This window comes from Rhizobium sp. AC44/96, assembly GCF_001692185.1.
Classification (GTDB): Bacteria; Pseudomonadota; Alphaproteobacteria; order Rhizobiales; family Rhizobiaceae; genus Rhizobium.
This window is the reverse complement of the sequence record NZ_LXKO01000005.1, coordinates 57,672-168,395: the sequence shown is the minus strand read 5'-3', so window position 1 is coordinate 168,395 and position 110,724 is coordinate 57,672. Positions and strand designations below refer to the sequence as shown.

Genomic DNA, 110,724 nt, shown 5'->3' with positions numbered 1-110,724 from the left:
TACAGGACACCGACCGAAGTGTTCATGGCGCATTTGCAAGAGGGAGGCTGATCCCCTACCCTTGAAGACGGGCATGACGCACTTGGGTTAGCTTCTCCACCGCAAAGTTAGAATGTCCTGATCCTGCAAAGTTAAAATGTCACTCTCCCCGCGTTTGATGACGTGGGAGATTGCGGATGGGATTGATTACGATGAGCGAGCGCGATCTGCAGCGGATCGAGATTTTGTCGAAAGTGATCGCCGGCCGTATGACGCTGGTGTCGGCGGCACATGTGCTTGAGCTGAGCGAGCGTCAGGTGCGTCGGCTGCTGGATCGGATCAGCGCTGGCGGTGCGGCGTCGATCCGGCACAAGGCGATCGGCCAGCCATCGAACAATCGGATCAGCGACGGGGTTCGAGATTATGCGGTGACGCTTGTTCGGGAACGCTATGTGGACTTCGGGCCGACCTTGGCGGCCGAGAAGCTTGCCGAGCGTGATGGGTTGCGTGTGTCGCGCGAGACGTTGCGCCAATGGATGTCGGAGGCCGGCGTGTGGCTGTCGCGCAAGCAGCGACGGACGTTTCATCAGCCACGATTGCGACGCGAGGCCTATGGCGAGCTGGTGCAGATCGACGGCTCGGAGCATCGATGGTTTGAGGATCGCGGGCCGCCGTGCTCGCTTTTGGTTTTCGTCGATGATGCGACGGGCAAGTTGATGCAGTTGCGGTTTGTGCGCTCGGAAAGCGCCTTCAGCTATTTTGAAGCGCTGGCGCTGTACCTCAGGCATCACGGGGCACCGGTCGCCTTTTACTCCGACAAGCATTCGGTGTTCCGGGTGGCGAAGAAGGATGCCAAGGCTGGCCAGGGCATAACCCAGTTCGGGCGTGCACTTTGCGAGCTAAACATCGAGATTCTCTGCGCAAATTCGAGTCAGGCCAAAGGCCGGGTCGAGCGGATGAACCGGACATTGCAGGATCGGCTGGTCAAGGAGCTGCGGCTGGCCGGTATCGGCGATATGGAGGCGGGCAACGATTTCTTGCAAACGTTCGTGGAGCATTACAATGCGCGGTTTGCGATTGCCCCTGCCCGGCCCGAAGACCTGCACCGGCCGATGAATCTGGCGCCGGGTCGATTGCAGGAGATCCTGTGCAAGCGTGAGCAGCGCTATGTTGGCGCACAGCTTACCCTGTCGTTCGACCGTAAGCGGATCATGCTGGAAGAGAACGATGTGACGCGTGGATTGGTCGGCCGCCATGTCGAGACTTATGCCTATGCAGATGGCCGGTTTGACGTACGCTGGAAGGGACACTCACTGCCGTATCGGGTGTTCGACAAAGACCAGCGGGTGACGTATGCGGCGATCACCGAGAACAAGCGGCTTTCTGATGTGCTGAGCTACATCAAGGAACGGCAGGACCAGATGCCTGTGCCAAAGGTCAAGACCAACAGCGAGAAGCGGGGTTACACGCCCCGCGGCCGTAAGCCGGGGCGAGGTCAGGATTTCATGAACGATCCGGCTGTGATCGAACGCCGCAAGGCTGCCCTGGCCAGGCTCGATGCCACGGAGTAACCCGTCGTCGCATAGTCTCAGAGCTAAAGCCGAAGGGGTGTTCCTCACCCGCCCGATCTGATCTTGCAACCGGATCAGCCGGTCAGATCGGGGCTGGTCGTGGTGCCGAGCGGCAGACCAAAGTGACATTTTAACTTTGCAAACCGGCGGACATTTCAACCTTGCCGCCACATATCTTTGGGGCTCCTCCACGAGCGCAGCAGTCAGATCTGCCGTTTTGCACCCCCCACTTTGACAAGCATCAAAGACAGTCGGCAAGAACGGCCTAGGCTCTCTCTGACCAAACAAGGAGAGCAATGCCATGAGCATCAAGACCGTGATGTGTGTTTTCAGCGTCGAGCGTTGGGATCAGGACATCAAGCAGGCGATCGAGTTCTGCGGAGCACAACGCGCGCACATGACCGCACTGGTAGTCTGCTTGGGCGGCGTGCCGGCGATCGCAACCTACGAAGCCATCTCGACCGTATGGCTGGACGAGCAGCGCAAGGAGATCGAGCGCCTCACCGAAGAGACGAAGGCGGTTCAGAAATTACTGGAGAGCTCCGGCCTCTCCTTCGATGTGCAGGAGATCTATACCGAGTTCGCCTGGGCAGATGAGGATATCGCCCAGCACGCACTTTATGCCGACCTCGTGCTGGTCGGCGCGCAAGCCGCCGGCGACGAGCCGCTTCAGCGCCGCATCGTCGATGGCGCCTTGTTCCAATCTCCGACACCGATCCTGATCAATCCGCGCATGCAAACGGTCTCGTCCTCTCCCAAGTCGATATTGCTCGCCTGGGATTCCAGTGACGAGGCGGCGCGCGCCACGCGCCAGTCGATGGAATTCCTGAAGGGCTGCGATGCCGTGCATGTGACGCTCGTGGACCCCGTTGCGAGGAGTTGGGAAAATGGCGAGGAGCCGGGAGCCGACATCGCGATGTTTCTGACCCGCCATGGCGTCAAGGTCGAAGTCGAGCGGGTTGCAAGCGGCGGCCGCCGGATCGACGAAACCTTGCGCCAGCATGCCGTTGACGTCGCCGCCGATATGGTGGTCATGGGAGCCTACAATCATCCGCGGATACAGCAGCGCCTGTTTGGTGGTGTCACTCGCTCGATGTTGAAGGATAGCCGGGTTCCACTGTTTCTGTCGCGGTAACGCCACCCCGCAGCCCGGGCGCCTGCCGGGGCTGCGGGATTTCGAATGTCCCAGTCTCTGTCGCGGGAGAACGCAATGAGGCCGCAGTTCCATCTGCCACTGACGACGCATCCGGAAGCGAGTTCATTCGCGATCATCGAGAACGCGATCCAGTTTGCCTTGCATCAAGGCGCTGATCTCGTTGCGAGTCTTGCGGCAGCGCGGCGTCACGGCCATGAAGCGGCGGCGACCTACTCCGACGACGACGAGTTTCAGGCGGACCGGTTCGATCGTGAGGTTGCCGCCCAGCTTGTCAGGCACTTGAAGGAACGCGCTGCCCGCGTTGCACTCGATGTCAGACTTATCCCGATTGAGGTGGAGGCGATGTCCGCAACGCTGCGGCTGGCAGAATTTGCGCGAGCCTACGACGTCACGATCCTGGAAAATAGCGAACTGGCACGACCGGTTATCGAGGGGCTCTTCTTTGATAGCGGCCGGCCGCTCCTCCTGCTGCCATCAGGCGAATACTACGGCCGCATCGACAATATCGCCATCGCATGGGACGGGAGCGCGACGGCGGCGCGCGCCCTCTCCAACGCCTATCCGATGATGCAGACAGCCACGCGCGCGACGGTCATTCGTGTCCGCGACGCAGCACTGTGGAGCGACGAGATCCTTGATCGGTATCTCGAAGCACTGGGACATTCCGGTCTCCAAGTCGAATTGGCCGCCCTGCACGGCAACGGAGAAGACATCCCAACCGCCATCCAGGATGCCGCGCTTGAAGGCCACGCCGACCTTCTTGTCGCCGGCGCCTACGGGCACTCGAAGCTTCGCGAAGCCATTGTGGGCGGGGTTACACGAGGGCTGCTCGACAACCTGAGGATCCCGACGCTCCTGTCACACTAGCTGAGCGCTCTCAACGCGTTCAGGACCACGGCCACATCGATCGCCTCCTGGATCAGCGCGCCCTGCACCGGCGGCAAGAACCCGGCACCGGCGACGATCATCGCGATGCTCGACAGCCCGATACCGACGCCCACGCTTTGAAGCGCAATGGATTTGGCGCGGCGGGCTATTCTCAGCCCCTCGACCACGCCGCCGACGTCGTTTTGGAGAAGGACCACGTCAGCGGCTTCCGCTGCCGCCGCAAGATTACCGCGCGCCACAGCCAAGCCAACACTGGCTGCTGCCAGCGCCGGCGCGTCATTGACACCGTCGCCCACCATCATCACATGGCCGCGCTCGCTCTCCCTGCGAACGATGCCGACCTTGTCGGCCGCACTGAGATCCGCCTCGACGGCATCAAATCGAAGATAGTCACCGATCGCCTTGGCGACCTCGAGCCGATCGCCGCTCGCCAGGACGGTCCGCCTTACCCCCAACGCGCGCAGACGTTCGACAGTATGGGCGGCCTCCGGCCTCAGACGATCCTCGAAGCGGATCGCACCAACAAGGCGCCCGTCGGCGCACACGAAGGCACTCGCCGACACGCCCGTTGCAGAAAGATCCGGCTCTACGCCCCGCGACCTCACGAATGCAGGGCCGCCGACGAGGACCTTCCTGCCGTCGACCAACGCTTCGACACCCTCCCCCGGGACTTCGGCGGCCTGCTCTGGTTTGCTCAGCGCGAGGCCCCGCCGTTGCGCTTCCGATACGATCGCCCGGCCAAGGCTGTGAGCCGATGCCAGTTCCGCCGATCCGGCCAGACGCAGCAGTTCATCCGGATGCTGCGTCCCAAGCACCTCCGCAACCTCGGGCGCTCCGACCGTCAGGGTTCCCGTCTTGTCGAATACCACGACATCCACCTTTGACAGCGCCTCGAGCACACCGGCACCTTTGACCAGGATCCCTCGACGCGCCGCCTTCGAGATGCCGGCGACCAGCGCAACGGGCACTGCAAGGATCAGCGGACAGGGCGTCGCGACAACAAGAACGGCAAGGAGCCTCGCACTGTCTCCCGAGGCGGCGACGGCGACGGCCGCCACCACCAGTGTGAGCCCTAGGAACCACAGCCCCATCCGGTCAGCCACCCTGTAGATAGGTGCCTTGGATGCCTTGGCTTTCTCAACCAGACGCAGGATATGCGCATAGGTGCTATCCTTGGCGGCCCTCGATGCCACCATGTCGAACGCTTCACCCGCGTTCGTGGCACCGCTTGCGACCGCCTCCCCCTGCATGATGCGCACGGGCAGTGGCTCGCCGGTCAGGGCAGACTGGTCGACGAGCGCAGTGGCGCTCTCCACCTGCCCGTCAACGGGCACCACGTCGCCCCGTCGAATGAGAAGACGATCTCCCGAGACGATCGCATCGATCGGCACTTCCGCGAATTCCTCGCCAGTGATCCGCAACGCGCTTCGCGGGACCCGCGAGAGCAGATCCGTCATGCCGCTTTCGGCGCGACGATGAGCGTAAAACTCGAGAAAATGACCACCGGCGTACATCACGGAGACGATCGCTCCGGCCAGATACTGGCCGAACCACAGGGCCGCCGCCATGGCCAGGGCCGCGATCAGATCGAGCCCGAATTCTCCCTGACGAAGCTTGCCCACGATTTCGATGACTAAGCACGACAGCACCAGGATGTTACTGAAGACCAGGAAAGCGTTGGCGATCGGGATTACACCAAGCAACTCCAGAGCGACACCGACCAAAACACAGGCCGCCGAGACAGCAAACAGGACAAGCGGCCAATAGCGCCTGGCGAAATCCATCATGCGAACTCCGACAAGAGCACTGCCGCCCAAAGCGATGTCAGGTGCGTCCACGCCGTCCCTCCCCTTGCAGATCCAGGCCGACAGAGCGTGACAGGAAGCCCCGGCCGTTCATTGATCTAGGACAATGTTCGCGGATGCGGGCTGCGCGACAACTAAAGCTCACAAAGCAGGGGAGGACGCGATGCTGGAGAACTATGTCATCTGCGAACTGCAACCGGACAATGCGCTTTCGGCGTTTGCGCTGGTCTGCAGCGTGGCGCCAACCTTCGAGGAAAAGGATTGGCATGGCCTCTTCGACGGCAGCCGACGATGGCGGTGTATCGGAGCAAGCGATCTGGCGGGGAGAGTGAGAGGGCTGGCGGTGTTCCGGTTCCTCATGCATCCGGAAGTCGGCTGGCTCATGGATGTGCCGATCTTCATCGCGCTTAGCGCGGCCGACCACAACCATCTTGCCGAGAGCCTGTTTGCGAGCCTGGAGGTCCAGGCGTCCGCTTGCCAGTTCATACGCGTTTGGAACAAGCTGCCGGAAAGCCTTGAAGAGTTGGAAGGCCCCGAGCTGTTTCGGCGCTGGAATCATGGCCTCATCTATCGCGTTCGACCGCAGGAACGCGGCCCGGCTTCGCTGTGAACACATAGCCGACCGATCGAACGGATTTTATGAGTTCGGGTCGAGCCGGATCGATCTCGATCTTTCGCCTTAGCCGCGAGATTTGCGTGTCGATCGACCGGTCGAAGGCGTCTCGCTCACGGTGTCTCGTCAGGTCCATCAGCATGTCGCGGCTGAGGACCCGGCCTGCGTTGCGCACAAATGCGTCCAGCATCTCGAACTCGCCGGTGGAAAGCTCGATCTCGATACTCTCGGGGTTGAGAAGCTTGCGCTTATCCCTGTCGAGCTGCCAGCCCTCGAAAACAAGTACGTCGTCCCCATTCGAAATCGGGTTGGGAGACGCCTTGTAGCGGCGCAAGATCGACTTCAGCCTCGCGTGAACCTCACGCAGGTGAAACGGCTTGACCACGTAGTCGTCCGCGCCCACCTCCAGGCCGACGACGCAATCGACGACGTCCTCGCGACCGGTGAGTATCATGATCGGCACATTTGAGCCGCTTCGTATTTCACGAGCGAGGTCTATCCCGTCCTGATCCGGAAGCACGAGATCGAGGAGCACGATATCGAAGTTCGCCGCGCCGAGGGCAGATCTCATTTCCTTGCCGTTCGCGGCACAGGTGACCTTATAGCCCTCCTGTTCGAAGTACCGCTGAAGCATCTGCCGGATGCGCGGATCGTCGTCGACAACAAGAATTTGCGTTTTGGCTTGAGACCCCACCGTCATCATCAGGACCGTCCCTGGATCATTACTGTCTAACGAACCCGAAATGCTGGATCGGGCGAGAATACGTCAGGATTCGCCTGCGTCAATCAGGCTTTCGGTCGCTCCTGGGGGACCGGTTCGCCACGATATCAGCTGCTGTTCATTTCCCTTCACCTTCTAGCCAGTGGGCACATCAAGCCGCGCCCAATGCGCCATCTCCTCCAGCGAGGAGGTACCGCCGCCACCTGAGGCGTGGCGAGTGGCGGCAGGAACAGCGGCCGATTGCTGCTCTACAGCCGCGGGCGTCTCGCAGAACATTTGCACGAGCATGTTCATCACGATCGCGACGCGCCCATCGGCGATCGAGTAATAGATCTGGCGCGATTGCCGGCGGGTCTCGACGAGGCCCGCTTGGCGCAGGTCCGCGAGTTGCTGTGACAGCGCGGGCTGCTTGAAGTGCAGATCCTCCTGGATTTCGCTGACGGAGCGTTCGCGTTGCGCAATGTAGCAGAGCAGCATCAGCCGGCTCGGCGTGCTGAAAACACGCATGAACTCCGCAGCCTCCGCGGCCTTGTCCTGCATCTCTTCGAGGGAAGGAACCATGCCGGTCATGCGCGTCGCTTTCGATAGTACCAGCTTTCGCCTTCGGGCATCTCGTCGATTTCCTCCATGGAAGCCATAGCAGGCTCGAATAGAGCGTCTCCGCGCTGCCATCCTTCAGGCGTCACCGCCCCTTCCCTTTCCGAAGTCTGCAACGCCTCGACAAGGCGAAGAAGTTCTCCAACCGATCGGCCGACATTCATCGGATACCAAACAATCGCGCGGATGACGCCCTTGGGATCGATCACATAGGTTGCCCGGACGGTTCCGCTGTTCGCCGACGCGCTGTCCAGCATCCCGTAAGCTCTCGCAATCACCATCGCCGAGTCCTCGATTACCGGGAACGGTATTTTGACCCCAAAGCTGCGCTCGATATCCCGCAACCAGGCGACATGAGAGTAAAGGCTGTCGACCGACAACCCGAGGAGATCGCAGCCAAGCCCAGCAAAGCTCTGGTGAGCGCGTGCGAAAGCGATGAACTCGCTGGTGCATACCGAGGTGAAGTCCGCGGGATGGGAAAAAAACAGCAGCCAACGCCCCCGATATTGTGAAAGCGATACCTCGCCAGCGGTGGAGCGGGCCGAGAACCCGGGCGCGACGTCATTGATCCGCAATGCCGCCGGCACGATCCCCGCCCTATCGCTCGATCCGTCCATTTCTCTCTCCGCTTGCTCAACGCATCATTATGGTGACAACGAAAATATACACTTGCACATTTAATGTAAATATATATTTTAGAATCATCAAATGGAAAGTACCATGCCAACTCCCGCTACCGATCCAAACCTCACCCACGCGCTCGAGATCGTCCGCCAAGGATTGCCGGATCACTCCAAGCGCCCCATCGTCCGCTCATTCTTCGATCCGGCGACCTACACCGTTAGTCACGTCGTTCGCGATCCGAACTCGAAGGCCTGCGCTATCATCGACAGTGTGCTCGACTACGATCCGGCATCCGGTCGAACGACGAATGCTTCCGCGAGGGCTCTCATCGACTACGTGCGGTCCGAGGGACTAGAAGTGCACTGGCTGCTGGAGACGCATGCCCACGCGGATCACCTCTCCGCCGCACCGCTTCTCCAGGCGGAGCTCGGTGGCCAGCTCGCCATCGGTCGCGAAATCGTTCGCGTTCAGGAGGTCTTCGGCAAGATCTTCAACGCCGGGACAGAATTCCAGCGAGACGGAAGCCAATTCGACCAGCTCTTCCAGGATGGCGATCGCTTCAAGATCGGCGATCTGGAGGCCACAGTCCTTCATGTGCCCGGCCACACCCCGGCCTGTCTAGCCTATGTCGTCGGCGATGCCGTTTTCCCGGGTGACACACTCTTTATGCCTGACTATGGCACCGCGCGCTGCGATTTCCCGGGTGGTGACGCCCGGACGCTCTACCGTTCCATCAAGCGTTTGACCCAGCTTCCGGCGGAGGCACGCATGTTCATGTGCCATGACTACAAGGCGCATGGCCGCGATCACTACGCCTGGGAAACGACCGTGGGCGCCGAGCGCGATGGCAATGTCCACGTCCACGAGGGCGTGACCGAAGACGAATTTGTCACGATGCGCAATGCGCGTGACGCCACGCTGGCGATGCCGAAGCTGATCCTGCCGTCCGTGCAGGTCAACATGCGCGGGGGCAAGCTGCCTCCGGCGGAAGACAACGGTGTCCAATACCTGAAGATCCCGATCAACGCGCTGTAGGCACACATGTCCCAACTCAGTTACATATGGCCGCTCTCCGGCGGATTGCTCATAGGCCTCTCGGCGGCGCTTTATCTGCTGCTGGATGGCCGCATCGCCGGCATATCCGGCCTGGTCGCCTCAGCCTTCGGGTGGACGGGAGCGGGCGTCAGCCCGCTCGGCATCGGCTTCATGGGAGGAATTATTGGCGGCGCCGGGGTGGCATTTGCTTACATCAGGCACGCCGAACTCACGATATCCTCGTCGCCGCTGCTGCTGATCGCCGGCGGTTTGCTTGTGGGCTTCGGCACACGGCTCGGCTCGGGCTGCACCAGCGGTCACGGCGTCTGCGGCCTCGCAAGGTTGTCGCCGCGTTCGATTGTGGCAACTGGCACCTTCATGGCCGTCGCGGCACTGACGGTTTTCGTGACGCGTCATCTGATCGGAGGCGTGGCATGAGCAACCGAATTCTCGCCTCGATCCTCTGCGGCATCCTTTTCGGCATCGGCCTCGTCGTTTCGGACATGGTCAACCCGGCCCGCGTCCTCGCCTTCCTCGATGTTGGCGGGAACTGGGATCCCTCGCTTGCCTTTGTGATGGGCGGTGCACTGATCCCGTCATCCATCGCCTATGCGATCAAGAGGTCTCGATCCCGCCCCGCGCTCGATACCCAATTCCATGTGCCGACCAGCCGCTCCATCGACACCAGGCTCGTCCTCGGCGCGGCTCTCTTCGGCCTTGGCTGGGGTCTCGTGGGCCTTTGCCCCGGGCCGGCCATCGCATCGCTCGTTACCGGCCGTTGGGAGACCGCCCTGTTCGCCGTCGCCATGCTGGCCGGCATGTTCGCCTATCGCATCGTCCAATCCGGGCAAAGCACGCAGCTTCAGCTGCGTTGAGTATCAGGAGAGGCCGTCCGACGGCCCAAGATCATCGCCATGTACCTCGATCCAATGCAATATAATCTCGGGGCCGTTTCCGGCGCAGTTGTCGGATTCACACTCGGAATGTTCGGCGGTGGTGGGTCAATCCTTGCTGTTCCCCTGATGGTCTACCTCGTCGGGGTTCCGAGCGCTCACCTGGCGATTGGAACGAGTGCCTTCGCGGTCGCCGCCAACGCATTCGCCAACCTTCTCGGGCATGCGAGGCTTGGCAACGTCAAATGGCGCTGCGCGGGCATCTACAGTGTAGCAGGCATCATCGGTGCGTTCATTGGCTCGAGTATTGGGAAGATGATCGATGGACAGAAGCTGCTCTTCCTCTTCGCTCTTCTCATGCTCGTCATCGGCATTCTGATGCTCCGCAAGCGGGGCGCAGACGGCGACCCGGGGGCGCAATGCTCACGAGAAAACGTGCACAAAGTCGCCGGCTTTGGCGGACTGACTGGCATCTTCTCCGGTTTCTTCGGCATCGGCGGGGGCTTTCTGATCGTTCCCGGCCTGATTGCGTCGACGGGAATGCCCATCATCTTCGCGATCGGTTCGTCGCTTGTCGCGGTTACCGCGTTCGGGCTGACGACAGCGCTGAACTATGCCCTGTCCGGATATGTGGACTGGCTGCTTGCGGCGGTTTTCATAGCTGGCGGCGTAGTCGGAGGCTTGGTCGGCGCCAATCTCGCCAGGCATCTTTCGGCGCGCAAGGGCGTTCTGAACAGCCTGTTCGCAGCACTCATCTTCGCGGTCGCCGCCTACATGATCTATCGGAGCGTCGGACAGCCCTCTGTTGCCTGATATCGGCAAAACGACACGCCGACAGGAAACCGACAGCTTGGCAGCCGTATCGATGTCCCCGTCGCCCGCAACGGGCACCAACAGAGGACATTTTTCATGACGCTGAAGCTTATCGCCGCTATCGCCATCGTATCCGCAACACCCGCGTTGGCGCTCGCCAGCCCGAGCTGCACCGCCGAGCCGAAGTCCAAGTGGATGTCGGAAGACGCCATGAAGGCGAAGATCGACGCCATGGGCTACAAGGTGAAGACCTTCGAGATCACGGGCAATTGCTACGAGATCTACGGCAAGGACAAGAGCGGCAATCGGGCAGAGGTCTATTTCAATCCGGTGTCCGGCGCCATTGCCCAGAAGGGCGACTGATATGACATCCGTCTCTAAGAAGAAGGAGGGCTCAGTGCCCTCCACCTCCGCCCAGCGCACGGTGAAGGTCTGGGATCCCATTGTCCGGGCGTTTCATTGGACCGTGGTCGCCGCATGTGTGCTCAACCTCTTCATCCTTGAGGAGGGCAAATACTGGCATCGCGTCACCGGTTATGTCGTGGCCGCCGCTATCATCATCCGTGTTGTTTGGGGCTTCGTCGGCACGAAACATTCCCGCTTCAGTGATTTCCTGCCCACCCCTTCGAAAGTGGTTGGTCAGATCCTCGATATCGTCGACAGGAACGAGAAGCGATATGTCGGCCATAACCCGCTTGCCTCGGTGATGATGCTTTGCCTGATGGCCTTGCTGGCAGCAACCGCCCTGACCGGCTGGATGACGACGCTCGACGCCTTCTGGGGAGAAAAGTGGCTGAAGGAATTGCATGGTACGATCGCCAACAGCATCATGGTGCTCGCCTTCATCCATGCCGGCGCCGCCGTCGTCGAAAGCTGGAGGCACAGGGAAAATCTGGTCTGGTCGATGGTTACTGGTCGAAAGAGAGCATGAGAATTCTGCTGATCGAGGACAGCTTGCGGCTTCGCGAACTGCTTTGCGAAGCCATCAGAAGCGTGGGTTGGAAGATCGACGCTTTCGAGACAGCACAGGAGGGCCGTCTTGCGCTTGACGGTGCCGACTACGATCTGCTGCTTCTTGATCTGGGGTTGCCCGATGAAGACGGAATAGACGTATTGAAATCACTGCGAGCAGCAAGAGTTCAGACGCCCGTCCTCGTACTGACGGCGCGCGGAGCGATCGACGAGCGTATCGCTGGCCTGGACGCAGGCGCCGACGACTACCTCGCGAAGCCTTTCCACAACGGAGAACTCATCGCGCGCATTCGTGCATTGATACGCCGTGCCCCGCACACGACCATGCCGACATTGGAATTCGCCAACCTCACATTCGAGGTCGCCTCGCAACGGGTAGCCTGTGCAGGCGTCGACATCGCGCTCGCCCCTTCAGAGAAGGATCTGCTTGAACTCCTGATGCGCAATGGCGGCAGGGTTGTCTCCAAGGCCAAGATAGAGCACGCATTTTCGGAATACGGCGACGAGAGAAGCACCAATGCCGTCGAACTGGCGGTATCCAGGCTGCGCAAGAAGCTTGAAGGCCATCCAACCGGCTCGTCGATCGAAACGGTCCGGGGCGTCGGATACATGATGCGCGAGGAACGCGCGTGAGCCGCGCTCACCCTACCCTCGGCGCGATCCTGACAAAACGGATCGCATTCTTCGCCGTGCTGGCCATGGTCCTGCAGCTTGCCGTGATTTTCTCGGACTACTACTGGAATGTCGGCGAGCTGTCGCGTCTGTTCGTCGAACAGGAGACCGAGCGGCTGGCCGCAGGCATCACCATCGATGGCCAAAGCGTGCAATATCGGCTCCCCGATAATGTCAGGCAGCGTTACCACGAGCGATCGACCGGCTACGTCGCTCGAATTCGCGACGCCAGCGGCGCGCTGGTATTCGAGTCTTGCGACGAAGCCTGCGAAAACCGCTTCCTTCCAGCCGACGTCAACCCGCCGGATTTCTGGCTCCGATCTCTGCGACCCGGCAAGCCACTGGCCTTGGTCGGCGGCCGCGCGTTCCTGATCGGAAATCAACGGTTCGTCGTTGATGTCGCAACGATCGATGATCCGCAGAATGTGGTCTCCTCCGTATTCTGGAACGAAGTCATCGAACATATGCTGGTGCCAATGAGCATTCTGCTCGTCCTGGTACTCGGGGCTACCCTGTTGTCCGTCCGTCAGGCGCTGAAGCCTGTCCGCGCCGCTGCGGACGCTGCCGACAGCATTGATCCGATGGATGCTCGCTCGCACCTGAATTTCGATGGAATGCCACGGGAGGTCGCCCACCTCGCGATCGCCGTGAATCGCGCGTTTGAGCGCGTCGGCGAACTGATGGCTTCGCAGAAGCTATTCACATCGGGCATCGCGCACGAGATCCGCACGCCTCTCGCTGCCATGAAGCTTGAGCTCGGCAACATCGATCATCCTCGCGCCCGCAGGGCAGAAGCCGATCTGGACGACCTCGTGTGCTTTGTCGCGGAGCTGACCACCCTCGCCCGTCTCGATAGCTTTGACCACGGTATCTTCGAAGCCATTGATCTAGTTGGACTGTCGTCCTCCGTCGTCGAGCAGCTCGCCCCCTGGGTCTACGAGCACAATCATTCGCTCGAGTTCAGTCCCGAGGTGCCGACTGCATCTATCCGGGGCGCACCCGCTCTCTTGAAGGATGCCTTGCGCAACCTCGTCGAAAACGCTGTACGCCATACACCCAAGGGGACGGCCATCGTTGTGCACGTGGGCAGCAACAAGATCCGCGTCGAGGATCGGCATGCGGGCGAAATCCGAGCCGAAGCAAAGACAACCGATCACGCCGACAGCTTGGGCATCGGCTTGAAAATCGTCGCGCGGATCGCCGAATTGCACGGAGGCGCCCTTCGGCAGTCGACGACCAGGTCGGGGCACGTCTTCGAGATCACTCTCGCCGATCAGCCCAAACACGTCCCATTCCGCCACGAATAGGGGACGGCGCCGATCGATCGGCAAGCGACTTTTACCGCTCGTCGACAGACTGCCACATGCCAGTTTGCGCTTGATCAATGCGCCTGCCACGCTTTGTCCTAAGCCTGTTCCTGCACTCTTTCGAGACAGGAGATGAGCCATGGCCGGCGATTGCGTCCCCTACCGTTTGCGCAGCGTGGCAATGGCCGTCGGTGCACTGCTCTTCATCCTCGGCTCGTTTGATATTGCCGATGCGAGACAACCGCTCTCTGCATCTCTTGCGCCGATGTCTCTTGCACCGATGCTCAGCCGTGTCATTCCGACGATCGTGAGCATATCGGTGCGCGGAAAATCGGCAGACCAACAGGATGATACGCTATACCTGACACCAGGAGCACAGAGCCGACCGTCGTCGAGTGGCACCGCCGTGGGCCAGACCTCCGAGACCACGGGAGCCGGGATTATAACGGATGCGCAGCACGGCTACATCCTGACGAACAACCACGTCATTGAAGGCGCCACCTCCATCAAGGTGACGATCGCCAGTGGCGAAACCTACGACGCGGCGACCGTTGGAACCGACGGGCAAACCGACCTGGCCGTTATCAAGATCAAGGCGGTTGGTTTGGCGCAGGCCGTGCTGGGGGATTCCAGTTCTCTGAAGGTTGGCGATTACGTTGTCGCAATCGGCACCCCTTATGGCTTGGGCAAGTCCGCGACCTTCGGCATTGTCAGCGCGCTGGATCGATCCGGGCTGGGGTTGAGTTCACAGGAGGGCTTCATCCAGACCGACGCATCCTTGAACCCCGGCAACTCCGGAGGTGCACTCGTGGATCTGGAGGGCAAGGTCGTCGGCATCAACACGGCAATCCTCGGACCGTCCGGAGCAAACATAGGCATTGGATTCGCGGTGCCGATCAACACCGCGAGTGTGATCATGCGCGAACTCGTTGCTCATGGAGAAATTCGCCGTGGCCAGCTTGGCGTGCAGGTTCAAGATAGCAGCGCGGATTTCGCAAAGGCCCTTGGCGTCGATGCCACCACCGGAGCCCTGATAAATGAGGTCCTCCCTCAATCTCCGGGCGAAAAGGCCGGTCTCATCGCAGGTGACATTGTCGCTGCCGTCGACGACGTGTCGATCTCCGGCGCGGCGCAACTCAGCGCACGGATATCGGCCCTTCCACCGGAAACCGTCGTGAAGCTGACTGTCCTACGACGCAGCGGCAAAGCCGAGATCACGGCAAGACTAGGAACCGCCTCCGCGGCGGACGCGACGAGTGGATCTGTCGACTATGTGGATGGCGCGGGATTGCTCGACCAGACCACGCTGCAGACCCTCGATAGCGCATCCGACGCATTCGGAAAGGTGCAGGGTGCCGTGATTTCCTCTATTTCAGACAGCAGCCCCGCCGCAGCCGCCGGCCTGCAGCCAGGCGACGTCATCATCAGCGTTAACCAGACCAACGCGACGACGCCGCAGATGGTGGTCGACCTGTCAGAGGCCGCGACGGACGTCCTGCTCCTCGGAGTTTTTCGGGACGATCACAAGACCTTTTTCGTGTTGAAGCGGTAGACCGCATCGCCGATAAAACTTGCCGCCCTCGCCCATGGGCGCTTGGTGACGCAAGTTTGATCCAGTGCAATGCAGCGCCGCTGCTCGATCGGTAGATTGGATCTACGAAGTCAAAACTGGCCCTGCGAAGGAGGACGAGGAGATGAGTAGGGAACGAATTCGCGCGCAGGATTGGATTCTCGTGTGTGACGGATCGAAGGCACTGCTCTTGCGCAACGACGGGGATGCGCAAGACTTCAACCTTGTCGAAGTTCGAACGACAATCAACGAAGGCGCGGCAACACACGATCTGGGGGACGATCGACCGGGGCGGGTCTACGGCTCCGTCAGCGGCATCAGGAGCGCCGTCGAGGCTCCTGATCTGCACGACCGCGCGGAACAGGCTTTCCTCGCCGGCGTGGCCGCGGAGATGGATAGCGACATTGCCAGCGGCGCGGTCAAGCGGCTTCTCCTGATCGCTCCACCACGCGCGATGGGGTTTCTGAGATCACATCTCAAGCCTGCGTCGACGAGCGCGATCGTTGCGGAGATCGCGAAAGACTTCACGAAGATGCGGGTCTCCGAGATCGAGTCCCGATTGCGGGCCTTCAACCAATAAAGATCTCCGCCATCGGCCGCGCTGCCAACAGGAGGTGCCACCATGTTTGCGAGGGACATCATGACCAGTCCGGTCGAAACGATCGGAGAAGATCAGAACGTCCGGCGTGCGATCGACATCGTCAACGCAAGTAGGATCGGGGCAGTCCCGGTCGTCGATGACAAGGGACAACTCGTTGGGATCGTGACGGAGGGCGACCTCCTGCGCCGCATCTCCTCCGCGGGCGGCAGACGTCCGGTTCCGAACACGCGGGATCGCAATGATGCGCTGGCGGATTACATCAAGGCACGGAGCTGGCGCATCAAGGACGTCATGACAACGCCGGTCATCAGCGCGCTACCGACTGCAACGATCACGCAAATTGCCGATCTGCTTCTTGCGCATGTCATCAAGCACGTCCCGGTCGTGGACGCAGGCCGTCTGGTCGGCATGGTTAGCCGCAGTGACCTCATGCACGCAATAATGAACGAGCCTTCGAGCCTAGTTGCTCTCGGCGACGATGCGATCCGGACGGCCGTGAAGGCCAGGCTGGAAACCGAATTGGCAATTGGACCCGCGAACGTGCAGGTCTCGGTGCAGGACGGACTGGCAAGCCTTCACGGCGACGTTGAAACGCCGATGGAGCGCGAGGCAGCAAGAGTCGCGGCAGAAAGCGTGCCCGGTGTGAGAGGTGTGCATAGCGATATCCAGATCGCTCGTCATATGGTGAGCCGCATGAAGCCGCCGGCCTGATGGCGGCGATCAGTCGAGGAGCTGCCGGAGGCGGATCGCAAGATCCTGCGCGGTATAGGGCTTCTTCAACCAGCTCGCCTTCGGTATCGGGCGACGGGCTATGCTCGGCTCGGCATAGCCCGACGTAAACAGCACCTTCAGATCGGGTCGGAGCAACACGGCCCTGCGCGCAAGTTCGTCCCCCGTCATCCCCCCCGGCATCACGATATCCGTGAACAGCAAATCTATCGGCTCGTCCTTCGACAGAAATTCAAGCGCATGTGCGCCGGTCGACGCTTCGATAACGGAGTAGCCGGCCTTGGTAAGCCTCGCAACAACAATCCGCCGCACGCGCTCGTCGTCTTCCACGACCAGGATTTTCTCGCGTCCGCCGAGCTGCGCATCCGGCCTTGCCGCATCCCGGGGATCGCGCATCGGCGCAGCGCCGACTGCGGGCAGATAGATGCGGATCGTCGTTCCCTTGTCGATCTCGCTGTAGAGCTGGATGTGTCCGCCCAGCTGCTTGACGAAACCATAGACCATGCTGAGACCAAGGCCGGTGCCTGACCCCACTCCCTTGGTCGTGAAGAACGGTTCGAAGGCCCGTGCCTTCACCTCCTCGGACATCCCGGTTCCCGTATCCGTCACGGCCACCAGGACATAATCGCCCGGCCTCACCTGGGGGTACATGTTCGCATAGTCCCGATCCAGTTGAGCCCGCGAGATCTCCAGCGTCAGGCTTCCGCCGGTCGGCATCGCGTCCCGGGCGTTGAGCGCCAGGTTGAGCAAGGCGTTTTGAAGCTGCGAGCTGTCCACCAATGCCGTATGACCACTCCCCCGAATGCGGGTTCGAAGCTCGATGGCTTCACCCAACGTCCGCCGTAGAAGTTCGGAGAAGCTGGACAAGAGAGACCCGACATCGACGCTTTTCGGATCGAGGGGCTGACGCCGACCGAAGGAAAGAAGCTGGCTGGTAAGCTTGGCGCCGTCGTCCGCCGCATCCTGCGCCTCTCGCAGCAGTTCCTTCTGTGCTTCATCGTGCAGGCTGCTTTCGAGCATCTCGAGATTGCCGCTGATCACGGTCAGAAGGTTGTTGAAGTCATGGGCGATCCCACCGGTGAGCTGTCCGACGGCTTCCATCTTCTGTGATTGCCGAAGCTCCTCCTCGATACGCTGGCGGCTTGTCAGATCGCGAATGAATCCGGTGAATATCCGTGTGTCGTTGGTCACCGTTTCGCCGACCGACAGTTCCATCGGAAAGATGGATCCGTCCTTCTTGCGTCCCTTGACCACACGCCCGAGCCCTATAATCCTGGCCTTTCCGGTGCGCAGGTAGTCGGCAATGTATCTGTCGTGCTCCTCGCGGTAGGGGGACGGCATCAGCATGCGCACGTTTCGGCCGATCACCTCGCGGGAGGAGTAGCCGAACAGCTGTTCGGCGGCGCTGCTGAAGGAGGCAATCGATCCTGTTTCATCGATGACGACCATCGAATCCGGCACGGTTGCGAGGATGGATCTCAGGTGCGCCTCGCGCCCGGCAAGGTCCTCCTGGACCTTGCGCGTTTCCGAAACATCCGTATTCGTCTGGATGACGACGGGCGCAGGCGAATTCGCGTCGAAGACCACCCAGCGCGTGGCAATCGTCATGGGATGTCCGTCTTTGTGATGGTGAACGACGTCGCCTTCCCAGGTCAGGCCGGCGTAGACATCCCTGCGGATATCCTCGATCGAGCGCGGCAGCTTCGTGCGGAGCAGCCTGTGGACCACCTGCCCCACGGCCTCCATCCGCTTCCAGCCATAAAGACGTTCGCAGCCGGAGGTCCAGTGACTGATGACGCCATCCACGCCGTGAATGATGACGCTGATATCGTCGAAGACGCGCGCGATTACATCGAGATCCTGTGCCGGTGCAAACGGAGCTGTGACATCAGCTGGCATTGAAGCCTACTTTCTAGTGATGATAGTGCCTTGGCGCATCGTCAACGGTGTCATCGCCGTCAGCTTCGTCTTCTCCGGCCCGTTGCACAAGCGCCGACTTTTTCAGCACGAGTATTTCATGCCTGCGTCCAGCCGACAGGATGCCCTGCCCGGCCAACTTCGTAATCGTGCGAGAGACTGTCTCGATCGTCAGTCCGAGATAGTCCGCAATGTCCAGCCGCGTCATGGGAAGGTTGATCACGTTCGGCTCGTAGCTCTGCGCCATGCTCTTCTGCAGGCGGGCGAGGAGAAAGCTGCACAGGCGCTCTTCCGCGCTGCGGCACGACAAGAGCACCATCTGGTCCTGAGCTGCTGCAACCTCGTCGCAAAGTTGGGTCAGAAGCATGGGGCGCAAGTCGGGCCTCGCGAGCAGCTGCTTTTCGAATTCCACTTTTGTCTGCCGCTGGAACGAGACGTTGTCCAAGGCCTCGGCGCTATACAGGTAGCGGTTCTTGAATGAGACACCGACGACATCGCCCTTCGCGAGAAATCCCGTGATAACCCGGCGCCCGTCGTGAAGCTGGCGGCAGATGCGCAAGTTGCCCTCGCGGATCACGAAAAGGTGGAGCGCGCGATCGCCTTCGAAAAAGACGATCTGTCCTGGCGCCACACGCTCGATAGGGTTGCGTACGAAAAGCATCGCGAGCCCGCAGGGTTCGTCCACCGTTGCTGCTTCTTCAAAGAGGGGGCGGATATTGAGATTGCTCGCCAGCATGATGTTGCTTCCTCCAATCATGATGACTGCAGTAGATGGCCGCAACGTCACATCGTGATGCCGCTTCTGTGTCTCTTGGTGCAAATGTGTGACGTTGTGTGACAAGGCTGCCCCGCCCTGCGACGAACAAATCTTCTCAACTCAGGAGAACCCAACGCGCCACGTTTTGACATGGGTCAAGGCCATCGAGGCCGGATGAGAAAACAATGAGGAGAACGTAAGCGGAGAACGACCGATGAACCATCCCGCGCTGACATCAACCGACCTCAAGAAACTGTCTGTCGCGGTACAGAACTGGTACAGGCATTATCATCTGCCACTGGACGAGACGATTTCGTCCCACGTCTGCGCGGCAGCGATCGCAATCTACCAGGATGGTGCAATCAGCATCGATGACATCTCGCGATTGCTTATCGCCCGAGTTCCGCCCGGGCAGGTATCCGCAAAGATGCCCCAAACCCTCCAGTAGTCTGGCGCTTCGGCATGCCGAGCGGCGTCCGACAGTGGCGCGCTGGCGATGTGGCGCTCCACGACAACGAACCGGAAAACCCTAGTCGGTCTGGATCGCAACGCGGCCGGAGATATCGTTCATATAGATGCCGTAAAAGAGATGCGGTGATGCGTGCGCCGGCGCGACCTCGTCCGGCTTCATCGACCCGATCTCCCACCAGTTCATGTGTTTCTGGAGTAACGTCCACGCGTGAAGCCGTTCCTCGTGCCAGGCATCGTTATCCGGGAACTCCTGAAAAGTGCCGTCCAGCACCACGCTTTGCCAGCCTCCCTTGGTCTTCCATTCTTCTACCTGGAGGCACACCTTCGGGTTCTGCCGCATCCAATCCACCTTATGCCCCGGCATCGAGAAACTGTACGCCACTCTCGACTGGAACGCGAAGTAGATGGGCACGATGTAAGGCTGCCCGTCGTTGCTACAGCCCAAATGGCCGAAATGAGCGGCTGTCAGCATTTGAAGGCATTCCGCATGCGTCATGTTTTTGAGGGCCATCGACATTTCAATCGCTCCGTTCAATCAAAGACGATCGTCGACCGATCTTTGGAGATGAGAATCTGATCGGGTGAAATCGCCATCCGCGCGGTAGAAGAGAACGCTCAATATCGTCGCGATCATCAGGATGAGGACAAAAAGCAACGCGTGATCGAGCAAGAACCATCGCAGCCATCTATAGCCATCTTGGGCGTGCATGTTGGCGACTCCGCGCGTTCAGCAGGGCTGGATCCAGCCCCACCAATGTTGGGTACGAATGGGCTCAGCCGGTGACGGCGAGGTTGTTGGTGACGCTGATAACGCCGGGCGTCGACCAGGCCGCCCGCTCCGCGGCGGTGCGCTCACGCCAGCCGGCAACGCCGCCTTTCAGCGTAACATTACCGCCGGCAACAGCGACCTCTATATGGTCTGCCTCCACCTCCGCGTTGCGCTTCAACGCACCCACGATGCGGCTTTTCACGTCGGGGATCGACGCCGCGGGCTTGATCGACAGGACATTCGTCACGCCGATGACACCGCCGAGCTTCATCACTGCCTTTTCCGCCGCAATTCGCTGGAAGTGCCACGGAACCTCGCCCGATAACGTCACCCAGCCCTTCTGAACTCTGACGTCAATCGCACCGTTTGGTAAAAGCGCATCCCATTCAATGATATCGAGAGCGCGGGCGGCGATCTCGTCGTCGGCATGCTGCTTGCGCCCCGCGTACCGCACCTCAAGTGTCTCGGCGAGCGCGCGTACGCCCTTGACCCGCTTAACGGCCATCTCGGCGGCAATCTTCTCCGCATAGCTGCCGACATGGCCTGAAAGAGTGACAACGCCCTCCTCCACAGCGACGCCGATATTGGCTGCATCGACGCTCGGCTCAAAGCCAAGTTCGTCGATGATGTCCTGCCGTATTGCGAGATCGTTCATGACACTTCTCCGTTGAACAGCTTCCACGAGATTTCCGCTGAGAATCCTCCCGTTTTGCCGAGGTCACATTGCGTTTGATCAAACCAGACGAAATTGTCCGCCGAGGTTCCGGCAATAGCTCCAGCGCGAATTTCATGCGGCTTGCCAATCGAGAGCGAGGCCATTGCTCCGCCGCTACAATCACAGCATCTCGACCCTATGGGGACCGCAATACCGAGTGCGAAGACCGTTCCTGCGCACCCGGCGAAGAAAATCGTTCACCTCGGACAATGACATCGAGCATAGCCGACCGCTTTCGTCGGCAACACGGCCGGAATAGTTGGCTGAAATCCAATGAAGCCCGCGTTGAGTGCTGACCGACACCTCCCAATGTTTCTCGCTGCTCTTTTCAACAATGAAGTCGGGGAGCGAACTGTGCTGTTCGAGAGTCTGTGGCGGCTCAAGCTGCATTTGATGGCGTTGGGGGTGTCGGACAAACATCACTATGCTCCTCGGTCGTTGAGACCGCGGGAGTATGGCGAACCGACTGACCTTCTTCTTTGACCGGGATCAAGGTTCCGAATTATCGGACATGCTTTGATCATTGGGCTCGGTTTCGAGCGCAACTGTAGTGGGATTCGGCTTCCGGATCTCCCGGTACACAGGAGACGATCATGCCAGATACATTCCCTGTCAAAACAGAACCCAAACCGCCAGCCCCGGCTCAAGGCGGTTTCTGGTCGCCCTTTGAATCACTGCGGACGGAGATCGACCGCCTGTTCGACGACTTCGGTCCGTCTTCATGGCGCCCGCTGACCCGCTCATTCTCAGGGCGGGCTGCAAACGAATGGGTCGTGTCGCCGGCTGTCGATGTGGTCGAGAAGGACGATGCCTTCGAAATCACCGCGGAGGTCCCAGGACTTGACGAGAAGAACATCGAAGTCAAGCTGGCCAACGGCGTCCTGACGATCCGCGGAGAAAAGTCCGAAGAGAAGGAAGAAAAGGACAAGTCCTATCATGTTTCGGAGCGGCACTACGGCTCATTCCAGCGGTCCTTCCAGCTTCCGGAATATGTTGACGCCGACAAGGTGAAAGCAGCCTTCGCCAAGGGCGTTCTCAAGGTCACGCTTCCGAAAACCCCAAATGCAAAGCGCAATGATCGGAAGATCGAGATCACAGCCAGCTGAGGCCGCATAAGGGTGGCGCGCATCCGTGGCACCACCCTGCGCTACCTGCCTTTGGACGCGCTGTGCCTTCCCGCGCTGGCGGAGGTCACAGGAATGGATCAGGCCAATGATCAACGAGACATCACGCACGACAGATGCACTGCTTTCAGCTGCCGGATACTGCGCTGAGGAGCGATCAGGAGGAGACGAGACGATGGGCGTCACTGTGCTTTCGAAGGCCGATTGGCCGGCATACTTCTCGCGGCTTGGAAAGGCCGTCGAGGGAAGAACAATCAAGATCGAGGTCCTCGGAGAAGCGCTCGGCGACCAAGTTCTGGTGCGCTCGGCTTCACTAATCGGTGCGACATACGAACCGAAAGAGGATGCCCTCGAAATCTCCGTCAAGGGAATGACCCACGTTGTTGATCGGCCGCAAAAGGTCTCGGTGCAGGACGATAACGGCAAGATCCTCGCCATCGAGGTGGTCGACGTTGGAGACCGGCATCAACTCATGACATTCGCCTAGTCGATGCCGTATCTAATCGGCGCCCGATGCGCGGATGAACTGGAGGCTCGCGATCGATGAACGTGAGGGCGGGGACAGTGAACTTCGAGGCGAGTACCGCTGCCACGCGTGATCTGGAAGACCTCGCGACCATAAGCGGGAGCTCGCAGGACAAGGCTTGCGAGCTGCTTCGTTCAAGCCAAGTAGGCATATCATCGTCCGAGGCTCAGCTCCGGCGCGATCAATACGGGCCGAATATTGTCAGCCGGGAGCAGCGTATGCCGCTGCTTGCCGAGATCTGGTCTCGCGCCAAGAGCCCTCTGAATGCGCTGCTGTTGGTTCTCGCATTCGTGTCCTATACGCTCGGAGACGTCAGAGCCTCGATCGTCATATTCGCAATCGTGGTCCTTTCTGTCGGCATGGCCTTCATCCAGGAGCATCGTTCCAGTCAGGCGGCGGCGCAGTTGCGCGCGATGGTGAAGACCACTGCGACCGTGCATCGACCCCGGGATGTGCATTCCACGTTAGAAGAAATTGCTGTCGAAGACCTCGTGCCTGGAGATGTGGTGCAGCTTTCGGCGGGTGATCTCATGCCGGCCGATGTCCGCCTGCTCGAGGCCACGGATCTCTACGTCAACCAGTCCGCGCTGACCGGCGAGGCAATGCCGGTCGAAAAGCAGGCGGCTCCTTGTCATGACAATATCGAGGGGGCTCTGGACCGGAGCAATCTCTGTTTTATGGGGTCGAACGTTGTAAGCGGCTTCGCCCGGGCCCTGGTGATCCGGACAGGAGCCAACACCTTCTTTGGCGCACTGGCCGAAAAGGTCGCGGCGCAGCAGGAGGAGACGGCATTCGATTGCGGCATCCGGCGGTTCACCTGGCTGATGATCGGCGTGACCGTTGTCCTCGGCCCCCTCGTCTTTGTCATCAACGGCATCACCAAAGGAAATTGGCTGGAGGCCTTGCTTTTTGCGGTGGCGGTCGCTGTCGGATTGACGCCTGAAATGCTGCCGATGGCGGTGACGGTTAACCTCGCCAAAGGCGCCCTGGCGATGGCGAAGTCCAAGGTGATCGTAAAGCGGTTGAACGCAATCCAGAACCTCGGCGCAATGGATGTTCTGTGTACCGACAAGACCGGCACGCTGACGCAGGACAAGATCATCCTCAAGCAGCATGTCGACATTCATGGCGAGGACTCGCCGCGTGTGCTGCACTACGCATACCTCAACAGCTATTTCCAATCCGGACTGAAGAATCTTCTGGATGTCGCCGTCCTGGAGCATGGCGACGTCCATGAAGCGCTCCGCGTTGACGAACATTTCAAGAAGGTGGGAGAGATCCCGTTCGACTTCTCGCGCCGCCGGTTGTCCGTGATTGTCTCCGATGAACAAGACAAGCATGTCCTCATCTGCAAGGGGGCAGTTGAGGAGATATTCGACGTCTCTACACGATACGAGGACGCAGGCGTCATCGGCACCCTCGATTCCGGGCACCTGGAGACGGCAAAGCAAGAGACCGTATTACTGAACAAGAGCGGGTTTCGGGTGGTCGCGGTAGCATACAGGGAGATGAATGAAACGAGGCCGAGCTACGGCGTCGAAGACGAAAGAGACCTTGTTCTTCTCGGCTACATCTCCTTCCTCGACCCGCCAAAAGAGAGCGCATCGAAGGCGATCGCCGCGCTCGAAGCCAGTGGCGTACGCGTAAAGATCCTGACGGGCGATAACGAGGTCATCACCCGCAAGATCTGCGGTGACGTCGGCATCGATGCACAGGATATTGTTCTCGGCCCGCTGCTCAGCAAGATGACGGACGGCGAAGTCGCGGCCGCGACGGCAAGGGCAACCGTGTTTGCCAAACTCACGCCCGACCAGAAGGAGCGTATCGTTCAGCTCCTGCGGGCAAGCGGACACGTCGTCGGGTTTCTGGGCGACGGCATCAATGACGGCCCCGCGCTGAAGAGCGCCGACGTTGGCATATCGGTCGATAGTGCCGTCGACATTGCCCGGGAGTCGGCCGACATCATCCTCCTGGAAAAAAACCTGCTCGTGCTTCGCGATGGCGTGATCGAGGGCCGCAAGGTATTCGCCAACATCACCAAGTACATCAGGATGGGCGCAAGCTCGAATTTCGGAAACATGTTCAGCGTCGTGGGCGCGAGCATTTTTCTTCCATTCCTGCCTATGACCGCAATCCAGGTGCTCGCCAACAATCTGCTCTACGACCTCTCGCAGACAGCCATTCCGACAGACACGGTCGACGATGAATTTGTCGCTTCGCCAAGGCGGTGGGATATAGCCGGCGTCTTCAGGTTCATGGTGCTGCTCGGCCCCGTAAGCTCGATCTTCGACTACGTCACGTTCGCCATGATGCTGTTCGTCTTCAATGCCTGGGCAAGCCCGGCGTTATTCCAGACAGGATGGTTTGTGGAGTCGCTGCTGACGCAGACGCTGATCATCCACGTCATCAGGACGTCGCGCATACCCTTCATCGAGAGCTCCGCCAGCACGGCATTGATGACCGCCAGTCTCCTTGTTGCGGCCGTGGGTGTCATCCTGCCCACGACTGGCCTCGGCGCAGCGCTTGGGTTCGTTCCGCTGCCACTTCCGTATTGGCCACTGCTCGTGGTCATCCTGCTTCTCTACGCAGTATTCGCGCATCTTGCGAAACTTTGGTTTGTCCGGAGATGGGGCTTGTAGGCGCGGCGCGGCCTGCGGGTGCCCAATTGCGATGTATCAATGAAGAGAATGCTGCGATCTGGCTGAATGTGCTAGCAAAAGGATACTGTGATGGGGGCAGAGAGCAGCCAACGCGAGGCGCTGATGCAGCAGGAGACGGAGGCCGACGTGCGATCCGACAAGGCAGATGCGACGATGCCGCGAAAGCTCTCCGGCTTCATTTCAAGGATGGGGCGGGGTCACCAGGCGCTGCTGGTATTGCTGTCAGTTCTCCTGTTTGCCGTGGGCATCCTTCCGCTCGAGGTCCAGCGGCGGATCGTGAATGACGCGACGCAGGGAGCCAGCCTAAACGCAATCCTCGTTCTCGTCGCCGCCTACCTGGCGCTGGTCTTGAGCGAAGGCGGGATCAAGCTCGTTCTCAACGTATATCGTGGCTGGATTGGTGAAGTTGCCATCCGCTGGTTGCGCATGGTGGTCATCGATGCCGGCGAGCGCCATGCCGAGGGGCTCACGACGGTAGCCGAGGGCATCGAAATGTCGATCGTGCTTGCTGAGGCCGAGCCGGTTGGCGGTTTCGTTGGCACCAGCATATCCGAACCGGTGCTGCAGGCTGGCGTGCTCCTCGCTGTCGGCAGCTACATGATCTATCTGCAGCCGCTGCTTGCCCTGGCCGTCATCGCGGTATTCGTTCCCCAGGCCATCCTCGTCCCGGTTCTTCAGGGGCTGATAAATCAGCGCGTGAAAACGAAGATCACCGTCATGCGGCACCTGAGTGAGGAAATGGTCGACCATTCCTCGCCAAAATCACCGAAGCATCAGGCCGCCCGCGTGCAACGTCTCTTCTCGACAAATATGAGCATCTACAAGCTGAAGTATTCGCTCAACTTCCTGATGAACCTGATGTTTCAGCTCGGATACGCCGGGATCTTCGCGCTCGGCGGCTACTACGTCATCACGGGCAAGATCGAGATCGGGACGGTTGTCGCTTTCATCGCCGGCCTCAACAAGGTGTCCGACCCCTGGGGCGCGCTCGTCGACTGGTATCGCGACCTGCGCGTCACTCAGGTGAAATACGAACTGATCCGCGACGCGAGCGCCCTCGATCAGCGCCCGTCGAGTGGTGGAGCGAACTAGACGGACGTGGTCGGGCAAACGACGGAGGCAGCCGGTGGCGAAGGAACATTGGGCCGAACCTGACGACCTCCTGCTGAAGCGTGACACAGTTGATGGAACGAAACGACGTGAAGCGACTGCCGGTCATTTCGGACGGGAAGCTGGTCGGGATCATCGCGCGGTCGGATCTGCTTCGCGCGCTGACAAGGATGCAGAGACCGTCGGCTCCATCGACCGCCGATGCTCAGATACAGCTCGCCGTCGAAGCCGAGCTCGCAAAGCAGATCTCGAGCAAGAATGGCTTCATCCGCTGCCGGGTCAGAAACGGTGTCGCGGAATTGGCCGGCACCATCTTCGACGAACGGGAAAGACTGGCTGCGAAGGTCGCGGCGGAGAATGTGCCGGGTGTAACGGCGATTTCCGACCATCTGACATGGATCGACCCCTACTATGGAGTGGCGCTGCCACCGCCAGTCGGTGAGGAAGATCGCGTCTGACACAGTTTTAGTTCGGCATGCCGTTCACAGATTGACCTTCATCAAGGACGGCATGCCCCTCTCCTTTATGCTCTGCCCGAACGCTGACAGGTGGAACATGCCGGACCCCAAATTATCCTTCCATGGCGCAGCCGGATCTGTCACCGGCTCCTGCTTCATTCTGGAGGCTGCAGATCGCCGGATCATGATCGATTGCGGCATGTTCCAGGGCTCGAAAAGCGAAAAAGAGCTTAACTACCGCCCCTTCCCCTTCGATCCGACGGAGATCGATGCCGTTCTCCTGACACACGCTCACATTGATCACTCGGGTCTCCTTCCGAAGCTGGCGAAGGAGGGTTTCAGCGGGCCGATCTACGCCACGCGGCCGACCATGGAACTATGCGGGGTCATGCTGCAGGATTCCGGACATATCCAGGAGTCCGAAGTCAAGCAGCTCAACCGCCGCAGCCGCAGGCGCTCACGCGCTCCCGTGGAGCCCATTTACACCGCCGACGACGCCCGCATGGTGCTGCCCCAGTTCATCAGCGTGCCGTACCTGCAATGGCGGGACATGGGCGACGGGATCAGGTTCCGCTTCTGGAACGCCGGCCACATGCTCGGATCCGCCTCCATAGAGATCGAGGTGCCGGGCGCAGACGATGCGCGACGCCTGCTATTTTCCGGCGACGTCGGCACCCGCTTCAAACTGCTGGAGGGATTGCCCCAGGCTCCTTCAGGCATCGACTATCTCATCTGCGAAAGCACCTATGGAGACCGTGAGCGCGAGGACCTGACGCAGGATGCACGCCGCAACCGCCTGAAGGAAATCGTCGCGAAGGCGCACAGCCCAAGCGGCGCGCTTCTGATCCCGTCCTTTGCCGTCGAGCGGACCCAGGAGGTCTTGACGGATCTCATCGCGTTGATGGACGACGGCAGCCTGCCGCGTTTGCCGATCATGATCGACTCGCCACTGGCGTCGAGGGCCACCGAGGTGTTCAAGGCCCAGGCCGGAGAGCTTGCCAACGCGGCCGCCTTCATACGTGCTCTCAACGCGCCGAACGTCAGGTTCACCGAGTCCGCCGAGCAGTCGAAGGCGCTCGATCTGGTCCGTGGTTTCCACATCATCATTGCGGCGAGCGGCATGTGCGAAGCGGGGCGTATCCGTCACCGTCTGCGAAACTGGCTCTGGCGACCGGAATGCACCGTCCTTCTGGTGGGCTTCCAGGCATCGGGAACTCTTGGACGCATCCTGCAGGATGGTGCCCGCGTGGTGCGAATCCAGGGCGACGAGATTCAGGTGCAGGCGACGATCGTAGCCTTCGACGCCTATAGTGGTCACGCGGATGCCTCGGATCTGGAGGAATGGGTTTCGGCCCGGGCGCCGATCGGCAAGGGAGTATTTCTGGTCCATGGTGAGCCGGAAGCGCGTAGCGCGCTCACGAGCCGCCTGTCAAAATCCCTGACGGTCCCTGTGATGGAGCCCCGGCTCGATGACAGCTTCTCCCTGACCAGGGAGGGCGCGCGTCTGATCGAAGATGCAGCCCATGTCCGGCTTGCACCCGAGCAACTTGGTCGCCCGGATTGGCATAACGACTTCCAGAGCTTCGTCCTCGACCTCTCCGACCGTCTGAGCCAAGCCGCCGATCAGAAAGGCCGGGCTGTGATCCTTCGCAAGGTCAGGCGCGCGCTCGACCCTGGCGACGAAGACACCAAGGCAAAGGAGAACCACAATGCTGTGCACTGACCGGGATTTCAAACCCGCCGGCGAACACTTCGCCGTTCCCACGCAGGGCGAAGTGGAAGGCAGGCTGCTGGTGTCAGAGCTGGTCGCCGTCGCCTGCCTGCAGGAGCTTCTGAAGAAGGAGCATGCGCCTGTCATCGAGAGAGTTCGGCGCCGGATCCTGCGAGATCTGAAGAACCGGTGCCGCGCGTTGAAGCTCTGCGCCGATGATGAGAAGTCGACGGCAGATTACGCCTTGCAGCTATTGGAGTCCGCCGTTGCGGAAGCCAGCTCCCGGTAGCTGGCGACCAAGTGAGGTTCAGCATGACCAGGGAAGTGGGAGTAGTCTTCAATGCCGGTTCTTCGAGTTTGAAGATTGGCGTGTTCGATGTCGGCTCCGGGGTGGCCAAGCGTGTCGGCCGAGGCACTTTGTGTTTCGGTCAGAGCCCGCGGTTCACATATCAGGTGGGTGAGGATGTCCAGGAAATCGACCTGCCGATTACCGCAGACGGCATTGGCATCCAGGTAATCGCGAATGTTATCGATCGTCTGGTGCATGCTGACTGCCACATGGCATTTGTCGGCCACCGCATCGTACACGGCGGACTCCTTTTCAACGGGCCGACGCCGCTCAACGCGAGCACGATGTCCCAAATCGAAGGCTTGTCACGACTGGCGCCTCGGGAGCAGTCGCAGGCGCTGCAAGTAATCGACGCCATCTTCTCGCTCTATCCGCCAGTCGTGCAAACCGCATCCTTCGACACGGCCTTTCACGCCTCGCAATGCAGCTTGGCGGCCAGACTGGCAATCCCCACCTCGATGCACGAGGCGGGCGTGCGGAGATACGGCTTCCACGGTCTCTCCTACAAACATGTATCGGCCTGTCTGCATAGACTTGCGCCAGACATAGGTGGCGGCAGAGTTGTCTGCGCTCACCTTGGAAACAGCGCCAGCCTTTGCGGCATGGTCGATGGAGTGAGCATTGACACCAGCATGGGCTTTTCAGCTCTCGATGGCGTCCCGATGGCCACGCGGCCGGGAGCTATGGATCCCGGCGTCCTGCTTCATCTACTCAGATCCGAATTGTCGGATGCCGACAAGCTGGAGGATTTTCTCTATCATCGATGCGGGCTTTTCGGGGTCTCGGGGACAAGCGGCGATACCCAAGCCCTCCTTGAGGACTTCCGCCCCGCCGCCAGGGAAGCCATCGATCTGTTCTGCTTCAGAGCTGCGGGCGAAATCGGCCGTCTCGCCGTTTCGATTGGCGGCGTCGACGCGATCGTCTTTACCGGCGGCATTGGCGAGCACCAGCCTGAGATCCGCCGGGGGATCGAGCGGCACCTGTCATGGATGGGCCTTTCCCTGAACGAGGCAGCCAACAAAACCAGCGCAACCGTGTTGAATGCCAGGGACAGCACCATTGCTGCATTCGTCATTCCCACTGACGAAGAGCAGGTCATCGCCGACGAGGCACTCGCCACCATCAATCGACATGGATGTCATTGAGGCTTCGCAACCAATATCTGAAGAAGCGCCGCCTCATCCTTGCCGGAGCGCACCGCTATATCACTGAGGGTTGCCTCGGATGCTGCGGCGGCAAATCCAGCACTGGTCAACTTCTGGACAAGCGCCTCGGGCGTCGTCCCTAGAAGCGGCGCGACCTGGGATGCGGGATTTTTCAGGATGGCGCTGGCAAAGGCGAAGTGAGGAGGGCCGCCAGCACGGCCACCCTCGGCTCCCGACGGCACCGCGTAATAGAGGGCGGCAGCCAGCGAGATCACCAACGCAATCGCCATCGGCGCCCGTCGGAAATAACTGGAAAACGCCTTCCAGTTCTTCCAAAGGTGAAAAGCGAAAGGAGCGATCAGAACCATACTGAGCCACTCGTGCATACCATGAAACCAGCCTTGGCCGACATGGAAGAAGAGCGCGATTCCAGAAATCAATGAAACAAGAAACAAGCCAGTGATGAATGGGGTTGCGTAACGCTTTATGAGGTTCGTCATTGTCCACCTGTTGGTAATGGCGGGATCATGACATGGCACTTCGCATGGCGATAGTTAAACATCGTTCATAGAGGGTGCCTCACCTACCTTCGCCGCTCCCTAGAATGATAGACCGCCCATCGCAGTGCGTTTTTCCCTGTTGCTCGCCAAGGATTGAGGTTCAACGCCTGCAGGCATCGCCATATGCGCCGCGCTGCTACCCTTGGGGTCTTCTTTGTTCGATAGCGAAACTGTGGGCAGCGTCAGAGGCGACCCGATCTTGAGTGGCTGCGCAATGTCATGTGCGATCTGGTCTGCCACCGCCTCCTCCGTCCCCAGCGATGTGTCCGGGCGCTGGTTCAGGTCGTAGCTGTCCGACCAGAGGACGGCTCCATCGCTCTGGCGCACGAGGCGAGCTGTGAGACGAAGCCGCTCCTCGTTCTCCCTTACACTGCTTTGCAGCAAGTAGCGCTCATCCCCGTTGGCGCCGGATGCTGCAGGCTGCAGCATCACCGTCAGCTTTCCGCCCGACACGAGTTTGACGACAAGCTCGTCTCTGAGGAAGCGAGAGATCTCCGCTGCCTGGCCGCTGCCGCCAGCATCATCGATAGGCTCCACGACGATCGTTGGCGCCGCCTTCACCTCAGCCGGCTTTTGTACCGGTGGCGTTGAGGCAAGTTGCAGGGCAATAACAGAGATTGTCGCGGTCCCGATGATCGAAAATCCAACGAATGCCCTCTTGAGGCCGGCCGATTGCCTCGAAGGACCATTGAGCCACTCGGCGCGCCTCACCAAAATGGGCGGGGGGTTCGTCGCGACCGCCGCAATCTGCACTCCGAAATCCGGATTGGTCGCGAATGACGGAACGTAGCCACCTTTGGGAATCGTGATCAGGACAGGTTCAGGCTGTTGCGACAGCAGATAGAAGCGCTCCAGCTCTCTCCTGATCCGGCAAGCCTCGATGCGGACCGCGGGATCATTCTGCGCGTCGAAGTTTCTTCTCGCAAAGACCGTCTCGGCGATCGTGTAGGCCTTCAGGTAGTGCGACCGTCCCTCAAGCGTCTCCTCGACCACATACCGCAGGAAGTTCTGCGCACGCGTCGGGAGACGGAGATCCTCGCTTGCGAGGATCCTCTCTAGCTGATCTTGCACGTCCGATTTTGAGGGTGCCGCGGCAGCTTCTTCAACAGCTCCTGCATGTACCATTGCCTTCCCCCTTCGTACTCACGGGTAGCCCCGAGGGATTGTTGCGGGACGACCAGACGTTGATCGTCGTTGCCATGTGAAGCAGCCCGATCGAGCCTTGCGATAAGGCGATGCGCTTCCCTGCGTGTGAGAAAGATCGCCGTGGCATCGACTTCGACCGGCGAGCCGGTCGCGGCATCAACGACGTTGAAAAGGCCATGGCGAGTCGGGACGCAGATGTACTTGGTTTTGCTCGTGAATTTCATGCGTAGCTCTTTCGATGCCGGCTCTCCGACTTATTTGATTGCGAAGCGCGCGATCCCGCAGACCGGGAGTGCCAACTTGTGATAAAGGCTATCAGTCTGACGCTGTCCCACATTGAGTTAAATCAAAATGAGAACGCCTCCGCTTGATCGGGCTCAATGCGTCGCAGAATTGATAAGGCATGCTTGATAGAAGGCAGTTTTACTTGGCGCTCAAGAGCGAGATACGCCGCGATGGGTTGGAATCATTGGTACGGATTTAGAAGCTACGTCAGATCCTCGCTGTGGATCGTTCCATTTATTGCCCTTTTACTATACGTCGGCGCCATCAGACTGGTCTACGCCTTCGATGCGTGGCCGGTCTTTGTGGACGTCTGGCCATGGGGCGTCGCGGGCACGCAACGCATGCTCGAGACGATCGTCACGATGACCCTGACCTTCGTTGTCTTTACCTTTGGCTCCCTTCTGGTTGCCATTCAGGTTGCCGGCGGTCAGTTGACGCCCAGAATTATCGCGACCACCCTTCTGCAGGACAACGCCATCCGCTTTACCGTTGGCCTCTTCATCTTCACATTGCTCTTTGCCGCCGGTGCTCTTTCGAGACTTGATACGACCGTACCTCACGGCGTCTCGGGAATGGCGGGGCTGCTTGGCTTCTTGTCCATCGCGGCGTTTCTCTACCTGATAGACTATGCTGCGCGCCTGCTGCGTCCTGTCAGCATCATCTTGAGGGTCGGTGAAAAGGGACATGATGTCATCAAGGATGTTTATCCTGACCTCGCTGATGGTTCCGATGACAGCCCCACCACGGCAGTGGGCACGCCTGATAAAGTCATCTTCCACAAAGCCAACCCTGCCATCGTCGTTGCCGTCAACATGCGGGGCCTCGTCGGACTCGCCGACGGAACGGATTCGATCATCGAACTTGTGCCGAGGGTCGGTGATTTCGTGGGCACTGGTGAAGTCCTCTTCCGTTTGTATGGTCAAAACCTGCCCGACGAACGCAAGCTCAAGGCGTTGGTCGCTCTCGGGCCTGAACGCACCCTGGAACAGGACTCGACGTTTGCGTTCAGGATCATCGTCGATATCGGCATCAAGGCCCTGTCGAAGGCAATCAACGATCCGACGACAGCGGTGCTGGCGATCGACCAACTGCAACGCCTGTTGTGTTTCGTCGGCGGACGGCATCTCCTTGGCGACCAGCTCCGCGGGAAATCAGGCAAATTGCGGCTGATCTGCAGAACGCCGAACTGGGAGGACTTCGTGCAGCTGACCTTCAGCGAGATACGGCTCTACGGCGCCGAGAACTTCCAGATTGCGCGCCGCATGAGGGCAGTGATCGAATATGCACTGGAGGTGCTGCCAGATAGTCGCCGCCCAACGCTGCTCGAGGAATTGGACCTCCTCGACCGGATGCTGGAAAAAATCTACGTCCTTCCAGAGGATTTGAAACTTGCACGGACGCCCGACTCGCAAGGATTGGGTGGCACCGGAAGACGGTTGAGCCCCGCTAGCCGCGATTGATTTCAAGACGAGGAGCCGGAGCCAGCCGGCTGAGCAGTCTTGCAACAGTAAATCCAACCAGAAGAGTGATGCAGGCGGCAAGAATGCACATTGTGCTGGACCGCGGGTCCGCGTCTGGAACGGCGGACAAGGGCGCAAGCGCAGCGCCGACATTCCTGGTGGACACTCCAAGCGTAACGACGCTGCGCTTGTCGTATCTCAGCCCGAACGAAAGCGCATAGGAACAAGCCGCCAGTGCGAAGTAGTAGATGAACTGCGCGGCGATCGCCCAGGTGCCAACCGCACTCAGCATGTCCTGCCAGTTCTGCAGCACGGCAACGGCCAGAAGTATGACAATGTTGACCGCGACCAGCTTTCTGATGATCGGATCACTTCTGTCGGCCCATCTTTTGGAGAGGCTTCGAACGGCGATGCCGATGGCAAACGGCGCCAGCACCAACAGCAGCAGAGGCCGCGCTATAACGCCCGCGCCCGCATGCAGATCCGGCGCTACAAAGGGCACCGCGATTGGCATCACGACGATTGTGCCAAGCGCTGCGATCACGATGAACGCTGCGGTATAGGCCGGATGGCCTTTCGCGACATCTGAAAGCAGGGGCAGAAACGGCGCACACGGCGTCAGCCCAAGCAGCAACAGCCCGAGTGCGTAAGGCCCAGGCAATGCGAGTGCGCGCGCGATAAACAGGGCAAGCAGTGGCCCGACGACAAAGGCCGAGAGACCGCTGGATATGACGAACCGCCGGTCGTGCAGTGCCGCCCAGGCTTCTCTCACATCGAGCTTGAGGCCCACATCGACCAGACTGCCGAGCATGAATGAAACAAGCGCGACATGCAGGGTGTATTTCAGCAGATCTGACATCCTCGCCACCTCCCGGCTTTCCTGGGCAATCATACTGCGACGGCCGATACCAGTCGTTGATCTCCTTCAATGTACTCCTGCGAAATCACGGCTAGGGACGATAGGATTGATCAATGCGGCATCCCTGCTTTGATCCCCGTCAATGCGCGTTGCAATCGTGCTCCTATTCTCGCCGTCGCAGATGAATGTTCTCGGAGGCAGCGATGGGCAACGTCCAGCAGATCCATTCCAGCAAATCGCCCCAGCCGTCCGGATTGGCAACGCGGCTGATAGGCGAACTGCGACAGGCGCCGCTTCTGGCGCTTCTCGTCTTCGTGCCCGCTGTTCTTTTGATCGAACTAGCGTCGCCGGATGCTCATACGCTGCTGTTTGGCCTGTCGGTCTTGGCGATCGTGCCGCTTGCAGCATTGCTTAGTCGTGCGACCGAGGCCGTTTCTGTGCGAACCGGAGACGCGGTCGGAGGTCTGCTTAACGCGACGCTCGGCAATCTGACCGAGCTTGTGATCTCGCTCGCGGCCCTCCAGGCAGGACAATACCAGCTGGTGAAGGCATCCATTGCCGGTGCGATCGTGACAAATACCCTCTTCATGCTGGGAGGGGCTTTCCTGCTCGGCGGCCTCAAGCACCACGTGCAGGATTTCAATCGCATCAATGCCCGCTTCCAGTCCTGCTTGCTGTTCCTGGCGACCGTCGCGGTCCTGGTTCCGTCTCTGATCAAGAACGTCGATCAGGCCTCCGCAGTGTCGAGCAAGCTGAGCCTTGGATTGTCGGTGCTGCTCATCGCCGTCTACGGGCTGGGCATGCTATTCTCCCTCAAGACACACCGCGAACTGTTCGCCAGCGTCGGCGAGGCTGAAGAACACGCTTCCTGGTCATTGTCGCTTTCCGTGGCGATCCTGCTCGTCGTCACGCTGCTGGTCGCCCTGGTGAGCGAGGTCTTTGTGGGCTCCGTACAAGCTGCCGCGGAGCAGATGGGTATGACGCCGGCTTTCGTCGGGTTTATCATCGTCGCCTTGGTCGGAGGCGCGGCCGAGATGACCACGGCCTTCTCGGCCGCGCGCTCGAACCGTCTTGACCTGAGCGTCGGCATCGCGCTCGGGAGCGCGGCGCAGATCGCCCTGTTCGTCGCACCCGTTCTGGTCATCACGAGCTATTTCCTGGGCCCTGCGCCGATGTCGCTCCAGTTCTGGCCCGGCGCGGTGACCATGATGCTCATCGCCACGATGGCGGCCACGTTCCTGTCCAACGGCGGCCACGGCACCTGGTATATCGGCGTTCTCGCCCTGGCGGTCTACGCCATCTTCGGGCTCACGCTTTTCCTGCTGCCGCCGATGGTGCTGTGAACGAAGATCAAGAACGACACTGACATTCTTCACGCAAATCGAAATTGCTGAAGGAACCGCAATACGGAGGATCGCATGCGCTACAGCCCCATTCTCACCTTTCCGGATGCCGCGCAGCAGGCAACGGTCTGGATCCGAGAACTTTCCGAACTGCTCGGCTGCGAGCAGCGCGTCGCATATGAGGTGCTGCGCACGATCCTTCACGGGGTACGAGACAGGCTTTCGGTGGATGACAACGCCAAGGTTGGCAACGATTTGCCCATGATGCTTCGCGGTCTTTATTTCGAGGCCTGGGATCCGATGAAGAGCCAGGGACACGATGATCTTCACGATCTGCCTGCGTTGCTCAACGCGGCTCTGCCCCGAAGCATCGTCTCAGACGCCGAGCTGTTTCCGAAAGTCCTGAAGCTGTTCGAAGCCCGCCTTCCTCGCAAGAGATCGAACAAGCTCGACATCGCGCTGAGGCTCTGCGCAACCACCGCCACGATCGGGAATCAGCTCACGTCTGTGACCCTGAACAAGCCCCCATCTGCCGCATGATAGGCTTCACCAATCGGACGATTGCAAAAGCCCGCCAGACAGTGTTCGAATAAGCTGTTCACAAGAGGCTTTCTGACATGAGATGGATAGTCGTCGGGCTGGTAATTTTGTTCTCGTCCATCGCGTCGGCAGCACCGCTGCCCGCCACTGCGCCTGATCAGAAAGTCGATCAGCTCTTGCAGCTGCTCGCAGACCCCGAGGTTCAATCCTGGCTGGAGAGCCACAAGGCCGGACAGGCCGCGTCTGTTTCCGACACGAGCAAGTTTGGCTTTGCAAAATGGGAAGCGTCGATCCGTGAGCGCGTCAACAACGTCCTGAGTGCTCTTCCGCGCGTGCCCGGGGAACTGAACGCCGCCGCAGCGAGAACGCGCGGCGAAGCCATTGCGAAGGGGTATGCGCCGGTCTTCGCGATCTTCGCGGGTCTTATCGCCATCGGGCTTGCGGCCGAAATGGTCTGGCGACGGCTCGTGGTGCGCAGCGACAGCACACTCGTGAGGCTTGGATCCATTGGCATATTCTCGCTCGTGACGGCCACGATCTTCTTCGCCGTGGATTGGCCCCCACTCGCCCGCCTGACGCTGCTTGCCTACATCATCGCGTTCATTGTCATCCGTCTGGCCCTTGCCTTGATGCCATTGATGCTTATGTCGCCTCCACAGCGGCGCCGTCTGTCCATACTCATCGGCATTGTGGTGGTTGGCATCGCAACATCTGCAATCACGGGACCACAGGGCATCGATCCTGATGTTGCGAATGCGATCGCCGTCAGCTTCTCTGTGATCGTGCTGGTTTTGGCCGTGGAGGCCGTCTGGTCGACGATGGAGACGTCGGCGTCGTGGAAGGCTGCGGCGACGGCGTTCGGCGTGGCGCTCTGGGTCGCCTGGTGCCTCGACATGAAGGCGCTGTTCTGGCTTGGTATCTACGCCATCGCCCTTCCGCGCGTCCTCAGAGGGACGGCACGCGTGACCACGGCGCTCTCTTCCGACACCGGCGGCTTGCGACACCTGTTGGTCACGCACGGAATCCGGGCCGCGGTCGTCGGCGTGGCGCTCGGTTGGCTGGCGCTCGTATGGCATCTCAACCCCGAAGCGCCGGGGCGGCAGGATCCCTGGATCGCGGCGCTTGTCTACGGAGGTCTGAAGAGCGTTATCGTCTTGCTTCTTGCCGATCTTGTCTGGCAGTTGGTCAGACACTGGATCGACCGTTCACTGCTGACAGCATCCGACACAGCGTCGCTTTCTCCTGCCGATGCCGCGCGCCGCGCTCGCATTCGCACGCTTCTCCCAATTTTCCGGAATGCAATCGCAGTCGTCGTCCTCGTCATCGCCGGCCTCATCGTGCTCTCGGAACTGGGGGTTCAGATCGGGCCACTGCTTGCCGGGGCCGGGATTTTCGGCGTCGCGATCGGGTTCGGCTCGCAGACGCTGGTGAAGGATATCATCAGCGGCGTCTTCTACATGCTCGACGATGCTTTCCGGGTCGGCGAGTACATCCAGGCGAAGGACTACAAGGGAACGGTGGAAGGTTTTAGCCTGCGCTCGGTCCGGCTGCGGCATCATCGCGGCCCGGTCTTTACGGTGCCCTTCGGCGACCTCGGCGCAGTCGAGAACATGAGCCGCGACTGGGTGATCGACAAGTTCCGGATTTCGGTGGGTTACGACACCAATATCGAGAACGCCCGCAAACTGACAAAGAAGGTCGGTGCCGAACTGAAGGAAGACAGCGAGCTGGGACCGCTCTTCATCGAACCCTTGAAAATGAAAGGCGTCGAGGAATTCGGAGACTACGGCATCGTCCTGAGTTTCGGAATGACCACCGTTCCCGGAATGCAGACCTATATTCGGCGCAAGGCCTACGCCAAGCTCCGCGAGGCCTTCCTGGCGAATGGAATAACCTTCGCCCAGCCTACGGTGCAGGTGGGCGGCGATGACAAATCTGGCGGAGCGGCCGCCGCTCAGGCGGCAGTCATGGCGCATGACGTGAAGGCTGCCGCTCCCTCGACTTAGGACCATCGCCGGTAACGCAGCCCCAATGACAGCTGTCGGACGAAGCCTTCATTGCCGGCGCTGCGGACATGTCGCGAGGCCGCGCCTCGCGACAACCTAGGCTTACCCCTGCAATCGTCGAAGAAGCACGCCCAGACGCTCCTCGGACGGGCAATCGTCGAGATCCCGCCGAATTGGAATGCCCCCGCCATCTCGATTGCGCACTTCGCTTGGGCTGTAGCCAAACGCGCGTTTGAAAGCGCGACTGAACTCGGCGCCATCGCTGAACCCCCGTTCTTCGGCAATCTGGAAGATCAGGCGCCGATCATTGGGATCGGTCAGCGCAGCATAGGCACTGAGCAGGCGGCGGTGCTGAATGTAATGCATCACGCCGCCAAAGGGCTCGAACAGGTTATAGAGCCGCGTCCGCGAAATGCCGAGCTCCCGTCGGACCAGCTCACTCCCCAGCTTCGGATCGAGCAGCCGGCCGTGCACCAGTTGCCGCGCCCTCTCGAGCAGCACATTGGCGATTGGCCCTTCGGCGGCCTCTATATGATCCGCGGATGGCGAGACACAGGCAAGGATCATCGCCCGTGTCGCTGCGACCAGCCCCGGAAGGTCTGCCTGGGTCAACGTTGGCAAGCGATTGGATACGTCAATGAGGTAGTCAGAGAACAACCCGCCCATGCCGGTGCCAAGCGTGGAAAACTCCGCCGCGCCAAGCGTCGCGGCTGTTTCCACGGATAGATCGCGCGGCACGAACAGCATGAGCATTTCGCTCTTGTCGACGGTACCGTTGAAGGAGCGACCAAGCGAATGGATCTGGACCTCGCCAGGCCCCGCGGCAAACCCGCTTCGTCCTCTGTCGGTGCGGATCTGGCCCGACTGCAAGACGGTCATCGTCCAGTGATCGACGGGATCGCGCCGGACATAGCCAGGCAGGCTGGAGAACGAGAGCCTATCCGTACTGATTTGCGCAAGCAGCAGACTTCCAAGATCCCAAAGCTTCTGACGCCCGCCGAAGTAGGTGGTCGTCGGGTCCTCGTCGGCCAGTTCGAGCATTGGCGAGAAACTATCGCGCCAAGCTGCAAACTGATCAGGTCGGGCGAGCCCATCGGTCGAGAATTCGAAGGACGGAAGATACTGTGCGTTCTCTTCAGCTGTTGTCGTATCGGCTGCCTCGCCATCCGAGCCGGAAAACCTCTCACAATCCAACTGCGGCTCCGGTGATCTGACATGGGTCGTAAGATCTTCCGTCATCGCGTCACCTCCCGTTGGCTGATGGGAGAGCGAGTTCGGCTACTGAGTGAGGCGGAACTCCGGCCCTGGAAAGCAGCGCTGAGCTTCGGCCGCAAATCGTCGACGAGATAGTCAATCTCTCTCGATGCGGCTTGAGCCTGCGGTCCAACCGATGAAACGGCATCGTCGACAGCCGTATCGCAGGCCACCACATTGCAGCCGCCATTGCAGCTTATGTCGTCTTCAGGCGTAAAATGCTGAACACCACTCGAAACGGCGACGTTTGTTTCGAGCCCGTGATTGAGTGCCAAGTCTGCCGCCATAGGGCGAATAGCAGATATGCAGTTCATTCGTACTCTCCTCTCGGGCCCACAAGTGAGGGCCTGGTGACGTCGGAATGATGCAAGCGTGTGTTATCTGCAGGCTTTGAACGCAGTGTCTCGTCGCACACGGCAGGTGTTGCCGCGCTTATCAGCGTTCATCTGGCTATTCGGGCATGCCAGCAAGGGCAGCCGTTGTTCCTCCCACCTGCAATCTAGCTCTTTCCCCCCCTTTCCTCAACTGTCAGATGAACCACGCACCGGCAGGATCGCCAAGTGCTGGTATCATATTGTATTCATGTCGAAAAATAGTCCCCACACAAGCCGCTTCTCCCTTACGGCTCGCGGTCTGTCGCAGCCATCGCGCTGCTCGAGAGCAGCGTGGCGACCCACTTTCCGGACGGCGTGCCCGCGCAGTAAACGATAAACGCGATCAGGATAGGTACGCCGATGAAGGCCCCTGAGATCCCCCACATGAAGCTCCAGAAGAACACCGCGAAGATGACGGCAAAGGGGGATATGGCCAGCGAAGCGCCCGTAAGCCGCGGCTCCAGATAGCTGCCGATGATGAACTGGATCACGTTCAGGCACGCGAAGATGATGACGGCCGTCTGCCATGAATCGAATTGCGCGATGGCAAACAACGTCGGAAGCGCCGTTGCGACGAACGCGCCAATAAACGGGATATAGTTGAGCGCGAAGGCGATCGCGCCCCAGGCAGCGGCAAGTTCCAGCCCCGCCGCCAACGCAAACAGCCAGACCGCCAATCCAGTAAGGATGCTTGCGAACGTCCGGACGATCATAAAGCGGCGCAGCTTTGCACCGATGATGCGATTGGCCGACAGGATGCGCATACCATGAGGTTGGGCAGCAGGCGCCGTAAGCCGGGCATTGAAATCCTCCACCTCGAGCAAGCCGAGCATGACGAAGATGAACACCAGCAACGCAAAGCCGGCGAAGCTGTTTAGGCGCCCAGCCATCCCCTGCACAAAGCGCACCAGCCAGCTGACATCGAAGCGATCAGCCAGTGGGCCTGCCACCGCGAGGCCATGCCCTTCCAGCCAGTTTGTCCAGTCGACATAGATCGTCTGGAAACGCTCTGCGTTGACAAAAAGCCATTGCGCGAGCTTGCTGAACCCCCAGGCGACTGACGAACCGATGGAGATGATAACCACCATCGTGATGATCAACGTGATGAGAAGAGCCAAAAGCTTGGGAAGCCAGCGCTGCAGCACAGCCTGGCACGGCCACACCAGCGCAATGACAAATAGGGAGAAGATAAGCGGCGCGAAGATCGATTGCGCGACGTAAAGCAGAGCGAGTACGAGGATGCCGGTCGCTATCGACCCGATCATGCGACTGCCACTTGCTTCGAGCATGCCCGCCCCTAAATTCTTGTTCTTACTGCCGGCCCCGCCCGCTACAAACGTCGGGGCCTGGCATCGCATCAAAAGCCGGTCCGTCACCGCGCGCAGGGCGACGGCTATCGCCTGCCCTTCCACGCGGGCCGAAATCCCGCCCGCTACCGCAAGTCAGCTGGTCGCTGTTGCTTTCTGCAACGCGTCACGCAAGACCTGCTCCTTCGTTTCATCGAGAGAGGTCTTGAGCACGACGCCGCCAAAAGGCGATATCTCCTTGAGAACCTTATCGGCCGTCATCTCCTGGATCAGGACGAACAGGGCACCATTGCCCGGCTGAAGATTGTTTGCGAGTTCCTTCATGAAAGCGTCGTTGATGCCGACATCGGTCAAGGCGCCGCCTATGGCGCCGGATGCAGCGCCGACCGCCACGCCCAGAAGCGGATTGAGGAAGAGGACGCCGATCAGCAAGCCCCAGAAGCTGCCAGACGCAGCACCTGCGGCTGTCGTATTGACCAGCTGGTTCAACTTGATCTTACCGGCCTCAGTCTTTGTGGCGATGACGGCATCACCCATTTTGATCAAGTACTCTTTCTGCAATTCGAACAAGCGTTGACGCACTTCTTCGGCTTTAGCTTCGGTCGGGTAAACAATTGCAATCAGATCAGACATGATTACTCCCCCCTCAACAGGGCTTTGGACTGACACGCTAAGAAATAAATCATAGCCGGGAATATACTGAAGGAATTAGCAGGGAATCCCGGAGCTTGGCATTGCGTCTCTTTCTTTTGCCGCCCCTATCAGGCAACGTCGAATGTCCGTGACCGAAAAACCGGTCACGGACAATGAGATAGCGAAAACACCGAAGATATCGGGCACATCACCGGAAGAGCTATTATGCCTTGGCGGCGGCAGGCTCAGCCGCGTCCGCCTTGGCCTTTTCGGGCTCGGCGTCTGCGGGAATGCGAAACCACAGCACGTAGAGCACCGGCAGGAAGATCAGCGTCAATGCCGCCGCGACCACCAGTCCCCCAATCACCGTGAAAGCTAGTGGCGACCAGAACGGATCGCGGATGATCGGCAGCATTCCGAGGACTGTCGATCCCGCAGTCAGGAAGACCGGGCGCAGACGATGGGCGGTCGCATCGATGACGCTCTGCCACGTCCTGCCCTTCTCCTCGATCGCGATGTCGATCTGGTCGATAAGCACCACCGAGTTTCGGGTGATCATGCCGATCAGCGCGATCATGCCGAGCACCGCGATGAAGCCCACCGGCGTGTTGGTGATCAGCATGATCAGGACGACACCGATCAATCCCAACGGCACGACACTGATGACGAGCAGCAGACGCTGGACGCTTTGCAGCTGGAACATCAGCACGATCAGGATGATGATCGCCATGACCGGCAGCATTTCAACAACCGACGCCAGCCCCTCCTCCGCGCCCTCGACCGCACCGCCAACCTCAATCTGGTAACGCGGATTGGCCTTGCGCACCTCATCGATCTCGCCGGCTGCCGCCTCAACAACACCGGCAGCCAACACGCCTTCCGCCGTATCCGCCTGAACGGTGATCGTCGTCGAACCGTCGCGGCGCCAGATCACCGGCTGCGTGGTCTGATAGTCGATCGTCGCGATGCTCGAGAGCGGCACCGTGTGATTGGGGCCGACCGGGATCTGCAGCGAACGGATTGTGCTGATATCGACTCGCTCCTCAGCAGTCGACCGGGCAACGACATTGATCAGGTAGATCGAGTCCCGTACCTGGGTGATCGGAACGCCGGATGCTGTCGCAAAGAGCGTCTGGGCAATCACCGACGAATTCAGCCCCACCAGCCGGGCACGATCCTGGTCGACGTTGATGACGATCTTGCGGACAGGTTCGTTCCAGTCGAGGTTCGGCTGAACCACGCCAGGCACCTTGCTGATAGCATCCGCGACCTGCCAGGCGACGTTGCGAACCCCGGGAATGTCGGGACCGGTGACGCGATATTGCACGGGCCAGCCAACCGGCGGTCCCATTTCCAGCGGCGATACGCGCACGATGATGTCAGGCAGCTTTTCGTCGAGCGCCTTCTGAAGGCGTGCCTGCAACGCATCACGCGCCCCGACGCTCTTGGCGATCACCACCGCCTGCGCACGGGAAGGCGCCGGTGCCTGCAGATCCATCGACAGATAGAAGCGAACGGGATCGGAGCCGATATAGAAGCTCCAGTCGGCCACGTCCTCGTCAGCGGCAAGAACCTCTTCAGCTTTCGACACTTCAGCCGCCGTGGCCTCCTGCGATGCGCTTTGCGGTAGCGTCAACTGCAATATCAGCTCAGGCCGATCGGATGCCGGGAAGAACTGCCGCTTCATCGCCGTTGATCCGACGAGCGCCAACGCGAACAAGGCGACAGTGGCGAGGACAACGACGAGACGCATCCGCATGCAGGCATAAAGAACGTTCTTGAATCCGCGCAGCAGTGCGCCGTCCTGCTTCTCGCCCGTCGCCGTGCCTGATTTGAGAACGGCAAGGCCGACGATCGGCGTCAACAAGACGGCGACCAGCCAGGACACGATCAGCGAGAAGCCGATCACCAGGAAGAGCGATCGCGCATACTCGCCCGACGAGCTGCTGGCAAAGCCGACCGGAATGAAACCGGCGATCGTCACCAGCGTTCCCGCCAGCATCGGAAATGCCGTCGACGTATAGGCATGCGAGGCCGCCTTGATGCGCTCATAGCCCTGCTCGAGCTTCGCCATCATGGTCTCGACGGTCACCATCGTGTCGTCGATCATCAGTGTCAGCGCGATAATCAGCGCTCCGAGCGAAACACGCTGGAGCGCGATGCCGGTAATGTCCATGAACAGGAAGGTCAGGGCGAGGACGAGCGGAATGGAGACGGCGACGGCGATGCCGGCACGCACACCGAGCGCGAGGAAGCTGACGCCAAGAACGATCACCACGGCCTGAGCCAGTGACGTCGTAAAGCCACGGATCGCGGTCTTGACCACTGCCGGCTGGCTGGCGACATGTGTCACCTCGATGCCGATCGGCAGGTCGTCCTCGAACTTCTGCATCGTCGCGTCGATATTCTGACCGAGCTGCAGAATGTCGCCGCCGGATGCCATTGAAATGGCAATGCCGATCGCGGGCTTGCCCTTGATCCGGAAGCGCGGCTGAGGCGGATCGACCGTTCCCCGCACGACGCTGGCAATATCGCCGAGACGCACGAACCCGGACGCGGTTGGAATATTCAGCTGCCGCAGCGTGGTCTCGTCGGAAAGGCTGCCGGAGACCTGCAGGATCGTGCGATCCTGCGCTGATGTGATAAGGCCGGCGGGCAGAACGGCGTTCTGCGCCTGTATCGTGCCGATGACTGTCGCCGCGCTGAGGCCAAGACTTGCCAGCCGTTCGGTCGAGAACTCGATATAGATCGTCTCGTCCTGCGTGCCGATCAGCTGAACCTTGCCGATGTTGTCGAGCTTCAGCAGACGGTTTCGCGCCTCGTAAGCCCAATCGCGCACCTCGCGATCGCTGAAGCCATCCGACGTGAAACCATAGATGATACCGAAGGTGTCGCCGAAGTCGTCGTTGAAGAACGGCCCGCGCACGCCGGCCGGCAGCGTCGACACCATATCGCCGACTTTCTTGCGGGCCTGATACCAGGACTCACCCACCTGATCCGGGGGCGTCGAATCGTCCAGCGTCACGTAGACAATCGACTGGCCAGCCGTTGTCACGCTGCGCAGGCTGTCGAGGTGCGGAACCTCTTCCAGCGTCCGCTCGAGCCGATCGGTGATCTGGTCGGTCGTCTGCTCGATCGTACCGCCCGGCCATCCGGCCGAGACAATCATTGTCTTGAAGGTAAACTCGGGATCCTCGTCACGACCAAGATTGATATAGGCAATCACACCGGCGATCGCCGCAAGGACAACCAGGAAGATGATGAGGCTCTGTCGACGGATCGCCCAGCCCGATAGGTTGAAGCCCTCGTTCATTCGGCGCTTCCTTCAAGCAGGCGGACCGGCATGCCCGGGCGAAGCTGCTGCACCCCGGCGACGACGACGTTGTCTCCGCTCGACAGACCTTTGGTCACGAGGAAATCCTTCGTATCGAAGCGATGCACCTCGACCGGCACGAGCTTGGTCATCTTGCTGGCGGCATCGACGACCCACACGGCGCTGCGGTCACCTTGATTGAACAGCGCGGTAGTCGGCAACCGTGCTGCCGGCTCTCCGGATAGCCGTATAGTGCCGCGCACGGCGCTGCCGAAACGGAATTCGTCGGGCGCGGTGTCAAGTCCGACCCGCACCGTGAAGTTGCGCGTTATCGGGTCGGCCGTCGGCGATATTTCACGAACCGACCCCGTCGCCTTCACGTTGGGATTGCTGAGAAGCTGCACTTCGACACGCGCCTCGCCACCGGTGCTCTGGATCGTTGCCTCCGGCACCTGGAAGACGGCATCGCGCGTGCCAAGTTGGGCCACGCGGACCACCATCTGCCCGCCGCCAACCACCTGCCCAACCTCGCCCCCAACCGCGGTGACAACGCCGGGAGCATTTGCCTTCAGCACGCGATTGTCGAGATTCGTCTGGGCGATCCGCAGAGCAGCCTGGGCGGCATCAACGCCGGCCTGCGCGGTGCTCGCCTGCGCAATTGCCGCATCAAAAGCCTGGCGGGTCGAGGTGCGGGGATAGAGTTGCTGTTGCCGCGCCCGCTCGGTCTCGGCGTTCTGGGACTGAGCCTGCGCAGCAAACAGATTCGCTTCGGCCTTCCGCATAGAATCCTGCGCATCCTCTGTATCGAGGCGTGCGAGAACAGTGCCGGCTTCGACAAGGTCACCCACCTCGACATCGCGCTCTCTGATCTCTCCGCCCTGCCGGAAGCTGAAGCTGGTCTCGGTTCGCGGCCGGATTTCGCCGACCAGCGATCCGTAGGTATCCTCAGGATTGAACGAAACGGCGACGGTCTTGACCGGTCGTGGCGGGCGCTCCCCCGCCTCGTCCTCTCGTTGGCACCCGGCAAGGATAAAGGCGGCCAGAACAGCGGCGGACATTGCATGGGATTTTGATGCAGCAAGGCGTATTTTCATGGGTTGTTCCCCCGAATGCTTATCGACGCGCCGACACGGTGCCCCGCGTGGACGATTGCGGAAATGAAATAGAATCAATTGGATAAATGCATTTTTTGCCACGAATCGATGCTTTTCGCGTCCACTTAGTGGCTCGCTGCAAGCTCCCTCCCGCGGCGGCCCGCCTCATAAGGGATAGCCTCAGCGATCCGGTCGCAATGGCGAAAAGACGAGGCGAAGGAACGCGCTCGCTATTCGTCAATCCATAGGTCCCGGTGATCGACGCGAACGCTAGAAGTCCTGAGTAGGAACCCAAGTGACGATGCTCCCTTAAACGCCCGGATCAGCGTGCGCCGTCCCGGGAACCCGAAGGCGCAGTGCTCCTTTAAGAACTATAGAGCGGTTCAAGAAGCGAAGTGATCAGCATAGAATCCCGCAAACAGGCCTACCGTCCAGATTTTAGCAGTCTATTGTTTAAGCGATATCTACTGGCGTAGGAGCGAGACATTCACATTCTGTCGCCCGCCGGCCACGAAATGCTAAATACCGCCAATACCTCCGGAATTCATCTTCCGGACTCGCTGGAGATAGCTTAGAACTGCGGCGTGCTTCGCCCAATGCAACCCGGGTGAGCGATCCGAACCGACTGTCTGCGAGATGTCTTGCCGATCACCGATTTGAAGAGCTTGCCAGGGAATTAAGCCAAGCCATGTCACCAATACGATTGTCGGTTATTGTAATCGTGCTACTGACTCTGGTCGGCTGTGGGGGACCTCGCGCCGTGCTCGGCCTGCCGACGGCATCTCCGGCCTCGTCTGCATCGACAGCGGGGCCACGCGCGACCGTCCCGATCTACGTTGCCACCACGCGCGCCCGATCCGACAATCTTTCGCTGCCATATTCGGCAGAGCGTTCCAAAATACTGAACTTCGCGAAACTCGACATCGGCATTCCACAGAACCACGTTCCCGGACGCGTCGAGAAAAGCGGGCGCGTGCCCGATCCCAGTCGGCATTTTTCGGCGCGGACCTACCAGCCGATCGCGCAACGACAAGAGTTCATTCGGCAATTGAATGCGGCGCTGGCCCAGCGCGCGCCCGAAGATCGCGAAATTTTCATCTTCGTGCACGGCTACAATAACAACTTCGCCGACAGCGTCTTCCGCAATGCCCAGATCGTCTACGACTACAACGTCAAGTCGGTCGCGCTCCATTATGCCTGGCCCTCGGGAGCGTCGATCCCGCTGTATGTCTTCGACCGCGACAGCGCGCTTGTGGGCCGGCGTGGACTTGCTGAAACGATCGAAATCGCCGCGGAGACCAACGCGAAGAGAATTGTCGTGGTCGGCCACTCGATGGGCGCCTATGTCGTCACCGAAGCCTTGCGCGATCTGGCTCTCCGGGGCCGTACCGGCACGCTGAAGCGCCTGGGCGGCGTGGTGCTGGCCGCCCCCGACATCGACGTCGACGTGTTCTTGAGCCAACTTGACGATATCGGCGATATCCCGCGACCATTCACGATTCTCGTCTCGCGGCGCGATCGCGCGCTCGGAATCTCCCGGCGCTTGGCGGGTGGCCACCCGCGCGTCGGTAGTGGTTCCGAGGTCGCGATCCTGCAGAAAAGAGATATCGCAGTCATCGATGTGTCCGACATTGATGGCGGCCGGCATAATGTCTTCGCCAGTTCACCAACGTTGATGGAGGTGGTGAACAACGATGCCCTGGTGCGTAGCGTGCTGCGGGAGGATCAGGGACCGGCCGGCCAGACGATGCTCGCCGACGGCGCGTCCGTCATCGAGGGTGCAGCGTCCCTGGTGATATTCCTACCGAGCCGCATTATCGGCGGCCTGGCACAGGCCGCAGCCGGACAATAGCGTGATGCCGTCCGAGCTGGCGGCGAACTTGGTTATCCCGCCGGAAGACCGAGCGTGCCAAGCAGATACACGGCAATGACGTAGTAGAGCACATGCAATGCATATGTCTGGCCGTTGCCGGTGTAGATGCGGCGAACAACTCCCGCCGCTCCCGTGGTCAGAGTGCAGACGCCATCCCAGATGAAATTGGCAACGGGTGTGACGAGTGGCGCAAATGCCGCGCGATAGAAGCCATAGAAATGTGCGGTGCTGATGGGCACAGAGCGCCCTCGCCCGCTTCGGTAGATCAGGAGGAAGAGCCCCAGCAACAATGCCGCGACCGCCACACTGATGACCATGACCGGCACGGGGTTCCAATAGCCATAGATGGTCTCCAGCGACATGCCCTGCCAGACCAGGGTCGAGGCGAAGTATGGATCGATCGCGGCCGATACCGGATCCATGACCAGCTTTGGGAAGAACGACAGCAGGAAGATCGCCAGGACCAGAACGAACTGGGGAAGCAGTATCGCCAAAGGCGCCTCCGCCACTTGATCATGCTCCGCGCTTCTTTTCCCCAGGAAGATCGAATAGGCGAAGCGGAACATGTAGAGGAAGCCAATAAAGGTCGCGAGCAGGCCACCGATCGCAAGTCCATACCAGCCCCGGTCGACCATCGCGCTTAGAAGCAGCCATTTCCCACCAAAACCGGCGAGCGGCGGCAGCCCTGACATCGAGATGAGCGCGATGACCACCGACACAAAGGTAAGCGGCATCCGTTTGGCCAGCCCCCCTGTTTCATCGAACAGCCGCGTGGCCGTCCTCAGGACCACGGCGGCTGCCGCAAGAAAGAGGATGCCCTTGACCATCAGGTGATTGGCGACGAGGTAGAAGGCCGTCACCCAGCCGAGATGGCTCATCAAGGCGATCGCCGTGATGATGTAGCCGATCTGGCTCATGCTGGAGTAGCCGAGCATTCGCTTCAGATCGCTTTGCTGAAATGCCATAACCGCGCCGGCAAGCGTCGTCAGCAATCCGATCCAGCCCATGACATGCGCCATCTCGAGCCCGACTTCGGAGCGAATGGCGAGATAGGTCACCATGAACAAGCCGAAGACCGCGACCTTGCTGATAACTGCCGAAAGCATGGCGGACAGATCGTCATCCGCCTCCGCATAAGCACCGGGCAGCCAGACATGCACGCCAACAGCGCCGGCCTTGATCAGAAATCCGATCGCCAGGAACAGGAAGGCGGGCGCCGCAGCCGGACCAGCGGTGGCAAATGCCGCTAGCGTCCCGCTCCCATTGGCGCTGGTAGCAATGCCGAAGCCGGCAAGCAGGCAAAAGGCCGACACCAGCGAAAACAGCAGAAACTGCAGCACGTAGGGGTGGGCGCCGGGTCGCTGGGCGATCAGGAAATACGACGCGAGCGTGATGATCTCCCAATGGAAGAAGAACTCGAGACTGGTCGCCGCATGCAGCAGACTGGCGATCGACAGCAGCAGGATCGCCATCATCGGATAGAAGCCGGGCCGAGAACCGGCGCGATACAGGCTGGCAAAGGCGATGACCAGGCTGCCCGCAAACAGTAGGACGGCGAAGAGCCGGCTCAGGCCCACCATATCGGCAATGATCCACTGGCCGACAACCAGCACGGCCGCCAGCATCAGGATGCACTTGACCCGTCCGCCAAGCCCATCAAGAAGGTAAAGGAGGCCACCGACGCAAAGCGGGGCCACGATCCACAATGACGCGACGCCTGCGATCGCTGCCGCAGCATACCCACTCGCAAACAGCAAGATCGCGCCGACGATCACCGGCACCAATCTGATCAACGAAAGACGGATCAGCAGTTCGCCATGCGGCGCCAAACTGCTGCCTGCTTGGGTCGACATCGGGCGCGTCGCCTGCTTGAACCAGCGAAACATGTAAGCTGCTTCAAGCAGCGATCCGACAAGAACGACCGCTATCCAGACATATCGCTCGCCAGCCGCCGCCTGCATCACCAGTTCCCACTTCGCCCAGAACCCTGGAAATGGCGGCAAACCGGCAATCGCGACGACGAACACCGCAAGGATGGAAAGAGCCAGCCGATTGCCGGCAAGATCGGACCAGCCCGCGACTTCGCGGCGCTCGACAATGCCGACAAGCCAGAACAGCCCAGCTTTCGCAAAAAGGTGATTGATGAAGAGCCCACCGACCACCATCGGCAGCGACGGTTCGGCGCCAAGCTGGTGGAGCAGCGCGAGCGCCAGCATCAGCAGGCCCATCTGCGCGATCGAGGAATAACCCAGCATTCGTTGCACGCTGGTTTGGGTCAACCCGACGAGATTGGACAGAAGAAAGGTCACCCCGCCCGACACGACGAGGATTCCGAGATGATCGGCAAAGAGCGGCAACAGCTTGAAAAGCGTGAAGAACACGCCGGCCGATACACCGACCGATACAAGCGCCGCGACGCCGCTCGGCGCCGTCTCGTAGACATCCAGTCCCCATCCGTTTGCCGGGAACGGCTTCAGCTCCAGCACCAGGCAAGCAAGCACGAACAGCAGTGCTGTCGTGCCGATCGGTCCAGTGATTGCTGCCCGGTTCGCAATCATTCCGTCGATATTGAGGGTGCCGGTTACATGATAGAGAAGCCCGGCGCCCAGCAGGAAAAAAGAGGAGGCAAGCACGGTTGCCATGATGTATTTGAAGCTCGCTGCGAGCGCCGAGGGAGTCCGCTCGAGCCCAAGGAGCCCATAGGTCCCAATCGACATGATCTCGAGGAAGACGAACTGGTTGAAGAGGTCGCGGGTCATGATCATGCCGTTGATGCCCATGATCAGGATCAGGTAGAGCAACAGTGCCGGGTAGCTCCCGCGCAGCCGCTCCCAAAGATGCCAGGCGCCGAGCACAGCAACGATGTTGACGCAGACTGAGAAGAAGCCTTCCCACACGCCGAAGCGCAGATTGATTGAGAACGGCGGCACACTGCCTGCGGTCAGTATCTCGATGGGCGCCCCGCTGTCATGGACACGCCACAGGCAGACGCATGAAATGACGGTCATCCCCACCAGCGCGACGACGAATCCCACCGCGGGCAACGGCTTGGCGATGCGGTAGAGCAGAGGAATGAGAAAGCCCCCACCGAGGCCGAGCAGGAAAATGGTCAGCGGCTGAAGAAGGCTATCTACCATTTAGACTCCGTCAGGGCATCGATCGAGAGGGTCTTGCTGACGGCGTGAAGCCGGATCGCGAAGGAGAGCATGATCGCGGTAACAGAGAAGCCGATGACGATCGCGGTCACGACAAGCGCCGCGGGAATGGGATCGACGGCGCGCACCGCGGCATCTGCCTTGCTTAGCGCTTCATCGATGATCGGTGCGGTTCCCCCCGTGACATAGCCGGTCGCCACCAAGACGATATGCATGCCGGTATCGATCAGCGAAAAGCCGATGATGATGCGCAATATGTTCCGGTGCCTCAACATGCCCCAGAAGCCGATGAGAACGAGCAGGAATCCCGTGACGAGAAGGATCTCCGATATTGGCAGCCCCATGACGCTCCTATCTCCCGCCTCAGCTCCGAAACCGATCGATTATGACGCTCAATTCCGCGCCGACTTTGATGCCGAGGAGCGCCGATATCAGCGGGATCGCCCCGGCGCTGAACAGTGTCCCGAAATTGCCGCGCGGCAGGATGTGACTGTCGAGGAACCCCAAGCCGAAGACGATGCCGAAAATGCCGATCAAGACGTAGAACACGCCGGCGAGCGACTCCGTGATGCTCAGGAACCCGTGGTGGATCAGTCCCGCGGGATAGGCGAGCATGAGAAGCATGACGCCAGAGGCAACGACCGCGCCCCCTTGGAACCCGCCGCCGGCCGACAGATGGCCGTTCATGATTACATAGGCGCCGAACAGGAAGATCAGAGGCAGCACCACTTCCGCGCCATTCCGCACCAACTCGCTCGGTCCCCGGCGCGCGGCCATAGGTCGGCGTTCCTCGTCGATATCATCGGCCAGCAGAAGCCCGACGCTCGCCGCCACCATGAACAGCACCGCGACTTCCCCGAGCGTATCAAAGCCGCGAAATGTAATCAGAATTCCGGTAACGACATTGGGCGCGCCAAGATCCAACGGCACCTGCGTCAGATAGTGCACGGCCAGAGCGGAGAGCGTCTGGCGCTCGTCATAACCTCCAACAAGTCCCGCAAAGATGACGCCGAATGCCAGGACGGCGAGCAGGCTGAATGCGCGCCTCATCGTGAACCCTCTTCAACGCCGCCGTCATCTTCATCGCGTAGAGCATCCACCACGGTGGTCGCCGCCATCGGCGCACGAATTGCGTGGGCGGCCCGCGACAGGGCATGCGACGACAGCGGATTGGTCAGCAGTACGAAATACGCAATGATCAGAAGCTTTAACGACCAGTCCGGGTGATAGATCCCGAGGCCGGCAAGTACGAGGATATTGCCGAGCGTCGACGCCTTCGTGCCGGCCTGAATACGCGTGAAAACATCGGGCATGCGCAGTAAACCGACACCCGCCGAAAAGAGGAAAAAAGCGCCAACGAGGATGACGATGCTGCCGATCAGCTCACTCATCGGCCGCTCCCGCGCCGCGGGTCTTGCGGATCGCATAGAGGAAAATGAGCGTCGCGAGGCCGGAGCCGATCGCAGCCTCGGCCATCGCAACATCAGGTGCGGCCAAGAGCACATAGGATGCTGCTGCAAACAGACTTGCGAGGCCGGCGCTCACCATTGCTGCCATGAGATTGCTGAGCACGACGGCCAGCACGCCGCTAACCAGGATACTGCCGCATACCAACAGGATCAGCATCTCGAGCATGGCTGTTACGGCCCCTTTTCCAGAAAGCGAGCGATCGCGAGAACAGCCAGGAAGCTCAGAAGTCCATAGACGAGAGCAACGTCGATATAGACGAAACGCCCGGATATGTGGGCATAGAGCGCAATCAGCGAGATCGTGACGACCGTCAGCATGTCGATGGCCACCACTCGATCGATCGCCGTGCGACCAATCACGAGCCGCACCACACCGAAGACGATGCTGAAAAAAATCAGGACGACGGCGATCCGCAGGATGATCTCAGCCAAACACCTCTCCCAAATGCTTCTCGAACGGCCCGATGATCATCTGTGTCGCCATCTCCGTGTCGGTCGTCTTGACGTCGAGCCAGTGAACGAAGAGCGCATCGCCTCTGAGGTCCATCACCAGCGACCCGGGCGTAAGCGCGATTGAATTGGCAAGCGCCAGCCGCCCGATCGGCGATTTGAGTGGCATCTTCACCTTCACGATCCCAGGGTGAATATCGATACGCGGCGCATAGACATAGCGCAGCATGTTGATGTTCGCCTTCACCAGCTCGACCAGGAAAACGCCGGTGTAGGCGACGAAATGAAAGATCTTTGCTGGCGTCACCGCGATCCGCCAGACATCACCACGGCGCACAAAGATCGCAGCCAGCACAAAGGAGACCAGCGCGCCGACAGCAGCAATCGGCAACTCGATCGACGAATTTATCACCAGCCAGACAATAAAGAGAAAACCCCAGAGGAAGAGGAGGCTTTGCGGCAATCCCGATCGCCGTGGCTGCGATGTTGCATGGTCTTCTGGCATGGGCGCAGGCTTTCGACGGATGACGGTGGAGTGTCAGCACTCAGTCCGGGCAGGCAAGCTTACCTCATGAATCCCCCTGCCCGCCCGTTCTGGTCCGCCCTTTCCGCCCCGCGAAACAGGTTTGACGAACTATAGCGGTAGCTTAGCACCGCATACGGCGCCCTGTGATCGGCATTGAATCCAGAAGTTATGCTTCTTGTCCTGCATACCGTCGCTGTGCGATGGATTTCGGCATAACCTCTTGACCTGCATGTAAAACGGCGAAATCAATCACTGGATGGATCATTCCTGCGGCGGGAAATCCAGGCTGCAGCATGAGGAGCGCCAAATCCTTCCTGGCTGGATGCGCGATTTGGGCGTCGCTTGCGGCAGTGGTTTGCCGCGCTTGCGTTGCGGAGAGGCGCATTTCGCGACGCAATGGTGGAGGTGAATGAGCATATGAAATGCCAAGTCGCCACGGCCAACCGGCTGACGCCTGGGTCCGGTCGATTTCTCTTCGACGCCATCGTCTTAAGGCAGCATCGCTGGTTGTGGCTGAATGGATGGCCAGCTCATGAATGAAAAAATCCCGCAGTCTCAACCCGCCATTCCCGTTGCGCCCAGCCTTGCCGAGTTTCACCCGCTCAGTGCGGCCGAAGCAAAGGTGGTTGCACATCTGCAATTGGGGGACTTTGACAGGTTAGGGGACGGCCTGCGTCCGGAGAAGATCGACGCGGAGCGGACTGTGCGCGCCGAACTGCTGCGCTATCTCATCCTCGGCAACGATGGCTACCGGCTGCATGAAAAGGGATTGAGGCTGAGCGGCGCCTGGATATCAGGCATTCTCGACCTTGAAGGGTGCCGGATTCCCCGCGACATCGGCCTCAAGGATTGCCACTTCGAAGCCCCACCTGTCTTGCGCTCCGCCGTCATCGACAACCTCTTCCTCGATGGCTCGGCGTTACCAGGACTGCAGGCTGACAGACTGGAGGCCCGCGGATGCCTTTCGCTGCGCGGCGCCACCGTCACGGGCGAAATCCGCCTCTCGAGCGCGCGGAGCGGCGGCAACATCGAGGCGGACGGCGCTTCGATCAGCTGGCCCAGTGGGATCGTCATCGAAGCGGATGGATTGGAGGCCCGCGGCGGCGTCCTGCTGCGCGGTGCTGACATCAGGGGCGGCATCAATCTCTCGGGCGTTCGTCTCGGTGGCGATGTCAACGCTGTCGGCGCGCGGATCGAGCGCCCTGGCGAGGTCGCGTTGAACGGCGACGCCGTTGTCGCTGGCGGCGATCTGGCGCTGCGCGGCGCAACGATCATCGGCGAGGCGCGCTTTCTCGGTGCCCGTTTCGGCGGTGACGTCGACTGCACCGCGGCCTCGCTTTCGCAACCGGGCGGCAATGCGCTGCGGCTCAACCGCACCACCATCGATGGCGCCTTTTTCCTGCGCCAGAATGCGTCGGTCATCGGAACTCTCGACCTGACCGCCACGACGATCGGCGCCATAGACGACGAACAGGCAAGCTGGCCGCAAACCGGCGATCTGCTCCTGAACCGCTGCCGGTACGGCGCATTCATCGGGGGCCCGGTCGATGCTGACAGCCGGCTCGACTGGTTATCGCGCCAGACCCCCGATCGCTGGAAGGCGGATTTCTGGCCGCAGCCCTACGAGCATCTCGCGACGGTGCTGCGGGAAATGGGTCATGACGAGGACGCCCGCGCGGTGCTGATCACCAAGGAACGGCTGCAGCGACGCGCTCGCCGCGGCCGAGCCAAAAACCCGGCCCTGCGGGCGACGCTTGCGGCCAGCGACGCGATCCTTGCGGTTACCCTTCGCTATGGCCGCCAGCCGCTTTTGGCGCTGGTGTGGATGATGGTTTTCTGGGCGGCCGGTACGGCCGTTTTCGCCATCGCCTACAATACCGGGGCGATGAAGCCGAACAGCCCCGTCGTGCTGCGTTCGCCCGAGTGGACGATGTGCGATCTGCCCCGGACGGAAAGCCGCTTCATGCCGACGAGCGGACAGGACCTGGCAGGACGCGCAGAGATCGGCCAGGATCAGCTGACCTGTTTCCGCAGCCAGCCGGAAGCCGCCAGCTATCCTGAGTTCAACGCCTTCATGTACTCGCTGGATGTGCTGCTGCCCGTGGCGTCGATCGGACAGAAGGAATACTGGCGGCCGGACTCACTCAAGCCCAACGGCACCTTCACCCTGAAATACTATTTCCTGCAGTCGATTATCGGCTGGGCCCTGAGCCTTTTGGCGGTGGCAGGGTTCTCCGGGCTGGTGAAATCTCAATAGCGACGCAGCGGCGCCGTAACCGGCGGCGCGTGATTGCCCTTATTTATCAGGAAGGCGCTGCGCGCCTGATCTCAGACTGACCGCCAAGAGCGGTGCGATCGCACGCTTGGGCGTATGCAAACCGCCCGGAAGCGGTCTGCAATCTCAGAAGCGCCAGATCAACGGTACCAGAAATACCGAGACAACGAAGAACCAAAGCAACAACGGCAGGCCGAGCTTCCAGTAGTCGCTGAAGGCATAGCCGCCCGGTCCCATGACCATCAGGTTTGTCGGGGTCGCAATCGGTGTCAGAAACGCGCCCGCAGCGGCCACCGCCGTGCTCATCAGCACGGGGCGCGGCGAGATCCCCATCGCCGTCGCCGCTGCGACACCGATCGGAATGACGATCAGCGCAGTCGCGGTGTTGCTGATGAGCTGCCCCATGATAGCGGTCAGCACGAAGAGACCGGCAAGCAAGGCAATAGGACCGGCATCGCCGACGAAATTGACGAGGTGTTCGGCCATCAGCTTTGCCGCCCCGGTCTGCACCATCGCCGTCGACAGCGGCATCATGGCACCGACAAGGATTACGGTCGTCCAGCCCACCGCACGATAGGCCTGTTCGACGCTCATGATCCCCGAGAGGATAATCGCCCCGGCAGCGAGAAGACCCGCCACGGCAGGCGGGACGACACCCGTTGCGAGAAGCAGAACCATGGCGAGCAGGATGACGATCGCCTGGCGTGCGCCGGGCCCAAGGGGCACCGCCTGCCGGCGTACGAGTTCCGGCGAATTGACCACCAGAACATCAGGATCGTCGAGGTGAACATCGAGCGCCTTCCAGGTCCCTTGCAACAGCATCGTGTCGCCGGCCTGAAGGACGATGCCGCCCTTGTCCTTGGTCGCGTTGGCGGCCGCAATCTCGGCGCTCGCGCGCTGTACAGCGAGGATGATCAGGTCGCCGCTTTCGGTGACCATGCCGGGGAAAACGCTCTGGCCGATCAGACCGGAGCGCGGCGGGATGACGACTTCGGCAAGGCCCGAACTGCGGTTGAACAAGGTGCCTTCCCCCTGACCATCGGTCTGCTCGTCACGGAAGGCCAGGTGCATGCGGGTCGCAAAGGCAGCGGCCGTCTCGGCATCTCCCCGCACCAGAAAGTGATCCCCCTCGCCGACATTGGGACGGCGGAGCGGCCCGGCCGTTTCCCCTTCCTGGATTGCAACGAGTTGCAGCCCCGGATGTGTGGAGAGATCGACTGCCGACGCAGCAGTGCCAACAAACGGTGAGCTCGCACGCACCCGTAACTGATAGATGCCACTGGCAAGCCCATATTGCTCGACCAGCGTTTTTGCGTGGCGGCTGAAATCGGCCGGCATCGTCGCACCGTTGCGCTCGGGCAGAAGCTGTTTTCCAAACAACACGATAATCGCCATCGTTCCAGCCAGCAGCGGCACGCCGACCAGGGCAAATTCGAAGAAGCCGAAGCCACCGACACCCGCATCCTGGCCAGCTTCCGATACCAGCACATTCACCGGCGTGCCCGTCAATGCAAGCATCGAGCCCGCATGTGCGGCAAACACCAACGGCATGAGCAGCTGCGACGAATTCCGCTTGAGGCGGACAGCGATGACCACAAGCACGGGCAGAAGGGCCGCAACAGCGCCATTGACGCTGATCAGCGCTGTGAGCAGCGACACCAGTACCATCGTCAGGATCAGAAGACGGGCCCGGCTCTCCTCACCCGCGCCACGGATCAGAAGCTGTCCAGCCCAGGCGGTAACGCCGGTGACCTCCAACCCTGAGCTGACGACGAAAAGCGAGGCAATGAAGATCACCGCGGGGTCGCCAAAGCCGCCGAGTGCCTGACCGATTGTCAGAACGCCGCTTGCCCATAGCGCCAGCGCAGTCAGCATGGCCACAAAGACGACCGGCAGCTTGTTCCACACGAACAGAACGACGGCAACCGCAATGATGGTGGCTGTGTATGCTATAGGGCTCAATCGCGCCGCTCCTTATTTGGCCCGCTCGAGCCCTTTCAAAACCACCGGCCAACGCGCCGGCCAGCGCCGCCGCGTTCACCCCCGCAATGAAATTTCCGCGTCGTTGACCCGGCGCCCCAGGCGGGGCGTTTTGATATCATTCGTCCAAACCCGACCTCATCGCCCCGCGCGAAGCGAGGGCCGGCAGGCTGTCAGTCCTCCAGCGTTGCCATCAGCACGCCGATCCGGCAGCCCTTCTCGTATTCCTTCAGGTTCACATATTCCTTGATCGTGTGGATCTCGGCCTGGCCTGCACCGATGGTGATGGTGGGAACGCCGTGTTTGTCGAGCCAGTTTGCATCCAGCCCGCCATTGGAAAAGACATAGACGGGTTCGATGTCGAGGGTTTTCAGCGCCTTGGTGGCGCGTTTGACAACCGGCGTATCCTTGCCGAGTTCGAACGGCGGATATGACGCGACCTGGCTGAATTTCACCTCTGCCGTGTCGCCGTTGTCGGCAGTCACCTCGGCCTGAGCCTTGGCGAAGGCCTCCTTGTATCCGTTGGCAATCTTGGTCGCGAAGACGGATTCCGGGCTGCGCGCCTCGCCCTTGAGATAGGCGTAGTCGGTCACGACGTTGGTGGCGTCGCCTGCCGGCTTATTGTCCTTGCCGCCGAAAATGCCGACATTGCTCGTGCCACGACCGTCCGGCTTGACGACCTTGCCGAACCAGCCGGCCCGGCGCGCTTCGGCCAGGGCCATTGCGCCGACCATCGTTGCCGAGATGCCCTTCTCAGGTGCCACGCCGGCGTGCGATGCGCGGCCGGTGATCTCGACTTCCCAGTTTTCCTGGCCAACGGCACCGATAATAAGGTCCGATGCCATCTGCCCGTCAACGTTGATGCACATGGCTGCGCCGCCAAGATCGGCAGGATTGAGCTCGCGTGCGCCGTGCAGGCCGCTTTCCTCGCGCACGGTAAACAGCAGGGTGATCGGCGGATGCGGCAACTTGTTCTTGATCAACGTCTCGGCAACGACGACCAGAAGGGCAACGCCTGTGCGCGCATCGCCGCCAAGTGCTGTCGTGCCATCAGATACGATACGGTCACCCTCGCGCCGCGGCTTGGCACCGGCGCAAAGCGGCACTGTGTCGAGATGCGTCGAGAAAAGCAGCCTTGGTCCCGGCCGCGTTCCTGGGATATCCACGATCAGGTTGCCTGTTTCCGTCGGCAGCGGAATGCGCTTGTTGACGTCGTCGAAGCGAATAGCGGACTCCGGCACGCCGATTTTCTTCAGGGCATCGACGACGGCAAGACCGATGTTCTTCTCTTGCCCGGTAATACCTTCCACCGAGAGGAAGCGCATGAGATGTTCTTCCGCCGCAGCGACGTCGAGAGGAATTGAGGTGTTGCTCATGTTATCCATCCGATTGTTTGCATCTTGTTTCGTTCAGGGCTGTGGCTACAGGCCCCAAGGCAGACCAATGGCCTTCCAGACCGCAAAGAGACCGGTCCACAGCACGAACATCAGCACGACATAGGGAAGCATCAGCGATACGATGGTGCCGACGCCGGCTGATTTGTCGTATTTCTGAGCGAAGCCGACGACCAACGCGAAGTAGGCGTTGAGCGGCGTGATCGCGTTCATCGGCGAATCCCCGACGCGGTAGGCGGCCAGCACAGCTTCCGGCTCGACGCCGAGTTTCATCAGCAGCGGCACGAAAACCGGCGCGAAGATCGCCCATTTTGCAATCGCCCCCGTCAGCAGCAAATCGATGATCGCCACGACGATGATAAAGCCGATCAGCAGCGGCAGCGCACCGATGTTAGCTGCTTGCAGCACGCCGGACAGGCTGAGTGCCATGACCGTGCCGATATTGGTGTAGGTGAAGTAGGCGACGAACTGGCTGAGGACGAAGAACAGGAAGATCGTCCCGCCCATGTTCTTGATCGACTTCTCGATCGCCGCGATCACTTCCGCCAGCGTTTTAAGGGTGCCAGCACCGATACCATAGGTCCAGCCGGTCACCAGGAAGATCAGCATGATCAGCGCGATCAGCCCGTTCATGAACGGCGAGTTGCCGATCAGTTCGCCGGTATCCGGATTGCGCAACGGCGCACCGCTCGGCAGCGTCAGGAACAGGAAGACCACGAGGAGACCGATCAAGCCGAACAGCGCAAAGCGCAGTCCGCGCGATTCCTGTTCGGAGAGCGTTGCCCCCTGGTTCTGGACGCCACCTTCGGCAGCGGCCGGATCGTAAGTGCCGAGCCGCGGCGCAATCATGCGGTCGGTGATGAAGGCGATGATCACCGTCAGGAACAGCACCGAAGCAATGGAAAACCAGAGGTTGGAGGCCAGACCGATCGAGCGGTTCGGATCGACGAGGTGTGCAGCGTCATTCGTGAACTCGACCAGCACGGCATCGAGCGGCTTGATCAGCATGTTCACGGTGAAGGCGCCGGCCACAGCCGCAAAGCCGAGCGCGAGGCCGGCCAGCGGATGCCGCCCGACAGCCAGATAGGCAACGCCCGCAAGCGGGATCAGAACGAGATAGCCGGCATCAGCCGCGATACTGGCGAGGATACCGACGAAAGCAAGAATGTAGGTCAGCGCCCAGCTTGGTGAGACAATGACGAGCTTGCGGATCAGGGCCGTGACGAGCCCCGATTCTTCGGCAACGCCGGCACCGATCATCGCCGCAATCATCAGCCCCACAGCCGTAAAGCTCATGAAGTTGGGAATAAGCGAGGAATACATGAAGCGGATACCCTCGATGTTCAGCAGACTGCGTATAGCCGTCGATGCCTGCTCAACCGCGTGGGTATCGGGATTGATGCGCTCATAAGTGACCGCCGCTCCGAAGGCGCCGAGCACGGCCGATAGAACGATGACGATGCCGATCAGGATCAGGAAGATGACCACAGGGTGTGGAACCATGTTCCCGACTTTCTCGACGCCGTCGAGAAACCGCTGCATCGTGGTCTTTGATGCGACATTGGCATTGGCCATGTCCTGCCTCCAATTGAACCAAAGGATTGCGCCCCGAGGGCATTAGAATTGAGGTTCGAATGAGCGTATGTTCGAAAAAGGCGTCGAGTAACGGATAGTCATGCCTGCAATGGCGATCAGCTGCGCCGGACTGTGCTCGACCGGATTGGCCGGGCATCGAGCGCCGTCAGAGCTTCATGCAATGCGCCAACCATTCCATTGCTTTTTAAGACTAGCTGAAAACGTCCCGCGCCGTGCCGGCTGCGCACCGCGTTTGCAAAAGCCGAGCCCCAGCAGACTCCGTAACCTGACCAGAGCACGACAAAAGCTGCGCGGCCGCAAGCGGCCAGGCATCATCTCAACGCGGGCAAGCCGCCACATACGTGCGACCGGTGTTACGATCCCGGAACTCGCACTGGCCCGGTCGTCCCGCGACATTGCCGATTACAGCGCCCGAGACTCCGCCGATCGCAGCGCCAACCGCCGCACCGCGAACGTCATTCCTGACGGCGCCACCAACAACGGCACCGGTAGCCGCACCGATACCGGCACCCTGTTGGGTGGGCGTGCAGCTTGCTAGCGCTAAGCCGGCCAATGAGAACAGAATCAACCTCTTCATTGTGTCTCCTCATGTGGCGCATAATGAAATTTAATGGCGCCATCCCTAAAGAGTATAGGATTGCCGAAGACACTCTGTGATCGGCATAGAATCCAGAAAGTAAGCTCTGAGTTCAAATTTCTCCAAGCGATGCAGGAGCATAGCAAGGATCATCGCTCGCAAGAGACTTAGCGAAGCTACAAAAGCGCCCGCAGCACCACACCAGCCAATCGGAAATAAAAACAATCCCTTGAGAGGGACTTCACTCAAAATGGATCAGGCGCAGCTCAATATCGATGCGCCCGTCCGCTCGCCATGCATTTGGGCGAGCGGTCTTCGGGATCCCGTCAGCGTCATACTGGCTGGGTTTTGCCGACAACGATGCGAAAGCCGTTGCCGCGCCAGAAGCCATCGGGCTCGAGGCTGCCGCGATAAGTGCAGCACGCCTTCAGTCGGTTGCTCGAGAAGCAACCGCCGCGTAGGACACGGCGGATTGCTGCCGGCGCGTCTGTCGCCTCTCGGCCATCGTCGCGATAAGGATATTGGAAGCTCGGCGCCGCCATGTCTTCGCCCCACAACGTCGTGCCCCACTCCCAGACCTGCCCGGTCATGTCGTAGCAGCCGTAGGGAGACCGGCCTTTCGGGAAAAGACCAACCGTGCAGGTATTGTTGAACCCGGCCTCCTCCGAGTTGGCGGCGTCGGCCATCCACGCCGCACCCCAGGGATAGACGATCGTCTCATCACCGAAATCCGGTTGGTCGCCGCGCGCGGCCCGTTCCCATTCAGGCTCGGTCGGGAGCCGCACGATCTCCTCGGCGCCGATCCGCCCCTCCCTGCGCCAACGATCGGTAAGCCAGGCGCAATAGGCGCGGGCATCATGCCAGGTGAGATCGGTTGCGGGGGCGTTGCGACGGTCCGCAGCGAAGCCGTCAGGACTGCGCCAGGGCCGGTCGGTCTCGCGCACGAAGGCACCGTAGGCGGCATTGGTCACCGGATAGAGGCCGATGTGAAAGGCTTCCACCTCGACCATATGAGGCGGCGCCGAGTTCGGATGGGTATTCGAGCCAAAGGTGAAGCGACCGGCGGGGACATCTGCCAGGGCCTCGAGATCACGGGGATCACCCCAGACGGACAGAATTCGACCAGCCTTCTCGCGCTCCGGTGCCGACAAGACACCCCGGTCGACAATGGCGCGGATATGCGCTGCGATGCGGTCCCTGAGAGGTCCCGCTTCAGTCTGCAACTCTGCCGCAAGGAGCGCACCACGAAGCACCTCGTCACCGGTTCCGCTGACAAGCGCTCCGACCAGGGCGCCTGCGGCATCGGATCCTGCAAGCCGCCTGGCAAGGCTGCGAAGCACCGGCGCCCAAAGGTCCGGACCTGTGCGAAATGCCGCCACAGCCGCTTCAGCCGGCAACGAAACCAAATGCCGCGCCGCCAGCAGTTGGCGTACACGGAGGACAGGAAAGAGCTCAGCATCCTCCAGCTTTCCCGCAAGCGCATCGAAAGCGAGTCCGCAGAGGAACGTGGCCGTCTGCGCATCGCCGGCGACTTTGGCCAGCCATCGGTCGACAATGCCTTCCGCGGTTTGCCCGTGGTCACCGCTCGTGAGCGCCATGGCAAACTGCGCCGGGTTGCCGGCAGCTTCGCCGAGCGCGATGCCTCGTTCATCGAGATCGATACCGGCAAGCCGATCGGCGGCGGCTCGCCGCTGCGTCTTGAAAAGCGGCAGGAGATCGTAGCGCGTGAAGGACGACGGCAAGGCCCAGCCTTTGACGACCGAGTGTTCTCCGAGCACGAGCAACCGGATGCGGGGATAGCGCGCCTGGAACGCCAGCGCTTGGTTCAGGAGTTCGGGACCATGCTCGCCTGCAGTCTCGACACCGTCGAGGATCACCAGGAGGCTCGTTTCAGAGTTCGTCCATGCACTGGTGGCGAGCAGGCTTTCCAACCCGGGCAGCGCGTCGTCCACCAACTCGGCAAGGCTCGCACCGGCCTTGACCGAGAGGTAAAGCGGCAGGATGTCTCCCATCTCCCACCCCTCGTCATGCACGGCACCGAGATCGTTGCGTGGCACCTCGCCGGGCACCGTTCGCCCACCGGCCGCTGCCAGCGCCAGATGACGCGCGAAACTCGTCTTGCCGCTGCCTGTCTCGCCGGTGAGTATCAGTGACGCATGATCGCGGGCCATCTCAAGCGCCGAGAAGTACACGGCAGGTTCAGGAGCAGCCTGATCCTTCAGCTTTCGCAATCCCTTGGCCGCCTTGTCCTCGAAGCTGAAGTTGACGAGAAGTGGAATATAGCCGCTTCGGAGATCAGCCACCGAACCGTCCGGCAGCGCCAGCAGCGCCGCTCGGCCATGGTCCTCGGCTTTTGAAAAGAGCCTTTCGCGCAACTCCGCGAGCGTCATCGTCGGCCCGGCGCTCATCAGAACAGCTTCGCCACATCTGGATTGTGGAAACGCTGGATCTCGATGGCGTAGCCGGCGGGATCCTCGAAGAAGAAGTGCTCGCAGTAAGTGCCGCGCAAGATCTCCGACAGCCCCGTGACACCCGCGTCCTTCATCCGCTTGTGCCAGCCTTCGACATCTTGAGCGACGATGGTCAGCAGCACGGCACTTTTTTCCTGATGCTTCAGGTGACCGCGATTGCCATCGACAATCCCGAAATAGCACTTGCCAGCGATGCGATAGATACGTGCAAGCCCCTGGTCGAGCACCAGTTCGAGGCCGAGCACGCTCTCGTAAAACGGTGCAACCGCATGAATATCTTCATAGTAGAAGAAGGTGATCGAGTAGTCTTTTTCCATCGTCATGTCCTGCTCTAGCGGATGTTGAGGGTGCCCTTGTGGTCGATCGAAAGGCCGCCGATGCCTCTGCGCGCGGCAAAGACGTCGACAGGATGGACCAGATATAGCCAGGGCGGATTTTGGTGAAGCCGCGTCAGGCAGCGTGCATAGGCGACGTCCCGGGCTTCGTCATCGACAGCCTGATTGGCCGCCTCGATCAGCGCCTCCGTCTGCGGATCGTCATAGCCCTGCCACCAAACGGCTTTCGTCTTGCTGGAGATCTTGTCGTTCAGGATACGGTAGGTGCTATGTGGCGAGGAATCGAAAATCGCCATGTCGCCCATTTCCTTGCGACCAATCTGTCGGGCGTATTCTGGACGATCGAGCTCGGTCTCAATCTCGACTTTCAGCCCGACCGCCTCGAGCGCTGCGGCCACGAAGCGGCTTACCTCGGGCGCCCGTTCCGGCATGAAGGTCGGCGTACGCAGCCGAATGGTCTCGCTTGCATCAACACCCTCCAGCAACTCGCGCGCCTTTGCCGGATCATAGCCGATCGGCGAAAGCTGGGCCCTTGCCGCGCCAAGATGAAACGGGCTGACGATGGTGGAGGATGGAACAGCCAGCCCGTGGAAGATCTCGTCTGCGATCAAAGCCGTGTCGACCGCATGATTGACAGCCAGCCGCGCCGCCGGCGAGCGGAAGATGCCTTGTTGGCAATTGAGATAATACATGACCGACAGCGTATTGACGGCCCTGCCCCACGCGAAGTCCTCATCGAAGGCCACCCGCTCGTCGATCCGCTCGAGATTGAGCACGGCATCGACCACGCCACGCTTCAACGTGTCGTAGCGCGCGTTTGCATGGCGCTCCGGTACAGCAACGATCCGGGCCGGGCCTGATCTGCCGTCTGTCCTTTCCAGTACGGCGCGCTTGCCCGCTTCGAACTCCGTCACACGGTAGCGTCCGGTACCGAGAACAGGCGCTCCCGACGGATCAAGGCGGCAAATGTAAAACTCCGAGAAGATGTCGAGGATGTCGGCAATCGGCTCGGGGTTTTCAACACGCACCACATGGTCGTCGTCGGCCGTGATACGGGCATGTTCGAGATAGCGCGCATACGACCATTTCATGCCGAATGTATCGACGGCATCGAGAATGCCACCGATGAACTGCAGGACGTCGTTAGCGACGCAGGGTTTTCCGTCATGAAAGGCCGCGCCGTCGCGGATCACGAAGCGCCACTCCCGACCGTCGGCAGAATGGCTCCAGCTTTCAAAGAGAGCCGGTCGAACAAAGCCGTTCTCCCATTTCAAGAGCGGTTCACACACGAGATTTTTCAGCGTCAGGACGCTGGTATCGTCGGTTACGCGGTTCGGCGGAAGGAAATCCACCTTCTCGAGGCTGATCGTCAGTGTGTCCAAGGTGCCCTCAATCGAGTTCGCTGCGGCGGCGCGGGTTGAACCAGTCGGCAAGGGAGTCGCCGATCAGATTGAACGACAGAACTGCCAGGAGGATCGCCATACCCGGTGCCAGGGCAACCCAGGGTGCGCCGCGCACATATTGCAGATTTGCCGAAACGTCCGCACCCCACTCGGCCAATGGCGGCTGAGCTCCGAGGCCCAGGAATCCGAGGCTTGCCGTCTGGAGGATCGCGCTGCCGAGCGCGAGGGTCGATTGCACCAGCAGCGGCCCCAGCCCGTTCACGAAAATATACCGAGAAAGAATTCGGCTGTTGGGCAGCCCAAGCGAAATCGCCGCTTCGACATAGGGCTTCACGGCGATACTGAGGGCCTGGCTGCGGGCCACGCGGGCAAATTGAGGGGCGAGCGTGATGGCGACGGCAAGCATCGCATTCTGCAGGCTCGGACCGAAGGCGGCGGCCAGCGCGATGGCAAGCACCAGTGCCGGGAATGCCAGGATCGCGTCAACGATGCGCATGATGATGCTATCGGTCCAGCCGCCTGCGAAGCCCGCAAGCGTGCCGAAGAAGACGCCGACCACGAAGGCGATCGCCACGACGCCGACGCCGATCGTAAGCGTAGCCCGCCCCCCATACATGATGCGAGTCAGGATATCCCGGCCGAACGCATCGGTGCCAAGCCAATGGGCAAAGCTTGGAGGCGCAAGCTTGTGCAACACATCGAGTTTCGTTGGCGAATAAGGGGTAAGCATTGGTCCGACGGCGATCAGAAGCACAAGTGCAAGCAGGATCACCAACCCAACGACAGCGAGCGTATTGCGCCTCAGAAATGTGATGAATTCGCCCATGATCTCACTTCATCTTCTTGCGGACGCGCGGGTCGAGAACACCGTAAAGCACATCCACGATGATCGAGGTGATCACGAAAAGCAGGGCAAAGACGAGTGTCGTGCCCTGGATCACGGGATAATCACGGTTCTTGATCGCCTCGAACATGTAGCGACCGATTCCCGGCCACGCAAAGATCGTCTCGGTCAGGATGGCGCCACCGAGCATCTCGGCAAACTTCAGACCAATCACGGTAATCGCCGGCAGGAGGGAATTGCGCAGACCATGATTGAGGATCACGTCGCTGCGCCGCAGTCCCTTGGCTTTGGCGGTGCGAATGAAATCCTCGCCCATGACATCCAGCATCGTGTTGCGCACGAAACGCCCGAGCGTTGCAGCGAGGAAGGCCGCCAGTACTGTCGTTGGGAGGATGAGATGCTGGAGCGCATTCCACGCGGCCGCGAAATTGCCGGTAATGATGCCATCGAAGATAGCGAACCCGGTTACCGGCTCGGACGTGATGAAGGGGCTCATCCGGCCGGACACCGGCAGCCAGCCGAGATAGGTGCCAAAGATCAGCTGGAGAATGAGCGCCAGCAGGAAAGCCGGCATCGACACGCCGACCAGAGACATCACACGCGTGACGTGATCGAAGAAGGAGTTCGGCCGGATTGCCGACAGGACGCCGATCGGAATGCCGAAGATAACAGCGACGATGACGGCAAGGACGGAAAGCTCGATCGTTGCCGGCAGCCGCAAGAGGATTTCCTGGGCAACCGGCTGACCGGTCTTCAGGGAGATGCCGAAATCGCCCTGCAGGAGTCCACCGACATAATGGATGAACTGCAGTAGCACAGATTGATCGAGATCGAGCTGGACGCGCAGCGCGTCGATCTGTGCCTGTGTCGCCCCCGGACCGAGCAAGGTGACCGCCGGATCGCCTGGGATCAGCCGGACCAGCGAAAAGACGATCACCAGCACAATGCACATGACGGGTATCAGCGCGACCAGTCGGCGTATGATGAAACTCGCCATGCCTTCCTACTCACTTATCGGGGACCACCCTCTTCGACAGGCGACCAGATGGTGGTCGCCTGTCTTTTAGCGTGGCTACGTCATTTCTTGTAGACGGACCAGTATTCGTTGAGCGGCGGCGCGCTGTTGATGACCAGCCCTTCGACATTGGCGCGGGTGAACACGATCAGCTTGGGGCTGAACAGATAGGCGCCAGGCACGCGCTTGGCGACTTCCTCCTGGACTTGGAAGTAGAGCTGCTTGCGGGCCTCGATATCGGACGTCTGCTGTGCCTTGACGATGAGATCGTCGAGATCCTTGTCCTGCGGCATGCGGAAGGTCATGGCTGTATCGGCCAGCGATGACAGGTAACCGATGGTAATGTGCGCGTCAGGATCGTTGTACCACGGCTGACGGCCGTCGAGTGCGACATCGAACTGGCCGGAGGTCTGCAGAGCACGCAGTGCCGGAAACTCCGTCTGTTCGATCGTGGCATTGATACCGATATCGGCAAGGTTCGCCTGGACGAACGTGGCGACCGCGCCCCACAGCGGCCCCTGGAAGCTATAGAGCTTCAGGTTGATGCTGGACGGGTCGACACCGGCTTCCGCGAGCAGCTTCTTGGCGAGCTCGGGATCGTAGGTCGGTGCGAGCTCCTTCATCTTCGGATTGAAGGCCCAGCTGTTGCTGGTCAGCGGACCATAGACGCGCTCTGCGGTACCGCCAAAGACACCCTGCAGCAGGCCATCATAATCGATCGCGTGAGCAATTGCTTCCCGCGCCTTGACGTTGGCAAAGGGGCCATCCTTCTTGCTGTTGTTGAACTCGAGCTGACGGATGATCTGGCTGGACGTTTCCAGAACCTTGACGTCCTTGTTGTCTTTCAGCGCTTCAATGTCTTCTGCGGCGATCGCCGACAGCTGCCCCTGCTGCTGGACGACATCAACGCCACCGCTTTCAAGCTCCAGCCGCCGGGTCGAGGCATCCGGGATAACACGGTAGATAATCTTGGCTAGCTTCGGCGCGCCACGGAAGTAATCGGGGTTGGCCTCGAGAACGACGTTGGTGTCAGCTTGTGCGCTCTTGAAGACGAAGGGACCGGTGCCGACCGGATTGGCGGCAAACTTGTCACCGTATTTCGCCACGGCGGCAGGGCTTACGATCGCCGACTGCGGCTGCGCCAGGATCGAGAGGAAGGCTGGATAGGCCGCGCTCAGCGTGATCTTTACTTCGCCTGGCGAGACGACAGCGATGTCCTTGATCAGATCGAACGTCGCCTTGACGTATGAGTTCGACGCCTTGGTTCGCTCCAGCGAAAACTTCACGGCGGCGGCATCGAAAGCCGTTCCGTCCTGGAATTTCACGCCATCGCGAAGCTTGAAATCAAACTCCTTGCCGTCAGCAGAGACAGTCCAGCCCGTCGCGAGACGGCCTTCCAGCTGCTTGAAATCGGGCGCGGTCCACGCAACAAGCGTGTCAAAGACGTTGAGAATGATCTCACTGCCGATCGGCTCCGCCTTGTTGGTGCCCGGCTCCAGGCTGACCGGATCGGACGGAACGGCAATGACCAACGTCTTGAGCTGATCCTCGCTTTGCGCCTGAGCGCTGCCAGCAACGAACGGCAAGACAACCAACGCCGCCGCAAATCCCTTCCAGAACTTCATTCTACCACCCTTTCGTAGCCGTAGCTTCATGCCAAGCTGTTCCCTGCGAATTGCCGCTACATCCGCCAATCCGTGATATACTACGAAATATATCATGCGAAAGTCGGCTGTAAAGCCGGCTTGGCGACTCTTTAAACAATCGCCAAAATCGCACATTATTTATGCAATATAAGAAAAAATATGCCGATTATTCGCGCATTCTGAGAACAGAAACGAAGGCAAACGGGCCTAAAGAGGATCGGCGCCCGTGATCACCGGCCGGGTCGGATCGCTGATCCAGGCGGACCATGAACCTGGATACATGGAAGCCTCTATTCCGATCGAGGCCAGCGCCAGAACCGTATGTGCTGCCGACATGCCGGCACCACAATAGACTCCGACCTCCGAAGATCCGTCGGCGCCGAGCGCGCGATACATTTCCGTGAGAGTCGGCCCATCGGTGAAGTTGCCGTAATCGGTCACGTTGTCGGGCGCCGGTGCGCTGATGGCATAGGGAATATGCCCCCTTGCCGGCTGGCCGGGTAACACGGGCCCACCGATGTAATTTGGTCGTATGCGGGCATCGAGCAGCACACCCTCCCTGCCGATCCGCAAGGCACCCTCGGCATCAAGTTCCGGCATGTGGTCAGGCGAGAGTGCAATATCGCTGACTTCGGGCGTCGCAACCATCTCCGTCGTCGGCAGCCCCGCCGCGATCCATGCAGGCATGCCGCCATCCAGCACTCGAACATCGGGCAACCCGGCCCATTTCAGGACCCACCACGCCCTTGCGGCGGTCATACTTCTATCGCCGTCATAGATGACGACCGTGGTTTCCGGCCGCAGACCCCAGCGACGGGCCTTTTCCTGAAGAACGTCGATCTCGGGCAGCGGTCGCTGGCCACGCTCGAAGGAAGCAGGAGCCTGAAAATCGGAATAGGCCTCGGTATCGATCGCGCCCTCGATCCGCTGGCCTTTGAAAGACGGCACGCCCGTGTATGGATTGATCGAATGAACCGCGAGGATCGTCACGTCGTGGCCGGATCTGCGAAGTTCATCCAGCTCCACCGCCGTCAGAAGCACCTTTCTGCGAACATCACCAGTCATGCGCCGACTTCTCTACACGGATGAGTTATTGCAGCATCCTCCCCCATCGGAAGCCGCTTGGCAAGATGAAATATCTTACGTAGTATACTACAACGTTTTCCGGACGCGGCCCCATATACGAGATCTTGGCCACTCGCCATCGGAGTTTCCTGCGTGACCATTCTATCTGTCGAACATCTGACAACCTCTTTCCGCCGCAGCGGTCAATGGGTGCCAGTCGTCAACGATGTCAGCCTGACGGTCGCGGCAGGTGAAACGGTGGCGATCGTCGGCGAGTCCGGCTCCGGAAAAAGCGTGACGGCAATGTCCATCATGCGGCTGCTGCCGGAACGAACGTCGCGGGTCGAGGGCAGCGTGAAGCTCCAAGGTCGAGAACTGCTGGCCCTGCCGGAGCGAGAGATGCAGGACATCCGGGGCAACGAGATCGCGATGATCTTCCAGGAGCCAATGACATCGCTCAATCCCGTCATGACCGTCGGCCGCCAGATCGCCGAGGCAATCCGCCGCCACCGGCCCGTCACGACCGCCGAAGCGCGCGCTCAGACGATCGCCTTGTTGGATCGCGTTCGCATTCCCGCCGCAGCCAAGCGCTTCGACGAACATCCCCATCAACTGTCTGGCGGCACACTGCAGCGGGTCATGATCGCCATGGCCCTCGCTTGCCGACCCAAACTTCTGATTGCCGACGAGCCCACCACCGCACTCGATGTCACGGTCCAGGCGGAAATCCTTGAGCTCGTCAAAAGCCTGCAGGATGAAGAGAAGATGGGCGTTCTGTTCATCACCCATGACATGGGTGTGGTCGCTGAGATCGCCGACCGGACGGTCGTCATGTTCCGTTCGCGCGCGCTCGAAGCCGGACGAACGGAAGAGATATTCGCCAAGCCCGAAACCGACTACACGCACGCTCTCCTTTCTGCCGTGCCCAAGCTCGGGTCGATGGCTGGACACGAGAACCCCGCGACCTTCCCCTTGATCGACGTCGAAAGCGGCAAGCGGGTCGCCGAGCGGGAAGTTGCCGGCGCCGGGACGAAACCCGTGCTGGAAGTTCGCAACCTTGTCACCCGGTTCGACATCAAGAGCGGCGTCCTCGGACGCGTGACCGGCCGTGTTCACGCGGTTGAAGACGTGTCCTTCGACCTGAACCAAGGCGAGACGCTGTCGCTTGTCGGTGAATCGGGTTGCGGCAAGTCAACGACCGGCCGCTCGGTGCTCCGGCTCGTCGAGCCTGTCAGCGGCAGCATCCGCATCAATGGCGCAGACGTCCGCGCCATGACATCGGCCACGCTAACACGCCAGCGCCGGCAGATGCAGATGATCTTTCAGGATCCCTATTCAAGCCTCAATCCGCGCATGCGGGTGGGCGATGCCATTGCGGAACCGATGATCGCTCATGGGCTGGCACCGAAGGCAGAGGCACAGGCAAAGGCAGTCGACCTCCTCGAGCGCGTCGGGCTGAAAGCCGATATGGCGCGTCGGTTCCCGCACGAATTCTCCGGCGGCCAGCGCCAGCGCATCAGCATCGCCCGTGCGCTTACGCTTAATCCGGGCCTGATCGTTGCCGATGAGGCGGTCTCCGCCCTCGACGTGTCGATCAAGGCGCAGGTGGTAAACCTGATGCTCGAACTGCAGGAGACGCTTAAGATCGCCTACCTCTTCATCAGCCACGACATGGCCGTCGTTGAGCGTGTCAGCCACCGCGTGGCCGTGATGTACCTGGGCGAGATCGTCGAGATCGGCTCGCGGGCGCAAGTCTTCGGCGATCCTCAACATGCTTACACCAGACGCCTTCTCGATGCCGTTCCGGTCGCAGATCCGAGCCGCCGGCACTCGCGAACCCGTCTGCCGGGCGTAGAACTCGGCAGCGCCGTGCGTCCGGCGGACTATGTTCCGACAAAGGCGATCTACCGCGAAGTGGCCAGCGGTCACCTCGTCAAGCAGTAGCGACGACGCGGTCGGGTTGTATCGCTACAGCGTGAAGCCGCCGTGTGCATTGGAGATGAGCGCGTTGAGCAACCCCTGTCGGGTGTTCTCGTTGTGCTCGACCATCGCCTGGCGCGCCTTCTCGCTGTCACGCTCGCGTAGCACAGCCACGATCTTGTGGTGGTCGTTTGCCGTCTCGGGATTAATGTCGCGCACGCGCGTCCCCATGTAGAAAAGCCGGGCGCACTCTTCCAGGTGGCTCATGACCAGAGCGTGGAGGCGTGGATTGCGCGAGCCGCGTGCGATCGCGGAATGGAACTCCTCATTGGAGGTCACAAAGGTCTTTGTGCTGACCCCTTCGCCCATCACGTAGCTCGCATCGGCCAATCGATCGAGCGCGTCCAGCTCCTGCTCCGTCAGGTTCTTCGCGGCCAGCGACGCCGCTGTGCCCTCGAGCATACCGCGTACCGCAAAGAGATCGTTCATGTCCTGCACCGTCACCGGCGTCACGCGGTAGCCGCGCCGCGGAAAGGCCTCCATGAAGCCCTCGACGCAGAGGCGCGCCAGAGCTTCACGCACCGGCGTTTTGCTCATCTGCAGCTGCTCGGCGAGCTCCGGCTCGGAAACGGCTGCGCCCGGTGCAAGTTCGCCAAGGATCAACCGCTCGCGCAATATGGCATAGGCCTGCTCGGTCAGTGATTTGCCGCGCTTCTCGGAAGCCGTTGCCAAGGTGTCAGTCTTGTTCAAAACCCATCTCCAGTTGCCCGAATAAGGGCCAGATGCCTTTGTCGCCAGACATTGCGGGCAAGTCAAAGACTTTTGATATCACAGGCATTTGCGCGCCATCCTCACAGAGGACTTTGACAGTCGCCTTTCTCTGATATACTACGTAATATATCTATTGCGCAATGCGCTTCCCCGTCCAGTGGAAGTGCCCAACAGGTGCATGCTGTGTCCGACATCCTCGTCATTAATCCCAACAGTTCGGCGTCCGTCACGCGCTCCATGGAGGCCTGCCTCGGTCCTGTCCGCGCGACGACATCCCACCGCATCAACTGTATCGAGCTCGCCAAATCGCCGCCTGGCATTGAAACGGACGATCACGTTGCCGCGGTCATTCCAAACATAATCGTGGCCGTGTCGGCCTCTTCCGCGGATGCCTTCGTCCTCTCGTGTTTTTCCGATCCCGGCATCGCGCAGGTTCGAAAGCTGGTGGACCGACCGGTCTACGGCATCGCCGAATCCGCCTACCTCGCGGCGCTGGGCCTCGGCTCCCGCTTCGGCATCATCTCGCTTGGGCAATCCTCCATCGATCGTCATCTGCGCTACCTGAAGGCGCTCGAGCTCGACCGGCGCCTTGCGGGTGATCGGTCGATCAACATGACGGTCGTTGAACTGATGGCCGGCGACGTTGTCGAGACCGTCTCACGCACGGCTCGCTTGCTGCGCGACGAAGATGGCGCCGATGTCGTCATTCTCGGCTGCGCCGGTCTCGGATCATACAGGCAGGCAATGCAGGACAGCCTCGGCATTCCCGTCATCGATCCGGTCCAGGCAGGCGTCGCACTCGCCTGCACCAATCTTGATCTGGCTTATGGAAAGAAGAGACAATGATGTTTGACCTCGTGGTGCGCGGCACTGCCGTCTTGCCCGACGGACCGGTTGAAAATAGCTGGATTGGCGTCAGGGACGGCAAGATCGCCGCCATTGGAACCGGCGATGCGCCGGCCGCAACCGAGACCTTCGAGGCCGGCGACGATCTGATCATCCCAGGCGTGGTCGACGGCCAGACGCATGCTTGCAGCTATGGCGGGCTTCCCGGCATCCGGTCGACGACCAGGTCGGCGATTGCCGGCGGCGTGACGACCATCGTCGACATGCCTTACGACAATCCCGCCCCACTAAACTCGCTTGAGCGTCTCAACGACAAGATTGCCGCGATCGAGGAGCATGCCCACGCGAACGTCGCGCTTTACGGCACCGTCCTGCCGGGACAGACGACCGAGGACATCCAGCCCTTGATCGAGGGGGGCGTGGTCGCCTTCAAGATTTCGACGTTTGAAAGCAGCCCGACGCGCTTTCCCCGTATCGCATCCGACCAGATCCTGGCGGTCTTCAATGCCCTCTCTGATACCGTCATTCCGCTGGGTGTACACAACGAGGACCAGGAGATCGTCCGGGCCTATATCGCTGCAGCAAAGGCCGCCAACCGGGATGGCATCGAGGCCCACTCCGAGAGCCGACCGCCGGCCGCGGAACTGGCAGCGACGGCGCAGTTTCTCGAACTCGGGGCTGCGGCCGGCGCCCACGCCCATATCGTCCACCTGACGACACCGCGCGGCTTCCACCTGGTCGATAACTATCTCGCCGATGGCTTCCGAGCCACCGGCGAACTCTGCGTCCACTATCTCTGGTTCGACCCGGAGCGCGATGGCGCCGCGCTCGGCGCGCGCATGAAGGTCAACCCGCCGATCCGTCCCGGTCAGATCGACGCGCTTTGGGACGAAGTGCTGTCCGGCCGGGTCGCCTTTGTCAGCTCCGACCACTCCAGCTGGCCAGTCGACAACAAGTTCACGCCGTCGATCTTCGACGCCGGCGCCGGTGTACCCGGACTGGAAACGCTGTTGCCGGCTTTCTACACGGCAGCTGACAATCGCGGCCTCGATGCCGCCGCGGTGACGGTCGAGCAGCTTTGCGAGCGGCCGGCAAAATTCTTCGGTCTGTGGCCCGAAAAGGGCGCGATCAGGCTCGGCGCCGATGCCGACCTCGCCATCCTTTCGCGCAAGGCCCAGGTATGGGACTCTTCGCGGGCGAACGACGAGCTGCACTGGAGCCCCTTCGACGGCCGCGCATTTTCAGTCACGGTAACCCGCACCTATCTGGGCGGAAGCCTCGCGTGGGATGGCCTGTCCATCATCAATCAGCCCGGATCCGGACGCTATGTCCGCCGCGGCAACTCTCACTGGTTTGAATAGGATCGGATCAGCACATGTCGCTCATCACAACAGACAGCAAGGGCGTCTTCGTCATTGCCGTAACTCCGTTCAACGAAGACGGCTCGCTCGACCGCCCGAGTGTCGACCGGATGGTCGATTTCTACTTCGAGAAAGGCGCCGACGGCCTGACCATTCTCGGCATGATGGGCGAGGCCCCGAAACTGACCCAGGCGGAGTCGATCGAGGTCACGCGTCTGACGCTGAAACGCTCGGCAGGCAAGCCGGTCGTTGTCGGGGTGTCCGCGCCAGGGCTTGCTGCAATCGGCGAACTGAGCAAGGCGGTGATGGATCTCGGCGCGGCCGGCGTCATGGTCGCGCCTCCCTCCTCCCTGCGAACCGATGATCAGATCATCACCTACTATCGCAATGTGGTTGAAACCGTCGGCACGGACGTTCCTGTCGTTCTGCAGGACTTTCCGCTGTCCACCGGCGTGCAAATCACCTCCAGGACACTCGGCTCGATCCTCGAGGCCCACCCGAGCATCGCCATGGTGAAGCATGAAGACTGGCCGGGACTGCAGAAAATCACGGACCTGCGCGAAGCGGAAGCCAAGGGCCGGCGACGCGTCTCGATCCTCTGCGGCAACGCCGGCATTTTCCTGCCGGAAGAAATGCAGCGCGGCGCCGATGGCGCCATGACCGGTTTCCCCTATCCTGAAATGATGGTGGACGTCTGCCGCTTGAGCGCTGCCGGCCGGTTCGAGGAGGCACAGGACGTCTTCGATGCCTACCTGCCGCTCATGCGCTACGAGCAGCAACCCGGCCTCGGCCTTGCCGTGCGCAAGTATGTGCTCGCCAAGCGGGGAGCAATCGCCAGCGCGGCGCTAAGACGCCCGGGTGCGGCTCTCAGCGCGATGGCAATCAGGGAAGTCGACAAACTTATCGAACGACAAGAACGCAAGCTGGAGGCGTTGAAGTAATGGATCTGCAGATTTCCGGGAAAAAGGCACTCGTTCTCGGCGCAAGCCGCGGCCTGGGCGCTGCGATCGCAAAGGGTCTTGCCGCCGAGGGCGTCAAGGTGTTTGCCGCGGCCCGCAACACCGACAAGATCGAGCCTTCCGACAACATCACGCCGATCGCAGTCGACCTCGCAGATCCGGCGTCGGTGACAAGGCTCATCGCATCGCTGACCGAACAGGAAGGCGTCGATATCCTGGTCAACAACTCGGGGGGACCGAAAGCCGGACCGGCGCTCGGTCAGTCTCGCGAAAGCTGGCTGGCAGCCTTCGAGGCCATGGCTACATCGATCTTCACCATCTCCGGTGCCATGTTGGAGGGCATGATTGCTCGCAAGTGGGGCCGGATCATCACGATCGGCTCATCCGGCGTAGAGCAACCCATTCCGAACCTTGCACTGTCCAATGGTGTGCGGGCGGCCGTCGCCGGGTGGTCCAAGACGCTGGCAGCGGAAGTTGCCCGACACGGCATCACCGTCAACATGATCCTGCCGGGACGTATCGACACCGATCGCGTCCGCGAACTGGACGGCATCAAGGCAGAGAAGACGGGCGCGAGCATCGAGGACGTGCAATCCGCCTCACGCAACGATATACCTGCAGGTCGTTACGGCAGACCCGAAGAGTTCGCTGCCGCGGCAGTATTTCTCGCCAGCGCCCAGGCGAGCTACGTTACCGGCTCGTCGATCCGGGTTGATGGCGGCATGATCAGGGGGCTATGACACGTATGGTCAACTTCGACATCGTTCACGAGCGTCGCGGCACTGGGAGCTCCAAATGGAGCAAATATCCGGGCGATGTCCTGCCCATGTGGGTTGCCGACATGGACTTTCCCGCGGCGCCGGAAATTGTCGATGCGATCCGCAACCGCCTTGAGCACCCGCTTCTCGGCTACGGTGTCGCGCGCGACGAGCTGCGCGCGCGAATCGTTGCCGACATGCAGGAGAAGTTCAACTGGACGATCCTTCCGGAAGAGATCGTATTCCTGCCAGGCGTAGAACCCGGCTTCAACATGGCGCTGAAGGCGATGCTTCAGCCCGGCGACGGCGTTCTGGTACAGACGCCGGTCTATCGTCCGATCCTCAATGCGCCGGCTCATTGGGGCTTGAAGCGGATCGAGGCGCCGCTCACGGCAACCGATGCCGGCTATGTGGTGGAGATGGATGCCTTCGCCGGCAAACTCGCCCAGTCAAAGGCCCTTCTCCTCTGCAACCCGCAGAACCCGACCGGCAAGGTCTTCACCAAAGAGGAACTGACAGACATCGCCGCGCTTTGTCGCCGAAACGATACCCTCATCATCTCCGACGAGATCCATTGCGAACTGCTCTTCGACGGACGTCATCACATTCCGATCGCAAGCATTTCCGACGATGCAGCGGAACGCACCATCACGTTGATGGCCGCCAGCAAGACCTACAATATTGCCGGCCTGAAGACTGCGTTCGCAATCATCAAGAACAGGGCGATGCGCGAGACATTCGCGCAATCGCGCCTCGGCATGGTCGACAGCGTCAATATCCTCGGGCTGGAGGCGACGCTTGCGGCACTCTCAAGCGCCGGCAAGTGGAAGACGGACATGCTGTCGTATGTCGCAGCCAACCGCGATCATCTGTCGGCAGAGATCGCCCGTCGCTTCCCCGCGATCCGCCTCATCAAGGCGGAAGGCACGTTCCTGGCCTGGCTGGACTGCACGGCGCTCGGGCTTTCGCCGGATCCGCAAACTCACTTCCTCGACCAAGGCAAGGTCGGGTTCAGCGCCGGCTCCGAATTCGGCGACGGCTATGGCAATTTCATCCGCTTCAACTTCGGTTGCCCGCAGCAACTGCTCGACGACGCCTTGGAGCGGATGGAGCAAGCGCTAGAGGGGTAGCAACTCGCAGCCGGTGTGGCACCTGCTAACGGGTATCCAAATGTCCTATCCGTCTCATGCCGGATAGGACAACCCGTATCTGTCGCGTATCGTTCGCCCCTCGTACTGGCGCGGATAGACGTTTCGGTCCTGAAGGATAGGGATGACCTTGTCGACGAACTCGATGATATCATCCGGCGCCCGAGGCGGTTGCAGCGTGTAGCCGTCCACCGTGCCGTCTTCCCATAGATCGATCATCTCTGCCGCCACGTCTTCAGCCGTACCAAGCAGAAGCCGGTGATGCCCTTCGGAGCGGCGAACCGCCTGACGCGCCGTCAGCTTCTCATGCAGCAACAAGTCAGAGAGCCCAAGCCCCATCCCCACGGCCTGCTGCCTGTTTGGATCGGGCACGAAACGTTCGTAGTCCAGCACGGCATCAGGATCGAAACGGTCACGGTCCAATCCATGCTCGCGCACGAAACGATCCAGCAGGCCATTTTCCGATCCCGTCCCACTGTAAAGCTCGTGCTTGCGCAACGCCTCCTTGCGGTCCTCACCCAGGATGACGACGAGGCCGGGGACGATGCGAATGCCGGATGGATCCCTGCCGAGCGAAACGGCCCTCTCGCGAACCTTGTTGCCGAAGGCTTTTCCTGCGGGCTTGGAAAGGATGTTGCAGTAGATGATTTCGCCGTGCCGGGCCGCAAGCTCGATGCCGCCCTCGGAAGCACCGGCCTGGGCGATGACGGGATGGCCCTGCGGGCCACGTGGGACATTGAGGGGGCCGCGCACCTGGAAGATGGCATCGTCGTGATCGATAGCAACGGCGCTCGTGCTGTCCCAGAAGCGGTCGGGCGGAACCTCGTCTTCGCGGCGAGGGTCCCAGCTCGACCAGAGCTTTTTCGCCACGTCGAGAAATTCGGTCGCGCGGGCATAACGCTCGTTGCGCGGTGGCAGTGCCGCGCTGCCGAAGTTGGCGGCGACATTGGGATTGAACGACGAGACGATGTTGACGATCAGGCGCCCGCCCGAGACGATATCGAGCGACTGGGTGCGGCGCGCGAAGTTATAGGGCGAATTGTAGGTGGAAGAGATCGTGACGACAAAGCCGATATCGGGCACCTGCGCGGCCAGCGCCGTGCACAGGATCAGCGGATCGATCGTGTGGAAGGGGCGTCCGAGCGGTTCCGTCATCAGGGCCGGATGGTCGGAAAAGAATACAGCGTCGAACAGCCCCCTGTGGGCGATTTCCGCCAGGCGCCGGTAATAGGCGGGATCGTTGATATCGTGCCGATCGCCGCTGCGGTATTTCCATGCATTCGCGAGATAACCGGTGGAGTTCAGACCGAGGTTGAGGTTTATGCGACGTTTTTGAATACTCATGCGTCAGTCCGTTCTGCCTGTTCTTCTCTTGCGACGCCCACGCCCGCCTGCGGGCCCGGAATCGTGCCGTTGACGGCGAAATCACCGACGATGCGATCGTGGTAGATGCGCGGATTGTGGGACGCGATGGTGCGGGCGTTGCGCCAATGGCGGTCAAGACCGTGGCCGCGCTTGGCGGCGGATGCACCCAACGCATCGAACAGCACCGTGCTGGCATCAAGGATCAGGGAGGTGACGACGGTCACCGACTGGCTGACCTCGAGCTCGGCATTGCGACCGGCCAGCGCGATCTGCTCCTGATTCCCGCCTTGGTTGGCCTCGTAGGCACGCTGCAGCGCCTTTGCCGCCTGGAGAACGATCGCACCGGCGCTATAGGCCGCGGCCCGCACCTTCCCCACCACCTGCTGGACCTGCGCGTCCTGAGCCGATCGCGAGGCGTTGCCGCGACTGTAAACTCGCTTTCGGGCAGCGACATGCCGCGCCAGATCGTTTGCCGCAGCGCGACCGATGCCGGCGAGCGAGGCCAGATGGACCAGTTGGAAGAACCCGCCGGAATAGCTGAAGCGCACCGCGCTCGGCTTGATCAGTTCGTCGGCGATCTCGACATCGCGGAAACGGGCGGTGCCGCTCGCCGTCAGCGACTGGCCGAAGCCATCCCAGTCGTCGATGATTTCGACACCCGGAGCCGATGTCGGCACCAGCGCACCGATCGGCTGCCCGTCGCCGTCGATCGCGCCGAGCGTGATCCAGTCCGCGTAAAGCGAGCCGGTGGTGTAGAATTTCTCGCCGTCGAGACGCCAGTTGGCGCCATCGCGGACCAAGCGCGTCGAATAGCTGCCGAGCGGCGTGTCGCCGAGTTCGGAGAATCCGCTTCCGACCGTCTCGCCCTGCCCGAGCCGTTTCAGCCAGGCATCGCGCCAGGCGCTGTCGGGCGCGTTCAGCAGATCCTCGGTGAAGCCGAAGTGGCTGCGATAAGCGTTGGTGAGGTTTGGATCGGCCGCGGCAAGCTCGATGATCAGACCGAAAAGCTCCGGCAGGGTCGCGCCCAGGCCTCCCCAGGCGATCGGCAACCGCAGCCGCGAAAAGCCCGATGTCTTCAGCCACTCGTAGGCATCAAAGGGCAATTCATGTGCGAGGTCGCGGTCCACAGCCCGCTCGCCGATACGGGCGAATATTGGCCTGAAGGTCTGCGCGAGACGCTCGAAGCGCTCGCTCGGCGGTGCGCCCCAGGCCCCATTGATATCAGTCATGACTTTGTTTCCTGTTTACAGCCGCAATACCGCCGGCTGACGACGGCGGTATCCGAAGCTCGGTTCCCGTTCCGGCCAAGGCGAGCGTCGCCTCAGGCGGCCGCCCGCTCTTCCGCCTCGAAATCGTGAAGCAGGATCGAAATCTCGAAGCCGCGGCGGGCGAGCCAGTGGGCGACGATGCGGGCGCGCGACCCCAGCAGATCGTCGACCAAGACGACGCGGGCGCCACGCACGGCGATCGTCCGGTAGGCCACGCCGAGAAGCTGCCCGCCTTCGGACGAGATCGATCCGGGAAGGTTCGCGCGCGCAAACTCCTCCGGGGTACGAACATCGAGCAGGTAGGTCGTGCGTGACGGATCGGCGTTCCATCGCTCGGCGGTCTGCCGATCGATGAACGTCAGGTCATCGCTTGCAGAAAGGCTATCGCCGCGCTCGCTTGCGAATTGACGGGCCTCTTCGCTTGGGTCGCCGTAGGATGCCGTGCGCCCGGTCTCCAGTTCGAAACCCGCATCCGTCCAACCGCGCGTCCCGTCGTCGAGATAGGAGACGGCGTTGGCGACACCGGCATCGATCAGCGTCTGCGCTCCGAGAATGGCGCGCGGCAGGCCGGCGCAGGAAACGACGACTTTCGTTTCCGCCGAGGGGACGAGATCCTTGAAGCGCAGCAAGAGTTCGGCGCCAGGCACGCCGACGGCGCCCGGTACGTGCGCCTTCTCGTATTCGGCAAGCGTGCGCGTATCCAGCACGATGACATCCGTTCCCTGATCACGGAGCGTCTTCAGTTCCGCAGCGGATATTACCGGCGTCTGCCTCTCCTCGCGCACCTTGGTGACGAAGGGAACGCCCGGAATATCGAAGGTCGGAAGCTCCTTGCCGCCGTCCACCCAAGCGGGAATGCCGCCTTTCAGGAAATGGATGTCCGTCCAGCCGGCTTGCCGCAAACGGCTGACCGCCGCTTCGGCAGTGCCATCGCCGCCATCGACCAGAACCGTGCGGACAACCCGACGCGGCACGAAGCGGTCGAGTTCGGCTTCCAGTCGCTCCGTGGGCAGGTTGGTCGCAAACAGCGGCGACGCATAGCCGACGTCCTCGGCCGGGCGGATATCAAGCACTGCCAGCTCGAGCCCATCGCCCAGCCAATCGATCAAAGTGCTTTTATCTATCAGATATTTAGACATGTTTCCTACCCCTCGACATCAAGCGTTCGGATCGAGCCACAGATCGCCAAAGCTCCAGTTGAGCCCCTGCGATCCGGTGACGTAGTTCTTGACCCGCTTGTTGGCGACGATCTGGGCTCCGGCGGCGACGAGGTCGACGGAGGCGACTTCGTCGTGGATGAGGTGCTGGAACTTGCTCCAGACCTCCCAGCGCTTCTTTTCGTCAGGCTCGGTTGCGGCCGCCTCGAGCAGCGCGTCGGCCTTCGCGTTGGCGTAATGGCTGGCATTCGAGAACGGCAGCCCGATCTTGAAGTTCTTGCTCCAATAAGCACGCTGGATGCCGAGCGACGGATCGAAGGTGTTGGAAAGGGATTCAACCACCAGGTCGAAGGCGCGGTCGGTGTAGACCGTCTTCAGAAAGGTCGGCAGGTCGTATTTCCTGATCTCGATGCCGACGCCGATCTTTTCCAGCTGGCTCTTCAGGACGTCCGCATAGCCTTGCGGCAGATAGGAATTGTAGGTGAGCCTCAGATCAAAGCGCTTTCCATCCGCCTTGCGCGGATAGCCCGCCTCATCCAGCAGCTTTTCGGCTGCGGCCGTATCATAGGGATGAGCCACGACGCTCTTGTCGTACCACTGCAGCAGGGCCGTGCTCACAGGGCTGGGCGAAACCTGCGCATAGCCATAGAGCGCGACATCGACGATTTCCTGCAGGTTGATCGCCTGGGCGATGGCAAGCCGGACCTCGCGCTTGGCAAACAGCGGATTGTCGTAGTTGAAGAACAGCTGCTGCTGCGGGCCCGAATAGGCGTATGTCGTCGTGTCGACGATGAGATTGGGGACCTGCTTCAGCCGGTCGAGATCGGCAAGCGGCACCGGATTGTCGCCAATATCGGCTTCGCCCGTTTCAAGCGCCGCCGACCGCGCGGCCGGGTCGGTGACGACGCGCAGAATGATGCGGTCGAGATAGGGCTTTCCCGCATCCCAGTAATCGGGGTTGCGCTCGAAGATCAGATGGCTGCCCGCCACCCACTCCGTCAGCCTGAAGGGGCCCGTGCCGATAGCGGTCTGCAGCGTCTGCCCGTCGCCCGGCGCCAGCTTCTCGAAGATGTGCTTCGGCACGATCGGCGATTCCGAGCTCGACTGCGCGGAGAGGAGGAAGGGAGCCGGCTTCGACAGAACGATAACGGCGGTCAGCGGATCGGGCGTCTCGACCGCCACCACGTTCTGGTAGGTGATGCGGCCGCGCGGATGCGCTTCCTTCAGCCGGAAGATCGAGAAGGCGACGTCGTCGGAGGTGAAGTCCTTGCCGTCGTGCCACTTCACACCCTTGCGGAGCTTGAAGGTATAGCGAAGATTGTCGTCTGAAACAGACCATTCCGTTGCCAGCAGCGGCTGCGGCCTGACGTCGAGGTCGAACGTCAACAAGCCCTCGACAATCTTCGGGCCGATCGCCTGGCCGGTGCCGGACGAGGTGTTGATGGCAAAGAGCGCGTTGCCGGGATCAACCCGGTAGAGCCAGTTCAAGGTGCCGCCCGTTGCGGGCGCGGCGCTCTGTCCGAAGGCGATCGACGGGAGCAAGGTGCTGGCGCTCGCAAGCAACATCAGCTGGTTGAAACTGCGACGGTTGATGGACACGCGTAGAGCTCCTCTATGGTTGGATTTTGGTCCGCTGAAGGGAGCTTCCGTGCTGCGTTCGAAAAGGCGAAGTCAAAGTTTCTTCTAGCCAGCGAAAGAAAAATTGCGTTCGAAAGGCTGTTCGCAGCCAGCTCGATCCAAAGCAAAAGCTGCTCAATTTCGATGCGTCGACAGGATGAGGTTTCGCCGAAGAGCGCGCCAGCGAAACGCGGAAACTGGGCACCCCTGGCGAAAGAATTTCTTTCCGCGAAATCAAACAGATATTTCTGGACTTGAACGGCCGACCAGCCAACCGTTGACGAGAGATAGCGGGGCATACGCGCCCTTTTACCGTCATTCCCGGGAGGCAAGATGCCGTTCGAAACAGATGCCGACGACACGCTTCTGGCCAAGGCGGGCGAACTCCGCCAGGCGTTTCACCTCAATGCCGTCGAGCGAGACAAACAGGGCGGCAGGCCTGTCGACCAGATCAGGCTCCTGAAGCAAAGCGGGCTGCCTTCGGCGCAGATCGCCAGGGAATACGGCGGCCAGGGCGCCTCTTGGCTGACGATCCTGCGCATCGTCAGGGAATTCGCCAAGACCGATGGATCGCTCGCCCACCTCTTTGGCTATCACCATCTGCCGCTCAACCTCATCCTTTTTCGCGGCTCGGCCGCGCAGAAGGAGAAGTGGCTGACCGGAAGCGGCACAGTGCGTTTCGTCAATCTCGAAGTTCATGACGACGAACTGATCAGTTCGCCCGACGTGCCGCTGACGCCGTGGTCCTCCCTCACCTCCCTCCTGCAGCAGAGCGTCCTGCTGAATGTCTTCGTGGGCAGCGCACAGGGCATACTGGAAGAAGGCCGCAACTATACGACAACGAGTTCGCGGCCCTGGATCTATTCCGGCGTCGAACGACACGTCGATGATCCCTGGATCAAGCGCCAGTACGGCGACCTCTATATCCGGACGCTTGCAGCAGCCGAACTCGCCGACAAGGCGGCCCGCAGCCTCGATGCGGCCTATGCCGAGGGCCCTTCGCTGACCGCCGTTGACCGTGGCGCCGCCGCGATCAATATCGCAACCGCCAACGTCTATGCCGGCGAGGTCGGGCTTGCCGTGTCCAGCGAGGTCTTCGAGGTCATGGGCGCCCGCTCGGCGACCACGGCCAACGGCTTCGACCGCTTCTGGCGCAACGTCAGGACCCACACGCTCCACAATCCCGCCGAGTACAAGAAACGCACCGTCGGCACATGGCTGCTGACCGGCGAATTCCCAGTGCCGGCCATCTATCGCTGAAAGGAACCGCAATGGCGAAACGCAAGGACAAGATCAAGCTCGGCGCATTTTTGCTCTTCACCGGGCACCACGTCGCCGCGTGGCGTCACCCGAAGGCCTCCGTCGGCACCGAGTTCGAGAACTATGTGGAACTTGCCAAGCTCGCGGAAGCGGCGAAGTTCGACACGATCTTCTTTGCCGACGGCGTTGCCGCGCGCATCAAGGATGTCGAGGCGGCAAGCCGCAAGGCTCACAGCGGTGTCTATCCGTTCGAGCCGATCACGCTTTTGTCCGCGCTATCCTCCGTCACCCGCAATATCGGGCTGATCGCCACCGCCTCCACCAGCTACTCCGATCCCTACAATCTCGCCCGGCAGTTCGGCTCGCTCGACCGGTTGAGCGGTGGCCGCGCGGGGTGGAACCTCGTGACCTCCTCCGACCCCGACGCCGCCTTCAACTTCGGTCACGAGACGCAGATACTCCATTCCGACCGCTACGAACGGGCGGAGGAGTTCGCCAATGTCGTGCTTGGCCTCTGGGACAGCTGGGAGGACGATGCCTTTCCGCGCGACCGCGAGAGCGGCCGCTACTTCGATCCGGCAAAGCTGCACCGGATCAACCACGACGGTCGGCACTTCAAGGTGCGTGGGCCGCTTAACATTCCGCGCTCGCCGCAGGGCCGGCCGGTTGTCGTCCAGGCGGGTGCCTCCGAGCCCGGCAAGGAGCTTGCAGCCCGGACAGCGGAAGCAATCTTCGCCGCTCAGATCACGCTTGAGGAAGCAACCAGCTTCTATGCGGACGTCAAGGGCCGACTTGCCAAATACGGCCGCTCGCATGACGACCTGAAAATCCTGCCCGGCATTTTCCCCGTTGTCGCCCGCACGCGATCGGAAGCCGAGGAGAAGTTCCAGTCGCTGCAGGAGCTCATCCAGCCTGAGGTCGGCCTGAACCTGATTTCGCAGCTGTCGGGCGTCGACCTTAGGGATTATCCGCTGGATGGCCTCGTGCCGGAAAATCCGCCCGCAACCAATGCCGGCAAGAGCCGGCAGGCGCTCGTTCTGGATCTCGCGCGGCGCGAGAACCTGACGATCCGCCAGCTCTATCTGCGCATCGCCGGCGCGCGCGGCCACTGGCAGGTCGTCGGCACGCCTGATGATATCGCCGATCAGCTCGAGGAGCGCTTCGAGAATTACGGCGCCGACGGCTTCAACATCATGTCGCCGATCATGCCGGGCGGGCTTTCCGATTTCATCGAGCTCGTGGTTCCGGAACTGCGCCGGCGCGGTCTCTTCCGCCATGAATACGAGGGCACGACGCTGCGCGAGAACCTTGGCCTCAAGCGCCCCGAAAACAGCCTCGCCGCCCGTGGCGGCGCCGTCGCGGCCGAGTGAGGGGAAACACATGAGCCGCGACATTCTTTTTCTCATCGCCCCCGGCTTCTCGGATCCGAAACAGCCCGGCCAGACCTTCGTCTGCCCGCATTGCAACGCCATCGAGGGGCTTCTTGCAAGCTTCCCCGAGCTGGCGAGCCGTCTCGACATCCACCGCGTTCCCTTTCCCCGTCCGCGCACGCGGGTGATCGAGGCGGTGGACGAGGAGAACCAGTCCCTGCCGGTGCTGGTGCTTGGCTCCAATCCGCCGCCCGACGCCGCGGACTGGAAAGGCAAGCGCTTCGTCTCCAAGACCAGCCGCATCCTCGAGCTTCTTGCCGAGCGACACGGCTTTCCGCGACTGCACGACTGACGGAGGAACGACGATGACCGTAAAGCCCGCAGGCTTCGAACCAGCCGCACTGCCGCCCGTGCTCTTCGAGCCGGACCGAACCGATCCCTATCTCGCCAAGGCCGTCGAACTTCGCGACATCTTCGCAACCGATGCCGTCGAACGCGATCAACAAGGCGGGCGCCCCACCGAGCAGGTGCGGCTGCTCAAGGAAAGCGGCCTCGTCAACCTCGTCATTCCGAAGGAATTCGGCGGCGAGGGACAGCCCTATTCCACGGCGCTGCGGGTCGTGCGCGAATTTGCCAAGGTCGACGGCTCGCTTGGCCATCTCTTCGGCTATCACTTCAGCCCGATCCAGAATGCCCTGACCAACGTCAATGACGAACGTCTGGCCGCGATCCTGCGACGCTCGGCCGAGGGCCGCTGGTTCTGGGGCAACACTACGAACAGCTTCTCCAGGAGCCTCTTCGGCAGGAAGGTCGAAGGCGGCGTTCTCTTGAACGGTTATCGACCATTCGCCTCCGGCTCGCATGTCGCCGACTATCTGATGGTCGCGTGGGAGGATGAAGAGACGAATGCCCGCAGCTTCGCCTATATCCCCGCGAACCGGGCCGGCATCACGATCGCCGACGACTGGGACGGGATCGGCCAGCGGCAGACCGGCAGCGGCCGCGTCTTCTACAAGGATGTCTCGATCACGGATGCCGAAATCCTGCCGGAACGTCCGAAGGACGCCATATCGCTGCTGGCGCCCCAGCAGCAGCAGAGCGTTCTTCTCAACGTCTTCATCGGCAGCGCCCAGGGCGCCCTTATCGCCGCGCGCGACTACACCGTCACGAAGTCCCGCCCGTGGATCTATTCGGGTGTCGAGCGCCACGCCGACGATCCCTGGATCAAGCGGCAATACGGCGAGCTCTGGACCAAGGTGCAAGCGGCCACCGCGCTCGCCGACCGTGCCTTGACGGCCATCGACGACGCCTATGCCAGGGGGGCAGCGCTTACGGCGGAAGAACGAGGCGCCACGGCAATCGCGGTCGCCTCCGCCAATGTGCTGGCCGGCAAGGTCGCGCTGGAGGTCACCAGCGAGATATTCGAGGTGATGGGAGCGCGCTCGGCCGTGCGGCCCTATGGCTTCGACCGCTTCTGGCGCAATGTGCGCATCCACACGCTCCACAATCCGGCCGAGTACAAGACCCGCAACGTCGGTTCATGGTTCCTGACGGGCGATTATCCCGAGCCAGGTGTGTTCCAATGAGCCGGCGACAGCTGCATCTCAACATCAACATCCTGCATTCCGGCTTTTCCCCCGCCGCCTGGCGGATGGAAGGCAGCGATCCTCGCGCCTCCTTCGACATCAATCACTACATCAAAGTGGCGAAGATTGCCGAACGCGGCACCTTCGACGCCGTCTTCCTCGCCGATCAGGCCGCCATATCCGACCGCATCGACTTCCGGCCGCTGACCTCGCTGGAGCCGACCATCGTCCTTGCCCTGGTCGCGGCCAATACCGACCGCATCGGGCTGATCGGCACGGCTTCGGCCACCTACAACGAGCCCTATAACATCGCCCGGCGCTTCGCGACGCTCGATCATGCGAGCGGCGGGCGCGCCGGCTGGAACATCGTCACTAGCGCCGACCTGGCGCAGAGCAGAAACTTCGGCCTTGAAAAGCCTGTTGCCCACGCAAGCCGCTACCAACGCGCCGGCGAGTTTACCGCCGTCGTCAAGGCGCTCTGGGACAGCTGGGAGGAAGAGGCCTTCGTCGGCGACGTCGCGACGGGTCGCTTCGTCGATCCCGGCCGGGTTCATCCGATCGCCCACAGCGGCAAGCACTTTTCCGTGCATGGCCCGCACAATATTCCGCGCCCGCCGCAGGGCCATCCCGTTCTCGTGCAGGCAGGCGGATCGGACGACGGGCGCGAACTCGCCGCCGAACACGCCGAAGCCGTCTTCTCCGCGTCGCAATCCTTCGAGGAATCCCTGGACTACGCCAGGGACCTGCGCCGTCGCGCGGCGCGTTACGGTCGCCCGGAAAACAGTATCCTCGTGCTCGCGGGCCTCGCCACCATCATCGGCAGCACCGAAGCGGAAGCAAAGCGCAGGCAGGAAGAGCTGCGCGACCTCATTCCGCTGGAATACAGCTTGGCCCGACTTGCGGGCGTCCTGCAGGTCGATCCGAAGAGGCTCGAACTCGACCAGCCGCTGCCCGACGAGATCCCGTTGCCGGCGGATGGCGGGCATACGTTCTTCCGGGCGACGCTGGCGCTGGCGCGGCGGCAAGGCTTGACCGTTCGCGGCCTGATCCGGGCACTGAACGGCGGCACCGGCCACCGCACGATCGTCGGAACGCCTGCCGCCGTTGCCGACGACATAGAGACGTGGTTCAGTGCTGGCGCGGCGGATGGCTTCAATCTGATGCCCGACGTGCTGCCGCATGGCCTCGAGGTCTTCGTCGACGAGGTGGTTCCGCTCCTGCGGCGGCGCGGCCTGTTCCGGCGCGAATACACCGGTCACACGTTGCGCGACCACCTTGGCCTGTCGCGCCCACACAACCCCTACGCCAGCGCGGCGGAATGACGGTCCGGAAAGGACACCCCATGACGCCATCTCTTGCGGCGAACGCAACCGGTACCGACCGGCTTGAGGCCCTGGCAGCGCAGCGCTATCGCCAGCCGCAACACCTCGGCACGGAGTGGAACGAGACCATCGATACGCTGCTTTCTCACCGCAGCGTGCGCGGCTATCTGCCGGATCCGGTTCCGCACGCCGCGGTCGAACTTGCCGTCGCCGCCGCGCAGTCGGCCGCGAGCTCTTCCAACCTACAGGCATGGAGCGTGGTCGCGGTCGAAGACACCGATCGACGAAACAGGCTGAACGCCGTTGCCGGCAACCAGCGCCAGATCGCCCAGGCGCCTTTGCTGCTCATCTGGCTGGCCGACCTTGCCCGGCCCCGTGCGATCGCCGCTGACCGCGGCTCGGCGGGAGAGGGCCTCGACTATGTCGAAAGCTTTCTGCTCGGAGTGATCGACGCAGCGCTCGCCGCGCAGAACGCCGTTGTCGCCCTTGAATCGCTTGGGCTCGGCACCTGCTATATCGGTGCGATCCGCAACGACCCTGAGGCCGTGGCGCGCGAGCTCGGCTTGCCTGAGGGCGTCTTCCCGGTCTTCGGCCTGACGGTCGGCTTTCCCGATCCCGCACAGCGCGCCGACGTGAAGCCGCGCCTGCCGCAATCGACGGTGCTGCATCGCGAGCAATATGGGGACGACGCGCGCGGGCGAGATCTTGCCAGCTACAACAGGGCATTGCGAAGCTTCCAGTCGGAGCAAGCAATGCCGGGGATCGACTGGACAGATCAGGTGCGCAACCGCATCGGCACGGTAGAGGCCCTGAAGGGTCGGCATGTGCTGGCCGCGACGGCGCGCAAACTGGGCTTCCCGCTCAAATAGGGCGACGAGGCCGTCGACGAATGAGCTATTCGGCCGCCATCATGTCGGCGGCCGGTCGGATGCGGCGTGCGATGATCTCGTCCATCGTCTGCAGCGCTCGCGCTTCGGCAAGCAGCCACTCGCGAAACAGATCGACGCGCATCAGCCGCGCCGTGTGCGCCGTGGTCGCGAAGAAGTAGGACGAACTGACCGGCTGCGGCACGCCGAAGGGGCTGACAAGCCGCCCCGAGCGAATGTCGGCTTCCGCCAGTCTGATCTTCCCGAGCCCCAACCCCTGCCCCGCCAGCGCGGCATCGAGAACGAGCGACGACTGGTTGAGCCGGAAACCGCCCTGCGACGGGCGATAGGGAAGACCGGCAGCACGCAGCCATCCGCTCCAGTCCGGGCAGGATTGATCACGCTCGGCTCCCTCCTCATGCAGGAGCGGCACATTCTCGATCTCCTCCGGTTTGCCCCACAGTCCATGCGTCTCGGCGAACTCCGGGCTGCAGACCGGCAGCACGGCTTCGGAAAAGAGATGATCGACGATGAGCCCCGGATACGGCCCGCTGCCGTAGCGGATCACGCAATCGGCGTCGCCGGCATCGAGGTTGGTCAGTCGCGTCGAGGCATCGACGAGCACCTGCAGCCCGGGAGCCGCCCGGCGCAGCGCGTCCAGTCGCGGGATCAGCCACTTGCTGGCGAATGACGGAGCGACGGATATGCGGATCGGCTGCTCATCGTCGCTCTGGACGAACTGGGCCATCGCGGCGAGAACGGCGTCGAAGGCGCCGGTCAATCCGGGTACCAAAGCCAGCCCTGCCGGTGTCAGGTGCAACTGGCCACGCACGCGATTGAAAAGCGGTTGGCCGAGGTAGTCCTCTAGCAGGCGAATCTGCTGGCCGACCGCCGCCGAGGTCACATGCAGCTCTTCTGCGGCGCGAACGAAGTTCAGATGTCGTGCGGTCGCGACGAAGGCCCGCAGCGATGTCAGCGGCGGCAGCCGCGCAAGCGTCGGCTGGATTGTCTTTCTGCGGGAGTCGGCGAACGTGCTCATGAATTGATTGCACCACAAACCCGCCTATGAAGACGAGAACCGACTTTGCTTCCGTTCCCCCCGAGGGAACATTTTCTTGCGTCGCGAGCGCCGATCGGAGATGCAAAAACTCATTTTTGAGAATTGTCTATATTTTTAGTAGATTAAAGGCATTCGACGACCACCGACGCGAAGTTTTCCTTTCCCGGACAAGGAGAAAAACATTCTTCCGGTTTTGCGCCACGCTGCCCGATGATGCCGGCGACGACGCTTCGATGGAGGCGTCCATTCGCAATTCAGGGGGTATTCATGGATATCAGCAGACGCCAACTCAACAAACTTCTCGCCACCACGGGGCTCATTTCGCTCCTGCCGCTCAACGCCTTTGCCGAGACTGCGGCACCGACAAAGGGCGGCACCTTGAACTTCATCGTCGAGCCGGAGCCGCCGACGATCCTGACGCTCGCCCATACGGCCGGCGGCACCCAGAAGGTCAGCCCGAAGATCACCGAGGGCCTGTTGACCTACGATTTCGACCTGACGCCGAAGCCGCAGCTCGCCACCGAATGGTCGATCAGCGACGACGGGTTGAACTACACCTTCAAGCTCCGCCCAAGCGTGAAGTGGCATGACGGCAAGCCTTTCACGTCGGATGACGTGGCCTACTCCATCGAGCTTCTAAAGCAGGTTCACCCGCGTGGTCGCGGCACCTTCGCCAATGTCACGAAGGTCGAAACGCCAGACCCGCTCACCGCCGTGATCCGGCTTTCCAAGCCGGCTCCCTATCTCCTCAGCGCGCTTTACGGGGCGGAATCGCCGATCGTGCCGAAGCACGTCTATGACGGCGTTGCGATCGCTGATGTGCCGACCAATCCGAACGGCAGCGCGCCGATCGGCACCGGACCCTTCGTCTTCAAGGAATGGGTGCGCGGATCGCACATCATCCTCGAGCGCAACCCTGATTACTGGGACGCCGGCAAACCCTATCTTGACCAGGTCATCGTGCGCTTCGTGCCTGATGGCGCAGCCCGCGCCGCCGGCTTCGAGACCGGCGAATTCGACATCGGTGGCGACAATCCAATCCCGTTGAGCGATCTGGAGCGCGTCAAGGCGCTTCCCAACATCGCCGTGGTTTCCCGCGGATACGAGACCAAGGGCGACCAGACGCAGCTGATCTTCAACCTCGACAATGAGTATCTTAAGAACGTCAGCGTTCGCCGCGCGATTGCCCACGCGATCGACCTCGACGTCATCCTGAACACCGTCTGGTACGGCTACGGGCACGTGTCGCCGACCCCGATCAGCACCTTTCTGCCGCGCTATCTCGACACATCGATCAAGCCCTATGCCTTCGACCTGAAAGCGGCCGAACAATTGCTCGACGAGGCCGGCTACAAGCGCGGGCCCGATGGCGTGCGCTTCAATCTGCGTCTCACCCACAACTCCTACAATGAAGGCTTCAAGCGGGTCGCCGAATATCTGAAGCAGAACCTGACGCGCATCGGCATCAACGCCACGATCGATTCCTACGATTTCTCCACCTACATCAAGAAGGTCTACACGGACCGTGCCTTCGACGTGACGGCCGAATATCTCGGCAACCAGTTCGACCCGACGCTCGGGGTGCAGCGCATCTACTGGTCGAAGAACTTCAAGCTCGGCCTGCCATTCTCGAACGCCAGCCACTATGCGAACCCGGAGGTGGACAGGCTGCTCGAAGCCGCATCCGTCGAGATCGACGATGCGAAACGCAAGGAGCAGTTCTTCGCCTTCCAGAAGATCATTGCCGATGAAGTGCCGGTCGTGAACCTGATCGCGCTCGAAAACGTCACTGTTTTCAACAAGCGGGTCAAGAACCATACGATCGGGGCGGAAGGCGTGCAGTCCAACTTCGCGGATGTCTACATCAAGGATGGCGAAGGCTGAGGTGCGGCGGCCGGACCTGCACAGGAAAGGGGCGCCTCGCGGCGCCCCTTTCTGCATTCAAAGATAAGATCAGGCGACGCGGATCGGCGTGAATTTCGCCAGGATGCGATCGGCAAGCGCAATCGCCTGGGTGCGCTGCTCGGTGATCGAGCTCGATTCCCACGCGACACCGCGCAGCGGATGTCCGATGGCGCTGAGATTGCGGTGAACAACCCCTTCCTCGTTGATGAGGTCACCCGCCGGCGTCGCATCGATGCCGTAGCCGGTGCTGTGAGGACGAACCTCGCCGCTGGCGAGCAAACTCTTCACGAAGGGGTCCGCGATGCGGCGCCAGTCATGCAGCTGATGTCCACGGCAATCGATCACACCATCGAATGGCGCGGTCTCGATATCAGCTCCCGTCTTCAGCCTGGCGGTGATATCGCCGTCCTCGGCGGCAAATCCGAGGATGCGAGCGCGGCCATGCGTCAGCCGGCCTTCCGCAGTGACGCTCTCGACAACCTGGTGGCTCTCCGGCGCCGAGCGATGCGCGGTCACGTCCCAGAAGGCCCTGAGATGCCGGGTGAATCGCAACCGCTCGCGATCGCTGGCACCCTGCCACAGCGAGAGAATATGAGGCCGGATCGCCAACGGCAGCCCCTGCCAGTCCGAACCATCGGCTGCGATCGCCCGCCGCTCCGCCTTGACGCGTGACAACAGCTCGCGGGCAGTCGCCGGCAACGGGCCATCAGCCAGAAAGTCGCGTGCCGCCTCGACGGTCCTGCGTCCTTCCACGAACTGGCCGCGGCGCGATACCACGCGGTAGTACCCGCGATAGCCCCTCGCCTCCATGCTGGCGATGGCATCGACCATCGACAGGCTGGAACCGATCAGCAGGATCTCGTTGCAGTCGATGAGACGATCGAGCGCGCGTGCGTCCCACGGATTGGCTGCAAAGCGCGGATGGCCGGCAAGTTGGGATTCTGTTGCCGATAGCCGGGGCTGGAAGGCGCCGAGGGCCAGAATGGCCTCGTCTGCCTCGACAACAGCACCGTCGGTGGTCGTGATCCGGATTCTATTCGGCGCGGCGACTAGGGCGGATGCCGACGACCGGATATGCCGCAGCGTCGAGCCAAGCCGCGCATTGGCCACCGCGCGGGCGAGTTCGTCGCGAACATAAGTTCCGTAGAGATAGCGCGGCGGACTGCTTGGGCCCACCTCTGCCGGGGGCGTCCAGCCGTGTGCCGCGCCGTTCTCGACCAGCCAGCGCGGGAGATGATCGGGGTCTTCAGGATGGAGGGAGAATATCTCCGCCGGTCCGTTGACGAGATGGACCGGCTCCGGCGTACTATAGGCAATGCCGCGACCGAGCTCCTCGCGCCGCTCGATGATCGTCACGGCCAGCGGCACCTCGGTTCGGTCGAGCAGCTTGAGCGCGGTCACTGCGCCGGCAAAGCCGCCGCCGACGATGGCGACCGAGTGATGCGGAATACGATCGATACGCAATGATCCTCCTTTCCCACCGGTGTCGATGGGGCGTGATATGTCATGATCTGAAAAGACGGGCGGATGGCCTTAAGCGATCAGCCGGTCACGGTCGCGGCGGTGACCCTTCAGCAGTTCAAGGGCGTTTCGGCTGGCAACCAGCTCCGCCTCATGCTCGCTCAGTCCAGCCGCCCTAAAGGCTGCCGCCAGTCCGTCCTGCGTCGGGTCGTGTCCGAGGATCGGCCAGTCACTGCCGGTCAGGACGTGATCAGCGCCAACGAGGCTGGTCGCGAAGCGAATGAATCGCGCCTCAGAGGGCATGATGTCGATATAGAGATGACGCCGCTTGCCGGCTGGCGCGTCGACGAAAATGGAAGGCAGTTCGCCGAAGGGGCCGGTCAGCGCAAGCGCCGAGACCCCGAGCGCGGTAATGACGACCCGAAGCTCCGGCAATTCCTCGAACACGCCTGACGTCACCAGCGAGATCGCGGCGGCAGCGTTGATCGTGCCGCGGCTCAGACGGGTGCCGAGCCTGCCGAGGCCCGACAGTTGTGTCGAAAGCGGTTCGGGATTGATCGGATGCAGGAAGACGGGAACGCCGAGGTCCGCTGCGACCCTGAGCACGGGTCGCGCTTCCGGCGCATCGATCAGTCTATCGCCCTTTGCGCTGTCGAGAAACAGTCCGGACAGGTTGAGCTCGATAATGGCGCGCCGCGCCTCGACCGCGGCTGCCTCACCGCCGAATGCATCCACGGTCGCCAGGGCAAAGAGGCGATCCGGACGGCGCGCAACCGTGGCGGCGAGATCGTCGTTCAGCCGACGGCTGACGTCGCCTAGATCCGCATCGGGCGCGGCGACCATGGAGAGGGCAACGCCGATCACCCGCCGCGAGATGCCGGCCGCATCGCTGTCGGCGATCAGCGCGTCGAGATCCGAGATCTTTGTGCCGATCCGCGCCCATAGCGGATCGAGCGGGCGACCCGGCGCACGATAGACCTCCCAGCCCTGCGGCAGGAAATGCGTATGGAAATCGACGATATCGAGCTTGCTCATGGTGACTCCGTGACGGTCGCTGCGTGGCAGGGATTAGAAGACCTTGCCTTCTTCCAGATGCGTCGTGGTTCCGTTGATGTAGAAGTCTCCGACCACGCGCGCCTTGTGCAGCAGCGGGTTGTGGTTGAGCACCGTGCGGATGTTTCGCCAGTGCCGATCAAGGTTGAGATGGCGCGAGGTCGCGGAGCCGCCGCCGAGTTCGAAGACGTTGGTCGCTGCCGCCAGTGCTATCTGCGAGGCGACGATCTGCGTGCGCGCCGTCGCCAGCGCGCTCTCGATCAGTCCGGTTTCGAGCTTTTGCGGATCGCCCGCGCCGAACAGTTCGGCCGTCCGGTCCAGCGCGCGGGCGCTTTCGCGGATCAGCGTATCGACGGCAAAGGAGCCGGCAGCGATCTCACCCAAAATCTTCTGCACGAAGGGGTCGACATTGGCGGTTTCGGCGGCGCTGTGGGCGGCCGAGCGTGCCTGCCGGCGGACATAATCGGTGCCTTCGGCCAACGCGCCGCGCACCGCGCCCGCCATCGAGGCCGCGAGGTGGAGCTGCCGCAGGGTCGAGGTGTGGCGCCCGACCAGCGTGTTCAGCCCGCGCGTCGAAATCTCGTGCGGCAGCACCTCGACGTTGTCGAGCAAGACGCCTCCGCTTGCCGTCAACCGCTGGCCCATGCCGTCCCAGTCGTCGAGGATAGAGATGCCGGGGCGATCGACCGGGAGCAGGACGCTGACGAACTCGCCGTCATCATTCCTGGCGCTGAAGGAGGCGAAGTCCGAGAAGGCAGTGCCCGTCGCATACCATTTGCGGCCGTTGAGCCGGTAGTGATCACCCGATTTCGTCAACCGCGTCGTCACCTCGCCCGGGCGCTTGGTCCCCTGTTCGGTGTGCGCGCCGCCGAAGAGCCTGCCCGACAGAACCCGGCCAAGCTGCGTGCGGTCGATCGCCGTGTTGGGTGTGAGGATGAGGGTTTCGGTGAAGTTGAAATGGCTGCGCAGCGCGTGCGCGACATTCGAATCCGCCGCGCCGATCGCCATGATCATCTCGATGTAATCGGCAACCGATCCGCCGGGACCACCGAGCGCCACGGGAATGCGCAGCGCCCCGAGTCCTACTTCCTTGAACAGGCGGAAGGCCTCGAAGGGAAGCTCCCGCTCCAGATCACGCCTGGCTGCCTCTTTCGAGATTTCCGACGTCAGATTAGGAATCTTCGCAAGCAGCGTCGAGAGATCGCCCCCTGCCTGCGCAGGCTCGGGCGTGGCGGTCAGTGCTGAAGGAGCGGTATTCGGCATGCGGGAACTTTCTCGGCCATGGAAAGGAATTGATTGGGATCCACCGACGCGGCGGATCCCATGTCATGATCGGACCACTAGGTCAGGCGACGGCGCGTGCCAGCGGTACGACATTGTCGGCACCGCCTGCCGCACTGCGCGGCACGCGACCTTCAACCGGATGGCTCGGATCGTTGAAGCCGGGGGTCGATGGGTGGCCCGTTGTGACCAGCCGGTCGACCAGCGCCTCGTCCTCGGCATCGAGCTTGACGTCGAGCGCGCGGATGTAGCTGTCCCAATGCTCCTCGGTGCGCGGGCCGGTGATCGCAGCCGAGATCAGCTTATTGTTCAGCACCCAGGCAAGCGCGAACTCGGTCGGCGAAATCCCCTTGCGGGTGGCGTGCGCCGCGATCTCGGACGCGATGGCAATCGATTCAGGACGCCATTCGGTCTCGAGGATGCGCTTGTCGCCGCGACCGGCGCGGGTGTCGGCAGCCGGTTCCTTGCCCGGCTCGTACTTGCCAGTCAGCACGCCACGGGCGAGCGGCGAATAGGAGACAACGCCGAGACCGTAGTGATGGGCCGCCGGCAGCTGCTCGGCTTCGGCGGTGCGGTTGACGATGTTGTAGAGCGGCTGGCTTGCGACCGGACGATCGATACCAAGTTCATCGGCAAGCTGCGCAATCTCAGCGATACGCCAGCCGCGGAAGTTAGAAACGCCAAAGTAGCGCAGCTTGCCGGCGCGGATCAGGTCGGCAATCGCGCGAACAGGCTCTTCCAGCGGCGCGTCGAAGACGGCGCGGTGGAAGTAGAGGATGTCGATATAGTCTGTGTTGAGGCGGCGGAGCGAGTTCTCGACGGTCTCGATCACCCACTTGCGCGATTGGCCGCCGAGGTTCGGCCCCTTCTTGTGCGAGTTGACGAACTTCGTCGCCAGCACCCAGTGATCGCGATGTGCCTTGATACCCTTGCCGACAACCTCTTCCGACTTGCCGTCGTGATAGACGTCGGCGGTGTCGATGAAGTTGATCCCCTGCTCGCGCGCCTTGTCGATGATACGGAACGCGACGTCGTCGGGCGTCGGCCCGCCGAACATCATGGTTCCCAAGCTCAGCGGTGACACCTTGAGCGCGCTGCGCCCGAGATAGCGATAATCGACCATTGTATTCTCCTTCTTACTGGGCGTGATGGCAGGCGGCAGCGTGGCCGCTGCCGAACTGGCGGAACACCGGGTCTTCGGCCCGGCAGATATCGGTGGCGAGCGGACAGCGCGTATGGAAACGGCAGCCGGAGGGCGGATTGTGCGGGCTCGGCAGATCGCCTGATATCGGCGCCGCCTGCTTGCGCCGCGACGGATCGGGTACCGCCGCAAGCAGAGCCTGCGTGTAGGGGTGCTTGGCGCCCGTCCACAGCTCGCTCGTCGGGGCACTCTCGACGATGCGGCCGAGATACATGACGAGCACGCGGTCGGCGAAATAGCGCACGACCGAGAGATCGTGCGAAATGAAGAGATAGGAAAGCGACAGCTCCGTCTTCATTTCGACCAGCAAGTTCAGGATCTGCGCCTGGATCGACAGGTCGAGCGCCGAGACTGGCTCGTCACAGATCACCAATTCCGGCTGCAGGATCAGGGCACGTGCGATCCCGATCCGCTGGCGCTGGCCGCCGGAGAACTCGTGCGGAAAGCGATCGAGCGAATCCGCCGGCAGGCCAACGTGCTCTACCATCCGCGCGGCAATCGCCTCGCGTTGCTTCCGCTCGCCGATGCCATGGACCGCGAGAGGCGCCGTCAGGATCGTCCGGATCGTCTGCCGCGGATTGAGCGAAGCGAAGGGGTCCTGGAAGATCATCTGGATGCTGCGGCGAACCGACTGCAGTTCGCGTCCCGCCATGGCGGTGACGTCCCTGCCCTTGAAGGTCACATTCCCGGACGACGGATCTACGAGCCTGACCAGCGATTTGCCGAGCGTAGACTTGCCGCAGCCGGATTCACCGACCAGCGCCACCGTCTCACCCTCGGCGATCTCGAGCGAGACACCATCCACGGCGCGGACCGTGCCAGAAGCCCCGGGATAATGGGTCGAGAGCCGATCAACCGACAGAAGCGACATGAGCCTTCTCCGCAATGGCTGGAACATAGGGGCACGCGACCTGCCGACCAGCGGGAAGTGCAATCAGTTGCGGCACCGTGAACGCGCAGGCCGGCCGCGCGACCGGACAGCGCGGGCGGAACGAGCAGCCCTTTTCGCCGGCCGCAGAGACGATCGAGCCCGGAATTTCCGAGAGCGGCCCGTCGCGGTAGTGGTAATCGGCCTTCAGGCGCGGCGATGCCGACAGGAGGCCATTGGTATAGGGATGATACGGCGTCTCGAACACCTCGCCCGGAAGCCCTTCTTCGATCTTGCGCCCGGCATACATGACGACGACGCGATCGGCCCACTGCGCGACGATACCGAGATCATGGGTGATCAGGATGACGGCCATGTTCAGCTGCACGCGAAGATTATCGAGCAGTTGCAGCACCTGCGCCTGGATCGTCACGTCGAGCGCCGTCGTCGCCTCGTCGGCGATCAGCAGTTTCGGATTGCAGGCGACCGCGATGGCAATCATCACGCGCTGGCGCATGCCGCCGGAAAGCTGGTGCGGATACTCGTCGATACGACGGCGGGCCTCGGGAATGCTGACGAGATCAAGCAGCGCAATGGCCCGCTCCTTAGCCTGACGCCGGCTGAGATCCTCATGAATACGCAGCACCTCGATGATCTGGTCGCCGATCGTCAGCACCGGATTGAGCGATGTCATCGGTTCCTGAAAGATCATCGCAATGTCGCGGCCACGGATGCGGCGCAATTCCCGTTCGGGAAGCCCAACAAGATCGCGGCCATCGAAGCGGATCTGGCCGCCGGCGCGGGCGTGCCGCGGCAGCAAGCCCATCAGACCGAGTGCGGTCAGCGACTTGCCGGAGCCGGATTCCCCGACGATGGCAAGCATCTCACCCGGATTGGCGGAAAAGCTCACGCCCTTCACGGGCTCGGCCGACCCGAAACCGACAGAGAAATCGGAAACCTCCAGAAGCTTGGCCATCAGCGTTCCTCCGAGAAGCGCGGATTGAGCGCATCGTTAAGGCCATCGCCGATCAGGTTCAGCGCAAGCACGCTGAAGACGATCGCGAGACCGGGCAGTGCCGTCAGGTACCAGGCAGTGCGGATCACATCGCGGCCGGCGCCGATCATCGAACCCCAGGAGACGCGGTTGGGATCACCGAGCCCCATGAAGGAGAGCGCCGATTCCATCAGGATGGCGCTCGCCACCATCACCGACGACGTGACGATCAGCGGCGGCAGCGCATTGGGAAGGATTTCGCGGAAAATGATGCGGGAATGGCCGAAGCCGAGGCTGCGGGCCGCCTGCACATAGTCCTTCTCGCGGATGGCCCGGAATTCCGCACGCGTCAGCCGCGCCACCGTCGGCCAGCTGACGATCGCGATGGCGATGGTTACCGTTCCCGTCGTCGGCTGGGCGATTGCGACGAGAACGACGAGCAGCACGAAGCTCGGAATGGTCTGGAAAATCTCGATGAACTTGACCAGTACGGTGTCGATCCAGCCACCGAAATAGCCGGCAACGGCCCCGACAGCGATCCCGACCGTCAGTCCCAGCGCGGTGGCCGCGAGCCCGACGGTAAGCGATATCCGCGCGCCATGAACGATACCGGCAAGCACGTTGCGGCCCATGGAATCCGTGCCGAGCGGATAGGCCGGATTCTGCCCGGGCCACAGGAAGGGTCGCGCCACCATCTCGAGCGGATCGCCGGGAAAGAGAAGGGGCGCGGACAAGGCTGAAAGAGCGACAAGTAGCAGAATACCCGTGCCGAAAAGCGCGTTGTAGTTGCCGAGGAAGATCTTCAGCTCGCGGCGCATGCCGCGCCAGGCCGTGCCCGAGACGGAGGCGCGCACATCAGGTGCATGGATATGCGTCCAGCGCGGCTGCTTGGGCGCTTCCGGAACCGGCTGGTTGGCCTGTTCCTTTGCCGGCGGCGAGAAGTCGATTGGCCGTCCGGCCAGTGTTCCAAGTTTCTGACTGTTCATCGGCTTGCTCCAATTCGGGGATCGATCCACGCCTGCAGAAGATCGACGGCCGCATTGGCGACGATCACGAGGAAGGATGAAAGCAGAAGGATACCAAGCAGCACGCTGAAATCGCGCGCCATGACGGCTTCGAAGGCAAGGCGCCCGAGCCCCGGCCAGCTATAGACCGTCTCGACCACGACCGCGCCACCCAGCATGCCGCCGAAGTGCATGCCGGCCATGGTCGTGATCGGGATGAGAGCGTTGCGAAGCACGTGCCGCGTCGTCAGCACGAAGGGCGAAACGCCCTTGGCGCGAGCCGTGCGCACGAAATCCTGCGACTTGACCTCCAGCATCGAGGCGCGCGTCAGCCGGGCATAGATCGCGAGATAGAAGAGTGCGAGCGAGGTTGCCGGCAGCACCATGTAGCGCGCCCTGTCAAGCAAGGCTGGGAGCCCCGTCAGCCGCGAACCGATCGTGCTGTCGCCACCACTCGGCAGCCAGCCGAGCTTGACCGAGAACAGAAGGATCAGCATGAGGCCGATCCAGAAGCCCGGAATCGAATAGAACAGCAGCGAGATCACCGAGATGATACGATCCGGCAGGCGCCCGGAGAAGGTGGCCATCAGGGAGCCGAGCAGCAACCCGACCACGATCGCGATCGCCAGAGCCACCAACATGAGCATCAGAGTGCCCGGCAGGCGCTGACCGATCAGGTCCGCGACCGACATGCCGTAGCGCGGAGAGAAGCCAAGGCTGAAATGCGCGAGGTTGTTCAGGTAGTTGGCGAGCTGCACCAGGATCGGGTTATCGAGCCCAAAGCGTTCGCGCAGCGCCGCCATGGTCTCGACCGTGGCCGAGCCGGACTCGGCCGCCATCACATCCGCCGCATCGCCGGGTGCGAGCTTCAAGAGGAAGAAGTTCAGGATGACGATCCCAAGCATCGTAGGCACAGCCTGAATGATCGTCCTGCTGATCGTTCGACCGATCCGCCTGTAAGCCGACATGTGCTCCTACCTCGCGATCTGAAAAGATTTCACCTCGTCGTGTCGCTTAGTAGTTGACTAAATCGGTGGGTTTTGTCAAATCCATATTGGTAGATAATTCCAACGGAAGCACAATTCAACGCACTTTTAGCAATCTAATACCTCTTATCGACGCATTATAGATTTTTATACCAACACAAAGCATTAATGGGGCAAAAATCTCTAAAGCAGGATCGATCCGCGGAATGGCACTGAAGCGGGCCGGCACGGCTCCTGGATCATGAGGGTTGAACACGAATGTCACTATTTCCCGCACCCACACGCCGAAGCTTTCTGCTCGCCTCGGTCGCCCTCGGCGTCACCGCGACAGGGCGACTTCCGGCTTTCGCTGCCACCGCGACGCGCGGCGGTTCGGCAACGCTTCTGCTGGCCGCCGAGCCGCCCGTCCTAACGACGATCGCGCATACGGCCTATAACGCGGTCTATGTCTCGCCGAAGACCACGGAAGGCCTTCTTACCTACGACTTCGATCTCAATCCGAAGCCGTTGCTGGCCAAGGAATGGACGATCAGCCCCGATGGGCTGACCTATACGTTCAAGCTGCGCGACGGCGTGAAATGGCATGACGGCCAGCCCTTCACCTCCGCCGATGTCGCCTTCTCGATCAAGACGCTGAAGGAAGTGCACCCGCGCGGCCGCAACACCTTCCTCAATCTCGTCGATATCGAAACGCCCGACCCGCTGACGGCCATCCTGAAGCTTTCCAAGCCGGCGCCCTATCTGATCACCGCGCTTGCAGCCTCCGAAACCCCGATTGTGCCGCGCCACATCTATGAGGGCAGCAAGGTCGCGGAAAATCCGGCCAATCTGGCACCCATCGGAACCGGCCCGTTCAGGTTCAAGGAATGGGTGCGCGGCAGTCACATCGTCTACGAGCGCAACCCCGAATACTGGGACCAGCCCCGCCCCTATCTCGACCAACTGATCATCCGCTTCATTCCGGATGCCGCCGCCCGATCGATCGCGATCGAGACCGGTGAAATCGATCTGGCGCCCTCGACACCGGTTCCGCTCAGCGATCTCGAACGCTTGCAGGCCGCCGAAGCGCTGGCTTTCGAGACCAAGGGCTATCAGTATCAGAACGGCGTCAGCCGCATCGAATTCAACCTCGAGCGACCGTTGTTCAAGGATGTGCGCGTACGCCGCGCCTTCGCGCATGTCATCGACCGCAACGTCATCCTCAACACCATCAACTACGGCTACGGCGCTGCCATCCCCGGCCCGATCAATCCCAATCTCGCCAAGTGGTACGTGCCTTATCTCAAGACTTATCCGATCGATCTCGCCGCCGCCGAGAAGCTGCTCGACGAGGCCGGCTATCCGCGCGGCGCTGACGGCATCCGCGCCCGCATCAACCTCGACTACGTGCCGAGCGGCGAGACCTATCCGCGCGGCTCCGAATATATCCGTCAGGCGCTCGCCAAGGTCGGCATCGACGCCACCGTCCGCAGCCAGGATTTCGCGACCTACACCAAGCGCATCTACACCGACCGCGATTTCGACTTCGCCTTCGAGGGCATGAGTAACCTCTTCGATCCGACGGTCGGCGTGCAGCGCCTCTACTGGAGCAAGAACTTCAAGCCGGGCGTCCCCTTCTCGAACGGCGCCGCCTACAGCAACCCGAAGGTCGACGAATTGCTCGAAGCGGCGGCCATCGAGGTCGATCCGACAAAACGCGTCGAGCAGTGGCGCCAGATCCAGCAGATCCTCGTCGAGGACGTTCCGGCGATCGACATCGTCAGCCAGCCGGAACTGACGATCTACAACAAGCGGATTTCCGACCACACCATCGGTGGCGAAGGCATCGCGGGCAGCCTTGCCTTCGCCTACGTCGCAGCGTCCTGAGCCGGATCAACGGGAGAACAACCATGTCCATTCAACATCGTCCCGGCTCGATCGTCGGCCTACCGAAATTCGCCGCCCCGACCGATTTCCCCGATAGTCCCCTATCGCAGGCGCTCAAGCAGCCCGTCCTCCTCGGCCTCTTCCTGCCGATCCAGGCGGGCGGCTGGACGCAATCGACGCTCGAGCGATCGACCGACTGGCGCTTCGAATACAACAAGGCACTGACGCTGAAAGCCGAGGAACTCGGATTCGACCTCGTCTTCGCCCTGTCGCAATGGCTGCCCAAGGGCGGCTATGGCGGCGTCTTCGACGGTCAGGCGCTCGACAGCTTCGTCTCGACGGCGGCACTTGCGGGTCTCACCAAGAAAATCATGCTGATCTCGACCATGCATGTGCTCTACGGCCCATGGCACCCTTTGCATCTGGCAAAGTTCGGCGCCACGCTCGACCACATCACCGGCGGACGCTGGGGCATCAACGTGGTCACCGGCCACCGGGCGGTCGAACACGAAATGTTCGGTTGGCCGCGCATCGAGCACGACAAGCGCTATGAACTGGCGGCCGAATTCCTCGAGGTCGTGCAGCGCTTGTGGAGCGACGATGAGAACTTCTCCTTCGAAGGCGAGAGCAGCTGGAAGCTCGGCGGCGGCTTCGTCACGCCGAAACCCAATTTCGGTCGACCGATCCTCGTCAACGCGACCGGTTCGGATGCCGGCATCGCCTTTGCCGGCCGCTACTCGGATATCGTCTTCATCACCAGCCCGACGGGCGCCGACATCGACAGCGCGCTGCAATCGCTGCCGGCGCATACCAAACGCGTCAAGGACGCGGCGATCGGCGTCGGGCGTACGGTGCGCACGTTGCTGAACCCGATGGTGATCTGCCGGCCGACGGAGAAGGAGGCCTGGGAGCTTGCCGACCGCATCGTCGCCCATGCAGACCAGCGTTCGCCGCAGGGCTTCCAGTCGCTGAACTCGGACGCGCAGGCATGGAAGGGCCGCGATCCCCAGGATCCATACCGCGCCATCGGCGGCAACATCCGGGTCATCGGCTCGCCTGAACAGGTGGTCGATCAGTTCGTCAAGCTGAAGGAGGCCGGCGTCGATGGCCTGCAGCTCAGCTTCTTCGACTTCCGCGACGATCTCGAATTCTTCGGCGCCGAGGTCCTGCCCCTGATGAAACAAGCCGGCCTGCGCCACTAGGAGAAACGCCATGACACGTAATGCCATTTCGGAAATCTGGTACACCCGCTGCCCGGTGCCGACACCCGTCGGCCTTGCCGCGCAACTCGGTTATCTCGAGGAGAACTTCCGCAAGGACGGCGTGACGCTGAAGTCGATCATCGATTCTCCGGACCGCAACATCCGCCAGAGCCACTTCAACCACACGCTCGACTGGTCGTTCCGCCATGGCGGCAATGTCCCGCCCATTCGCGCCCGCTCCGAAGGCCGCAAGACGCGGCTCATCGGCATCACCTGGACCGACGAACTCCAGGCGATCATCACCCTGCCGGCGACAGGCATCAAGACCACGCGGGACCTGAAGGGACGACGCTTCGGCATCGCCCGCCGCCCCGAGGGCATCGTCGACTTCATGCGCGCCACGGCGCTCAAGGGGCTGGTTTCCGCCCTCTCGCTGGAAGGGCTGGCGCTCGATAGCGTCGAGATCGTCGACATCGCACTTTCGGACTCGGTGCTGTCGACGCAGGAAGGTCCGTCGCTCTTCGGGTTGAAGCGCAGGCAGGCCTATGGCGAGGAGGTCGCAGCGCTTATTCGCGGCGACGTCGACGCCATCTATGTGAAGGGTACGGCGGGGATCAATGTCGCCAACCTCATCGGCGCCGTCGAGGTGATCGAATTCGGCTTCCATCCCGATCCGAAGATCCGCATCAACTCGGGATCGCCGCGCGTGCTGACGGTGGACGAGCTTCTGGCCGACGAGCGGCCGGATCTGGTCGCGCGCCTGCTGGACTCGATCTTCAAGGCAAGCGCCTGGGCCGAGGCGCATCCCGATGAAACGAGACGCTTCGTCGCGCGCGAGGCGGGCGCCACGGAAGAACAGGTTCTCGCCGCCAATGGCCCCGACATCCACAAGCATCTCGGTCTTGGGCTGCAGCCCGAGTTGGTCGATGCGATCGGCCACTACAAGGACTTCCTGCGCGATTTCGGCTTCCTCGCCGCAGATTTCGACATCGCCGACTGGGTCGACCGCCGCCACATCGACGCCTTCGACCGGCGCGCCGTAGCCTGATCGGGAGAGCACATCATGCTTCAGGAAAAGATCGATCCGGTCGACAAGGCACGGCGCCTCGCCGTCGATTTCGCCGAACGCGCCGCTTACTACGATAAAACAGGGGATTTTCCTTTCGAGAACTTCACGCGCCTCTTCGAAGCCGGCCTGCTTGGGCTGGTGACGGCACCCGAGCATGGCGGCCACGGAGGCGGCCTTGCCGAGGCGCAAGCGGTGATCAGCGAGATCGCGCGCGGCGAACCCTCGACCGCGCTCGTGCTCGCCATGCATTACAACAGCCACTACAGCCTGCGCCGCTTCGCCAAGTGGCCGGCTCATCTCGCCGAGCGCGTGCTCTCGGCCAACCGGCTCGGCCCCGCCCTCATCAACGCCGCCCAGGCCGAACCCCGCATCGGTTCTCCCGCCCACGGCGCACTGCCCGAGACCATCGCCCGCCGCGACGGCGACACCTGGCGCATCACCGGCCACAAGAGCTACGTCACCGGCATACCCGTGCTCAAATGGGTGGCACTGCTGGCGCTGACCGACGAGGCGGAACCGCGCCTGGCTTCCTTCCTCGTTCCCACCGACAGCCCCGGCCTGCGTATCGAAAAGACCTGGAACGCCGCCGGCATGCATGCAACCGCCAGCGACGACATCATCCTCGACAACATCGTCATTCCGCTCGAAGACATGATCGAAGCCCAGGCGGCCTCCGAGCCGCTGCGCCGTGAGGAACACGCAACCGCCTTTTTCTTCTCGCTGATCGGTGCGGTTTACCACGGCGTTGCGCTTTCTGCGCGCGACCGGGTGCTCGCCTTCGCCGCCCACCACACGCCGGCAAGCCTCGGCGCGCCGCTCTCGACCGTTCCCCGTATTCAGGACGGTCTGGGAGAAATCGAGGTGCGGCTGGCGACCAATGCCCGATTGCTGCGCTCACTCGGCGAGGATGTCGATGCCGGCAAGGTCGTCGGACTTGATGGCATGCATGTCCGCCATGTCGTCATCGACAACGCGGTCGCCATCACGAGCCTCGCCCTCGAGCTTGCCGGAAACCCCGGTCTCAACCGCGACTTCCAGCTGGAGCGTCACCATCGAGACGCCATCACGGCCCGCTCCCATGCGCCGCAAAGCCACATGATCCGCACAATCGCCGCCCGCAACGCGCTCGGGCGTCTCGCATCGCGATAGCGGAATGGTGATCTCGGATTTCACTGTTTGATTTCACAAGCGCAGGCCAACATGAGCAAAGACAGCGAATTCCTTTGGTACATCCCAAATGACACGAGGCCAGGCCATCGTGGCGACACCGTTGTCGACAATCACAACAGCCTCGCCACGCTGACGGAACAGGCCCGCGCACTCGAGGAGCATGGCTGGAAAGGCGCGCTCATCGGAACAGGCTGGGGCAGACCGGACACCTTCACCGTCGCCGCAGCACTTGCGGCGAGAACGACGACGTTCGAGCCGCTGATCGCGGTCCGCCCCGGCTACTGGCGGCCCGCGAACTTCGCCTCGGCCGCCGCCACGCTCGACCATCTCACCGGCGGCCGCGTTCGCGTCAACATCGTCTCCGGTCTCGACAATCTTTCGGCCTATGGCGACCGCGAGGGAGACCAAGCGCAGCGCTACGCCCGTACCAGGGAATTCATGCGGCTGGTGCGCAGGCTCTGGACAGAAGAAAACGTCAGTTATGAGGGCGAGCACTTCGGCGTCGCGGAATCGACCGTCGTGCCGCGCATCAAGGCGCGCGCCGATCGTCGCCATCCGAAGCTCTATTTCGGCGGCGCCTCCGAGGCGGCCGAAAGGGTCGCAGCCAGCGAGGCGGACGTCCAACTCTTCTGGGGCGAGCCGCTCGATGGTGTCCGCGAGCGCATTGCGCGCCTAAAGGCCCTGAGCCGGGAGCTCGACCGGGATCTGCCGCCGCTGGAATTCGGGCTCCGGATCACCACGCTGGTGCGCGACACGACCGAACAGGCCTGGGCCGACGCCGAGGCGAAGGTGGCGGAGATGGCAAAGGGCAACGGCGCCAGCTGGAGCGACCACCGCCGGGCGGTCGCCGTCGGCCAGCAGCGGCTGTTCGACCTGCACCAGGCCGGCGACGTTCTCGACGACAACCTCTACACCGCTCCCGGCAAATATGGCGGCGGCGGCGCCGGCACGACCTGGCTGGTCGGTTCGGCCGAAGACGTCGCGCGGTCGCTGCGCAAGTATCAGGACTTGGGCATCACCCACTTCGTGCTCTCAGATACGCCTTACCTCTCGGAGATCAAACGGCAGGGGAATGACTTGCTGCCGCTCCTGCGCAGTGAGGCCAAGCGGTGGGTCTCGATGAGGAAATTGGTTTCCTGATTCTAAGCAACAAAAAGACTTCGATGCACTGCGCTTATCAGAGCGACTCGTTACCGCGGATCTGGATGAGCCAGTTTCATGCGTCGGAAGTGCTCGCTACGCATCGCACTCTCTTCCACCACCAGACGGTGCTTCTGGCCGAGTGGTGGTGTAGCGACGGAAGAGCACGATACAAGGAGGCTTTTGGCGCCGCGACACGCACCGGGGGTAAACGCCAAGATGCTTGGCGCTAGCACAATTGTGTGCCAGCGCGCGAGTAACAAAGGCACTCCACAAAAAATCAGACGACCTTGAGTCCTGGTTCGGCGTCCTGAAACTTACCGTCCAGCTTTATCGCAACATACAAATCGCCGGCGGCGGCACCAAGTTGCGGCGTCACAACTACACACCATTGCCTGTCCGTGCTCTCAGTAGATTCGTCTTTATCTATTGTTATATCTGCGACTTCCTGAGTACCGTCACCTTTTTTACATGCATACACATACATATCATCACTGAAATTGGATCCTATTATTTTGAGATGCGGCCTAGGGCCTATTACGGGAGAAACCACATTCTTCGGATCCAGCCGCTTAATTTCAATTTTGTTGTCCGACGACATACTAGCCTCCTTAGGCTGTTCATATGTGTTAATCAGTATCGCCCGATCTGCGAGGGATAAAACCGCCCGACCTCGACATCACACCACCGGAACGGGACATAGCGCCGCCCGATCGGGACATTCCGCCTGCTGTTGCCCTTGGGTCATTGGATAGCTCGGTCGCGAGCAGTATCTGCTCCAGCGTCCCCGTTTCAGCGTCGAGCCTCATCGAGACATCAGCCTTGTCGTAGATCCAAACCCGCATATCTGCAGCAAGAGCCCCGATTTGGGAGCCGAGACCCGTTAGTGCCGCCGAACCTGGCGACCGATACAATCTGTCGTAGTCAATATCGTCGTTGGCGTTCCTGGGAGGGGGATCGTCGGGAACAGCCCCATCGCCGTGGACGACGAAGATTGCTGGTCGACCGAGTTCAATGAAAGCTCCCTCGAACGAGAAGGCATAGATTCGCGCCAAGCACGCGTCTTCCGAACTGAGTTGATTCATCAAAAGCCGGTTTGTTCCTAAAGGCGGCACACTTAGTGTGCTATAAATAGGCCGCCCCCTTAGAACCAGATCGCTAAGTGGACGCCCGAACAAGTATACCGCCGATACGCCGAGCAAGGTTTCATTGTCTGCCACGTTTCCCTCCATCGATCTGATTATTCACGCTAACTAATCTCGATAGTAGAAGCTTCTCGCGATAGTCCATCTTCGGAAACTCGAGATAGTCTATCGGCAGGAGTGTGCGCGCAGAGAATACGTGGCTGCGACGCTCGCCGCCTTTGAGGTGCGTGCCGGCATGTACCTCACCGATTCCCCGACGCCTGAAATTTCTGCTGATGATCCCGTTGAATTGGCCGCCACTTTCTGCCTGATCAATCGCGAGCATCGCGCTCACGACGTCGCCATAGTCCAGAAAGTCCGCAGCAAGAGTCCACAAGGTTTCCGCCATATAGCTCCCGACGATGTCTCTCGCATCGAGCAGCGCCTCGACAAACCCATCCGAATTTCGCACAAACGCGCGGTCGAAAGCATTTTGGACCCGCGCCTCGGCGGTTGGATCGAACTCGGCAATATCCGCGAGATCTTCAACGGCGCGCGAAATCAAACCGCGCTCCACCAGGCTTTCATGGAAGATGTCGACAAGGATATCGAACATTGCACCGGTCAGCGGCTGCGAGAGCTCGTGCTCATCCTTCCACCCATGAGCGAACTCGGCCATTGTCCGCTTGTTGCTTGCAGACCGTATTTGACGATGCGGCGAAAATTCTGAAAAGCGCGAGAGACTGTTTGCCCGGTAGAGGTTGCCGCGCGTCTCCTCGAGAACATTGTCGATTACAGACGGAAAATGCATGGCCGCGATCAGCGACACGCAGTCGGAGAAGGCCTCCTGAAAGCCGAGGTATTCGGGGTATTCGGTTCCCGGGCGCGGCACGCCAAGTACGCTGAAAATGATCGCGTGCCCGACCTCGTGGGCGATAACATCGAAATCCAGGGTGAAGGGGAGGATGCGTCCATCCTTCTCGAACTGACTGCCGACCTCAAGAAAGCCGTAACCGTACTGAGCATTGTTCCATTGCGGCAGGATAGAAATTTCCATGCGATCGAAGTGATCGCGAAAATGCCAGACAAGCGACTGCCCGAGATAACGCTCCCACACATCCAGCGTGAACCGGACGCAACCGAAGACATGCGCTGCTTCGAAGCCAGGCATACTAGGCTGAAGGTAGTCGAAGTTGCCGTACTCGTCAGGAACCGCCGGCTCTAAGATCTTTCCCGTCCAGGGAGGCAGATAAATGTACG

101 protein-coding genes (1 of these 101 cut by a window edge) are annotated in these 110,724 nt (G+C 61.3%); 48 read left to right on the top strand and 53 right to left on the bottom strand.

Annotated features, from left to right (window positions below; genetic code table 11):
* The first annotated feature begins 176 nt into the window (after positions 1 to 176).
* The 3 genes from A6U87_RS08380 to A6U87_RS08370 all read left to right on the top strand — a co-directional run bounded on the left by A6U87_RS08380 (position 177) and on the right by A6U87_RS08370 (position 3,573).
* On the top strand, positions 177 to 1,550 hold the full coding sequence (locus A6U87_RS08380) for an ISNCY family transposase (protein ID WP_065690794.1): 1,374 nt from the start codon (positions 177 to 179) through the stop codon (positions 1,548 to 1,550).
* A gap of 301 nt (positions 1,551 to 1,851) precedes the next feature.
* Positions 1,852 to 2,685: a universal stress protein gene (locus tag A6U87_RS08375; protein WP_065690793.1), complete on the top strand. Its 834-nt coding sequence runs from the start codon at positions 1,852 to 1,854 to the stop codon at positions 2,683 to 2,685.
* A 75-nt stretch (positions 2,686 to 2,760) separates the two neighbouring features.
* Positions 2,761 to 3,573 carry a universal stress protein gene (locus A6U87_RS08370; protein WP_065690792.1) on the top strand — a complete coding sequence of 271 codons (813 nt, stop codon included), beginning with the start codon at positions 2,761 to 2,763 and terminating at the stop codon, positions 3,571 to 3,573.
* On the opposite strand, the gene A6U87_RS08365 is transcribed toward A6U87_RS08370, so the two are convergent.
* Entirely contained in the window at positions 3,570 to 5,432 is a 1,863-nt protein-coding gene (locus A6U87_RS08365) for a heavy metal translocating P-type ATPase (protein WP_244499450.1), read from the bottom strand. The two genes, A6U87_RS08370 and A6U87_RS08365, sit on opposite strands and share 4 nt — an antisense overlap.
* A gap of 130 nt (positions 5,433 to 5,562) precedes the next feature.
* Between A6U87_RS08365 and A6U87_RS08360 the strand changes: the two genes are divergently transcribed.
* Entirely contained in the window at positions 5,563 to 6,009 is a 447-nt protein-coding gene (locus tag A6U87_RS08360; RefSeq protein ID WP_065690791.1) for a hypothetical protein, read from the top strand.
* Here the strand turns inward: A6U87_RS08360 and A6U87_RS08355 are convergent.
* The 3 genes from A6U87_RS08355 to A6U87_RS08345 form a co-directional block, all read right to left on the bottom strand.
* Entirely contained in the window at positions 5,963 to 6,712 is a 750-nt protein-coding gene (locus A6U87_RS08355) for a response regulator (RefSeq protein WP_065690805.1), read from the bottom strand. The two genes, A6U87_RS08360 and A6U87_RS08355, sit on opposite strands and share 47 nt — an antisense overlap.
* 156 nt (positions 6,713 to 6,868) lie before the next feature.
* Positions 6,869 to 7,303 (bottom strand): metalloregulator ArsR/SmtB family transcription factor, encoded by a 435-nt coding sequence (locus tag A6U87_RS08350; RefSeq protein ID WP_065690790.1) that lies wholly within the window; start codon positions 7,301 to 7,303, stop codon positions 6,869 to 6,871.
* Entirely contained in the window at positions 7,300 to 7,947 is a 648-nt protein-coding gene (locus A6U87_RS08345; RefSeq protein WP_065690789.1) for a peroxiredoxin, read from the bottom strand. Before A6U87_RS08345 ends, A6U87_RS08350 begins: the two co-directional genes overlap by 4 nt.
* Positions 7,948 to 8,050: 103 nt before the next feature.
* Here A6U87_RS08345 and A6U87_RS08340 point away from each other — a divergent pair, with 103 nt between their 5' ends.
* The 11 genes from A6U87_RS08340 to A6U87_RS08290 all read left to right on the top strand — a co-directional run bounded on the left by A6U87_RS08340 (position 8,051) and on the right by A6U87_RS08290 (position 16,528).
* Positions 8,051 to 8,989: an MBL fold metallo-hydrolase gene (locus tag A6U87_RS08340; protein WP_141683928.1), complete on the top strand. Its 939-nt coding sequence runs from the start codon at positions 8,051 to 8,053 to the stop codon at positions 8,987 to 8,989.
* 6 nt (positions 8,990 to 8,995) lie between these two features.
* Positions 8,996 to 9,427: a YeeE/YedE family protein gene (locus A6U87_RS08335; RefSeq protein WP_065690787.1), complete on the top strand. Its 432-nt coding sequence runs from the start codon at positions 8,996 to 8,998 to the stop codon at positions 9,425 to 9,427.
* Positions 9,424 to 9,864, top strand: coding sequence for a YeeE/YedE family protein (locus A6U87_RS08330; RefSeq protein WP_065690786.1), 441 nt, complete (start codon positions 9,424 to 9,426; stop codon positions 9,862 to 9,864). The genes A6U87_RS08335 and A6U87_RS08330 overlap by 4 nt, the downstream gene beginning before the upstream one ends.
* 39 nt (positions 9,865 to 9,903) lie before the next feature.
* Positions 9,904 to 10,695: a sulfite exporter TauE/SafE family protein gene (locus A6U87_RS08325; protein WP_065690785.1), complete on the top strand. Its 792-nt coding sequence runs from the start codon at positions 9,904 to 9,906 to the stop codon at positions 10,693 to 10,695.
* Between the two features lie 96 nt (positions 10,696 to 10,791).
* On the top strand, positions 10,792 to 11,058 hold the full coding sequence (locus A6U87_RS08320; RefSeq protein WP_065690784.1) for a PepSY domain-containing protein: 267 nt from the start codon (positions 10,792 to 10,794) through the stop codon (positions 11,056 to 11,058).
* Position 11,059: 1 nt separating this feature from the next.
* Positions 11,060 to 11,626 (top strand): cytochrome b/b6 domain-containing protein, encoded by a 567-nt coding sequence (locus A6U87_RS08315; protein WP_065690783.1) that lies wholly within the window; start codon positions 11,060 to 11,062, stop codon positions 11,624 to 11,626.
* Positions 11,623 to 12,300 carry a response regulator transcription factor gene (locus tag A6U87_RS08310; RefSeq protein WP_065690782.1) on the top strand — a complete coding sequence of 226 codons (678 nt, stop codon included), beginning with the start codon at positions 11,623 to 11,625 and terminating at the stop codon, positions 12,298 to 12,300. Before A6U87_RS08315 ends, A6U87_RS08310 begins: the two co-directional genes overlap by 4 nt.
* Positions 12,297 to 13,646 (top strand): HAMP domain-containing sensor histidine kinase, encoded by a 1,350-nt coding sequence (locus tag A6U87_RS08305; RefSeq protein ID WP_065690781.1) that lies wholly within the window; start codon positions 12,297 to 12,299, stop codon positions 13,644 to 13,646. Before A6U87_RS08310 ends, A6U87_RS08305 begins: the two co-directional genes overlap by 4 nt.
* A gap of 139 nt (positions 13,647 to 13,785) precedes the next feature.
* The gene (locus tag A6U87_RS08300; protein ID WP_065690780.1) at positions 13,786 to 15,198 is read left to right on the top strand and encodes a trypsin-like peptidase domain-containing protein; all 1,413 of its coding nucleotides are present in this window, start codon (positions 13,786 to 13,788) and stop codon (positions 15,196 to 15,198) included.
* Positions 15,199 to 15,340: 142 nt separating this feature from the next.
* On the top strand, positions 15,341 to 15,796 hold the full coding sequence (locus A6U87_RS08295) for a host attachment protein (protein ID WP_065690779.1): 456 nt from the start codon (positions 15,341 to 15,343) through the stop codon (positions 15,794 to 15,796).
* A 42-nt stretch (positions 15,797 to 15,838) separates the two neighbouring features.
* On the top strand, positions 15,839 to 16,528 hold the full coding sequence (locus tag A6U87_RS08290) for a CBS domain-containing protein (protein WP_065690778.1): 690 nt from the start codon (positions 15,839 to 15,841) through the stop codon (positions 16,526 to 16,528).
* Between the two features lie 9 nt (positions 16,529 to 16,537).
* Here A6U87_RS08290 and A6U87_RS08285 read toward each other — a convergent pair whose 3' ends face one another.
* The gene (locus A6U87_RS08285) at positions 16,538 to 18,445 is read right to left on the bottom strand and encodes a PAS domain-containing sensor histidine kinase (protein WP_065690777.1); all 1,908 of its coding nucleotides are present in this window, start codon (positions 18,443 to 18,445) and stop codon (positions 16,538 to 16,540) included.
* Between the two features lie 13 nt (positions 18,446 to 18,458).
* Positions 18,459 to 19,199, bottom strand: a complete 741-nt coding sequence (locus tag A6U87_RS08280) for a Crp/Fnr family transcriptional regulator (protein ID WP_065690776.1) — start codon at positions 19,197 to 19,199, stop codon at positions 18,459 to 18,461.
* A 235-nt stretch (positions 19,200 to 19,434) separates the two neighbouring features.
* On the opposite strand from A6U87_RS08280, the gene A6U87_RS08275 reads away from it, so the two are divergent.
* Positions 19,435 to 19,668, top strand: a complete 234-nt coding sequence (locus A6U87_RS08275) for a hypothetical protein (RefSeq protein WP_065690775.1) — start codon at positions 19,435 to 19,437, stop codon at positions 19,666 to 19,668.
* 81 nt (positions 19,669 to 19,749) lie between these two features.
* Here the strand turns inward: A6U87_RS08275 and A6U87_RS08270 are convergent, their stop codons facing one another.
* Together A6U87_RS08270 and A6U87_RS08265 are read right to left on the bottom strand one after the other, a co-directional pair.
* Entirely contained in the window at positions 19,750 to 20,208 is a 459-nt protein-coding gene (locus tag A6U87_RS08270; protein WP_065690774.1) for a pyridoxamine 5'-phosphate oxidase family protein, read from the bottom strand.
* Positions 20,209 to 20,464: 256 nt separating this feature from the next.
* Complete coding sequence (locus A6U87_RS08265) at positions 20,465 to 21,115, bottom strand: BON domain-containing protein (RefSeq protein ID WP_065690773.1); 651 nt, start codon at positions 21,113 to 21,115, stop codon at positions 20,465 to 20,467.
* 653 nt (positions 21,116 to 21,768) lie between these two features.
* On the opposite strand from A6U87_RS08265, the gene A6U87_RS08255 reads away from it, so the two are divergent.
* From A6U87_RS08255 to A6U87_RS08220, 8 genes are all read left to right on the top strand, one after another.
* On the top strand, positions 21,769 to 22,281 hold the full coding sequence (locus tag A6U87_RS08255; RefSeq protein ID WP_065690771.1) for an Hsp20/alpha crystallin family protein: 513 nt from the start codon (positions 21,769 to 21,771) through the stop codon (positions 22,279 to 22,281).
* A gap of 106 nt (positions 22,282 to 22,387) precedes the next feature.
* Positions 22,388 to 22,786 (top strand): DUF5335 family protein, encoded by a 399-nt coding sequence (locus tag A6U87_RS08250; RefSeq protein ID WP_244499449.1) that lies wholly within the window; start codon positions 22,388 to 22,390, stop codon positions 22,784 to 22,786.
* A 56-nt stretch (positions 22,787 to 22,842) separates the two neighbouring features.
* The gene (gene mgtA, locus A6U87_RS08245; protein ID WP_065690769.1) at positions 22,843 to 25,464 is read left to right on the top strand and encodes a magnesium-translocating P-type ATPase; all 2,622 of its coding nucleotides are present in this window, start codon (positions 22,843 to 22,845) and stop codon (positions 25,462 to 25,464) included.
* A 174-nt stretch (positions 25,465 to 25,638) separates the two neighbouring features.
* The gene (locus tag A6U87_RS08240) at positions 25,639 to 26,577 is read left to right on the top strand and encodes an ABC transporter ATP-binding protein (protein ID WP_244499453.1); all 939 of its coding nucleotides are present in this window, start codon (positions 25,639 to 25,641) and stop codon (positions 26,575 to 26,577) included.
* A gap of 92 nt (positions 26,578 to 26,669) precedes the next feature.
* Positions 26,670 to 27,053, top strand: a complete 384-nt coding sequence (locus A6U87_RS08235) for a BON domain-containing protein (RefSeq protein WP_342587880.1) — start codon at positions 26,670 to 26,672, stop codon at positions 27,051 to 27,053.
* A gap of 97 nt (positions 27,054 to 27,150) precedes the next feature.
* Positions 27,151 to 28,776, top strand: coding sequence for an MBL fold metallo-hydrolase (locus A6U87_RS08230; protein ID WP_065690768.1), 1,626 nt, complete (start codon positions 27,151 to 27,153; stop codon positions 28,774 to 28,776).
* A complete protein-coding gene (locus A6U87_RS08225; RefSeq protein WP_065690767.1) occupies positions 28,763 to 29,053 on the top strand; it encodes a hypothetical protein in 291 nt (96 codons plus the stop codon). Before A6U87_RS08230 ends, A6U87_RS08225 begins: the two co-directional genes overlap by 14 nt.
* 23 nt (positions 29,054 to 29,076) lie before the next feature.
* Entirely contained in the window at positions 29,077 to 30,258 is a 1,182-nt protein-coding gene (locus tag A6U87_RS08220) for an acetate kinase (RefSeq protein WP_065690766.1), read from the top strand.
* On the opposite strand, the gene A6U87_RS08215 is transcribed toward A6U87_RS08220, so the two are convergent.
* The 3 genes from A6U87_RS08215 to A6U87_RS08205 form a co-directional block, all read right to left on the bottom strand.
* The gene (locus tag A6U87_RS08215) at positions 30,252 to 30,758 is read right to left on the bottom strand and encodes a DUF4405 domain-containing protein (protein WP_065690765.1); all 507 of its coding nucleotides are present in this window, start codon (positions 30,756 to 30,758) and stop codon (positions 30,252 to 30,254) included. The two genes, A6U87_RS08220 and A6U87_RS08215, sit on opposite strands and share 7 nt — an antisense overlap.
* Before the next feature lie 99 nt (positions 30,759 to 30,857).
* Positions 30,858 to 31,889: a hypothetical protein gene (locus tag A6U87_RS08210; RefSeq protein ID WP_065690764.1), complete on the bottom strand. Its 1,032-nt coding sequence runs from the start codon at positions 31,887 to 31,889 to the stop codon at positions 30,858 to 30,860.
* Positions 31,874 to 32,188 (bottom strand): hypothetical protein, encoded by a 315-nt coding sequence (locus A6U87_RS08205; RefSeq protein ID WP_065690763.1) that lies wholly within the window; start codon positions 32,186 to 32,188, stop codon positions 31,874 to 31,876. Before A6U87_RS08205 ends, A6U87_RS08210 begins: the two co-directional genes overlap by 16 nt.
* Before the next feature lie 231 nt (positions 32,189 to 32,419).
* Between A6U87_RS08205 and A6U87_RS08200 the strand changes: the two genes are divergently transcribed.
* Complete coding sequence (locus tag A6U87_RS08200) at positions 32,420 to 33,709, top strand: DUF2254 domain-containing protein (RefSeq protein ID WP_065690762.1); 1,290 nt, start codon at positions 32,420 to 32,422, stop codon at positions 33,707 to 33,709.
* On the opposite strand, the gene A6U87_RS08195 is transcribed toward A6U87_RS08200, so the two are convergent.
* A complete protein-coding gene (locus tag A6U87_RS08195) occupies positions 33,696 to 34,568 on the bottom strand; it encodes a bile acid:sodium symporter family protein (protein ID WP_158007261.1) in 873 nt (290 codons plus the stop codon). The two genes, A6U87_RS08200 and A6U87_RS08195, sit on opposite strands and share 14 nt — an antisense overlap.
* Before the next feature lie 203 nt (positions 34,569 to 34,771).
* Between A6U87_RS08195 and cax the strand changes: the two genes are divergently transcribed.
* From cax to A6U87_RS08180, 3 genes are all read left to right on the top strand, one after another.
* On the top strand, positions 34,772 to 35,911 hold the full coding sequence (gene cax, locus A6U87_RS08190) for a calcium/proton exchanger (RefSeq protein ID WP_065690760.1): 1,140 nt from the start codon (positions 34,772 to 34,774) through the stop codon (positions 35,909 to 35,911).
* 75 nt (positions 35,912 to 35,986) lie between these two features.
* Positions 35,987 to 36,451 carry a DUF2267 domain-containing protein gene (locus A6U87_RS08185; protein ID WP_083199322.1) on the top strand — a complete coding sequence of 155 codons (465 nt, stop codon included), beginning with the start codon at positions 35,987 to 35,989 and terminating at the stop codon, positions 36,449 to 36,451.
* A gap of 77 nt (positions 36,452 to 36,528) precedes the next feature.
* Entirely contained in the window at positions 36,529 to 38,457 is a 1,929-nt protein-coding gene (locus A6U87_RS08180) for a mechanosensitive ion channel family protein (RefSeq protein WP_065690759.1), read from the top strand.
* Positions 38,458 to 38,559: 102 nt separating this feature from the next.
* On the opposite strand, the gene A6U87_RS08175 is transcribed toward A6U87_RS08180, so the two are convergent.
* The 5 genes from A6U87_RS08175 to A6U87_RS08150 form a co-directional block, all read right to left on the bottom strand.
* Positions 38,560 to 39,696, bottom strand: coding sequence for a helix-turn-helix domain-containing protein (locus A6U87_RS08175; protein ID WP_065690758.1), 1,137 nt, complete (start codon positions 39,694 to 39,696; stop codon positions 38,560 to 38,562).
* A 634-nt stretch (positions 39,697 to 40,330) separates the two neighbouring features.
* Complete coding sequence (locus tag A6U87_RS08165; RefSeq protein WP_065690756.1) at positions 40,331 to 41,374, bottom strand: AI-2E family transporter; 1,044 nt, start codon at positions 41,372 to 41,374, stop codon at positions 40,331 to 40,333.
* A gap of 153 nt (positions 41,375 to 41,527) precedes the next feature.
* Complete coding sequence (locus A6U87_RS08160; protein ID WP_065690755.1) at positions 41,528 to 42,025, bottom strand: DUF1269 domain-containing protein; 498 nt, start codon at positions 42,023 to 42,025, stop codon at positions 41,528 to 41,530.
* Positions 42,026 to 42,248: 223 nt separating this feature from the next.
* Positions 42,249 to 45,338: an efflux RND transporter permease subunit gene (locus tag A6U87_RS08155; protein ID WP_065690754.1), complete on the bottom strand. Its 3,090-nt coding sequence runs from the start codon at positions 45,336 to 45,338 to the stop codon at positions 42,249 to 42,251.
* A complete protein-coding gene (locus A6U87_RS08150) occupies positions 45,335 to 46,432 on the bottom strand; it encodes an efflux RND transporter periplasmic adaptor subunit (protein ID WP_065690753.1) in 1,098 nt (365 codons plus the stop codon). Before A6U87_RS08150 ends, A6U87_RS08155 begins: the two co-directional genes overlap by 4 nt.
* Positions 46,433 to 47,120: 688 nt before the next feature.
* Between A6U87_RS08150 and A6U87_RS08145 the strand changes: the two genes are divergently transcribed.
* Entirely contained in the window at positions 47,121 to 48,284 is a 1,164-nt protein-coding gene (locus tag A6U87_RS08145; protein ID WP_065690752.1) for an alpha/beta hydrolase, read from the top strand.
* Between the two features lie 32 nt (positions 48,285 to 48,316).
* On the opposite strand, the gene A6U87_RS08140 is transcribed toward A6U87_RS08145, so the two are convergent.
* Genes A6U87_RS08140 through A6U87_RS08110 form a run of 7 tightly spaced genes read right to left on the bottom strand, consistent with a single transcriptional unit; the run spans position 48,317 to position 53,842 of the window.
* Complete coding sequence (locus A6U87_RS08140; RefSeq protein WP_065690751.1) at positions 48,317 to 51,442, bottom strand: proton-conducting transporter membrane subunit; 3,126 nt, start codon at positions 51,440 to 51,442, stop codon at positions 48,317 to 48,319.
* A complete protein-coding gene (locus A6U87_RS08135) occupies positions 51,436 to 51,804 on the bottom strand; it encodes a sodium:proton antiporter (protein ID WP_065690750.1) in 369 nt (122 codons plus the stop codon). The genes A6U87_RS08140 and A6U87_RS08135 overlap by 7 nt, the downstream gene beginning before the upstream one ends.
* Before the next feature lie 19 nt (positions 51,805 to 51,823).
* Positions 51,824 to 52,510: a hydrogen gas-evolving membrane-bound hydrogenase subunit E gene (gene mbhE, locus A6U87_RS08130; RefSeq protein WP_065690749.1), complete on the bottom strand. Its 687-nt coding sequence runs from the start codon at positions 52,508 to 52,510 to the stop codon at positions 51,824 to 51,826.
* Positions 52,507 to 52,851, bottom strand: a complete 345-nt coding sequence (gene mnhG, locus A6U87_RS08125) for a monovalent cation/H(+) antiporter subunit G (RefSeq protein ID WP_065690748.1) — start codon at positions 52,849 to 52,851, stop codon at positions 52,507 to 52,509. The genes mbhE and mnhG overlap by 4 nt, the downstream gene beginning before the upstream one ends.
* Positions 52,844 to 53,095, bottom strand: coding sequence for a hydrogenase subunit MbhD domain-containing protein (locus A6U87_RS08120; protein ID WP_065690747.1), 252 nt, complete (start codon positions 53,093 to 53,095; stop codon positions 52,844 to 52,846). The genes mnhG and A6U87_RS08120 overlap by 8 nt, the downstream gene beginning before the upstream one ends.
* Positions 53,096 to 53,100: 5 nt before the next feature.
* Positions 53,101 to 53,361, bottom strand: coding sequence for a monovalent cation/H+ antiporter complex subunit F (locus tag A6U87_RS08115; protein ID WP_065690746.1), 261 nt, complete (start codon positions 53,359 to 53,361; stop codon positions 53,101 to 53,103).
* Positions 53,354 to 53,842, bottom strand: coding sequence for a Na+/H+ antiporter subunit E (locus tag A6U87_RS08110; protein ID WP_244499448.1), 489 nt, complete (start codon positions 53,840 to 53,842; stop codon positions 53,354 to 53,356). The genes A6U87_RS08115 and A6U87_RS08110 overlap by 8 nt, the downstream gene beginning before the upstream one ends.
* A 595-nt stretch (positions 53,843 to 54,437) precedes the next feature.
* On the opposite strand from A6U87_RS08110, the gene A6U87_RS08105 reads away from it, so the two are divergent.
* Positions 54,438 to 56,162, top strand: a complete 1,725-nt coding sequence (locus A6U87_RS08105) for a hypothetical protein (protein ID WP_065690803.1) — start codon at positions 54,438 to 54,440, stop codon at positions 56,160 to 56,162.
* A gap of 144 nt (positions 56,163 to 56,306) precedes the next feature.
* Here A6U87_RS08105 and A6U87_RS08100 read toward each other — a convergent pair whose 3' ends face one another.
* The 11 genes from A6U87_RS08100 to A6U87_RS08050 all read right to left on the bottom strand — a co-directional run bounded on the left by A6U87_RS08100 (position 56,307) and on the right by A6U87_RS08050 (position 70,506).
* Positions 56,307 to 58,142 (bottom strand): SLC13 family permease, encoded by a 1,836-nt coding sequence (locus A6U87_RS08100; protein ID WP_065690744.1) that lies wholly within the window; start codon positions 58,140 to 58,142, stop codon positions 56,307 to 56,309.
* A 191-nt stretch (positions 58,143 to 58,333) separates the two neighbouring features.
* Positions 58,334 to 59,545, bottom strand: a complete 1,212-nt coding sequence (locus tag A6U87_RS08095; protein WP_065690743.1) for a M20/M25/M40 family metallo-hydrolase — start codon at positions 59,543 to 59,545, stop codon at positions 58,334 to 58,336.
* A 36-nt stretch (positions 59,546 to 59,581) separates the two neighbouring features.
* Entirely contained in the window at positions 59,582 to 61,129 is a 1,548-nt protein-coding gene (locus A6U87_RS08090) for an AbgT family transporter (RefSeq protein ID WP_065690742.1), read from the bottom strand.
* Positions 61,130 to 61,466: 337 nt separating this feature from the next.
* Positions 61,467 to 61,727: a glycine zipper domain-containing protein gene (locus tag A6U87_RS29210; RefSeq protein ID WP_083199321.1), complete on the bottom strand. Its 261-nt coding sequence runs from the start codon at positions 61,725 to 61,727 to the stop codon at positions 61,467 to 61,469.
* Between the two features lie 332 nt (positions 61,728 to 62,059).
* Positions 62,060 to 64,135, bottom strand: a complete 2,076-nt coding sequence (locus A6U87_RS08080) for an SUMF1/EgtB/PvdO family nonheme iron enzyme (RefSeq protein WP_065690740.1) — start codon at positions 64,133 to 64,135, stop codon at positions 62,060 to 62,062.
* Entirely contained in the window at positions 64,135 to 64,521 is a 387-nt protein-coding gene (locus A6U87_RS08075; RefSeq protein ID WP_244499447.1) for a VOC family protein, read from the bottom strand. Before A6U87_RS08075 ends, A6U87_RS08080 begins: the two co-directional genes overlap by 1 nt.
* Positions 64,522 to 64,529: 8 nt before the next feature.
* Complete coding sequence (locus tag A6U87_RS08070) at positions 64,530 to 65,915, bottom strand: ABC transporter substrate-binding protein (protein WP_065690739.1); 1,386 nt, start codon at positions 65,913 to 65,915, stop codon at positions 64,530 to 64,532.
* Positions 65,916 to 65,922: 7 nt separating this feature from the next.
* Positions 65,923 to 66,762: an ABC transporter permease gene (locus A6U87_RS08065; protein ID WP_065690738.1), complete on the bottom strand. Its 840-nt coding sequence runs from the start codon at positions 66,760 to 66,762 to the stop codon at positions 65,923 to 65,925.
* Positions 66,763 to 66,766: 4 nt separating this feature from the next.
* Positions 66,767 to 67,777, bottom strand: a complete 1,011-nt coding sequence (locus A6U87_RS08060) for an ABC transporter permease (protein WP_065690737.1) — start codon at positions 67,775 to 67,777, stop codon at positions 66,767 to 66,769.
* Between the two features lie 80 nt (positions 67,778 to 67,857).
* On the bottom strand, positions 67,858 to 69,420 hold the full coding sequence (locus A6U87_RS08055; protein WP_083199320.1) for an ABC transporter substrate-binding protein: 1,563 nt from the start codon (positions 69,418 to 69,420) through the stop codon (positions 67,858 to 67,860).
* Positions 69,421 to 69,648: 228 nt separating this feature from the next.
* Positions 69,649 to 70,506, bottom strand: coding sequence for a sulfurtransferase (locus A6U87_RS08050; RefSeq protein WP_065690735.1), 858 nt, complete (start codon positions 70,504 to 70,506; stop codon positions 69,649 to 69,651).
* Between the two features lie 153 nt (positions 70,507 to 70,659).
* On the opposite strand from A6U87_RS08050, the gene A6U87_RS08045 reads away from it, so the two are divergent.
* A complete protein-coding gene (locus tag A6U87_RS08045; protein WP_065690734.1) occupies positions 70,660 to 72,450 on the top strand; it encodes an ABC transporter ATP-binding protein in 1,791 nt (596 codons plus the stop codon).
* A gap of 24 nt (positions 72,451 to 72,474) precedes the next feature.
* On the opposite strand, the gene A6U87_RS08040 is transcribed toward A6U87_RS08045, so the two are convergent.
* The gene (locus A6U87_RS08040) at positions 72,475 to 73,176 is read right to left on the bottom strand and encodes a GntR family transcriptional regulator (protein WP_244499446.1); all 702 of its coding nucleotides are present in this window, start codon (positions 73,174 to 73,176) and stop codon (positions 72,475 to 72,477) included.
* A 204-nt stretch (positions 73,177 to 73,380) separates the two neighbouring features.
* On the opposite strand from A6U87_RS08040, the gene A6U87_RS08035 reads away from it, so the two are divergent.
* The 5 genes from A6U87_RS08035 to A6U87_RS08015 are packed head-to-tail and all read left to right on the top strand — an operon-like array spanning position 73,381 to position 78,251.
* The gene (locus A6U87_RS08035) at positions 73,381 to 74,043 is read left to right on the top strand and encodes an aspartate/glutamate racemase family protein (RefSeq protein ID WP_065690800.1); all 663 of its coding nucleotides are present in this window, start codon (positions 73,381 to 73,383) and stop codon (positions 74,041 to 74,043) included.
* Positions 74,043 to 75,404, top strand: coding sequence for a dihydroorotase family protein (locus tag A6U87_RS08030; protein WP_244499445.1), 1,362 nt, complete (start codon positions 74,043 to 74,045; stop codon positions 75,402 to 75,404). The genes A6U87_RS08035 and A6U87_RS08030 overlap by 1 nt, the downstream gene beginning before the upstream one ends.
* A 14-nt stretch (positions 75,405 to 75,418) precedes the next feature.
* Positions 75,419 to 76,345, top strand: coding sequence for a dihydrodipicolinate synthase family protein (locus tag A6U87_RS08025; RefSeq protein ID WP_065690732.1), 927 nt, complete (start codon positions 75,419 to 75,421; stop codon positions 76,343 to 76,345).
* Complete coding sequence (locus A6U87_RS08020; RefSeq protein WP_065690731.1) at positions 76,345 to 77,103, top strand: SDR family oxidoreductase; 759 nt, start codon at positions 76,345 to 76,347, stop codon at positions 77,101 to 77,103. The genes A6U87_RS08025 and A6U87_RS08020 overlap by 1 nt, the downstream gene beginning before the upstream one ends.
* Positions 77,100 to 78,251, top strand: coding sequence for a MalY/PatB family protein (locus tag A6U87_RS08015; RefSeq protein WP_244499444.1), 1,152 nt, complete (start codon positions 77,100 to 77,102; stop codon positions 78,249 to 78,251). The genes A6U87_RS08020 and A6U87_RS08015 overlap by 4 nt, the downstream gene beginning before the upstream one ends.
* Before the next feature lie 54 nt (positions 78,252 to 78,305).
* On the opposite strand, the gene A6U87_RS08010 is transcribed toward A6U87_RS08015, so the two are convergent.
* The 5 genes from A6U87_RS08010 to A6U87_RS29620 all read right to left on the bottom strand — a co-directional run bounded on the left by A6U87_RS08010 (position 78,306) and on the right by A6U87_RS29620 (position 83,975).
* Positions 78,306 to 79,613: an NtaA/DmoA family FMN-dependent monooxygenase gene (locus A6U87_RS08010; RefSeq protein WP_065690730.1), complete on the bottom strand. Its 1,308-nt coding sequence runs from the start codon at positions 79,611 to 79,613 to the stop codon at positions 78,306 to 78,308.
* Positions 79,610 to 80,863: an acyl-CoA dehydrogenase family protein gene (locus A6U87_RS08005; protein ID WP_065690729.1), complete on the bottom strand. Its 1,254-nt coding sequence runs from the start codon at positions 80,861 to 80,863 to the stop codon at positions 79,610 to 79,612. The genes A6U87_RS08010 and A6U87_RS08005 overlap by 4 nt, the downstream gene beginning before the upstream one ends.
* Positions 80,864 to 80,955: 92 nt before the next feature.
* Positions 80,956 to 82,041 carry a rhodanese-like domain-containing protein gene (locus A6U87_RS08000; RefSeq protein ID WP_065690728.1) on the bottom strand — a complete coding sequence of 362 codons (1,086 nt, stop codon included), beginning with the start codon at positions 82,039 to 82,041 and terminating at the stop codon, positions 80,956 to 80,958.
* A gap of 18 nt (positions 82,042 to 82,059) precedes the next feature.
* Positions 82,060 to 83,658, bottom strand: a complete 1,599-nt coding sequence (locus tag A6U87_RS07995; RefSeq protein ID WP_065690727.1) for an ABC transporter substrate-binding protein — start codon at positions 83,656 to 83,658, stop codon at positions 82,060 to 82,062.
* Positions 83,625 to 83,975 carry a hypothetical protein gene (locus tag A6U87_RS29620; RefSeq protein WP_141683927.1) on the bottom strand — a complete coding sequence of 117 codons (351 nt, stop codon included), beginning with the start codon at positions 83,973 to 83,975 and terminating at the stop codon, positions 83,625 to 83,627. The genes A6U87_RS07995 and A6U87_RS29620 overlap by 34 nt, the downstream gene beginning before the upstream one ends.
* 34 nt (positions 83,976 to 84,009) lie before the next feature.
* On the opposite strand from A6U87_RS29620, the gene A6U87_RS07985 reads away from it, so the two are divergent.
* Genes A6U87_RS07985 through A6U87_RS07960 form a run of 6 tightly spaced genes read left to right on the top strand, consistent with a single transcriptional unit; the run spans position 84,010 to position 90,083 of the window.
* Complete coding sequence (locus A6U87_RS07985; RefSeq protein ID WP_065690725.1) at positions 84,010 to 84,936, top strand: acyl-CoA dehydrogenase family protein; 927 nt, start codon at positions 84,010 to 84,012, stop codon at positions 84,934 to 84,936.
* 11 nt (positions 84,937 to 84,947) lie between these two features.
* Complete coding sequence (locus A6U87_RS07980) at positions 84,948 to 86,306, top strand: LLM class flavin-dependent oxidoreductase (protein WP_065690724.1); 1,359 nt, start codon at positions 84,948 to 84,950, stop codon at positions 86,304 to 86,306.
* Between the two features lie 10 nt (positions 86,307 to 86,316).
* Complete coding sequence (locus tag A6U87_RS07975; RefSeq protein WP_065690723.1) at positions 86,317 to 86,658, top strand: DUF3088 domain-containing protein; 342 nt, start codon at positions 86,317 to 86,319, stop codon at positions 86,656 to 86,658.
* Positions 86,659 to 86,671: 13 nt separating this feature from the next.
* A complete protein-coding gene (locus A6U87_RS07970) occupies positions 86,672 to 87,892 on the top strand; it encodes an acyl-CoA dehydrogenase family protein (protein WP_065690722.1) in 1,221 nt (406 codons plus the stop codon).
* On the top strand, positions 87,889 to 89,214 hold the full coding sequence (locus A6U87_RS07965) for an LLM class flavin-dependent oxidoreductase (protein WP_065690721.1): 1,326 nt from the start codon (positions 87,889 to 87,891) through the stop codon (positions 89,212 to 89,214). Before A6U87_RS07970 ends, A6U87_RS07965 begins: the two co-directional genes overlap by 4 nt.
* Positions 89,215 to 89,234: 20 nt before the next feature.
* Positions 89,235 to 90,083, top strand: coding sequence for an NADPH-dependent oxidoreductase (locus A6U87_RS07960; protein WP_065690720.1), 849 nt, complete (start codon positions 89,235 to 89,237; stop codon positions 90,081 to 90,083).
* Between the two features lie 25 nt (positions 90,084 to 90,108).
* Here the strand turns inward: A6U87_RS07960 and A6U87_RS07955 are convergent, their stop codons facing one another.
* Positions 90,109 to 91,119, bottom strand: coding sequence for a LysR substrate-binding domain-containing protein (locus A6U87_RS07955; protein WP_065690719.1), 1,011 nt, complete (start codon positions 91,117 to 91,119; stop codon positions 90,109 to 90,111).
* A gap of 288 nt (positions 91,120 to 91,407) precedes the next feature.
* Between A6U87_RS07955 and A6U87_RS07950 the strand changes: the two genes are divergently transcribed.
* The gene (locus A6U87_RS07950) at positions 91,408 to 93,024 is read left to right on the top strand and encodes an ABC transporter substrate-binding protein (protein ID WP_065690798.1); all 1,617 of its coding nucleotides are present in this window, start codon (positions 91,408 to 91,410) and stop codon (positions 93,022 to 93,024) included.
* Positions 93,025 to 93,093: 69 nt separating this feature from the next.
* Here the strand turns inward: A6U87_RS07950 and A6U87_RS07945 are convergent, their stop codons facing one another.
* The 8 genes from A6U87_RS07945 to A6U87_RS07910 form a co-directional block, all read right to left on the bottom strand.
* Positions 93,094 to 94,509, bottom strand: coding sequence for an FAD/NAD(P)-binding protein (locus A6U87_RS07945; protein ID WP_065690718.1), 1,416 nt, complete (start codon positions 94,507 to 94,509; stop codon positions 93,094 to 93,096).
* Positions 94,510 to 94,578: 69 nt separating this feature from the next.
* Positions 94,579 to 95,541, bottom strand: coding sequence for an amidohydrolase family protein (locus tag A6U87_RS07940; protein WP_065690717.1), 963 nt, complete (start codon positions 95,539 to 95,541; stop codon positions 94,579 to 94,581).
* A gap of 33 nt (positions 95,542 to 95,574) precedes the next feature.
* A complete protein-coding gene (locus tag A6U87_RS07935) occupies positions 95,575 to 96,822 on the bottom strand; it encodes an acyl-CoA dehydrogenase family protein (protein ID WP_065690716.1) in 1,248 nt (415 codons plus the stop codon).
* A gap of 82 nt (positions 96,823 to 96,904) precedes the next feature.
* Positions 96,905 to 97,963, bottom strand: a complete 1,059-nt coding sequence (locus A6U87_RS07930; RefSeq protein WP_065690715.1) for an aldo/keto reductase — start codon at positions 97,961 to 97,963, stop codon at positions 96,905 to 96,907.
* Positions 97,964 to 97,976: 13 nt separating this feature from the next.
* Positions 97,977 to 98,912: an ABC transporter ATP-binding protein gene (locus A6U87_RS07925; protein WP_065690714.1), complete on the bottom strand. Its 936-nt coding sequence runs from the start codon at positions 98,910 to 98,912 to the stop codon at positions 97,977 to 97,979.
* Positions 98,893 to 99,885 (bottom strand): ABC transporter ATP-binding protein, encoded by a 993-nt coding sequence (locus tag A6U87_RS07920; protein WP_065690713.1) that lies wholly within the window; start codon positions 99,883 to 99,885, stop codon positions 98,893 to 98,895. Before A6U87_RS07920 ends, A6U87_RS07925 begins: the two co-directional genes overlap by 20 nt.
* Positions 99,885 to 100,889: an ABC transporter permease gene (locus A6U87_RS07915; RefSeq protein ID WP_065690712.1), complete on the bottom strand. Its 1,005-nt coding sequence runs from the start codon at positions 100,887 to 100,889 to the stop codon at positions 99,885 to 99,887. The genes A6U87_RS07920 and A6U87_RS07915 overlap by 1 nt, the downstream gene beginning before the upstream one ends.
* On the bottom strand, positions 100,886 to 101,875 hold the full coding sequence (locus tag A6U87_RS07910) for an ABC transporter permease (RefSeq protein ID WP_065690711.1): 990 nt from the start codon (positions 101,873 to 101,875) through the stop codon (positions 100,886 to 100,888). Before A6U87_RS07910 ends, A6U87_RS07915 begins: the two co-directional genes overlap by 4 nt.
* Before the next feature lie 276 nt (positions 101,876 to 102,151).
* Between A6U87_RS07910 and A6U87_RS07905 the strand changes: the two genes are divergently transcribed.
* Genes A6U87_RS07905 through A6U87_RS07885 form a run of 5 tightly spaced genes read left to right on the top strand, consistent with a single transcriptional unit; the run spans position 102,152 to position 108,340 of the window.
* Positions 102,152 to 103,759: an ABC transporter substrate-binding protein gene (locus tag A6U87_RS07905; RefSeq protein WP_065690710.1), complete on the top strand. Its 1,608-nt coding sequence runs from the start codon at positions 102,152 to 102,154 to the stop codon at positions 103,757 to 103,759.
* A gap of 23 nt (positions 103,760 to 103,782) precedes the next feature.
* Positions 103,783 to 104,961 carry an LLM class flavin-dependent oxidoreductase gene (locus A6U87_RS07900; protein WP_065690709.1) on the top strand — a complete coding sequence of 393 codons (1,179 nt, stop codon included), beginning with the start codon at positions 103,783 to 103,785 and terminating at the stop codon, positions 104,959 to 104,961.
* Positions 104,962 to 104,971: 10 nt separating this feature from the next.
* A complete protein-coding gene (locus A6U87_RS07895) occupies positions 104,972 to 106,009 on the top strand; it encodes an ABC transporter substrate-binding protein (protein WP_065690708.1) in 1,038 nt (345 codons plus the stop codon).
* A gap of 15 nt (positions 106,010 to 106,024) precedes the next feature.
* Positions 106,025 to 107,179, top strand: coding sequence for an acyl-CoA dehydrogenase family protein (locus A6U87_RS07890; protein ID WP_065690707.1), 1,155 nt, complete (start codon positions 106,025 to 106,027; stop codon positions 107,177 to 107,179).
* A 51-nt stretch (positions 107,180 to 107,230) separates the two neighbouring features.
* On the top strand, positions 107,231 to 108,340 hold the full coding sequence (locus A6U87_RS07885) for an LLM class flavin-dependent oxidoreductase (RefSeq protein WP_065690706.1): 1,110 nt from the start codon (positions 107,231 to 107,233) through the stop codon (positions 108,338 to 108,340).
* Positions 108,341 to 108,620: 280 nt separating this feature from the next.
* On the opposite strand, the gene A6U87_RS07880 is transcribed toward A6U87_RS07885, so the two are convergent.
* The 3 genes in view from A6U87_RS07880 to A6U87_RS07870 are tightly spaced (at most 28 nt apart) and all read right to left on the bottom strand, a layout consistent with a single transcriptional unit that may run on beyond the window.
* Positions 108,621 to 108,941 (bottom strand): hypothetical protein, encoded by a 321-nt coding sequence (locus A6U87_RS07880; RefSeq protein WP_065690705.1) that lies wholly within the window; start codon positions 108,939 to 108,941, stop codon positions 108,621 to 108,623.
* 28 nt (positions 108,942 to 108,969) lie between these two features.
* Positions 108,970 to 109,572 carry a hypothetical protein gene (locus A6U87_RS07875; protein WP_065690704.1) on the bottom strand — a complete coding sequence of 201 codons (603 nt, stop codon included), beginning with the start codon at positions 109,570 to 109,572 and terminating at the stop codon, positions 108,970 to 108,972.
* Positions 109,547 to 110,724, bottom strand: partial view of a hypothetical protein gene (locus A6U87_RS07870; protein WP_065690703.1) — the 3' portion only. It continues 187 nt past the right edge of the window; 1,178 of the gene's 1,365 nt are visible here — the last part of the coding sequence; its start codon lies beyond the right edge, outside the window; the stop codon is at positions 109,547 to 109,549. Before A6U87_RS07870 ends, A6U87_RS07875 begins: the two co-directional genes overlap by 26 nt.

Bases quoted from the DNA above. Each gene is read 5' to 3' on its own strand.
- A6U87_RS08055 (WP_083199320.1), bottom strand. From the start codon at position 69,420: ATGAAGTTCTGGAAGGGATTTGCGGCGGCGTTGGTTGTCTTGCCGTTC.
- A6U87_RS08140 (WP_065690751.1), bottom strand. From the start codon at position 51,442: ATGGTAGATAGCCTTCTTCAGCCGCTGACCATTTTCCTGCTCGGCCTC.
- A6U87_RS08320 (WP_065690784.1), top strand. From the start codon at position 10,792: ATGACGCTGAAGCTTATCGCCGCTATCGCCATCGTATCCGCAACACCC.
- A6U87_RS07940 (WP_065690717.1), bottom strand. From the start codon at position 95,541: ATGAGCAAGCTCGATATCGTCGATTTCCATACGCATTTCCTGCCGCAG.
- A6U87_RS08075 (WP_244499447.1), bottom strand. From the start codon at position 64,521: ATGACGATGGAAAAAGACTACTCGATCACCTTCTTCTACTATGAAGAT.
- A6U87_RS29210 (WP_083199321.1), bottom strand. From the start codon at position 61,727: ATGAAGAGGTTGATTCTGTTCTCATTGGCCGGCTTAGCGCTAGCAAGC.
- cax (WP_065690760.1), top strand. From the start codon at position 34,772: ATGGGCAACGTCCAGCAGATCCATTCCAGCAAATCGCCCCAGCCGTCC.
- mgtA (WP_065690769.1), top strand. From the start codon at position 22,843: ATGAACGTGAGGGCGGGGACAGTGAACTTCGAGGCGAGTACCGCTGCC.
- A6U87_RS08315 (WP_065690783.1), top strand. From the start codon at position 11,060: ATGACATCCGTCTCTAAGAAGAAGGAGGGCTCAGTGCCCTCCACCTCC.
- A6U87_RS08135 (WP_065690750.1), bottom strand. From the start codon at position 51,804: ATGGGGCTGCCAATATCGGAGATCCTTCTCGTCACGGGATTCCTGCTC.
- A6U87_RS08080 (WP_065690740.1), bottom strand. From the start codon at position 64,135: ATGAGCGCCGGGCCGACGATGACGCTCGCGGAGTTGCGCGAAAGGCTC.
- A6U87_RS08095 (WP_065690743.1), bottom strand. From the start codon at position 59,545: ATGGATAACATGAGCAACACCTCAATTCCTCTCGACGTCGCTGCGGCG.
- A6U87_RS07875 (WP_065690704.1), bottom strand. From the start codon at position 109,572: ATGGAGGGAAACGTGGCAGACAATGAAACCTTGCTCGGCGTATCGGCG.
- A6U87_RS08225 (WP_065690767.1), top strand. From the start codon at position 28,763: ATGCTGTGCACTGACCGGGATTTCAAACCCGCCGGCGAACACTTCGCC.
- A6U87_RS07925 (WP_065690714.1), bottom strand. From the start codon at position 98,912: ATGTCGCTTCTGTCGGTTGATCGGCTCTCGACCCATTATCCCGGGGCT.
- A6U87_RS07975 (WP_065690723.1), top strand. From the start codon at position 86,317: ATGAGCCGCGACATTCTTTTTCTCATCGCCCCCGGCTTCTCGGATCCG.
- A6U87_RS08295 (WP_065690779.1), top strand. From the start codon at position 15,341: ATGAGTAGGGAACGAATTCGCGCGCAGGATTGGATTCTCGTGTGTGAC.
- A6U87_RS08155 (WP_065690754.1), bottom strand. From the start codon at position 45,338: ATGAACGAGGGCTTCAACCTATCGGGCTGGGCGATCCGTCGACAGAGC.
- A6U87_RS07955 (WP_065690719.1), bottom strand. From the start codon at position 91,119: ATGAGCACGTTCGCCGACTCCCGCAGAAAGACAATCCAGCCGACGCTT.
- A6U87_RS08205 (WP_065690763.1), bottom strand. From the start codon at position 32,188: ATGAAATTCACGAGCAAAACCAAGTACATCTGCGTCCCGACTCGCCAT.
- A6U87_RS07965 (WP_065690721.1), top strand. From the start codon at position 87,889: ATGAGCCGGCGACAGCTGCATCTCAACATCAACATCCTGCATTCCGGC.
- A6U87_RS08175 (WP_065690758.1), bottom strand. From the start codon at position 39,696: ATGACGGAAGATCTTACGACCCATGTCAGATCACCGGAGCCGCAGTTG.
- A6U87_RS08000 (WP_065690728.1), bottom strand. From the start codon at position 82,041: ATGTCTAAATATCTGATAGATAAAAGCACTTTGATCGATTGGCTGGGC.
- A6U87_RS08165 (WP_065690756.1), bottom strand. From the start codon at position 41,374: ATGCTCGAAGCAAGTGGCAGTCGCATGATCGGGTCGATAGCGACCGGC.
- A6U87_RS08145 (WP_065690752.1), top strand. From the start codon at position 47,121: ATGTCACCAATACGATTGTCGGTTATTGTAATCGTGCTACTGACTCTG.
- A6U87_RS07950 (WP_065690798.1), top strand. From the start codon at position 91,408: ATGGATATCAGCAGACGCCAACTCAACAAACTTCTCGCCACCACGGGG.
- A6U87_RS08200 (WP_065690762.1), top strand. From the start codon at position 32,420: ATGGGTTGGAATCATTGGTACGGATTTAGAAGCTACGTCAGATCCTCG.
- A6U87_RS08290 (WP_065690778.1), top strand. From the start codon at position 15,839: ATGTTTGCGAGGGACATCATGACCAGTCCGGTCGAAACGATCGGAGAA.
- A6U87_RS08230 (WP_065690768.1), top strand. From the start codon at position 27,151: ATGCCGGACCCCAAATTATCCTTCCATGGCGCAGCCGGATCTGTCACC.
- A6U87_RS08235 (WP_342587880.1), top strand. From the start codon at position 26,670: ATGGAACGAAACGACGTGAAGCGACTGCCGGTCATTTCGGACGGGAAG.
- A6U87_RS07910 (WP_065690711.1), bottom strand. From the start codon at position 101,875: ATGTCGGCTTACAGGCGGATCGGTCGAACGATCAGCAGGACGATCATT.
- A6U87_RS08185 (WP_083199322.1), top strand. From the start codon at position 35,987: ATGCGCTACAGCCCCATTCTCACCTTTCCGGATGCCGCGCAGCAGGCA.
- A6U87_RS07985 (WP_065690725.1), top strand. From the start codon at position 84,010: ATGCCGTTCGAAACAGATGCCGACGACACGCTTCTGGCCAAGGCGGGC.
- A6U87_RS08010 (WP_065690730.1), bottom strand. From the start codon at position 79,613: ATGAGTATTCAAAAACGTCGCATAAACCTCAACCTCGGTCTGAACTCC.
- A6U87_RS08180 (WP_065690759.1), top strand. From the start codon at position 36,529: ATGAGATGGATAGTCGTCGGGCTGGTAATTTTGTTCTCGTCCATCGCG.
- A6U87_RS08160 (WP_065690755.1), bottom strand. From the start codon at position 42,025: ATGTCTGATCTGATTGCAATTGTTTACCCGACCGAAGCTAAAGCCGAA.
- A6U87_RS08300 (WP_065690780.1), top strand. From the start codon at position 13,786: ATGGCCGGCGATTGCGTCCCCTACCGTTTGCGCAGCGTGGCAATGGCC.
- A6U87_RS08195 (WP_158007261.1), bottom strand. From the start codon at position 34,568: ATGTCAGATCTGCTGAAATACACCCTGCATGTCGCGCTTGTTTCATTC.
- A6U87_RS08340 (WP_141683928.1), top strand. From the start codon at position 8,051: ATGCCAACTCCCGCTACCGATCCAAACCTCACCCACGCGCTCGAGATC.
- A6U87_RS07920 (WP_065690713.1), bottom strand. From the start codon at position 99,885: ATGGCCAAGCTTCTGGAGGTTTCCGATTTCTCTGTCGGTTTCGGGTCG.
- A6U87_RS08360 (WP_065690791.1), top strand. From the start codon at position 5,563: ATGCTGGAGAACTATGTCATCTGCGAACTGCAACCGGACAATGCGCTT.
- A6U87_RS08215 (WP_065690765.1), bottom strand. From the start codon at position 30,758: ATGACGAACCTCATAAAGCGTTACGCAACCCCATTCATCACTGGCTTG.
- A6U87_RS07905 (WP_065690710.1), top strand. From the start codon at position 102,152: ATGTCACTATTTCCCGCACCCACACGCCGAAGCTTTCTGCTCGCCTCG.
- A6U87_RS07895 (WP_065690708.1), top strand. From the start codon at position 104,972: ATGACACGTAATGCCATTTCGGAAATCTGGTACACCCGCTGCCCGGTG.
- A6U87_RS08020 (WP_065690731.1), top strand. From the start codon at position 76,345: ATGGATCTGCAGATTTCCGGGAAAAAGGCACTCGTTCTCGGCGCAAGC.
- A6U87_RS08250 (WP_244499449.1), top strand. From the start codon at position 22,388: ATGATCAACGAGACATCACGCACGACAGATGCACTGCTTTCAGCTGCC.
- A6U87_RS07980 (WP_065690724.1), top strand. From the start codon at position 84,948: ATGGCGAAACGCAAGGACAAGATCAAGCTCGGCGCATTTTTGCTCTTC.
- A6U87_RS07970 (WP_065690722.1), top strand. From the start codon at position 86,672: ATGACCGTAAAGCCCGCAGGCTTCGAACCAGCCGCACTGCCGCCCGTG.
- A6U87_RS08025 (WP_065690732.1), top strand. From the start codon at position 75,419: ATGTCGCTCATCACAACAGACAGCAAGGGCGTCTTCGTCATTGCCGTA.
- A6U87_RS07960 (WP_065690720.1), top strand. From the start codon at position 89,235: ATGACGCCATCTCTTGCGGCGAACGCAACCGGTACCGACCGGCTTGAG.
- A6U87_RS07880 (WP_065690705.1), bottom strand. From the start codon at position 108,941: ATGTCGTCGGACAACAAAATTGAAATTAAGCGGCTGGATCCGAAGAAT.
- A6U87_RS08265 (WP_065690773.1), bottom strand. From the start codon at position 21,115: ATGAACGATCTCGCAATACGGCAGGACATCATCGACGAACTTGGCTTT.
- A6U87_RS08090 (WP_065690742.1), bottom strand. From the start codon at position 61,129: ATGGCCAATGCCAATGTCGCATCAAAGACCACGATGCAGCGGTTTCTC.
- A6U87_RS08030 (WP_244499445.1), top strand. From the start codon at position 74,043: ATGTTTGACCTCGTGGTGCGCGGCACTGCCGTCTTGCCCGACGGACCG.
- A6U87_RS08355 (WP_065690805.1), bottom strand. From the start codon at position 6,712: ATGACGGTGGGGTCTCAAGCCAAAACGCAAATTCTTGTTGTCGACGAC.
- A6U87_RS08345 (WP_065690789.1), bottom strand. From the start codon at position 7,947: ATGGACGGATCGAGCGATAGGGCGGGGATCGTGCCGGCGGCATTGCGG.
- mnhG (WP_065690748.1), bottom strand. From the start codon at position 52,851: ATGAGTGAGCTGATCGGCAGCATCGTCATCCTCGTTGGCGCTTTTTTC.
- A6U87_RS07900 (WP_065690709.1), top strand. From the start codon at position 103,783: ATGTCCATTCAACATCGTCCCGGCTCGATCGTCGGCCTACCGAAATTC.
- A6U87_RS08255 (WP_065690771.1), top strand. From the start codon at position 21,769: ATGCCAGATACATTCCCTGTCAAAACAGAACCCAAACCGCCAGCCCCG.
- A6U87_RS08350 (WP_065690790.1), bottom strand. From the start codon at position 7,303: ATGACCGGCATGGTTCCTTCCCTCGAAGAGATGCAGGACAAGGCCGCG.
- A6U87_RS08375 (WP_065690793.1), top strand. From the start codon at position 1,852: ATGAGCATCAAGACCGTGATGTGTGTTTTCAGCGTCGAGCGTTGGGAT.
- A6U87_RS08330 (WP_065690786.1), top strand. From the start codon at position 9,424: ATGAGCAACCGAATTCTCGCCTCGATCCTCTGCGGCATCCTTTTCGGC.
- A6U87_RS08310 (WP_065690782.1), top strand. From the start codon at position 11,623: ATGAGAATTCTGCTGATCGAGGACAGCTTGCGGCTTCGCGAACTGCTT.
- A6U87_RS08065 (WP_065690738.1), bottom strand. From the start codon at position 66,762: ATGGGCGAATTCATCACATTTCTGAGGCGCAATACGCTCGCTGTCGTT.
- A6U87_RS08220 (WP_065690766.1), top strand. From the start codon at position 29,077: ATGACCAGGGAAGTGGGAGTAGTCTTCAATGCCGGTTCTTCGAGTTTG.
- A6U87_RS08335 (WP_065690787.1), top strand. From the start codon at position 8,996: ATGTCCCAACTCAGTTACATATGGCCGCTCTCCGGCGGATTGCTCATA.
- A6U87_RS07930 (WP_065690715.1), bottom strand. From the start codon at position 97,963: ATGGTCGATTATCGCTATCTCGGGCGCAGCGCGCTCAAGGTGTCACCG.
- A6U87_RS08050 (WP_065690735.1), bottom strand. From the start codon at position 70,506: ATGACTGGTGATGTTCGCAGAAAGGTGCTTCTGACGGCGGTGGAGCTG.
- A6U87_RS29620 (WP_141683927.1), bottom strand. From the start codon at position 83,975: ATGCCCCGCTATCTCTCGTCAACGGTTGGCTGGTCGGCCGTTCAAGTC.
- A6U87_RS08285 (WP_065690777.1), bottom strand. From the start codon at position 18,445: ATGCCAGCTGATGTCACAGCTCCGTTTGCACCGGCACAGGATCTCGAT.
- A6U87_RS08380 (WP_065690794.1), top strand. From the start codon at position 177: ATGGGATTGATTACGATGAGCGAGCGCGATCTGCAGCGGATCGAGATT.
- A6U87_RS08105 (WP_065690803.1), top strand. From the start codon at position 54,438: ATGAATGAAAAAATCCCGCAGTCTCAACCCGCCATTCCCGTTGCGCCC.
- A6U87_RS08240 (WP_244499453.1), top strand. From the start codon at position 25,639: ATGCCGCGAAAGCTCTCCGGCTTCATTTCAAGGATGGGGCGGGGTCAC.
- A6U87_RS08325 (WP_065690785.1), top strand. From the start codon at position 9,904: ATGTACCTCGATCCAATGCAATATAATCTCGGGGCCGTTTCCGGCGCA.
- A6U87_RS08120 (WP_065690747.1), bottom strand. From the start codon at position 53,095: ATGCTCGAGATGCTGATCCTGTTGGTATGCGGCAGTATCCTGGTTAGC.
- A6U87_RS07915 (WP_065690712.1), bottom strand. From the start codon at position 100,889: ATGAACAGTCAGAAACTTGGAACACTGGCCGGACGGCCAATCGACTTC.
- A6U87_RS07890 (WP_065690707.1), top strand. From the start codon at position 106,025: ATGCTTCAGGAAAAGATCGATCCGGTCGACAAGGCACGGCGCCTCGCC.
- A6U87_RS07885 (WP_065690706.1), top strand. From the start codon at position 107,231: ATGAGCAAAGACAGCGAATTCCTTTGGTACATCCCAAATGACACGAGG.
- A6U87_RS08005 (WP_065690729.1), bottom strand. From the start codon at position 80,863: ATGACTGATATCAATGGGGCCTGGGGCGCACCGCCGAGCGAGCGCTTC.
- A6U87_RS08275 (WP_065690775.1), top strand. From the start codon at position 19,435: ATGAACCATCCCGCGCTGACATCAACCGACCTCAAGAAACTGTCTGTC.
- A6U87_RS08270 (WP_065690774.1), bottom strand. From the start codon at position 20,208: ATGTCGATGGCCCTCAAAAACATGACGCATGCGGAATGCCTTCAAATG.
- A6U87_RS08150 (WP_065690753.1), bottom strand. From the start codon at position 46,432: ATGAAAATACGCCTTGCTGCATCAAAATCCCATGCAATGTCCGCCGCT.
- A6U87_RS08280 (WP_065690776.1), bottom strand. From the start codon at position 19,199: ATGCTGGCGAGCAATCTCAATATCCGCCCCCTCTTTGAAGAAGCAGCA.
- A6U87_RS08060 (WP_065690737.1), bottom strand. From the start codon at position 67,777: ATGGCGAGTTTCATCATACGCCGACTGGTCGCGCTGATACCCGTCATG.
- A6U87_RS07935 (WP_065690716.1), bottom strand. From the start codon at position 96,822: ATGCCGAATACCGCTCCTTCAGCACTGACCGCCACGCCCGAGCCTGCG.
- A6U87_RS08015 (WP_244499444.1), top strand. From the start codon at position 77,100: ATGACACGTATGGTCAACTTCGACATCGTTCACGAGCGTCGCGGCACT.
- A6U87_RS08370 (WP_065690792.1), top strand. From the start codon at position 2,761: ATGAGGCCGCAGTTCCATCTGCCACTGACGACGCATCCGGAAGCGAGT.
- mbhE (WP_065690749.1), bottom strand. From the start codon at position 52,510: ATGAGGCGCGCATTCAGCCTGCTCGCCGTCCTGGCATTCGGCGTCATC.